Here is a 113,681-nt window from a genome sequence, read left to right as displayed (position 1 = left end):
CCGTCTGAAACATTCAGACGGCCTTTGTTCTTGGTTCAACCAAAATTAATCAATCCAAAGTGGACGTGCTGCGTTTCAGGAACCATTCGCTGAAAGGCCACTCAACACTGTCGAGTAAGTTTTTGGTAATTAGCCCCAGTTCCGTATCGCCTTCGATTTGCAATTTACGGTTGAAAAATAAGGTATCGGGATCTTCCTCGCGCATCATCATGCGCATGAAGTCTATACCGTTGGCCGCCAGCCTCAGATCGGGGACGCCACTGAAGTTGTCGTCCAGGAATTTTTCCGTATTGGCACTAAACCGCACTTTGATACCGGCATCCAAAACTTCGATTTCGAATTTTCTTCCGGCAAAAAGTTCCATATCGGCAGGCAGTAAACCTTTTCTCAGCATGGTATTCAATACGGAGACCAAAACAAAGCGTGGAGGTTTGCCGGGAAGTTTGGTACCGATTTTTGTCATCCATTTGGGTAATATGATTTCAGGCAGCGCCATAATATGCCTCCTTCACGGTTTCAATACCGGGCTGACCGCGCCAATAGCCGTCAACCAGTGTTCCGGTAGTCAATCGTTCCAACTCAGGGTGGACATCTTCCCATGTGGCTTTTCCGTCCAATACATCGCGGTGAATTTGGATAATTTCAGCCATGCTGTGCATTTGTGGCGACAGTCTGAGCATATTCACGCCGATTTTATTCAAGTCTTCATGGTGGGGCAGTAGGTTTTGGCAGCCGTAAGACATGGTTTGGATGCCGTTGATGGTGAGAAACGGCTGGCCTTCTCGCGTATTCATGGCCATACCGTGCTCATGATCGAGGCAGCGGAACTCGCAACTGTCTTTATTCAGATTGTAATGGCGGGCGGTAAAGCAACGTGATGAATAGGCAAGCGGCATTTTACCCCAAGCGAAGAGTTCAGTTTCAATGCCGTCTGAAGCCTTGATGATTTCGGCAACCTTATCGCGGCTTAGCTCGGACGGTGCAATCCAGCGGAATGCCCCTAATTTTCGGAATACGTCCAAAGTAGTTTCGTTGTAGATATTCAGGCTTGCACCGGCAACAAAAGGAATGCCGTGTTCGCGTGCCAATTTGACCGCCCCCATGTCGTTGGCTTCAACTTTAAACTTTCCCTGCTCCGTGATTTTGCGCAAGCGTTTCAGATCGGATTCGCTTTCGAGCAGGACTTGTGAAGAAAGAATAATCTCCTTACCGCTTTCCGCCAAGTCTTCAGCCAGTCCGAACCAGTCGGCAAAGCGCATTTTCTGACGGCGTGAGCAGACTACCTCACCCAAATAGACCGTATCCAACGGCGTATCCAGCATGGAAACGTAAAATTCCAGCAGGGCTTCTTTTTGCCAGAAAAATAAAATAGGGCCCAGCGACAATTTCAATGAATTCATTTTTTTCCCCTTATTTCCATGGGCGGTTGTATGCGCCCAAAGTTGTCTGATGACCTTCCGAAACTTTGCTCAAGGCATTGTTCCAGGACGGATTGACTTTGAAACGCGATGGATCGGCTGCAGCTGCATCCAGTGCTTGGCGCAGGGATTTGGTTACTTGCGCCGTATACATCGGACTGCGTTGGCGTCCCTCGATTTTGATGGCGGACACACCGATTTTGATGAGTTCGGGCAACATTTCCAAAACATTCAGGCTGGTCGGTTCTTCCAAAGCATAGTAAGTTTCATCATTGACTTCAAAGCGGCCTTTGCACAAGGTTGGATAACCTGCCGGTTCATTGGGTTTGTATTGGTCTATCAATACCTGGTTTAGACGTACGTTCATGCGGTCGGGCAGTTGTTCCCAGCGGACGGATTTTGCCGGAGAGCAGACACCTTGCATATTGGGCGATTCGCCTGTTGCATAGCTCGACAAGATGCAACGGCCTTCCACCATCACACACAAACTGCCGAAACCAAAGACTTCAATTTCCACATCAGTATTGTCAATCACATGTTTGACCTGATCGATGGTCAGCACGCGCGGCAAAACGGCACGACGGATGCCGAACAGCTCTTTCATCATATTGATGGCTTCGTAATTGGTGGCCGAACCTTGTACCGACATATGCAGGCGTAAATTCGGATGTTTGTCTGCCGCATACGCCATGATGGCGGGGTCGGCAACAATAATCGCATCGGCACCCAAATCCGCCGCCGTATCCACAGCGGCGTGCCAACGCTCCACTTGGCCAGCTTGTGCGAATGTATTGATAGCCATCAGTACATTGCGCCCGCGCGCATGGGCGTAAGCAACGCCTTCCCGTGCCGATTTCATATCGAAATTCAGTCCCGGAAAGTTTCGTGCATTGGTCGCATCTTTCAAACCCATGTAAACCGTGTCCGCACCGTTGTCCACAGCGGTTTTCAGTGCAGGCAGGTTGCCGGCGGGGCAGACCAATTCTGGAATTTTCTGCATTTTGTGTTCCTCGTCTTGATGATAACCTCTATCGGGTTAATCAATATTTTGTAGAATTCTGAATATTTTATGGATTAATGACACAAGATATGCTGACTTAAATCAAATCGAAAAATTCAGGTTGACGTAGGCATGTTGTTTACAAAATCTTAACAGACGTTGTTTTTTATATATTTCATGTGCTTAAAAATTTTGATGACGGATTTTGTTTCAAAATTGGCTTATGTTTTTAACTATCGTATTTATTAATTTTTACAATAATGTCGATAGAAAAATGAAAAAAGGCCGTCTGAAAATCTGGTTTCAGACGGCCTTCTGCTTTAAAGGGATATATTTAAGAGAAACCCAAGCGTTTATCGGGTCGGGTAAATACAAAAATAAACAGGGAAGTTAACGCGCCCAAAGTATCGGCAAGCATGTCTTTTTGCGCGTCCCAAATATCGCCTTGAGAACCTAAGAATTCCAGTCCGGCCTCTCCGCCGTCGATGACGGCATATTGCCATTCAATGATTTCATAGGCGGCAGCAATGCTCATAATGAAGAACAGGGAGAAAAATAAGGCCAACGGCAGGTTGCACAGCTTGCGGCGCAGCAGCCATTCAGCCATTGGATAGGCGTAGAAGCCGATGATGTAATGGGCAATACGGTCGTAATGATTGCGGTTTTCGCCCAAAATCGGTTCGACAAAGCGGTTGATGGATTCAAATGGCACATCGGCAAAAGTGTAGTATGCACCGATGGAATGCATAATCAGCCAAAAACTCATGAATAAGTAGGCCAGGTTGCTGAAGCGGAAAATGCGGTAGGTGGCAACCAGAAGGAAGAATACGGATGCTACGGGGATAATTTCGGCGTACCAGACTGCGCGGTCATGAGGATTAATGCCTGACCAAACAATAAGGGCGAAGATAATTGCAGCAAGAAAAATAGGAAAGATTGGAGAGGGTTTATCCATGTTGTGTGTATGTAATAACAATGGTTACGTATTGTATAACGAATTGGTAGGACTGGAAGTTTCGATCATTAAAGGCCGTCTGAAAAACAGCTTTCAGACGGCCTGAAGTTTAGCCGTTCCAGAAATAACGGGTGATGTGGAAAAACACGGGTGCGGCAAAACAGATCGAATCCACACGGTCAAGCATACCGCCGTGGCCGCGTATCATATTGCCCCAGTCTTTGACACCGTAATCGCGTTTGATGGCAGACATAACCAGGCCGCCAAAGAAGCCCATCAGGCAGACGATAAAGCCGATAATGGCTGCTTGGCCGTGAGAGAACGGCGTAATCGGCGCCATCAGCGCGGCAATGGCAGTGGCCGATAAAATACCGCCGACAGTGCCGGAAATAGTTTTTGACGGAGAAAGCGAAGGCATGATTTTTGCACCGCCAATCAGTTTGCCCCAAACGTATTGCAACACATCCGATACTTGCACCACGCCAATCAGGAAGATCAGCAACAGGATATTGTTGCCGTTATCGAAGCCATCCAAGTCCAGAAACATCAGCGCCGGAACATGAGACAGACAGAAGATGCAAATCATCGCCATCCATTGTGTTTTGGCGGCGCGTTCCAAAAAGTGTGCCGTTTGGCCGCTGAGGCTGGCAATAATCGGCAGTATCAAAAAGCCGTAAACCGGAATAAAAATGCTGAACATGCCGTACCAGCCGTCATAGACGAAATAGTATTGCACCGGCAGAAGCAGGTAAAAGCAGACCACCATGCTGTAATAGTCGCTGCGGCGTCGATAGACGAGGGTCATAAATTCGCGCAGTGCGGCAAATGAAATCAGGAAAAACAGTACAACCGTCCCGATTTTGCCGAACCAAAATGCACCCAGCAACACCAACGTCATCAGCCACCATGCGTAAATACGGGCGTTGAGGTTGGCAATGGTGGCATTATCTGCGCCGTTTTTGCGCTTGAGCCATTGTCCGATGATGCTGGCAAAACACAATACGGCAAATACGCCGACAAAAATATAGCTGGCTTGCGGAGTCAGATGAGCGGCGGCTTGTTCGACAATGATTTGTTGGGAAGTCGTAGAAAGGCTCATGCTTGTTCTCCTTTGTTTTGCTGAACTTCAGATTCATTTTGGCAAAGCTCGCTGCGGTCGTTTTCAGACGGCCTGAGTGCCAGTAGCGCCTCACGGCTGCGTGTCAAAAAGCTGTCTTTGTCTTCGTTTTCCTGCAAAGTAAGCGGCTGTCCGATATGGACTTCACACAAAAGCGGGATAGGCAGGATTTTGCCTTTGGGCAGTACGCGGCTGATGTTGTCTATCCAAATCGGCACAAATTCGGTATTGGGTTTACTTTTCGCCAGATGATAAATGCCGGACTTGAACGGCAGCAGGATGGTGTTGTCGTCAGTATTACGCGTGCCTTCAGGGAAAATAATCAAAGAGTCGCCTGCGTTCAGCGCGTCTTTCATCTGTTCGGTAATTGCTTGCGGATTATCACTATGGCGCGGAATCAGCAAGGCATTGAAAACGTTTTGAATGATGAAGCGTTTGAGTTTGCTTGTCAGCCAGTAATCCGAACCGGCGACTGGGCGCGTGGACAAGCGCCAGCGGCGGGGCAGGGAAATCCACACCAATACAAAATCGCCATGGCTGCCGTGATTGGCGTAATAGACTTTTTGGTGCTGATTGAATGTCAGCTCGCGCGGACTTTTGGGGCGTACGCCCGTAAGAAAAGAGACCGACAGACATAAGGCTTGGTCAGTTAGCCAGGCAAGTTGTTTTTTGAGGAAGTTTTTCATTGTTTCTGCCTTTGGGAGTGAGATACCGCTCTAGATCTGGTTTGGGTAAATTAGCCAAAATAATCAAATGCTTTGGATAAGCAAAATTAAAAATTGTGCGGCGGTCAGGTATAAGCTTTTGCGCCATAAGGAAAGTGCGCCGTTTATCCGTTGGGTCAACGTACGGCTGCCTGAAATTTGGCGTAAACCGTTTTGCTGTAAGGTGTGGTCGAAGTCTTCAGGAGAGTAGCGGTTGTCGGCAAAGTCTTGGAACACGCGACGGTCGAAGTGAATGCGGATATGGCAGTACAGCAAAACTGCTGCCAAGACAAGTTGCACCGCAAACCATGCGCCGCCATATTTTGCCGACAAGGCGAGCAGCAAGGCATTGCAGGCGGCAACATAATGTGCGGTAGAGAGCAGGTGGGCAGTAATACGGCTGTCGGTTGCGTTGTCCATCATTATCCTTGTTTTAAACGGTTGGCCGCAGCTTCAACTGCTTGGGCGGTGGCCGGCGATAATACCATTTGCGGCCGAGCCTGTTTGAGTTCGGCCTTCGCTTGCGCCAAGTTTTTGCAGCCACCATAGACCAGCAGCCACGTCAGCACCACTGCGGCACTTCTTCCATAACCCAAAGCGCAACATACCAGCGCTTTGCCGTGTTTTTGGCGCAAGGTTTCCAATATCAAGGCCGTCTGAACCAAATCGTTTTCAGACGGCGTTACCATATCCAGTAAAGGCAGAGCGCGATATGCTCCCTGATAGCTACGGCAGGGATATTCGGCGCATACATCCAATACGACAGGCAAATGGTTTGAAATCCCTAAAACGCTGCCAATTAATACATCATTGCGGACTGGTGCCGTTTTCGCTTTACCGCGTAACCAATACGCCATGTTTAGCCGTACGCTCACCAGATAAGGCAATAGTAAAACCGTCGCTGCCACCGATAATTTACCGTTAGCCTGTTTTTGGAATATGTTTGCATTTCCAGTCAAATAGGCAAAGGATACCATCAGTAAAGACACGCTAATCCATATCAACCACAGCCACACACCACCCAGCAGCGCAGGCAAAGCCGTCAAACACGCGCCAAGTAAATACAGCAACGCAATCCTTCTTGAGCGTACATCACTCAAGCCCAGTCTTAACGGCGAAGTCATCTGACGCGGGAAAGCCCACAACACCAGCCAGCCAAGCAATGCTCCTGTCGGCACGTCAATAAAATGATGTTGATAAGTTGTCAGTACCGACAGGGCAATCAGGCTTTGCCATAAGAAAAGAGGCAGGCGGATTTTGGGAAAGCGCGTCCAATAAAATGCACCCACGATAATTGCCAACGCAATATGCAAAGATGGCGCTTGGTTGTACGGCAAATCAAATGCAGCCAATGAATCAAACAGCCAGCCTGACAGTCCATCGGCAGGCGGTTTAGGCCACCCGAAACGCAGCGGAAACAGCACAAAGCAAGCAGTCGCAATCAGTTGGGCGGCTACAAGGTGCGCTACATATCGGTTTTGTTCATGTGTATCACGGCAAAGAAAAAATGCCGCGGCATACATCAGGTTCAGCGACCAATAAGGCACAATCGTCCATGCCCAAAACGGAATATTGCGCTCCCATGCAAAAGCGATTTCAGGTACATAGTCCAGCGATGCCGCGTAATGGTTGGAGAGGCCGTAGCTGGTGTAGAACAGGATACCGACTGAAATCAGCTTGAGTAGGGAGGTTTTGAGGGTAGGTTTCATGGATAGGTACATGGTTTAAATAAGGCCGTCTGAAAGTTAAAAAATTGTTCAGACGGCCTTTATTTTTATTTCTTCACTGCCAAGCTCACGGTGAAAATACCGTCTTCGTCTATCCATTGATGGATTTTTTCAAAACCGGCTTTTTCAACCAACTGATCCATTTCCTGCTGACTGCGGCGGCGCATTACCCAGTTTGGGCTGCCTGCTTTGTGGCTGGTCAGGGCGCGGGCAATCATTTCCAGTTGCGGATGCCACGGCTGGCCGGTGTAAATCAGGTAGCCGCCGGTTTCAATGGCTTCTCCAAAGCCGTAGAGCGAGTTTAAAATCAAATCGTTGTCGGCAAACAATTCGTGCAAGCCGGAGACGATGCCTAGGGTAGGGCGCGGCTGTAAATCATGATAATTGGCGCGGTCGTAAGCATTGACTTCATTGAAGGTTACCGTGTTTTGCAAGCCGCGTTCTGCAATCAGTTTGCGGCCGGCTTCGACATTAATCGGGCTGTAATCGCGCAAGCGTACGGAATCAGGCAATGTGTCGGCAGTCAGGGCATCCAATACATAGCGGCCATGACCGGACGCGATATCCAAAACGTGTACAGGTTTGCCTGCTTCACGCAATTTAGCTGAGGCCGTCTGAATGGCTTTGCCGATATTGACTTTGCGTTGGCGAATGCCGCGCCAGCCGATGGCGTTGAGATAGTATTTGTCCACCCATACACCGAAAGCGTTGCTGCCTTGCGGTTGATTGCGGTAGACATAATCCAGCGTGCTACCCGAATCAAAACCTGTTTCTTGACCGATTCTCAAGCCTTCACTCCAGCGTGAACCCAGTTTGAGCGAGGCGCGATATGTTGCCCAAAATGCGCCGCGAGGCGTACAAACAGGCAAAGGCGTAGCCAGTTCGTCGGCTTCGCGACGGCTGTCTCCAAACAAGTGCGCTTGAGTCAGATCGACTTGTTGCAAAGGCTGATTGAAACGCTCGCGGATAAAACGGCGCATTTCGACAAATGCGATTTCACGGTCTTGCTCGCCTAACGTATCGTGGTAGAAACCGGGCAGGATATGGCGCTCTTTAATATGGCTGCCTAAGCGGTTGTAGAAATCGTGTTGCGGTTTGTGATGAACAACCCAATCGCTGCCTGAAATCAACAGTTGTATAGGCGTAGTAATCGCTTGTGCATCGGCAACGACGCGCTCGGCCGCCTCATATAAACCCAGCAGGATGCGCACAGAAATAGCGCGGGCAATCAGCGGATCATTGTCGTAGCTTTTTTGACGTTCGACATTGTGGGTCAGATAGTGGGCTTTGACGTAGCTGTTGACAAAGAAATTGCCACGCCATTTTTGCATAATTTTCAAACCGGTACGGGCAAACGGAACATAGAGTTTGACTTTGAACGCAGGCGAAGCCAATACGGCGCAACGGATTTTCGGCGCGTAATCGTGCAACCAAGTAGAAACCAATACCGCACCAACACTTTGTGCAATCACGCAGATGTTTTCAGGTTTGATGCCGTATTCGCTTTGAATGTGTCGGATAAAATCATCTACATCAGCAACCGAAGTACCGATACTCGGACTATCGCCGCGTTCACCAGGGCTGTAACCATGACCGCGCGCGTCCCAAGCAAAATAGGCAAAATCATCAAAACCTAGCTCATCTGCCACAAACATCATCCGGCCGGAGTGCTCATGCCCGCGATGGAACAGCACAATGGCTTTGTCGAAAGAACCATCAGCAGCAGGGCGATAGCGGTAGAAAAGCGAAGTACCGTCTTGGGTAGAAAAGAATTTTTGCTGTTCGGACATGAGAAACTCCTAATAGTCATATTTTTTGAACAGTATCATGACATATCGAATAAATGCAATGACTATCCGATAGACGGACGAATGCAATGATGGAGAGAAATGGTAAAAGATGGTTTCAAATTTCACTTAAAACTGATGACAGTGATTGTGAAAAGGGTTAGATAGGGGGTGGATAACCTTACAAACTACTACCGACATATCATCATAAACTCTTTGTTTTGCAATTAATTTACGAAACACAGTCAGACGGGACTTATCGTTATCATATTGTTGCCAAATTTTTTCTCTTATTTCTTCTGAAGGGGAATCGCTTAGGCCGTCTGAATAGTTTTCAGACGGCCTTTACTGCGTTTAACCAAGCACTAATTAACTGCTAATTTTGTCATGTTTTAATACATCCATCGAAACCCGAATACACATTTAAAAAGGAAATCAAACATGAAAAAATTTTTATTGACCGCCATCGTTGCTTTGTCTGCCGCTACTGCCGGTGCCAGTGATTATATCGAACACAAAATCTACAGCGACAAAAACTTCGAGCAAAATCGTGCTAAAGCCGTAAAAATTTTGGAACAACGCGGCTATCAAGTTCACGATGTTGAAGCCGATAGCCGTCGAGGTCAGCCTGTGTTGGATATCGAGGCTTTTAAAGATGGTCGTGAGTACGACATTGTTTTGTCTTATCCTGATTTGAAAATTATTAAAGAACGCATCGACTATTAATATTTTGATGCAAAGCGGGTTGTCGCAGGACTTTGGGGTTCTGCGGCAGTTTGCTATTTAGGTATTTAAAGAATGTAAGCTACATGTAAATTACCTAAAATAAATGAACTAAATATGCTTTTTATTTTCCATTTAATTCAAAGTGTTTGATGTTGGGAGTCATGATATGGATTTGAATGATTGGAAGGAAAATGGTCGGCCGAAGCAGATGGGCGACCAAGACAAATCTTTAAACGACGGCGTATCTGCCGATTCCCAACAGGACGTTGATTTTTGGGATCGCAATCGAAACAATACTGTTGAAAACGAAGTTGAGGTTGCGGCTGAAACGGTAGAAGTTCAGGAGGAGGTAGAAGGTCAGGAAGCAGTTGAACATCCTGAGATGCCGTCTGAAAAAAGTGAAAAGAAAGCCAAACGCAAAAAAGACAAGGCAAAAAAGAAAAAAAATAAAGCCGAAGATTTGAATGCGCCTGATTTGTTGGGTACGAATAAGGGCGTGGAAACCATGTTCCGCAACGCCGTACGCTCGGAGATGGAATTGTTGGCGCTGGCGGCAACCAAAGCGAATATTATGATTTCGCTGAATGGTTTTATCGTGTCTGCTCTGATGATTTCGGGCGCGTTTATTTTTTCATCGTCGCCCGAATTTTTGATTCCGGCCAGTACGTTTATGATTACTGCCGCCGCATCTATCGTGTTTGCGTTGCTTTCTGCTTCGCCGGAACGTATCGGCAAAATGCAGGCGGCGCGGACATGGTTTAAGGATTTTATCCGCGGCCGTTCTAAGCTGCGGGACTTGAAAACCCGCCTCAGTAGTACCGAAACGCGCTTTTTTGGCGGCAGCCAACCCAATATTTTGATTTATGAAGACCGTGTGAAACTGCAAAAAGATCAATATTGGGAAATGATGCAGGAGATTATGGGCGACCGTAAACAAATCTATGAAAAGATGAGCGACCATCTTTATTGGCTTGGTTTGTTGGCGGACAAACAGTTCAAATACATCAATTTGTCTTACGCGGTATTCCGCTGGGGCTTGCTGGCTTCACTGGTGGCGTTTATCGGCGTGAAAACATTGCCGTCATTGCTGATACCGCCGGCCAACAATGCGGCAGAGCTGCGTTCGCTGGGAATCAATATGTTTAACGGTGTGTACGAGCCTTCCGCCGTACAACAGCTTCCGGACGGTAATTTGCTGATTGCGGAAGACGAACCCAACCATGCATTCAGTATCATCAGCATTGATAAAACGGGCAGGTTTGTGGAAGACGAGGCATTGGATACGCGCGTGATTACCGGTTTCAAACGCCGTCTCAGCGACTTGGAGGCTTTGGCGCGCGATGATGAAGGCTTTATCTACGCGCTGACTTCACATTCGCGCACCCGTAAAGGCAACCGCTCACCCGACCGCGAACATCTGATGCGCTTTAAAATCCAAGACGGCAATGTGTTGGGGCTGACCAGTTACGACAATTTGACGCAGGTTTTGGAAACCGATCACAAGCTGCATGATTTGATTCGTGAGCGAACCAAGGCAGAAGTTTCTTTTGAAGAAATCAATATTGAGGGCATGGCGTTTGATCCGGTGAAAAAACGTCTTGTTTTGGGCTTCCGTGATCCTGAGTTCAACAATATGGCTTTGGTCGCATTTATCAGCAATCCGAAAGATGTGTTTGAGCGCAATGCCAAACCTGAATTTGATGAAGTGGCGGTGATTGATATTGATGGCGGCGGTATCCGTTCCCTCAACTATGATCCTGTGTTGAAAACCTACGTGATTGCCAATGAAGTGAAGGATGAGAATGGACAGAAATTTTCACAACTGTGGACTTGGAGCGGTAACCCGACCGATGAACAGCAAAAAATCTCTCTGCCTAATCTGCAACACATCACCAACGTTGAAGCTGTTGATTCGATTACCGTTAACGGCAAGCCTCAAATGATTCTAATGGGTGACGAAGGTAATGCTTCGCAGAAAATTACTGCCAAGTATATGTTGGTAGATTACAGTCAACTGGGTAAACAGTAAGTGATCTTCGCTGACGGATAAAAGGCCGTCTGAAACCGATAGTTTATGGTTTCAGACGGCCTTCAAGCCATTGATGACACGTTTGTAGCAGGTATAAACCAATGCCGCGCAGGCCAGCCACATAAGGATATAGAAAGTCGGATGGAAGCTGCCGGCGATTGCATACCATACTGCCAATGCACCGATAAAGAATGCACGGTCGCTTTTGCCGAATGGCCCGTCATAACGCCGGCTGTTGCCATGAACTTGTCCCAAAACGCCGCAAAACTCAGTCATTGCCGCCAGCCAAATAAACAGGGCAATTTGTACGCCGCCGAAGGGCGCGATGAAGGCAAAAGGCAGATACAAAGCAGCATCGGCGACAATATCGGTGATTTCATTCAAATAGCCACCCAATGCCGATTGTTGACCGAACTCCCGTGCCAGCATACCGTCCATCGCATTCAGTGCCATGCGGACAAACAACCAGATCGGCAAAAGCCAGAATAATGTGGATACACCTGCAAACAATGCTAAAAGCAAACCGAGCAAAATGGAAACGGCGCAGGCAAACAGGGTTACCTGATTGGCAGTAATGCCTTTTTGATACAGTCTCTTAACGATGGGGCGCAACAGGTTTTGGAATTTTGGTTTCAGGGCGTAGATACTCATCATTATGCAGAATAAAAGAAAACGAAGTGCCGTGATTATAGACGAAATCCGTTATAATCCGTCAATCTTCGAATCACGCGGTTCGCAAACCTCCCGCGTTAACAAAACTAGGAATTTACAATGGAAAAACAGCAAGCCCTCGTTATTTTTTCGGGCGGGCAGGATTCAACGACCTGCCTGATTCAGGCAATTCAAACCTATGGCCGTGAAAATGTGCAGGCCATCACTTTTCAATATGGGCAACGCCACGCCATCGAATTGGAGCGCGCGCGTTGGATTGCCCAAGATTTGGGCGTGAAGCAGACGGTACTCGATTTGAGCCTGATGCAACAGATTACGCATAACGCCTTGATGGATGATACGGTATCTATTGAAACAGCTTCAGACGGCCTGCCCAATACATTTGTAGATGGACGCAATGCTTTGTTTTTGCTGTATGCCGCCATTTACGCCAAAGGGCAGGGAATACGCCATATCATTGCCGGCGTGTGCGAAACCGATTTTTCGGGTTATCCCGACTGTCGCGATGTGTTCGTCAAGTCGATGAATGTCACATTGAATCTGGCCATGGATTACGCTTTTCAAATCCACACGCCCTTGATGTATTTAACCAAAGCGCAAACTTGGGCATTGGCGGATGAAATGGGTGTGTTGGATTATATTCGCGAGCATACGCATACCTGTTATAACGGCGTGGTCGGTGGTTGTCATGAATGTCCGAGCTGTATTTTGCGCGAGCGTGGTTTGTCGGAGTATTTGAAAAGTAAAAAGGCCGTCTGAATCAAGAGGGGCATATATTTCCAATAGCCAGTTGTACGAAAAGGCCGTCTGAAAAATTCATTTCAGACGGCCTTTGGCTATGTATTTTGTTCTGCTTAGAACAGCAAATCTGCCGGCTCGCTGCTTGCCGGAGCATCTTTCACAGGAGCAGAGGCTGGGGCAGTAGCCGGTTCGGAAGCGGCTTTAGTTGCAGAAGCAGGAGCGTCGGCCGGAGTGGTTGCCGGTTTGGCAGCAGGTTTTGCCGGTTTCACCGGAGTCGGACGAACGCTTTGTTTCGGTTCGGATGCTGCCTTGTTTGCATCGTCGGTAGCATCGACTTCGATTTCAGTACCTTGAGGCAATACCACATCTTTAGCAGGAGCCTGTTTCGGCATGACTTTAGGTTTGCTGTAAGCATCCGTGCCGCTGGTCCATGCCAAAGATTTCAAAGGCGATTTGAGTTTCACGCCTTTGGCGCAGGTCAGACAGTTTGCCGCTCCGGTGCGTCCTTTCAGGATTGCATCCACACGCGCGGCTGGAATGGTTTTACCGTGCGCTTTTGCCCAAGCGGCAATGCTTTTTTTCAGGGCAGCCGTATCAAGGTTTTTCTTGTCGTATGGGTCACGATAGGCAGCCAGCCACAAGTTTTGGTTGGCATCTTCGTTCAGGCTCGCCATTTGGTAGATAACGGAGGCAGGAGAACCTGTTGCGATGGTTTTGGCGAATTCTAATGCATCAGGCGATTTCATGCGCACGCAACCATGGCTGCGGACGCCGGGTACGCTGGCAGGGGCATTGGTGCCGTGAATGCCAAGGCTTAATTTAGGGTCGCCAAGGCGGACAAATACCGGGCCCAGCGGGTTATTTGGGCCGGCCGGTACGCTTTTAACGCCGTCATTGCGTTCTTTTTGGATAGATTTAGGGATGTGCCAAACCGGGTTGTAGGCTTTTGCACCGATTTTATGTTCGCCCAGATTGGTTTGGGTCATGGCTTTGCCGACGGCAACAGGATAAATTTTGCTCAGTTTACCGTTGTCGTAGAGGAACAAACGCTGTTGCGTAATATTGATAACGACGTGTTGTCCGGAAGAGGCGGGGGAGACGTCTGGAATAAGTGTGTTTGCAGCAGCGGCCGAGGTCAGAAGGGCGGCTGTCAGGCCAAGGAATAATTTTTTCATGTCGTCTTTTTTTTGTAGGGATTGAAATGAAAGTTTTTGGCGCATGATACCTGAAACTCTGTGTTTTTGTGAGAAAATATGCGCTTTCGGTATTGGAAGACAGTCAGACGGCCGGTAAGCGGCTGTCTGACGGAAACGGTATGAGTGTGAAAGAACGGTATCAAGAGGCGGAAGTTTTTTCTTTGGATTATGAGGGCAGGGGTGTTGCCAGAGTCGATGGAAAGACTGTATTCATCGGCGGTGCGCTGCCCGGAGAGCGTGTAACGTTTGCCATTCATAAAGAAAAAAAGCAGTTTGCAGAAGCTCAGGTCGAAACGGTTTTAAAACCTTCTTCCGAACGCATTGAGCCAGCTTGTTGCTATTTTGATACATGTGGCGGCTGTTCGCTTCAACATGTTTCTTTCGGAGCGCAAGTTGCGTTAAAGCAACGGATTTTGGAAGAGCAGTTGGAACGGATAGGTAAGGTCAAGCCGGAAATAATTTTACCTCCTTTATATGGTTACTCCTGGTATTATCGCGATAGAGCGCGTTTAAGTGTTTCGGTGGATAAACAAGGCCGTCTGAACCTCGGTTTTCAGGCCAAAAAAAGCCATGATGTCGTCAATATCCGCCATTGCCATATTTTGCCTAAGCATGTGTCCGATAGATTGCCTGATGTCCGCAATTTGCTGCAAAAGCTGCATGATGACGGTGTAAAAGTGAAATTTGTTGAGTTTTATTGCGGGAAAAATGTGACAGCGCTCAACATTCGTTTCATAAATCAACCGTTTGGACAAATATTAAGCGAATTGCGTAATTGGTTTGATAATATATTGTCGGGTGCTGAAAAGGCATGGCAAATATGGTTGCAGGATCATGCCGAGTCCTTGCCGTTTTATCCCGAGAATGCTCCTGCTCTGAACTATAATTTTGCTCAATTTGATGTAGAAATGCCTTACAAACCCGGTGATTTTACGCAGATTAATGCGCAGCTGAACGAAGTGATGGTGGCAAGGGCGGTCAGACTTTTAAACCCTCAAAAAGGGGAGCGGATTGCCGATCTGTTTTGCGGTTTGGGCAATTTTAGTTTGCCGCTGGCGAAAAGTGGCGCATCGGTTGTCGGTATTGAAGGCGCTTATTATTTGGTAGATAGGGCAAGGGAAAATGCCCGCCTGAATCGTTGTGCCGAGAATATGACGTTTTCTGTTGCCGACTTGTTCGATACCGATGAAAAAACTGTTGAGTCATGGGGAAAATTTGACAAGATGCTACTGGATCCGCCGAGAAGTGGGGCTTATGCTGTTGTCAAATCGCTACATAAGCCATTTTTACCTCAGAAGATAGTGTATGTTTCGTGTAATCCATCAACATTTGCACGAGATGCCGGTGTCTTGGTTGATAAGGGTTATAAGTTTAAGGCAGCGGGAATCATGAATATGTTTGCACAAACCTCGCATGTTGAATCCATTGGTGTGTTTGAGTTGTAAATTGGTATCAAGTCCTTTATGTGAGTAGGGTTTTTAATGTAAAAATGAGTGCATTCATGTTATCATCATTCGTTTGGGGAATTAATAACGTTGAAGTTGCGTGTAAAGCAACAGATGTTAATAAATGCAGCTTGCAGCACAAGACCGGGAGGTGTTCTTGAACTATCAACTTTTAACTATTTTTTTGCTGGTGCTTTTTTTGCTGGTGTTGTTTTTTGTTCGTCATAAACAAAGTAACAATTCAGACAAACAAAGCGCACATGCATCAAAAAGCGGCCGTACATCTGCTGCTCATACAGCCTCCTCTGAGGATGGAAACGACTGGATTGAGAAAGTCAACCAGACAGTTTCCAATGCGGATAATCAAGACTGGGAATGGGGCGGAAGCGGCTCAAACGATGCAACGGCTTCTGTTTCCGCACAAGAAGTCGATCCGCTGACCGAATATCAGGTTTATAAACAGTTCGGCTATGAAAGTAAAGCAGCGGAGTCTTTGGCCGGTTATCTCAATACCTTGGAAGACGGCGCTCCAGAAAAACTGGTTCATGAATTGATTGGTTTGAATCTGCGAGTTGGCAATATCGACATGCTGGCGGATACGCTTGAGCGTCATAGTACTTCCCTTTCTGAAGACAGCGTAGCCGAATACCTGAAAGCCGGTCTGGCTTTGGATTCTACTAACCTGCGCCTGCGTGTTTTCGCCGAGCATCATCTTGGTTGGAATATGCAGGAAGTGGACCGTCAAATTGGCGAACAAAGCGGTTTGGAAGTTGCTTCCGACGAGCATATTGCCTTTGAGAACGACTCGATTGAACGCATTGTCGTTCCAGGTATGGGCAAACGTGCGCCTATCGTATTAGGCAAGAAAGACTTTGGCGAAATCAGCCCTGAAGAGATGGGCGCGGTTATTGGTTTTGCCAAACCGGAACGTAGTGCAAAAATCCTGAAAGACAAGATCAGCTACGAGACTGCTTTGCATCAATACAACAAAGCAATCCAAACTTCTGCGAAGCCTGCTGGTCTCATTATCGATGCCTTGCGTCTGGATTATCAGAATGAAGAAGTAGGGCAGTTTGCCAAGCATCTGTGGAAGCTTTACCACTCTTTGGGTCAATATGGCCGTCAAGTAAAAGAACGTATGCTTGGCTGGGGTTATAGCCTTGGTTATCACGAAATTTTTGATGATTTGGAAAAAGGGCCGTCTGAACAGCAAATTAAAGAGATTGGCTTAAAACGCGGGTATATTCAGCCAAGTTCTTTGCAGATGAAAGCCAAATATCGTGAGTTGGTTCAAAAAGACTCTTCGGTTATCAGCGCCAGCTCTTCACCTGCTGATGAAGCTCTGAAAGAAGTGGAATCTTTGTTAGCCTACGGTCAGTTGGATTTGGCCATCGGTACTTTGGAACAGGCTGTTTTGCGGTATCCACAGGAATCGCAGTTGTACATTATCTTGTTTGATTTGTACGAACGCGTTGAAGATTGGGGACGTTTGGAACAATTTCTGCGCTTGTTGCGCGAGCGTGTTGTCAGCCTGCCTGAAGAGGTTGTCTTGGCAATGAGCCGTCTCTTGCAACGAATGAACCAATATTCAAAAAAATAAGATAATCGTAGAAAGTACGAGTGATGAATAATCATTTACCAAAAATTAAAACCATACGGGTTATGTTACAGGAGATGGGTGAGCAACAGCAGGCGGTATTCCGTATGGCTTTTAAAATGCACAATACGACGAATTACGTCATCGTTTCCCCTGATTCTGATGAAAAACCGGATTTGGTATTGGTTGATACCGATACTCCGGCAGGTGTAGAAGCTTGGAAAGAGTCGAAGAAAACTTATCCGGAAGTGCCTGTGGCGATGTTTTCTTCCGAGTTGCCGACAGTAACGACTCCTTATTTGGCTAAACCGGTTAAATTCGATACCTTGTTTCCTGTTTTGCGCAGCCTGGCTCAGGGCGGGAATGTTTTTGAGCCGTCTGAACAACAAGCGGCTGAAGAGAATAAAAGACAATCCAATTCCGATGGTACAAGAAAAGCAACCATTCGCCGATTTAATCCAAATAAAGGCTTGTTGGGCGCGCTGAAATTTGCCAGTCAAGGACACCAAGATATTGCTGTCTTGCATGAAGGCAAGCCGATATTAATCGTGTTTCCTAGTATCCAGAGAGTGCTGTTGACAGTCAGTGCCAATGAGTTGGAGAAATTGTGTAAGAACGATAACTTGGCTGTTGTGTGTAAGGCTGTTCCTGATAATCCTCAATGGAAAGAAAAAGCCAAAGTCACCATTATGTCATGCTTGTGGCAAATGGCTATTTGGACTGCATCAGGCCGTCTGATTTATCCGATGACGCCGCAAACTGTCTTTACACTCAAGCGGTGGCCAAACTTAACCCGTTTGGCGCATGTTCCGGAATCTATGCGTTTGTCGGCATTTCTGACGAAAACATCTGTTAATCTGAACATCCTCTATAAAGTCATGCCTTTAGAAATGCCTGATATTTTGAATTATTTATCGGCAACATATCTGACAGGCTTTTTAGCGACAGATACAGAGTTTGCAACTGATGCGAACAATACGCCTTCGTTGAACGAACAGATTGATGTGAATAGCAAAGACGTACCTGAAACAGCGATGAGCAAAGAGGCTCAAAAAATTGCCGGTCCGTCGAAAGAACAACCTCGCGGCCTGTTGCAACGCCTGATGCGTAAGTTGCTGGGCAAATCATAAAGGACACGTCATGAAAGAAAATAAAATTATCTTTACCGGTCCTGTCGGCGTAGGTAAAACCACTGCAATTTCAGCTTTATCTGATGAACCGCCGGTTCAAACCGATGCATCCGCATCCGATATGACACTTGTCCGCAAGGGGTACACGACTGTGGCAATGGACTACGGTGTCATTCATTTGGATGAGGAAACCAAGGTTCACCTTTATGGTACGCCTGGTCAGGAGCGTTTTAATTTCATGTGGGAAATTCTGAGCCAAGGCAGCATGGGCTTGGTACTTCTTTTAGATAATACAAGAAGTAACCCATTGAAAGACTTGCAATTTTTCTTGGATGCATTCCGGGAGTTGCTGAAAAAAGCGCCTCTGGTTGTAGGGGTAACGAAGATGGATATCCGATCCTTACCAAGCGTGGATGTTTATCAAAAGTATTTAGCACAGAATAATTTTAATGTACCGGTTTTTGAGATTGATGCGCGTCGAGAAGACGATGTAAAACAATTGGTTACTGCCATGTTGTTCTCAATTGACCCCGGATTAGAGGTATAAGATGGAAGCGACACTCTCTTTACAAGCAAATTTATATCCTAAGATTACACCGGCGGGTGCGTATTATGCTGTTTCAAGTGATACGCCCAGTGCCAGCAGAACTTTATTGTATGGTCTGTTGCGTGCAGAGCCGTCTGAAACCATCAGCAGTGAAAAACTTTTGGCGTGGGCAGACACCAGCGATATCAATACCGCTTTAAACCTGTTGTATCGTCTCCAACGCTTGGAGTTTTTGTACGGTGATGAGGAAATCAGCACAGAGGACATCCATCTGACTGACGAACAATTACCGACATTATTGGAACAGTTGTCTAATTCTGGCAAAGCTTTGTTGGCTGATGAAAACGGTTTGTATTTTGCCAATGCTAATTTCCATCATGAGGCAGCAGAAGAATTGGGCCTTTTGGCGAGCGAAGTGGCCAAAATGGAAGACAATCACCGTCTTTTGATTCGCAATAACCTGCATATCAATAATAGCGCATGGGGTATTTGTGATCCTTCAGGCCAAAGTGAATTGACCTTTTTCCCTCTGTATATTGGCATGACCAAGCTGATTTTGGTAATTGGCGGAATGCCTGACTTAAATAAAGAGGCTTTTGTTACTTTGGTTAAAGTGCTGTACCACCGATACGGCAGCCGTTGATTTTTGCCTGACCGATATTTATTTTAGAATGGAGCGACTATGCAACAACTATTAATCTCTGTATTAAGCGATTTGAACAATACCTCTGCTGATATCACTGCTTCTGCAGTTATTTCTACAGACGGCCTGCCGATCGCAACCATGCTGCCTTCCCACCTGAATGCAGACCGTGTAGGTGCGATGTCAGCAACGCTTTTGGCATTGGGCAATCGTTCCGTACATGAGCTGGCTTGCGGTGAGTTGGATCAGGTAATGGTTAAAGGTAAAAATGGCTATATTCTGTTGAGTCAAGCAGGTGAAAATGCAGTATTGGCATTGATGGCAAAAGAAAGCGGTAAATTGGGCTTGATTTTGTTGGATGCGAAACGTGCGGCTAAACAAATTTCTGAAATCTTATAAAATTTTTATAAATTAAAAAGATATAAAAATATTTTTGTTTTTATATAGATTGTTGCTTGACAGGCTTCTGATATTTTCTATATAATTTCATCTTTAATTCCCCGATAGCTCAGTCGGTAGAGCGACGGACTGTTAATCCGCAGGTCCCTGGTTCGAGCCCAGGTCGGGGAGCCAGATTTGAAAACCACCATCTTGTATGGTGGTTTTTATTTTATCTATTGGTTAATATTTTAAGATATTTTGATGATAATTGATTAAATGATTACACTTAATTCATCAGCCTTTATAGGAACAAATCATTAAGGTTACACCACAACCATCCATGTGAAAAGTGGAAAAGAGTTTTGGAAAGCTATAAATCGTAGCAATCCAAAAGATAAAACAATTTATGAAGTAAAATAATTTATGAAAGGTTAAAAATGATTTACTCAGCAAAGCTAAAAAAAATGGATGAAACAATTGAGGAATTTGCATATTTTTCTATAGAAAATAACGATCTATATTGTTTCCTTAATTGTTGTCCAATGGCTATTGAAGCAAATAAAGTTTATAATGTGGAACTTGACTATTTCATTATTGATGAATTTATATTGGAAGAGGTTAATACAGATGAATCTGTTATTATTCCTTTTGAAAGAATAGGTGATAGTACACAATATAAGATAACAGGTAGGCTAGATGGCAATACATTTACAGCTGGAAATATTTGCTTTGAAGATGATGCTCTTCAATTAGAATATTCTTATTTAGATGGCAGATTAATTACTTTAACTGTATGGAGATTAAGTATATCCGTAATTTCTGAAAGAATATAATCGTTATATTTTCTAAGAAAATTATTGTCTATATAAACCGTGTCGTCTGAAAAAATCCCAATTTTCAGACGGCTTGAGACCTTAGTAAAAAAACCTAAGTTTTTACCCAGGCATTTAGGGAATTCCTTATAAGAATCTTCTTTCAGCAAACCGAACAAACTATGATCAACAAATACATCGACCGATTCCTTTTGTTAAAGCTGGAGAAAGTGATTGATTGGCAGCTGTAGGCTGTTTTTAAAAGAAAATATGCTGTCAGACTTTGCCTTTCTTTCGTCAAACTGATAAACTGTTTGCCATTATTGTTGACCGAGGCATAAATTTTTCATGAAAGACGCAGAGCAGAGTAGTTGTTATACCGCTTCTTTCCCTTTATTTATGCCCGAAATTTGGCAGTCTGTCCGTTTTAAGCGGAACGGCTGCCTTTTTGTATTTTAAAGGAACGCAATCATTATGGATTTCAGTTGGTTGGCCGAGCCGCATACTTGGATAGGCTTTGCCACGCTTCTGGTGTTGGAAGTTGTTTTAGGTATTGATAACCTTGTTTTCGTAGCGATTTTGGCAAACAAGGTCAAACCGTCGCAACGGGATAGGGCGCGGATAACGGGCTTGGGTTTGGCTGTCGTTATTCGGATTTTCATGCTGGGCTTTATGGCGCACATCATGACACTGACACGCCCTTTGTTTGAGCTGGGTGGTCTGGAGATTTCCGGCAAAGACATGATTATGTTTGCCGGTGGTATTTTCCTGCTTTATAAAGCGACTACCGAGCTGCACGAACGCCTTGAAGGCCACAATCAATTTGCGGTTGCTGAAGGACAGAAGAAGCATTCTTCTTTTTGGGGTGTTGTGGCGCAAATTTTGATTTTGGATGCGGTTTTCTCTATCGATTCTGTTATTACAGCAGTGGCGATGGTGGATCATATTGTGGTGGCAATGGGTGCGGTTGTTGTGGCGATGACGGTGATGATTTCCGCCAGTAAACTGTTGACTGCCTTTGTGGACAAGCATCCGACCGTTGTGATGTTGTGTTTGGGTTTCTTGTTGATGATTGGTTTCAGCCTGATTGCGGAAGCCTTCCATTTCCATATTCCGAAAGGCTATTTGTATGCGGCGATCGGCTTCTCGATTTTGATCGAACTGTTTAATCAGGTTTCGCAAAAGAATGCCCGCAAAAATGACTACATCAGCACTTCTTGGCGTAAGCGCACCGCTGAAAATGTGTTGGGTATGATGGGTATCCGCGAAAGCATTTTGGCAAAAGCAGGCGATAATGGCGGCGATGACGAGCATTTTGAAGAAAACGAAAAATCCATGATTCGCAGCGTGCTGACTTTGGCGGAGCGTCCGATTATGGGCGTGATGATTCCGCGTCGGGAAATCGAGAAATTGGATATTTCCCAAAGTCGGGAAGAACAAAATGCGCAATTGAAAAATACACCGTATAGCCGTTTGTTGGTTGTCGGTAAAGCAGGTGTAGATGAGCCTTTGGGCTATATCAGTAAAAAAGATTTGCTGAACCAGCTGCTTGAATCCGGAGAAATCAATATTCAGACGGCCTTGCGCCAGCCATTAATTTTGCCGGACAGTACGACGGCGTTGAATGCGATTGAATTGTTCCGTCAAAGCAGCGCGGATTATGCGTTGGTGGTGGACGAGTTTGGCGCGGTGCTGGGTATGGTGACCATGAAAGATTTGTTGGAAACCATTGCCGGTGAATTCCCCGAAGAGTTTGAGCGTGAGGAAGAAGAAGCTGCTCCGGCCAGTCAGGATGAAACGCTGTCTGTGGATGGTGCATTGGAGTATGTGGAATTGGCTTCTCAGTTAAATCTGCCTGCTCAAGAGGAAGACGCCGATTTTCATACCGTTGCCGGCTTGATTATGGAAGAATTGCAAAGTATTCCTGATGTGGGCGACTTCATCGATTACCATGGCTGGCGTTTTGAAGTGGTTGAGAAGGACGGACAACGGATTGCCCGTGTAAAAATCAATCGTTTGCCGGAAGAAGAATAAGTAAAAGCTAATATAGTAAAGGCCGTCTGAAAATGTCCAGACGGCCTTTTTATTTATCCGACTTTAGTTACCGTAATGTCCCGAGCCTAAAATTCGGTGTGAATGTGCGCCGGTTGCATGGTAGGGATTGCTCGGAACTTGATTGCACCAACAGGCTGCAAGCCAGGCAAAAGCGGCAGCTTCGACCCATTGCGGGTCAAGATGGAGCTTGGCTGTGCTGTGCAATTTGGTGTCGGGAGAAAACAGGGTTTCCAAGTCTTGCATCAAAACCGGATTGCGGATGCCGCCGCCGCAGATGTAAAGATTATGAATCGCCGGAGCAGCTTGTTTGGTCGCGTCAAAAATGGTTTGTGCGGTATAAAAGACCAATGTGCGTATCACATCTTCCGGCTTTTCATTACCTTTCAGACGGCCTTGAAGCCAGCTTAGGGAAAACAACTCTCGGCCTGTACTTTTGGGATAAGGGCGGCTGAAATAAGGATGGTCGAGCAGGGAAGCGAGCAGGTCGGGGAGGATTTTGCCTTGTGCGGCTTTTTCCCCGTTTTTGTCGTAAGGCTGCTGCCAGATATGTTGCATCCATGCATCCATCAGCATATTGCCGGGGCCGGTATCGAAGCCGAAAGAAGGGCTGTCGGGCGGGAGGATGCTGATATTGGAAATGCCTCCAATGTTGAGTACGGCTCGGGTTTCATTCGCATCTCGAAACAGCGCTTCGTGAAAGGCTGGGACGAGGGGTGCACCTTGACCGTTGCAGGCAAGGTCGCGGCTGCGAAAGTCGCCGACAGTGAAAATGCCGGTCAGTTCAGCTAACAGGGAGAGGTTAACCAGTTGAATGCTGTAACCGTATTCAGGCGCATGGCGGATGGTTTGTCCGTGGCAGCCGATTGCGGCAATGTCTTTGGCCGACAGGTTTTGTTCTGCCAATAGTTGTTGGACGGTTTGGGTGTATAGGCGGCTGAGTGTTTGCGCCAGGATATTGCTTCTGTGCAATTCATTTTCGCCTATGTCTTGTAGTGCCAACAATTCTTGGCGCAGGCCGTCTGAATAGGGTAGAAAGCTGTGGGCAACGGCTCGTTGCCATTGCTTGCCCTGCATTTGAATCAGTACGGCATCGGCACCGTCCATGCTGGTTCCGGACATGATGCCGATATAGTATTGGGGTTGCATTTCGGTTACAGAAAGAGAAGGTAAAGCGACATTTTAACGCCTTTTGACGTTTTTACGGGAATTTCGGCATTTAATGTAAATAGTTGGTGCAAGAAAGATTACAAAGAGGTTAAAATAACGTGACTCAACATGTTTTCCAAAAGGAAACTTTCCATGGCTCAAACTCAGTCGAGTGCGAACTTGAAGCTGATTAATACGGTTTTTGCCGCTATGCTTGTGAGCATGGTCGGCTATTTTATTTATTGGGGCCTGGGTTATACCCACTACAACCACTCCGGCCTGTTTATCCTTGCTACCTTTTTCGGCGTCTTCATGGCGTTTAATGTGGGTGGTAACGATATTGCTAACTCTTTCGGTACAAGTGTCGGCTCCGGCACATTGACTATTCCGCAAGCTTTGCTGATTGCGGCAGTATTTGAAGTCAGCGGCGCAGTGATTGCCGGCGGCGAGGTAACAGATACCATCCGTAAGGGTATTGTCGATTTGAATGGCATGCATCTGGATCCGATGCAGTTTGTTTTTATTATGATGTCTGCGCTTTTGGCTGCGGCATTGTGGCTGCTTTTTGCATCGCGCAAAGGTCTGCCGGTTTCTACGACACACGCCATTATCGGCGGTATCGTCGGTAGTGCCTTGTGTATGGCGGCATTGAACGGTGTGGATTCCATTGCGCTGATTCAATGGGACAAGTTGGGCGAAATTGCCTTGTCTTGGATTTTGTCTCCGGTATTAGGTGGCATCGTTTCCTATCTATTGTTTTCACGAATTAAGAAAAACGTTTTGGACTACAACTCTTGGGCCGATAATACGCTCAAAGGCATCAAGTTGGAGAAGAAAGCCTATAAAGAAGAGCACCGCCTGTTTTTTGATGCCTTGAGTGAATCTGAAAAAGTCGAATACGCCACCAAAATGGCGCACGATGCCCAAATTTATGATGAGCCGGACTTTGATCCTGAAGAATTGCAGTCTGAGTATTATCGCGGTCTGCACCGCTTTGACAGCCGTAAGGGCGAAGTAGATTCTTACAAAGCACTGCATTCCTGGGTGCCGTTTATTGCTTCTGTCGGCGGCATGATGATTGCGGCCATGTTGATTTTTAAAGGTCTGAAAAATCTGCATTTGGGCATGAGCAACGTCAACAGCTTCCTGACCATTTTCATGATCGGCGCAGCTATTTGGATGGGTACGTTTGTATTCGCCAAAAGTTTGAAACGCAAAGATTTGGATAAATCGACTTTCCAAATGTTCTCATGGATGCAGGTATTTACTGCTTGCGGTTTCGCATTCAGCCATGGTGCAAACGATATTGCCAATGCGATTGGTCCGTTTGCCGCGATTATGGATGTGCTGCGTACCAACAGCATTACTTCTCAAAACGCCGTGCCGCCAATTGCCATGTTGACTTTCGGTATCGCTTTGATCGTCGGCTTATGGTTTGTCGGTAAAGAAGTGATTAAAACCGTAGGCACCAGCTTAGCAGAAATGCACCCCGCGTCAGGCTTCTCAGCAGAGCTTTCTGCCGCCGCCGTCGTGATGGCCGCATCATTTATGGGCTTGCCTGTTTCCAGTACCCATATCTTGGTAGGTGCAGTTTTGGGTATCGGCTTGGTTAACCGCAATGCCAACTGGAAATTGATGAAACCGATCGGCCTTGCTTGGGTTATTACCTTGCCTGCTGCTGCCGTTTTGTCTGTTGTCAGCTATTTGGTTTTGCAAGCCGTGTTTTAACTGACTGTTTGATTTAAAAAGGCCGTCTGAAAGATATTTCAGACGGCCTTTACTTATGTTCATAAGAGTAGATTTTAGATTGCTTTAATGTCGAACAAATAATGTTGTTCAATGTTTAAATTGATACAAGAATAATCAGCGTAATAAAGAAATACCTTATTGGGAATAGCTTAGAAAAGATTTTGGTTTCAAAACTTGGCTTGGTGGGGGTAAACAAGGCTATTTTTAATCAGCCACTATAAGGTTAAGGCAATAAAAAGCCCCAATTCATCGACGTTAAAGATGTCGTATTAAATTGGGGCTCTATTTATTTAGTGCAAGCCTTATCAGGCCGTCTGAACATTATTCAGAAGCTTCGTTGGTCTCGGCTTGAGTAGGAGCTACTTCTGCTTCTGTAGTAGCCTTAGCGGCTTGACGTTCGGCTTGTGCAGCCAATGCCTGTTGAACGGCTGGGTGCTGTTGGGCGATGGTTTGTTCTTCTGCGCTGACTTCGCCTTTGAAGCGGTTATTCAAGTCAAAACGTTTGCCGCCGCGAGCCAGGGCTTTCAGATAGCGCGGACGGCGGCAGTGGTTAGCCAGTACGCGTGCAATCAGTGCAGGGTCGTATTGGGGCAGGGCGGCAACCAAGTCTTGGTCGATACCGACGGCCAACGGTTTGAATCGTTTGAATACATCATATTTGCCGTAAATGTGGTCGGCAATCATGTCTGTCTGTTTTTTCTTGCTCATAGTTTGGACGGCAGATTTCAGCGCAGCGCCCAAAGCGGTTTCTTGTGCCATTGCGGTTGTATTCCTCTAATATAAATCCGTATTTTCGTCATACGGCAATAAGGTGCTATTGTAGTATAAAGACTGTGATTTGGCTAAATTTTTCTGAGAATATTCAGAAATAAACGGTTATTTTTCCAATTTGGCAATGTCTGGTGTATTAACCTGAACATCGGCATTTTGTGCACGATGGCGTAAGGCGTGGTCGATCAAGACCAATGCCAGCATGGCTTCTGCAATCGGAGCGGCGCGTAATCCGACGCAGGGGTCGTGGCGGCCGTGTGTGGCAAGTTCGACAGGGTTGCCCTCTATATCAATACTGCGGCGCGGTGTGGCGATGGAACTGGTCGGTTTAATGGCAATATTCACATGAATGTCTTGTCCGGTGCTGATGCCACCCAAGATGCCGCCTGAGTGGTTGGATAGAAAGCCTTGAGGCGTGAGCTCGTCGCCGTGCTCGCTGCCGCGTTGAGTTACGCTATCAAAACCTGCGCCGATTTCCATGCCTTTGACGGCATTGATGCCCATCATGGCATAGGCAATTTCTGCATCGAGGCGGTCAAAAACTGGTTCGCCTAAGCCGACAGGGACGTTGGCTGCTTCGATATGAAGTTTTGCGCCGACAGAATCCAATGATTTGCGCACGCTGTCCATATAGTTTTCCAAGTCCTCAATTTGGCTTTGGTTTGCGGCAAAAAAAGGATTTTGGGAAATATATTCGTAACCTTCAAACTGGATTTCTTTTTCGCCTACTTGGGTAACGTAGGCGGTAATTTCAGTACCGAATTTTTCTTTCAGCCATTTTTTCGCAATTGCTCCGGCTGCAACGCGGGCAGCGGTTTCGCGGGCGGAACTTCTACCGCCGCCGCGATAGTCGCGTGTACCGTATTTGTGCCAGTAGGTGTAATCGGCATGTCCGGGGCGGAAACTGGTGGCGATATTGCCATAGTCTTTGCTGCGTTGGTCGGTATTGCGGATTAGGAGAGCGATAGGTGTACCGGTAGTTTTGCCTTCGAATACGCCGGAGAGGATTTCGACTTGGTCGGCTTCGCGACGTTGGGTAACGTGGCGGCTGGTGCCGGGTTTGCGACGGTCAAGGTCATATTGGATATCCGCTTCGCTCAATTCTAATCCTGGCGGGCAGCCGTCGATGATGCAGCCCAAGCCTGCGCCGTGGCTTTCGCCGAAAGTGGTAACGGTAAAGATTTGTCCGAAGGTATTGCCTGCCATAGGGATACTCTTTTGAAATTGGGTTTGGAAATTTTTTACTTGTTTGGATAATTCTCAGGCCGTCTGAACAGATGTGAGAACGAAATCAAAGATTCTCGTTTCACCGTTCAGACGGCCTTTTGAGATGACTACTTAGTTCAATTTACCGTGGCACTGTTTGTATTTCAGGCCGCTGCCGCAAGGGCAAGGATCGTTGCGGTGAACAATCAGGCCGTTTTGTGCAAGCGCTTCAGGGCTGAAGTCTGTGCCGTCAGGGTCGAACGCTTCTGTAACCAAATCGGTTTGCGATTGACCGAGCAATTCTTCCATATCAGGCGCATCGGAGTGGACGGTTTGAACATCGCTGACGCTTTGTGCGGCGGTGTGGTCGTATTCGCTATTGCGCTCGATTTGAACGGCAGTCAGCAAAGCGGCAATGTTTTGTTTGATACCGCGCCACAGATTTTCAAACATGGCGAAAGCTTCGCGTTTGTATTCCTGTTTCGGATTTTTCTGAGCATAGCTGCGCAGATGGATACCTTGGCGCAAGTAGTCCATAGCGGCGAGGTGTTCGCGCCATTGGTTGTCGATAACTTGCAGCATAACATTGCGTTCGAAGTCTGACATAGCCTGTTTGCCGACCAATTCAACTTTTTCGGCATACTCGTCTTCGATGCGCTTGATGAGGCGTTCTTTAATGTCTTGGTTGTCCAAAGTGCTGTCTTCTTTCAGCCAGCCTTTAATATCGACATGCAGGCGGAAATCGGCGGCAAGTTGGTGCTCCAGTGCTGGAATGTCCCATTGCTCTTCCATGCTGTCAGGCGGGATGTGGTAATCAACCAAGTCGCTGATAACGTCGGCGCGGATTTCGCGGGTCAAATCACTGACATCTTTGCTGGTCAGGATTTCGTTGCGTTGATGGTAGATCACTTTACGTTGGTCGTTGGCAACGTCATCATATTCTAAAACCTGTTTACGCATATCAAAGTTGCGGCCTTCGACTTTACGTTGTGCGCCTTCGATTTGACGGGTCAGCAGGCCGTGTTCGATGGCAACGCCGCGTTCAGGTGCCAGGCGGTTGAGGATGGCGGCGGCACGGTCGAGTGCAAACAGGCGCAACAATGGATCTTCAAACGATAGATAGAAACGGCTGGAGCCGGGGTCGCCCTGACGGCCGGCACGACCACGCAACTGGTTGTCGATACGGCGGCTTTCATGGCGTTCTGTACCGATAATATGCAAACCGCCTGCGGCCACAACTTGGTCGTGTTCAGCTTGCCAACCGCTTTCAAGGGCAGAAATTTGCGCTTGTTTTTGCTGTTCGCTCAGGGTTTCATCGGCATGGATGGCTTCGATTTGATGTTTGAGGTTGCCGCCCAAAACAATATCGGTACCGCGGCCTGCCATGTTGGTGGCAACGGTAATTGCGCCGACTTTACCGGCTTGAGCTACAATCAATGCCTCGCGCTCGTGTTCTTTGGCGTTCAGAACGTTATGCGGCAGACCGGCTTTGTGTAACAAGTCAGAAACCAGTTCGGAGTTTTCGATGCTGGTGGTGCCGACCAAAACCGGTTGACCGTTTTTGTGGCATTCGGCAATGTCTTTGACAACGGCTTCAAATTTTTCTTCAGCTGAGCGGAAGATTTGGTCGTTGAAGTCTTTACGTTGTACAGGACGGTTGGTCGGGATGATGACGGTTTCGAGGTTGTAAATGCTTTGGAACTCGAAGGCTTCGGTGTCGGCCGTACCGGTCATACCGGATAGTTTGCTGTACAGGCGGAAGTAGTTTTGGAAGGTAATAGATGCAAGCGTTTGGTTTTCGCGTTTGATTTCTACGCCTTCTTTGGCTTCAACAGCTTGGTGCAAGCCTTCGGACCAACGGCGGCCGGCCATCAGACGGCCTGTGAATTCGTCCACAATCACGATTTCACCGTCTTGAATGACGTAGTGTTGGTCTTTGTGGAACAGGGTGTGCGCACGTAATGCCGCCATGAGGTGGTGCATCAGGGAAATATTGGCGGCAGAGTAGAGCGAGTCGTTTTCCTGTAATAAGCCCATTTGTGTCAGGATTTGCTCGGCGTGTTCGTGACCAGCTTCGCTCAGAATAACTTGGTGTGCTTTTTCATCTACCCAGTAATCGCCTTCGCCTTCTTCGGTTTCTTGGCGGATAAGGTGGGCCGGAACGGCATCCATTACGCGGTAGAGCTGGATGTTGTCATCTGCCTGGCCGGAAATAATCAGCGGCGTACGCGCTTCGTCGATCAGAATGGAGTCCACTTCGTCGACAACGGCAAAGTTCAATTCGCGCTGAACTTTGTCGTATTGGTCGGTAACCATATTGTCGCGCAGGTAGTCGAAGCCGAATTCGTTGTTGGTGCCGTAAGTAATGTCGGCACCGTAAGCGGTTTGGCGTTCGAAAGGTTGCAAATCGGCGACGATCACGCCGACACTCAAGCCTAAGAAGTTGTACAAAGGCTCCATAATGCTCGCGTCACGGGAGGCGAGGTAGTCGTTGACGGTAACGACGTGGACGCCTTTTCCTGACAATGCATTCAGGTAAACGGCAAGGGTGGCCACCAGAGTTTTACCTTCACCGGTACGCATTTCGGCGATTTTGCCGTTGTGCAGAACCATACCGCCGATAAGCTGTACATCAAAGTGGCGCATGCCCAATACACGGCTTGATGCTTCGCGGCAGACGGCAAAGGCTTCGACCAAGATGTCGTCCAGGCTTTGTCCGTCGGCGAGACGTTGTTTGAATTCGGCTGTTTTAGCTTGCAGTTCTGCATCGCTCAATGCCTGCATTTGTTTCTCAAGCGCGTTGATTTTGGCAACGGATTTACGATATTGTTTCAGCAGGCGGTCGTTGCGGCTGCCGAAGATTTTCTTAGCAATGTTTGTCAGCATGAATAATTCCTGCGCCTTGATATAATAGTGGGCGAAATTGGGATTTTAACACAAGCGCTTGTATAACGCGGTAATGCTGTTTGAAATAAAGGCGGTTTTGCTGTATTTCAATTGTAATTGTTTGGTTAATTTACTGAGAGGCCGTCTGAAATATATGGATTTAGCACAATTAGGCAAGCGCAATCATTTATTGGCGGGCTTGTTGCAACAATCGCAACAATGGCGGAAATTGGATGCAAAAATCAAAACGGTTTTGCCGGCCAACCTGCATCCGCATTTTCAGACGGCCTGCGTAGAAGACGGAAGATTGGTCTTGCTTGCCGCCAATAATATGGCTGCTTCGCGTTTGAAAATGATCCTGCCTGCCATGTTGCCCAAGTTGCAAACATTGCATACAGGCGTCAGGGAAGTGGTGGTCAGGGTAGTTCCCAAGCCTCCGGCTCAGCCGAAAACCAATAGTTTGAGATTGAGCGAGGCAGCTTTAGACAGCTTCGATGAGGCGGCAGCCAAATTGGAAGGCAAACATCCCGAATTGGCGGCGGCATTGGCAGAATTGGTGCGCAAGCACAGCCGCTAAAATCATGCCGAATGAGATTATGGTTAATAAATGTTAAAATTTATTTCATTTGACTGATAGCATCTAATACTAAAGAAATACGACCTAAACAGTAACTGTTTTCTTTTAGGTAAACTGATGTAAACTTGGCCTGAAATTTTGATTTCGTGTGAAGTTTGTAGCAAAATAACGCCTGAATTTCTTATCACTCTGCGTGAATAAGTTTAAGTTTGACATTTGTCTTTGTTAATATATTCGCGCGGGTTCTATTAATAGAACTTAACAAGACTCTCATCATTAGGAGATACATCAATGAAAGCTTATCTGGCTCTGATTTCCGCTGCCGTTATCGGCTTAGCTGCATGCTCTCAAGAAGCTGCAAAACCTGCTGAAGCACCTGCTGCTTCCGCTGCTTCTGAAGCTGCTCCTGCAGAAACTACTGCACCTGCCGATGCCGCTCCTGCCTCTGAAGCTGCTCCAGCCGATGCTGCCGCCGCTCCTGCTGCCGGCAACTGCGCAACTACTGTTGAAGCCAACGACGCTATGCAGTTTAACACTAAAGAAATCCAAGTGAGCAAAGCTTGTAAAGAATTCACCATCACTTTGAAACACACTGGTACCCAACCTAAAGAAAGCATGGGTCACAACATCGTCATCGGTAAAGCCGAAGACATGGACGGTATTTTCAAAGACGGTGCCGGTGCTGCTGCAACTGACTACGTTAAACCTGACGACGCACGCGTTGTTGCCCACACCAAACTGGTTGGCGGCGGCGAAGAAGCTTCCCTGACTCTGGATCCTGCTAAATTGGCCGGCGGCGAATACAAATTCGCTTGTACCTTCCCAGGTCACGGCGCTTTGATGAACGGTAAAGTTACTTTGGTTGACTAATCCGCCTCAAGCTCGAAAACAGACAGCCTGCCTTGCGCAGGCTGTTTTGTTATAATCTGGAAACATTAATTTAAGAATAAAACTTCAAAACCATGAATCCGTTTGAAACCAAAAGCGTTACTTTTGCCGAACCCATTGAAATGCTGTACGCCTGTCATGGCAAAGTGCGCCGTTTCTGCAGCCAGGTTGCCATGTTGTCGAACTATATTGCCGAAAACGGCTGCAATCAAATCGTTTTGCAAACCATCCGCCAAATTGCCCAATATTTTAATGTTGCCGCGCCGTTGCACCATGAAGACGAAGAAGAAAATTTCTTCCCGCTTCTATTGCAATATGCGCCGCAAGCTCAAGAAAGCGTTGACGAGCTTTTGCGCCAACATATCAGCCTGCACAACAACTGGGCGGCGGTATCTGCCGAATTCGCCAAACTCGAAGCAGACAACGCCTATATCCCCGATGCGGAAACGTTCAAACGCTTTGTCGCAGGATATGATGTTCATCTGGCGATTGAAGAGCCGCTATTTGATATGGGCAAAACCTTTATCCCCAAAGAAAAACTGACCGAAATCGGCGAAATTATGGCTGCACGCCGCCGCAAATAAGGTCGTCTGAAACAATCGTCTCAAGGAATACACTATGCTGACCCCAAAAAGTTGCGATTTGTTCAATATCCCTTTTTTCCAGTTTTCCCAGCTTAAAAAATACCAGCCTGAAAGCATTCCGCAAATCAAGGCAGACTATAAAGAAAACTGGCAGGTATGGCAGCAGCTAATCCAGCAGGTTGCCGCCGAATTGGGTGCACCGTTTGCGCCGCCGCATATCGAACGCTGGTGTAACGGCTGGCAGGTCCGCGCCCATTTTTTTGCCTATTTCAAATACGAACAATATAAAAATTCCGCAGCGATTTTATCGATTTTGCTGAATCGCCGCCGTTTGAGCGTCAGCTTGGACTGGCATTGCTATAAAGCCGATGTTTCTCCCATTGCGCTGCCTGATTACAACCGCTGGCTGGATAATTTTGATACTGAAAAATACGCTTCCTTCGATATGTGGCACGGTGCGGAAAGCGAATATGACGATTATCGTACCGTTGCCCAACAAAGCGACGGCGATAGAAAGCTTCGAGACGATAAAGATTTCTTCTGTATCGGCAAACACATCGAACGCGATGATTTGGGCAAGCAGGATGTCGCGAAATGGATAGTGGAAACAGTGGAAGACTTACTGCCGCTGTATGAAGCTTGTCATGGAAAATAAATCAGGATGCAGAAAGGGAAACTGCCCATTCAGTATCTTCAAATAAACTCAAGGCCGTCTGAAAATCATATTCAGAACGTTTCAGACGGCCTGTTTCTCAAAGTGAGCAAATATGACCGAAACCCAATCCCTAGAGCTTGCCAAAGAGCTGATTTCCCGCCCGTCCGTTACGCCGGATGACCAAAACTGCCAACAACTGCTGGCCGAACGCCTGCAAAAAATCGGTTTTGCCGTAGAAGAGCTTCATTTCGGCGACACCAAAAACATTTGGTTGCGCCGCGGTACTCAGGCTCCGGTGTTCTGCTTTGCCGGACATACCGACGTTGTGCCGACAGGTCCTGTTGAAAAATGGGATTCGCCTCCGTTTGAACCGACCGAGCGTGAAGACCGTCTGTATGGCCGCGGCGCGGCGGACATGAAAACCAGCATTGCCTGCTTCGTTACCGCCTGTGAGCGTTTCGTTGCCGAATATCCCGATCATCAAGGCAGTATCGCGCTCCTGATTACTTCAGACGAAGAGGGCGATGCGCTGGATGGCACAACCAAAGTTGTCGATGTATTGAAAGCGCGTGGCGAATTGATTGATTACTGTATCGTCGGCGAACCGACTGCCGTGGATAAATTGGGCGATATGTTGAAAAACGGCCGACGCGGCTCGTTGTCGGGCAATCTGACCATCAAAGGCAAGCAAGGCCATATTGCCTATCCGCATTTGGCAATCAATCCCGTGCATACTTTTGCCCCGGCCTTGCTGGAGCTGACGCAGGAAGTCTGGGACGAGGGCAACGAATACTTCCCGCCGACCAGTTTCCAAATTTCCAATATTAACGGCGGCACAGGCGCGACCAATGTGATTCCGGGCGAGCTAAACGTCAAATTCAATTTCCGTTTCTCTACCGAGTCTACTGAAGAAGGGCTGAAACAACGCGTTCATACCATTTTGGATAAACACGGCGTGCAATACGATTTGCAGTGGTCTTGCTCAGGCCAACCTTTCCTGACACAGGCAGGAAAACTGACCGATGTGGCACGCGAAGCCATTGCCGAGATTTGTGGCGTTGAGGCTGAATTGTCCACCACCGGCGGCACTTCGGACGGACGCTTCATCAAAGCCATTGCGAAAGAGCTCATCGAATTAGGCCCGTCTAACGCGACCATCCACCAAATCAACGAAAACGTACGTTTGGAAGATATTCCGAAGTTGTCGGCGGTGTATGAAGGTATGTTGAAACGCCTGTTGAAGTGAAAAGGCCGTACCGTAGGCTTTGAAAAACGATAGGGCGATACGATTCTTTTGCTCTTTCGGTTTTCTCTTAAGTTATCGATAATTGAACAAGGCAAAATATGATTACTCTGCCTTCTTTAAACGAGCTTCCATCAAAGTGGAATGAAATCCGAGAGCAGTTGGAAACTGACTTTCCCGCTACTCTCGAAGCCTTACTGCACGAGCGTCTTACCGAACACGAAGCCAAGCAGTTTGAGCAGGATTTTATTGACTGTATCGGTTGTGCGCCTGAAGAATATGTCCGTATCCGCCGAGCTATCCGACTGTTGGAAACGCGTTATCCTGATAGTCCGAACGAACTGACTGCGGCCGCGGTTGCCACGCCGTTGGGCGAGATGTTGGCGGTGTTCGGCAGCAAGGGTTTGTGTCTGCTGGAATTTGTCGGGCAGAAACATATGGAACAGGAAATCATGGCTGTCCAAAAAGCTTTGAACGGACAGTTTATTTTCCAAGAAAATGAGCAAACGCAACTTTTGCGTCAAGAATTGGATTTATACTTCCAAGGCCGTCTAAAAGTTTTTGCGACGCCTTTGGAAACGATAGGTACAGCCTTTCAGCAGCAGGTGTGGAATGCGCTGCTGACTATTCCTTACGGCGAAACGCGCAGCTACAAGGAGCAGGCGCAACAGTTGGGCAATCCTAAAGCCATTCGCGCCGTTGCCGCTGCAAACGGGCAGAACAAGGTGTCTATCTTGATTCCCTGCCACCGCGTTATCGGTAGCGACGGTAAGCTGACCGGCTACGCAGGCGGTTTGAACCGCAAACAATCGTTGCTTGCCTTGGAGAGAGGCGAGGTTCAGACGGCCTTGTTTTGAGTTTTGATAGAGGATAAGGGGCCATGCTTCGGGCAGGCTTCGCACGTTAAAAAAATTGAGCAGCAGAAGGTCGGTGGAAGCCCGACGAAATCTGCATGGAGAAAAATGTTGGGCAACGCCCACGCTAGAAAAAAGAGAAATAAGACATGAGCCTGAAAAACCGCCATTTTTTAAAACTTTTGGATTTCACGCCGGAAGAAATTACTGCCTATCTCGATCTTGCCGCCGAATTGAAAGCCGCTAAAAAAGCAGGGCGCGAGGTGCAGCGGATGAAGGGGAAAAACATTGCCCTGATTTTCGAGAAAACATCGACCCGCACCCGTTGCGCGTTTGAAGTGGCCGCGCGCGATCAAGGGGCAGGGGTAACTTATCTGGAGCCTTCTGCCAGCCAAATTGGGCATAAGGAAAGTATTAAGGATACGGCGCGGGTTTTGGGGCGGATGTTTGACGGTATCGAATATCGCGGTTTTGGACAGGATGTGGTGGAAGAGCTGGCCAAGTATGCAGGCGTGCCTGTGTTCAATGGTTTGACCAACGAGTTTCACCCGACTCAAATGCTTGCTGATGCGCTGACGATGCGCGAGCATAGCAACAAGCCTTTGAACCAAATTGCGTTTGCCTACGTCGGTGATGCGCGTTACAACATGGCCAATTCGTTGCTGGTGTTGGCTGCGAAACTGGGCATGGACGTGCGTATCGGTGCACCGAAAAGTTTGTGGCCGTCTGAAAACATTATCGAGACAGTGCAGGCTGTTGCCAAAGAGACCGGTGGACGGATTCTGTTGACGGAGAATGTGAAAGAAGCCGTGAAAGGCGTGGATTTTATCCATACCGATGTGTGGGTCAGCATGGGTGAGCCTAAAGAGGCGTGGCAGGAACGTATCGATTTGCTGAAAGATTACCGAGTTACGCCCGAATTAATGGCCGCGGCTGAAAATCCGCAAGTCAAGTTTATGCATTGCCTGCCTGCTTTCCATAATCGTGAAACCAAAGTCGGTGAATGGATTTATGAGACATTCGGCCTGAATGGTGTGGAAGTAACGGAAGAAGTCTTTGAAAGCGAAGCCAGTATTGTGTTTGATCAGGCAGAAAACCGGATGCACACGATTAAAGCGGTGATGGTAGCGGCATTGGGCGATTGAGTTTTGCGCTCAACGCTGCTTACCGCTTCATTTAATAGAGATTAAATAAAGGCCGTCTGAAAGAAAGACTTTCAGACGGCCTTGTTGTTTGATTGGGTTTATTGCCAAATCAGGACTTTGGGTTCGGGCGTCACTTGATAGCCTTCTTGACGCAATAGTTCGATTAAGCCTTTTCCGCTGGGTAAATGGGCAATGCCGACAGCAAAGAGGGTGCTTTGTTTGGCCGATTGCTTGCGGATTTCAGGTAGCCATGCCAAGTTACGGCGGATCAGGAGGTCGTTTTTCAGCCAATCGGACATGGCTTTGGAGTGTTTAGCATCAACACGTTTGAGGGTGCACTGTTCGGTTTCTTCCAAAAGTGGGATGAGTTCTTCAAAGCGGCCTTCTGAATAGGCTTGATGGAGTTTTTTGATATCTTCGGTTTCTTCTTTATTGGTTTTAATGCTGGCTTTCAGAAAGTTGAGCATGGTTTCTTCAGGCTGTGCTTTGAAGATTGCGGAAACTTCGTCCAAGCTTTCTAATGAACTACGCGGTTTGTTGATATTGACTGCTGCGTTGGTCAGCAACATATCTGCACCGGTTTCTGCGCTATATCCTTGGGGAAATGCGCTGCCGGCAAAAACCAATGCTGCCCACGGGTGGAGTTTGTCGGCAATTCTGGTGATGGGTCGGCTTTCTTCATTTTTTGAATAGATTTCTTGTAAAAGACGGAAATCTGTTTTGCCAAGCTTGCGGCTAAGCGGTTCGGTACTCATGACTTCTTTGAAGTATTTTTGATACATTTTTTTCGTTTCCGGACTGCTGTCCGGCAGTGGGTCAATTTCTGTGGTCAGTTGGTTGGTGGATTGCAACAGTTTGACCGCATCGGAAGACAAAGTTTGATTGGTTCGTCCCATGTGGATGGTGCCGAGCAGGTAGGAATCGGGTTGGCCTTCTTTGCTGATTTTCCAAACATTGCTGGTCAGTTTAGGCTGCTGCCAGTTAAGTTCGGCAGGTTTGTTGTCGGGTGAGATCGCGGCGGGTTTGCAGGCGCCCAGGGCGAGGGCAGTCAATGGCACAAGCAGGCAGGCAAGCAGTTTTTTCATGTTTTTCCTTATTGTGGTGTGCGGTAGGCAAGGGCAATTTAGAAATCGAGCAGGTTTTGAACCGGATGTTCGCCCGTTTCGGTTTTTTCCATTTTGCGGTTGCGGATTTTGGCTTTCCTGAGGGATAGAAGGTGCATGACTTGATGCTTTTGGCTGTCGGTCATCTGGAGCCAGTACAAGCGCTCTTCCCGGCTGCGCAGGCAGCCTTTGCAATAGCCTTTGGCATTGGCTTCACAAACGCCGATGCAGGGACTGGGGATGGGGAAAAAATCAGGTTGTTCCATATTTTAAAAGCGTTTGAGACAAGAGACTGGACAAACCAAAATTGCAGACTGCATTCGTATTTGTCTACACACGATCGGTGTATCCAGCAGGGTTCCTAATATCCAATTGAGTTGATCATTTCAATAAGTTTATATCTGCCACCCTAGGCATAAAAAACCTAAGAGAAACCATAAATATATCGCAGAAGAAGTCAGTATCTTCCCTATTTTCAGATTTCTCCAATAAAACCCAAGTAAGAACATTATAAAAATTAAAGGAATTCCAATATAAATATAATATTTAAGCGATCCTAATTCACTGAACACGTTTATAACAGAATAGAGACCGATAAATCCACCTGACCAAAAAACAATTATTGCTGGCCCTAAAAAAATAGCCGTTATTAAATGAGGGAGCAGTATGATTTTTATCCATTCTTTATATTTGTTGTTCATTTTAATCCCAATTACTTCAATGGTATCGTATCGATTCAAATGGGGGAGCAAAGTGTACAGTAACGTCACCAAGAATAATTACGGTATGTTTGGCAGAATCATGTTTTAATACATATTTGGAGTTCCGCTATATTTTGATTTTCAGACGACCTATGTGTAGCCCCAACTATCTGCATTTTATGACTTAATCAGTTTGCGCAAAGACTGATTGTTGTATTTGATATCGGCAATCAGCTGGTCATATTGGTGCATTCTACGGAGCGAGCGGGTAATTAGATAGACCGAGAAAATAATCAAGCTGATGTTCATCAGACTGACCAGTACGAGCAAAGGCCAAACATCAACGGCCTCGTACCATTTCGATGTCGCAATCAGCGCACTGAAAATAGACAAAGGGAGTGCGAAAACGGCAATGCCCGTACGCATGATAGCAAGTGCCGTGCGTTTTTCTGCAAGGAGAAGCTGTACTTGATTGATGCTGAGGATATCGTTTTGCTGTTCGGTAACCATAGGATACGCGCCTATACAAATTAACTTTGAATTCTGATAAAGCGGAAAATATGGTTTTATGTTACCCGAAAGTATTGAAAATAAAAACAAAGGTCGTCTGAAAATTTTTAGACGACCTTTTCCATTCCTGTTTATACGGTTTGCGAGTATTTGGCTTTGGTTTCTTTATGGCGCAAATGGTAGTCGAACACCATGGCGATGTTGCGGATCAGGAAACGGCCCTTCGGTGTCACGGTCAGGCTGTGCGGTTTGAGACGGACCAGGCCGAGGGTTTCAAGTTGCTTCATATCTTCCAGTTCGGCTGCAAAATAGCGGCTAAACGGAATGCCGAACACGCTTTCGTAAATTTGATAATCAAGCGAGAAGCGGCACATTAAATCCTGAATAATGTTGCGGCGCAGGATATCGTCTTGATCAAGCTGGTAGCCGCGCATAATCGGCAGATGTCCGGCATCAAGAGCGGCGTAATAGGCATCGATGTCGCGCTCGTTTTGGGAGTAGGTGCTGCCGATTTTGCCGATAGAGGACACGCCGATCGCTACCAAATCGCAGTCGGCATAGGTTGAGTAGCCTTGGAAGTTGCGTTGCAGGAAGCCTTCTTTGAGGGCGATGGAGAGTTCGTCGTCAGGTTTGGCAAAGTGGTCCATGCCAATGAAAACGTAGCCGCGCTCAGTCAGGGTTTGGACGCAATATTGCAGCATATCGAGTTTTTCTTCGCTGCCGGGAACGACATTGGTGTCGATACGGCGTTGCGGTTTGAAGATATGCGGCAGGTGGGCGTAGTGGTAGAGGGCGAGGCGGTCAGGGTCAAGCGACAAGACCGTGTCGATGGTGGTTTTGATGCTTTCGGTGTTTTGGTGCGGCAGGCCGTAAATCAAATCGACACTGACGGATTTGAACCCTGCTTCGCGGGCGGCATCGATGACTTCTTTGGTTTCTTCGTAACTTTGGATACGGTTGACGGCTGCCTGCACTTTAGGATCGAAGTCTTGAATGCCGACACTCATGCGGTTGAAACCGAGTTTGCCCAGTTTGAGGACGGTTTTGCGGCTGACTTTGCGCGGGTCGATTTCGATGGAGTATTCGCCGTTGGGGATGAGCTGGAAGTATTTGCGGATCATTTCGAAGACGCGTTCGAGTTGGTCGTCGCTTAGGAATGTCGGCGTGCCGCCGCCGAAGTGGAGTTGCGCAAGCTGGTGTCGTCCGCCTAAATGCGGTGCCAGCAACTCCATTTCTTTTTCCAGATACTGGATATAGGCATCGGCACGGCTTTTGTCTTTGGTAATGATTTTGTTGCAGCCGCAGTAGTAGCAGATGGTATTGCAGAAGGGGATGTGGATGTAGAGTGAAAGGGGTTTGTTGAGCGCGCCCATGTTACGCAGGTTTAAAGCTTGGATATATTCGGCTTCTTTAAAGCCTTCATGGAAGCGGTCGGCGGTCGGATAGGATGTATAACGTGGACCGCTTGATGGCAAACTGGCAATCAATTCGCGGTCGAATTCCGGTAATTCATTGTTTGTGTTAGTGTTATTTGAGATAGGGATGATTTTCATGGTCGGGGCTTGTAGTATGAAGTAAGGAAATTAGGGAAAATTTTAGTCAAAATTTCGATAGTTTGGTAGAATGCCTCATAATGATATGCCAACTTTGACATGGGTCAATAGTTATTCGGCTTCATCAGGGATTGAGAGAACTAAGCAAATTAAAGGTGCGTTATGGCCACACACAATGCAACACATCAAATGAAAACCTTGTGTTCCACATGTTCTTTACGCGAGCTGTGTTTGCCTGTCGGACTGATGCCTAACGAATTTTCACAATTAGACGCGGTTATCCGTCAAAGCCGCCGTCTGAAAAAAGGTGAATACCTGTTCCGTGCCGGCGAGCCGTTTACCTCTTTATTTGCCATCCGTGCGGGCTTCTTTAAGACAACAGTTGCCAGCCAAGATGGACGAGATCAGGTAACCGGCTTTTTTATGTCGGGCGAGCTGATCGGTATGGATGGGATTTGTTCCCATATTCACAGCTGTGATGCTGTGGCTTTGGAAGACAGCGAGGTATGCGAGCTTCCGTTTACACATATTGAAGAACTTGGTCAGGATATTCCCAGCCTCCGTTCTCACTTTTTCCGCTTGATGAGCCGCGAAATTGTCCGAGATCAGGGCGTTATGCTGCTTTTGGGCAATATGCGCGCTGAAGAGCGATTGGCAGCATTCTTACTCAATCTGTCTCAGCGTCTCTATTCACGAGGTTTTGCCGCCAATGATTTTATCTTGCGGATGTCGCGTGAGGAAATCGGCAGCTATTTGGGGCTGAAACTGGAAACAGTCAGCCGCACCTTGTCTAAATTCCATCATGAAGGCTTGATTTCTGTTGAACACAAGCACATCAAAATCTTAGATGCGACAACCTTGAAGAAAATGGTTTCTGGTTGTTCGCACGCTATCTGAATCTTAGGCCGTCTGAAATATTTCAGACGGCCTTTTTAACAAGAATTAAAGAATAATTGTTAAGTTACGCAAGTTATAGTCAGATATTAAATTGAAAAATCTTCAACAACCGGCGTGTACAGAATGCGGTCGACTACTTCTCTGGTCAGTTTCGGTGCAAACATCTGGATAAAGTCATACGCGTAACCGCGCAGGTAGGTATCGGTGCGTAAGGCTATCCAAGTGGGTGATGGTTCAAATAAGTGTGCCGCATCAATCAGCTGTAAATCTTGATCGACCGCAGGATCGTACGCCATTTTCGCCATTAAACCAACGCCCAAGCCTAAGCGGACATACGTCTTCAATACATCTGTATCGGCAGCCGATAAGGCAACATCAGGTTGCTCAATATGCGCTTTATTAAATGTACGCGCAATGCTGCTGCCGGAATTAAAAGCAAATTCGTAAGTAACTAGCGGAAAAGAAGCTAAATCTTCAAGGCTTAAAGGATTGCGGCAGTCCAAAAGAGGGTGATCGTGCGGAACAATCACGGCATGGTTCCATTCGTAGCAGGGTAGTTTGCCCAACTCGGGGTGATCGTCAATGCGTTCGGTAATAATTGCCAAATCTGCTTCTCCGCTGCTGACCATTTGGGCAATGGCAGAAGGGCTGCCTTGTTTGATGGTCAAATTGACTTTAGGGTAGTTTTTGACAAATTCCGCAACGATTTTGGGCAAAGCATAGCGCGCCTGGGTATGCGTTGTCGCGATGGTTAGCGAGCCGCTGTCGTGATCGGTAAACTCGCTGCCGATATTTTTAATGTTTTGTACATCACGCAAAATCCGTTCCGAAATCTCTAATACGGCTTTGCCCGGTTGCGAAACGGAAACCACACGTTTGCCGCTGCGGATAAAAATTTGGATACCCAATTCTTCTTCAAGCAGGCGGATTTGTTTGGAAATGCCGGGCTGGGATGTAAAAAGCGCATCGGCAGCCTCGGAGACATTCAGATTGTGCCGGTAAACTTCAAGGGCGTAACGTAATTGTTGCAGTTTCATGGTAGTAGTACCGAATACGTTGTTATTGTGGATTTTGTGCGACAAACGGCATGTAATTTAACATATTTTGCCCAGTTTTGCCCCGAGTTTTGAAAATGGTTGTTTTTAATGAAAATATCTTTTAATGATATGAAAACAGGAAATTCAGGAAAGAAGAGGGAAAGGGGTTTTGTTGTTTTTGTACAACTTTAGGTAGGTGAATTGTCTGATTTTGCCCTAAATTAATGACACAAGATTGATTTTTCGGCATGATTAACTACTAGGAAGCAGGCACTTCATGATTGTTTGAAGGCATCGAGTATTGACAGTTTGCCTTGCGCTTCTTTATAGTGCAACCTGATATATCCGATTTGCCGCTGTTTTGATACTGCGGCCTGTATATTGGTACTTTGCAGCGGTTGCTTTCCTAGTCCGCCGCATAACAATTTGATGAGGGAATAAAATGACCAAACAGCTGAAATTAAGCGCATTGTTCGTTGCCTTGGTTGCCTCTGGCACCGCTATGGCCAGCGAAGCGCACACCAAACACGGTTACACCGTAAGCAGCCAATCTCAAGAAATCGTCCGTAACAACTACGGCGAATGCTGGAAAAACAGCTACTTCGACAAAGCTACCGAAGGCCGTGTTGAATGTGGTGACCGCGAAGCAGTTGCTCCTGTACAACAAGCTCCTGAGTATGTTGATGAAACTGTTTCCCTGTCTTCTAAAACTCTGTTCGGCTTCGACAAAGACAACCTGCGTCCTGAAGCTCAAGAGAACCTGAACGCTTTGGCTCAACGCCTGAGCAACGAAAGCGTACAAACTGTACGTGTTGAAGGTCACACTGACTTCATGGGTTCTGAGCAATACAACCAAGCTCTGTCTGAGCGTCGTGCCAACGTAGTTGCTAACTACTTGGTAGGTCGTGGCGTTGCTTCTAGCAAAATCTCTGCAGTAGGTCTGGGCGAATCTCAAGCTCAAATGACTGCTACTTGTGAAGCTGAAGTTGCTAAACTGGGCAAAAAAGTTTCTAAAGCTAAGAAACGTGCTGCTCTTATCGCTTGTATCGAGCCTGACCGCCGCGTTGATGTTAAAATCCGCAGCGTGGTTACTCGTCAAGTTGCTCCAGGTCAAACTATCGAAGGTCAAGGCGAATTGCCTGCTACTGATGAAGGTTGGATCCCAGCTCCTTACAATGGCGTTCACGGTTACGCTAAACCTTAATCGGTTTTTGAAAAATGCCCTGCATATTGCAGGGCATTTTTTTATGGTTTATATTTGAAGAGTCGGGGAATTCATGATTCAAAATAAAAGGCCGTCTGAAAGACTTATTTTCAGACGGCCTTTTATTAAGACAGATTAGTTTGACTTGGGCCATTTCCATACGCAAACAGCGGCGAGTATTGTACAAATCAAAAAGATGATACTGGATAAGCCGTGCCAAACGCCGAATGTTCCACCTACTAGGGACAGTAACCAGTTATCTAGTCCGTACTTGTGTGCCTCGATAACCGGCGTAACCAAAAGATGATTACAGGCTAAGAGTAGCCAAAGTACCAATATCCACCAAGAAAGTAAGGCCAGCTGCCGTCTGAAAAAGGCATAGGCTGCGCCAAAAATAACTAAGCCACAAAGTGCTGTAATAGCAAATAAAATGCCGGCAATTTCTCCTGCCAGCATTTTGGGCAGGATGCGGAATAGGATAGGGGCAGTAACATAGCCTGCTGTCAGCTGCATACCAAGCCACATGGCGGCAGCGGTTTGGATAATTTTGTATAGTAGATTCATTATGCTTCTCCTGTGAAGATTTTATTTTCTTTGATTATGGTGTTTTTAGGTACAGCAAAAGGCCGTCTGAAAATGTTTTCAGACGGCCTTTTGTTTATTTAAATATATTGCACGGCAATGATGTCATATTCACGCACGCCGCCGGGTGCTTGAACTTCTGCAACGTCGCCTTCTTCTTTGCCGATCATGGCTCGGGCAATGGGGGAGCCAACGTAGATTTTGTGTTCTTTGATGTCTGCTTCATCTTCACCGACGATTTGGTAGGTAACTTGTTCTTCGGTTTCCAAATCTTCCAGTGTCACAGTTGTGCCGAACACAATTTTGCCTTCTGCATGGATTTCGGCAGGGTTGATGATGTGCGCCATAGAGAGTTTGTGTTCCAACTCGGCAATGCGGCCTTCGATAAAGCCTTGACGCTCTTTGGCGGCTTCGTATTCTGCGTTTTCAGACAAGTCGCCGTGTGAACGTGCTTCGGCGATGGCTTCAATGACTTCTGGGCGTGCTACGCTTTTGAGGTGTTGAAGTTCTTGTTTCAACAATTCTGCACCACGGACGGTCAAAGGGATTTTTTGCATTGAGTTCTCCATGAAAGCATGATGATGCTTTTAAAATTTTATCCGGCCACGCGCGGTAGCCGGATTGGAAATAAAAATACAAGCCGCCAAAGCTTGGCGGCTTGATGAATAAATAAGTAATGCCTGTATTCTACCAAATTCTGCCGAAACCGCAATAATTAAAACGGATTTTCAGTAAAGTGTTGTTTTCTGTCTATTTTGTTTTTCAGACGGCCTGAAAACTAAATATTGAAGTATTTCAAAGCTGCATCGGAAAAACGGTTTCTTAAATGAATGTTTTTGATTAAAATGCCTGATACTAATTCGTAATAATTAGTCTGCTTTGACTATATAAAGAGAATATATGGAAACAAAACCAACTTCCCAAAATGAACAACAGGCTAACCGCCGTTATTTGACTGTTTGGCGATGGCATTTTTATGCCGGACTTTTGGTTGCGCCGTTTTTAACCCTGCTGGCTGTTACAGGGTTGGGAATGCTGCTATTTGCCAATATTACCGGTAAAGAAGGCGAGCGCATACATGTTACGCCTCAGGCAGTGGTTCAGCCTTTGTCGGCTCAGGCTGAAGCTGCCAGACAGTTTGTGAATCCGGAAACTTCCTCTGTGGTGCAGTATATTGCGCCGCGCACAGATGATATGGTTGCCGTATTCCGCGTGAACAATGACGATAAAGCCACTATGGTTGCCGTTGATCCCTATACGGCAAAAGTCGTGAACACGATGCCGCGCGGTCAAGGCTGGTATCACACGATGGATGAAATCCACGGCGATATTATGATTGGGGCGACAGGGGACTACCTGTTGGAAACCGCTGCGTCGCTAACCATCATCATGATTGTGACCGGTATTTATTTGTGGTGGGTAAAACAGCGTAGTCTGAAGGCTGTTTTTTTACCTAAAGCAGGCAAAGGTCGTTCTTGGTGGCGCAACCTGCACGGTGCATTTGGCTCTTGGGTTTCTTTGATTTTATTGCTGTTCTGTCTGTCGGGCGTTGCTTGGGCAGGTATTTGGGGTGGTAAAGTGGTTCAAGCGTGGAGTCAATTTCCTACGGGTAAATGGGGCGTGGAGCCTAATCCTGTATCTTCCGTATCAACCCATGGTGATGTGCTGAACGACGGTAAATCCAAAGAAGTGCCGTGGATTTTGGAGCTGACGCCTATGCCGGTTTCCGGTACGACAATGGGCGAAAACGGCATTAATCCGAGTGAGCCGATGACGTTGGAGACGGTTGACCGCTTTGCGCGCGAAATTGGCTTTAAAGGTCGCTATCAGCTTAATTTGCCTAAGGGTGAGACCGGTGTATGGACGCTGTCGCAAGACTCAATGAGCTACGATATGATTAGTCCGACTGCGGATCGTACGGTACACATTGATCAATACAGTGGCAAAATCCTGGCTGATATTCATTTCGATGATTACAACTGGTTTGGTAAATTCATGGCGGCAAGCATTGCTTTGCATATGGGTACGCTGGGCTGGTGGAGCGTATTGGCAAATGTCTTGTTCTGCCTGGCGATTATCTTTATCTGTGTCAGCGGTTGTGTAATGTGGTGGAAACGCCGCCCTTCGGAAGCGCGAGGTTTAGTTCCTCCTGCACAGAAAATTAAATTTCCGGTATGGTGGGCAATGGCTGTGCCACTTCTGATTTTGGCTGTGATTTTTCCAACGGCCATTGCTACAATCGCTGTTATTTGGATTTTGGATACACTGTTGTTGTCGCGTATCCCAGCATTGGCAAGATGGTTTAAATAACCGTCTGATGTGATTAAAGGCCGTCTGCATCTTTTGTTTCAGACGGCCTTTGTTATAAAGGTTAAAAGAAGCAGGGGGAGTTATAATTCTGTTTAAGTTTATGCGTGAGATGGGAATTGTGATTGGCTTACAGGATTGTGTAAGAAAGACAAGGCGTTCTTGTATAAAAACAAAAAACCCACTTCATTGAAGTGGGTTTTTGATGAAGGCTTTAACCTTTGCGAGCAGGCAATTTTTCTTTAATGCGAGCTGCTTTACCGGTCAGGCCGCGCAAGTAGTACAGTTTGGCGCGACGTACGTCACCACGGCGTTTAACTTCGATTTTTTCTACGGTAGGAGAGTACAGTTGGAAAGTACGTTCTACACCTTCGCCGCTAGAGATTTTGCGAACGATGAAGTTGCTGTTCAGGCCACGGTTGCGGCGAGCGATAACAACACCTTCGTATGCTTGCAGACGGCTGCGAGAACCCTCAACTACGCGTACAGATACGACAACGGTGTCGCCTGGAGCGAATTCAGGGATTTCTTTGTTCAAGCGAGCGATTTCTTCTTGCTCTAATTGTTGAATCAAGTTCATTTGTTTTTCCTAAGTTATGATTGGATTTCCTGTTGCTCTTGCAAGATTTCTTTTAAGAGGCGGGATTCCTTTGGGATTAAACTGCGCTTTTCCAATAAATCGGGTCGGCGCTCTAAAGTGCGTCGCAGTGATTGTTTCAATCGCCACTCGGCAATCAAGCCATGATTCCCTGAGCGTAAGACATCAGGAACTGTCATGCCTTGGAATTCTACGGGTTTGGTGTAATGAGGACAGTCTAAAAGGCCGTCTGAAAACGAGTCTTGTTCGGCTGACTGTATATCGCCCAATACGCCCGGAACCAATCTTAAGACAGCATCCATCAACATCATGGCGGGTAATTCGCCACCTGAGACGACAAAGTCGCCAATGCTGATTTCTTCGTCCACACTGCTTTGCAATAGTCTTTCATCTATGCCTTCATAGCGTCCGCATAGAAGAATAAGATGGGGCAGTTCGGCAAGATCTGCGGCCTTTTTATGTGTCAGCGACTGACCTTGCGGACTGAGATAAATTACTTTGGCAGGTTTTTGCGAGTTTGCTTTGGCTTCTTCAATTGCTGCTTGAAGCGGCGGCGCCATCATAATCATTCCCGGACCACCTCCGAAGGGGCGATCATCAATATAACCGAGTTTGTTGTCGGCAAATTTTCGGGGATTGATGGCTTGAAACTGCCAAAGATTTTGTTTTCTTGCTCTGCCTGTAACGCCATATTTGACAATGCTGTCGAACATCTCTGGGAAAATGGTGATGGCTTGGATCAGCATCAGTAGTCCAAACCCCAGTCGGCGATAATGGTTTTGCTGTCGGTATCGACAGATTCGATATAGTTGGAGACAAAGGGAATCAGGATTTGTCCATGTTCGCCTTTAATCATCAAAACATCATTTGCACCGGTTTCCATCAGGTTGCTGACTTGGCCGAGGACGATGTTTTCTTTGTTGATGACGGTCATGCCGACTAAATCTGCCCAGTAGTATTCGTCTTCCTCAGTAGGGGCGAATGACTCTCTGGGGATTTCGATGGTATAGCCGCGCAAGGCAAATGCTTGGTCGCGATCGTCTATACCTTCAAATTTGACCTGAAGTTCGCCATTGACAATTTTACCTGCCTCAAGCACAACATTCAGGGTTTTGCCATCCTTGCACAACTGCCACTCGGGGTAGTCCAGCAGGCTGTCGGTATATTCGGTATTGGCAGCAATTTTAAGCCAGCCTTTAATGCCGAATACGCCTTTGATGTAGCCCATGGCTACCCGTTTTTGAGTGTCTGTCATGGTCGTTTCGGCTGATTAAGCAGCGATTTTTTGCTCTTTAATCAGTTTGGCAACTGCATCGCTAACTTTCGCGCCTTGAGCAACCCAGTGGTTGATGCGGTCTGCGTCGAAACGTACGCGTTCTTGTTTTTCGTTGGCAACGGGGTTGTAGAAACCTACGCGCTCGATGAAGCGGCCGTCACGACGGTTGCGAGAGTCAGTTACGACTACGTTGAAGAAAGGGCGGTGTTTTGAGCCGCCGCGAGCCAAACGGATAACTACCATTTTGAGTCCTTTTGAAAAATGCGGATATATAGAAACCGCTAATTTTAGGATATTTCACACGGGTTATGCAAGTTTTTATTTGTTTTTGTTGCTGTTTTGCCATTCGTTCAAATCGAGGCTGGCTTGATACAGTCCGCGGTCGGTTTCCGACGGGGTGACGGTAAATCCTGATTTTTCAGCGAGTTTGAGCATTGGGGTGTTTTCTTTGAGGATTTCCGCATTCATGATTTGATAACCTTGCTGTGTGGCAGTTTGGATAATGAGGCTCATCATTTTGCCAGCCAAGCCGGTTTTGCGTGTTTCAGGTGCTAAAGTAATGCCGAACTCGCACTCATTACGATTGATGCGGCTGTAACGGCTAACTGCGACGATACGGCCGTCTGAAGCGAAGGCTGCCCATGCGCATTCGGTATGGAAATCGGGACGGGTCAGCCGTGCGAGTGTGGGCAGCGGTAACTCGTTGGTATGGGTCATGAAGCGCGTATAGCGGTCGGCCGCGGGTAATTGGCGGACAAATTTTTGTTTGGCTTCGGCATCTTCAGGTTCTAGTGCGCGGATGTGCAGTGTGTTGCCGTCGGGCAGGATAAAGGTATCGGTTTGGCTCGGATAGGGTGCGAGTACGTTTTGTATCTCGGGCGTTTCGGTTTTAGGGTGCAGCAGTTCGGAAGCGGCTTCGCCGGTGTTGCGTAGGAATTCGGCTGCGACCGGATTTTTTTGTTGGAGGTAGGCGGCGGCGCTTTGCATTTTTGCTGCAGCTTGTTCTAAGGTTTGGACGGCTTTTTTGGGGATTTTGGTTGTCGGCGCGGCTGGTTTTTCCACAATTTCGGGAATGATGGTGCTGCTGTATTGGCTGCCGTTGTAGTTGAGGATAATGTCGCCGATATGCTGGTTGTTGCGGATAAGCGTGTTTAGGGAATGCAGGAACTGATTGAGAACGGAAGTGTTGTCGAGTTCTGCAAATTGGCTTAAACGCTGGATATCAAGCGTGGTAAAGGGAGGTAATGTGGCTTCGGTTTTGCCGTTGTAATGGGCGGTAAGGATATTGCCGTAAATGGCATGGCGGCTGAACCGGAATTGGACGGCATTGTGTTTTTGGGTTTGGCACGGAGGCAGGTATAGGGCTTCCGCCATCAGTTCGGTTTGGCCGGATGCAATGGCTTTATCGATACTTTTGCTTTTAGGTGTTTTCAGACGGCCTGTTTTGGCTGGCGCAGGGGTATTTTGCACCTGTTGCAAATAGGCTGTTTGATTGCGGAAATAAAGTGTCAGCAAGGCTTCTTCCGGTGTGTTAAACCGAGTCAGGCCGTCTGAAAAACAATAGCTGACGAGAATGGGCTTGCTGGTTTTTTGTGCCAAATTATCCAGAGTTTGATGAATACTGTATGCGTCCGGCGTATCTGGCGAAATAATGCCAAGTAGGGCTTGAGTATGCGGATTTTGTAATTGTTCGAGTGCCAAGCGGTGGATGCGTGCAGGCGTAGGGTTGCTGCCGATGCAGCCTTGTCGGATGGATGGTGCATCGGTTGGGAGGTCGAGGGTCAATTCGCAGGCATTGGCGGTAGTGCGCAGCCATTCTATCGGCGTATCGGACAGAATGGTGGGATGGGTAATGACGGGAATGCCGGAAAGGTAGGCTTTTAGGGCTGCTTCCAGTTCGGCGTTATTGAATACCGGTTGGAAATTGCAATGGCGGCTGAGGCTGCGCAGGATGGCTTTGTCTGTGTCGTCGGTGTAGTGTGTAGACAATAGGATAAGCGGAGTGTGGCGTGTAAAGTGGCGGATGGCACTGAACAGCTCGCGTTGGTTTTCGGCCGGATTGTAGTGGATCACGGCAACTTTAGTATGGCGGTTGTGGCCGAAGCGGTTGAGCCAGTCGGCCGATGTAGTAGGGCTTAGATCATAGTTGAGGCTGATGTGGCGCGATACGCCTTGATGCAGCGTGTTCAGCAGGTGGTTGATGTTGCGGCTGACGGTGCTGTGGCCGGTGAGTAATGCGATATGGCCGGCCGGATAGTCGGTTTGGGTGCTGATGTTGAGGTTGAGTGAGGGAAGTTGGATGCCTGCGCTGTTGCATACGGTGATGTTCAATTCATCGCCGTGATGTTTTTGAATGGTGGAACGGGCGTTTTTGCAGGATTCGGGCGGTAGGTTTTCCCAATCTTGAATCAGAATAATGTGGTGCAGGTCTTTTTTACGGCAGGCTTTGAACAGCGAGTCGTAATGGTCGGGCGGGATAACGGCAACAACCAAATCGGCTTGTCCCGGGATTTTGCTGAGGCTGGAGTAGGAGGGAATGCCTGCTACACTGCTGTGTCGAAGATTGACGGGGGTGATTTTGCCTTGATATGAGGAACCGAGCAGGTGGCTGAAAATGCGTTCGCCAAGGCTGTGCGGACGTTCGCTGGCGCCGACGAGGATGATGTGTTCAGGCATGAAGAAGTAGCCGGAGCCGGTTTGGACGGTTGCGCTCATGATGGTTCCTTATTTGTGTTTTTGGCCGTCTGAAAAGTTTCAGACGGCCTTATTTTTAGACTTCTTTTTTGTCTCCGGCTTTCTTTTTGGGAAGGATAAAACGCATCCTCAGGCCGTTGGGTTTGACATTTTCAGCAATGATTTTACCGCAGTGCTGTTCCATAATGTGCTGTGTCAATGCAAGCCCTAAACCTGTACCGGGCTTGTGCGCGCTGGAGTCGGCGCGATAAAAGGCAGTGAAGATATGCGGAAGCTGCATTTCATCGACACCCGGACCGTTGTCGGTCACATCGATAATCCAGTGTTTGCCGTCTTGTCCGATATGGGTTTGAATGGTGCTGCCTTCCGGACTGTAATTGATGGCATTACGGATAACGTTGTCAAAGGCGCGGTATAGATAGCCTTCGTTGGCGCTGACCACGGCATTTTCGGGGATTTTTGGGTCAATGCTCAGGGTAACGCTTTGGTTGTTTTGGTGGGCAATGCTTTGGTTGTCCTCAATCAAGTTGGTTAAGAACGGAACGAGTTTGAGGTTTTCTTTTTCCAAAGGAATATTGGAAGTTTCCAAGCGGGATAGGGTCAACAATTCGCCGACCAGAGTATCCATGCGCACCAATTCGCCTTCAAGGCGCTTGAGGTATTGCTCTTGCTTTTGCGGCTGAGATTGAATCAGGCCGACAATCGCCTGCATACGTGCCAGCGGCGAGCGCATTTCATGAGAAACGTGGTGGAGCAAATGACGCTCTTTGGCAACAAGTTTTTCCAGTTTCTCGGCCATTTTGTCGAACTGCACGGCAAGGTGGGACAATTCGTCGTCACGGTCGTCAACTTGCTGGGAAATGCGGGTTTCGAGTTCGCCATTGGCTACCCTGTCCATGCCACCGCCAAGAATTTTAATGGGCTTGGTGATGTTGTTGGCAAGGATGTATGCCATCAACAGGCCGACGATGATGATGAAAGACAGAATGATAAATTCATGCCAAATAGGCGAAAGCGGCAGGCCGGGAATAAAGAGCGGGCTAGGGAGGCGTTGAGCCTGATGGTTGTCCCAGCCTTTAATGAAGAAGAGGTATTCTTCGCCGAAACGGTCGTATTCGATGTGGGCTAAATCGGATTCGGGGTTATTGATGGCAAAGATGCGGGCACGTTCGATGGACAGGCTGTCGATGTTGCGGCCTAAAATATCTTTTTTATCGTCGCCGGTAATCACATAAACGGCATTGGAAACCGGATTGTTTTTCCATTCGGAAAGAATTTCGCGCGCACCGCTGTCTCCGCGCGAGTTAAACGCGGAGATGATGCTGCTCATCAATGTGGTTTCGATGGTGCGGCGTTGGTTGAATTGGTTTTCGGCGAGGGTGTTTTGTACCAGCCAAAATGAAAAACTCGCCACAAAGATTGCGCAGACGATGACTGCGCAAAATGTGGCGAAGATGCGTTGAAACAGTTTCATTGATCTGTTTAATCTTTAGTTTTTAACAAACAGGTAGCCTAAGCCGCGTACAGTTTGAATCAGGGAGGCATCGCCCAATTTGTGGCGGATGCTGGAGATGTGTACGTCGATGCTGCGGTCAAATTTAGCCAGTTTGCGGTCGAGTGCCTCGATAGACAGGGTCTCTTTGCTGACGACTTGTCCGGCGTGGCGCATCAAAACTTCGAGCAGGTTGAATTCGGTGCTGGTCAACTCGAGCGGAGTGTCTTTGATGCTGGCTTGGCGTTTTGCCGGGTACAAAACGACGTCACTGACAGAAATGCTGTTAGGCGCGTTGTTTTGTTCGGTGCTGTGTTGCGCACGGCGCAGGATGGCGTTGATGCGTGCCAAGAGTTCGCGCGGTGTACATGGTTTCGGAACATAATCGTCCGCACCCATTTCCAGACCGATGATACGGTCGATGTCGTCGCCTTTCGCGGTCAGCATGATGATGGGTACGGTGCTTTGGGTGCGTACGTTTTTCAGTACGTCCAAACCGTTCATTTTAGGCATCATGGAGTCTAATACGACGACATCGTATTGTCCGGTCAGAATTTCTTGAACGCCGGCTTCGCCGTCGGGAACACTATGAACGTTGAGACCTTCGGCAGTCAGGTATTCGGTCAGCAATTCGGTCAAGAGAGCATCGTCATCTACGAGTAATACGCGACTCATGGAATTTCCTTTTCGTGATTGTATGCGCTGCGGTACTAAATGGCAGTACGGCGCTTAAAATAGAGTTGTGTTCAATCTTAACATGCAATCTGCTTTTGTTGATAGCGTAATTTTCTGTGCTTTTGCGCTTTTTTGCATAGAAACTCGCTGCTCTTTACATTTTCAGACGGCCTGTAAGGACAAACTGACAATTGGGTGTGTTTTGTTCAGGGTTTGTCGCATGATTGGGCGGTTTGGTGTTTCGGTGCGTTGATGAAATCTTTGCAATCAGACAAAAGTTTGGGCAGCAAGGGAGCGAATGCCGGGTGACTGCGTATTTTGTCAGCGTAGAAATACATCATATAAGGATAATAATATTGCATTGCCTGCATCCATTGCGCACCTTCTTCTTTTTTGCCTTGTCGGTAGAGGTAAAGGCCGACTTGGTAGGCGCTGGAGTAGGGGCGGTAGGTCAGGGCTTTGAGTGCTGCTTCTTCCGCCCACGGACGGATGTAGGCATCGGTCGGGTCTGCACGTTTGCTCAAGCTCAAATCAGCGTAATAGGCAAGCATGGAGCTTTCTTTGGAAAGTCGTTGCAAGCCGTCGATTTTGTTTTGAACTGTTTGCTGATCGTCGGTTTTCCCTACACGGCTATATTGGGTCAGATTTTGATATTCCCAGCTGAGGTTTGCCATGCCGATTAAAATCGATAAAGCAGCTATACCGCCTACCCACTGTCTGATTCGGGTAGATAAAGGGCCGTCTGAAACATCTTTCGGATAAGAGGGTGTCAACGACAGAATCAGGCTAAATACGGTGAGGAAGTAGATATACCAAAGTGGATATTCAAGCATGCTGTGGCAGAGGCTGACGGCGGCGGCTGTCAGTAAAAACAGCGAGGCCGGTGTTTGGTTGCGTCCCAACAGTCGCCATACGGCTGCAAGCAGGGTTAAGGCTGCGAGCAAGGTGCCGACAATGCCCATTTCGGACAATAACTGCATGACGATATTGTGCGAATGGGTAAACAGTACGCCGAGGATGTTGTTGGGGAAGTATTGTTGTTGGGCATTGATCAGGAAGGTTTGTTGGGCAAAGCTGTTCCAGCCATGGCCGAACCAAGGTGCGGATTGAAAGGCAATCCATGCTTTGCTCCATTCGATTTGGCGCATGGAGCCTTCAAAACCGCTGGTGCCTGCGCGTTCGACAGCAGTTTCGTATTTGATGTTGCCAAACAAATCCAATAGGCTGCCCATGCCGAATTGGAAAGCGGCGGCCAGGATGGCGGTCAGAAGGAAAATGCACAGTGCGCGTTTGTGTTGGAAACGGGTACGCCAAAACCATAACGGTGTAATCAGGAATAGGGCGGCAATGTAGCCTAAGATGGTGCGTGAGTTGACCAGGCCGAGGGTTGCGGTCAAAGCCAATACAAACAGAAAACCTGCTGTATTGGACATTTTGCGTGCCGTCCATAAATAGGATGCCGCCAAAATGCCCCACATTAAATAATGTCCCAAATGATTGCGCTGGCCGAGTTGACCGTTTACGGTGCCGTTGCTTCGGGCAATGATGCCGTTCAACCACTCTACGTTGGACCAGCCTTTAAATTGCAGCCAGACGATGGAGGCCTGTATGGTTGCCCCTATCAATAAAGACCAAGCGAAGATGCTGACGACGCGTTCCTGTCCGTAAGCTGCTACCCAGCCCCGCACCGACCATGCGCCCAGTGCCAAAATGACAAATGTCCAGGCGGTAATATCGCTCATGCCGGGGTAGGTGGAATGCATGAGGCGTGCTTGGAGCAACCAAAATGCAGCCATGGCAAACAGGCCGATACTGAGTGTGGGAAGACGGATATTCAGCAGGCCTTTGTGTGCGCTAATCAATGTCAGTACCAATGAGCCGCTCAGTGAAATGGCTTCCAGATAAAAGCTGGGTAGTGGGCCGACTCGGTAGAGTGAAAGAAAAGGGACGGCGCAAATCCAAATAAAGCTGAGCCATAAAGGCCAAAAGGTTTTCACTGAAGATTCGGTCAGGCCGTCTGAAAGTGTGTGGTAGGTCATTTTGATGTGTGTTTTTGTTGTTTGATAAATGCAAGGCAGCCGAGGAAAAAGGCAATGCACAATAATACGGAAACGGCGGCGCAAATCCGGCTGGCGACGGCTGTGTCAGCCAGGCGCATACAGGCTTCGGCAAAGTAAATCAGAATTAGCATGGAGCTGTATTGGTAAGTGTAGATGCGTTTTTTCAAAATACCGGTCAACGGCAAGCACAAAGGCAGGGCTTTCAGTGCCAACCATGAGCCGCCTTCGCGCAATGGAGCGATCCACAATTCCCACGACAAGGAAAGCAGAATCAGCAGGATAAGGCTTATGGACGTTGCAAGATAAGGTAATGGGGAGCGTGTATTATTCACAAGATTGAGGGCGTAAGCCGTACTGGAAAACTTAAAATTATACCGCTAAAAAGGCGGGGTAAGCCAAGAATATTGCTTAAAGATGCTCAAGAAAGGATTTATTGTTTTTTCTTCAAATTAATGAAACTTTATCTTGTTTTATAGTCTTATTAATATATATATCTAATAAAGATTGTGCTACTATTATAAATACTTTATCTCAGGAGGATAGAAAACCATGAATCGCGTTGCTGAAGTTATCCGTGATGATATTAAAGTAATGACAGCCTATCAGGTTGCTGATTTGCCGGAAGGTTTTATTAAGTTGGACGCTATGGAGTGTCCGCATCATCCTTTCGCCGGATATGAATCTTTGTTGTCAGAATGGGCGGACTTGGCAAAGCAGGCACCGATTCATTTGTATCCCCATACTGCCAAGAGCGGGATTTATGAAGAATTGAGGGAAATTTTCGGTATTCCCGATAAAGCGGAAATCGCATTGGGCAACGGCTCAGACGAGCTTATCCAGTTTTTGACTATGCTGGTTGCCAAACCAAATGCGCGTGTATTGGGTATTGAGCCAAGTTTCGTTATGTATCGTCATAATGCCGCGCTTTATGGTATGGAATATGTCGGTATTCCCTTAAATCCGGATTTTTCTTTAAATCTTCCTGCCGTTTTGTCTGCGATTGAGCAACATCAGCCGTCATTAATTTTTATTGCCTATCCCAATAATCCTACCGGCGTGTGCTTTAAACGAGAAGAAGTAGAGGCGGTCATTCGTGCGGCAACCGGCATTGTGGTTGTCGATGAGGCATATGGCGCGTTTCATCATGACAGTTTCCTTCCGTGGGCGGGCGAAGTCGAAAACCTGGTCGTAATGCGCACCATCAGTAAAATCGGCTTTGCAGGCTTGCGGATGGGATATGCGGCGGCAAGTCCAAGCATTATGGGTGAACTGGCCAAAATCCTTCCGCCTTACAATATGAATCAATTAAGCTTGGCGGCGGCAAAATTCTCATTGAAACATCATCAAATCATTCAGCAAAACATTGATATATTAAAAAACGAGCGTTCGCGCGTGATGAATGAATTGTTGAAATTAAACCGTTTGGAAGTTTTTCCGAGCGAAGCCAACTTTATTACCGTTCGCGTTCCTGATGCGGACGGGCTGTTTGAAACATTGAAGCAATACCGCATACTGATTAAAAAACTGCATGGCAGCCATCCGCTTTTGGATCAGTGTGTCCGCATAACCATAGGCTCGGCAGCGCAAAATGATGCTGTCTTGGCCGTTATTAGAAACCTTTACCCCAATCTTTGATTCCAAGGAAACTACCATTATGAACAAAGCTCAACTGCATTTGACCAATTTTCTGTTACTGGTTGAAGAAGCCGGTTCATTGACCAAGCTTGCACGCGCGTGCGGTTATGAAAACTCCGCCTCTTTGTCTCAGCTCAAACGCCGTTTGGAACAACAAGCAGGCGATGAGTCTGCACGCGGCATTCGTCCGAGCCTGGCTGCGAAGTTGGAATCCGGCATGCACAAACGCAAAGGCTGGCTGAACCGTGATCACAGCAAAGACCAAGAAAAAGCAGCAGCGGTTGAAGTGGCGCGTTTGGAAAAACAAACTGTCGAAGCAGTCGAAGCTGGTGTTTCAACCGAAGACCGTTTTGTTACCGTTACCCGCAATACCTGCGAAACCCAAATCACCGTCAGCCTCAACCTTGACGGTACCGGTAAATACCGCTTGGATACCGGCGTTCCTTTCCTTGAACACATGCTTGCCCAAGTGGCGCGCCATGGTTTGATTGACTTGGATATTACCTGTAAAGGCGATTTGCACATTGACGACCATCACACGGTTGAAGACATCGGTATCGTGGTGGGTCAGGCCTTGAAACAGGCGCTTGGCAATAAAGCCGGCATTACCCGTTACGGTCATGCCTATGTTCCGCTGGATGAAGCGTTGAGCCGCGTGGTCATCGATCTTTCCGGCCGTCCTGGTTTGGTGTATAACATCGACTTTACCCGCGCCCTGATTGGCCGTTTTGATGTTGATTTGTTTGAAGAATTTTTCCACGGCCTTGTGAATCACAGTATGATGACCTTGCACATCGATAATTTGAGCGGCCGTAATGCACATCATCAAGCCGAGACCGTTTTTAAAGCCTTCGGCCGCGCCTTGCGCATGGCGGTCGAATACGATCCGCGCATGATGGGTCAAACACCTTCTACCAAAGGCACGCTGAGTGAAGAATCTGTTCAAGAAGAAGCGGAAGCCGCGTCTGAAGAATAAGGCATCGTGTGAATGAATAAAGGCCGTCTGAAACCGATTGGGATTTCAGACGGCCTTTTATTATTTGTCTTGTATAGTGGCAATATTTTGTTTTAAACCATCTTTTGCTACAATCATTCTTATTATTATATTAATCATTAAATGTTTTCAGACGGCCTGAGGAGAAACAATGAAAGTAGCGATTGTCGATTATGGAATGGGAAACCTGCACTCAGTATTGAAATCTGTTCAGGCGGCGCAGGCCTTGTCCAATCAAAATGCTGAAATTTATCTGACTTCGCGGCCTGAAGAGGTGATGGCGGCGGATAAGGTTATCTTTCCGGGGCAGGGCGCCATGCCGGATTGTATGTCGGCGCTGAAGGCAAGCGGTTTGGGCGAGGCGGTTTCAGACGGCCTGAAAAACAAGCCGTTTTTTGGAATTTGCGTAGGTGCGCAATTATTGTTCGAACACAGCGAAGAAGGCGATACAGATGGTTTGGGTTGGTTTGAAGGACAAGTAAAACGGTTTTTGCCCAATCAAACCGATGCACAGGGAGGCCGTCTGAAAGTGCCGCATATGGGTTGGAATACAGTGCGCCAAACCCGTCCGCATCCTTTATTTCAAGACATTGGGCAGAACGAGTATTTCTATTTTGTCCATAGCTATTATTTTGCACCGAAAAATGAAGAGATTATTTTAGGTGTCAGTGAATATCCGAATGAATTTGCCTGCATTGTCGGTAAGGACAATGTATTTGCCACACAATTCCACACGGAAAAAAGCCATCAGGCAGGATTGCTGCTGCTGCGTAATTTTTTAAATTGGCAGATTTGAGGCTTTAACATAAATCTGCTAAAAATCGCTAATTTGTGTAAAATATACTGAAATTGAATAGAGGAGAAGAAAATGCTGTTGGTACCTGCCATTGATTTGAAAGAAGGACGCTGTGTTCGCTTAAAACAAGGTTTGATGGAGCAGGCGACGGTGTTTTCCGACTCGCCGGCAGAGATGGCGTTGCATTGGCGCAATCAAGGCGCACGCCGTTTGCATTTGGTTGATTTGAACGGCGCATTCGCAGGCGTTCCTCAAAATTTTCCGGCGATTAAAGAAATTTTGGCCGCCGTGGTTAAAGATATTCCGGTACAGCTTGGCGGCGGTATCCGTGATTTGGGCACCATCGAAAAGTATTTGGATTTGGGTCTGACCGATGTGATTATCGGTACGGCCGCGGTAAAAAATCCTGAATTTGTGCGCGAAGCATGTAAGGCCTTTCCGGGTCAGATTATCGTCGGCTTGGATGCCAAAGACGGTATGGTGGCGATAGACGGTTGGGCAACGGTAACGGAACACCATGTCGTCGATTTGGCCAAGCGTTTTGAAGACGATGGCGTCAACAGCATTATTTATACCGATATCGGTCGCGACGGTATGATGAGCGGCGTGAATATCGAAGCCACCGTCAAATTGGCTCAATCAGTGAATATCCCGATTATCGCTTCCGGCGGCTTGACGAATTTGGACGATATCCACGCATTGTGTGCCGTCGAAAAAGAGGGTGTGAGCGGTGCGATTACCGGCCGCGCAATTTATGAGGGAAGTATTGATTTCGCACAGGCACAAAAAATGGCCGATTCTTTGGCTTGACCTAAGTGCGTTTAATTATGCAGATTGGGGCTTTGCAAGGTGTAACAGCGCAGGAGTTGGCGTATAGCTGAAAATGCCTTCAAAAGCGGCATTTTGCAAAGTCCTTAGACTTAAAATCTGTCTGAAATAATTATAAAAAAACAACTCACTCAATATCTTATTTTATTAAGGGATTGGTATGCTTGAAGCGTTTGTTTTGGGTTTTTGGATTATCTGGTCATCCGACCGCGAAGTGTATCCGCTAAGCGAAAGTTTGTGGTTTACACTGATTGCAGTGATATTGCGGCAGCTGACGGCGTTTGATTTGCCGATTATCGATACCTATTGGATGATTTTCAACGGGATAATCTGGGCATTTGCCGGTTTAATTTTTTCCATTGTCGGCCGCATTGACAGCAATTTCATTATTTCCTGTGTTTTGGCGATGATAGCCGGCATTGGTTATTTTCAGCTGTTGCAACATTTGCCGGATTGGTTGAGCAAATTTTTGGCCTGACGGTTTCAGACGGCCTGATAACGGATAATAGGTATTGAGTATGGCATTGGCAAAACGAATTATTCCTTGTCTGGATGTAAAAGACGGTCGCGTGGTAAAAGGTGTCAACTTTTTGGGTCTGCGCGATGCAGGCAATCCGGTTGACGTTGCCAAACGCTACAACGATGAAGGCGCGGATGAGTTGACCTTTTTGGACATCACTGCCTCCAGCGACAATCGCGACACTATTTTGCACGTTATTGAGGCAGTCGCTTCACAAGTTTTTATTCCATTAACCGTCGGCGGCGGTGTCCGTACGGTTGCCGATATCCGTCGTCTGCTTAATGCCGGTGCCGATAAGACCAGCATCAATACGGCCGCTGTAACCAATCCTGATTTGGTAAACGAAGCGGCCGGTTTTTTTGGTTCGCAAGCGATTGTTGTTGCCGTGGATGCCAAAGCGGTTAACCCTGAAAACACCCGTTGGGAAATCTTTACCCACGGAGGACGTAATCCGACCGGTTTGGATGCGGTGGAATGGGCTGTCGAAATGCAGCGGCGCGGTGCAGGCGAGATTTTGCTGACCAGTATGGACCGAGACGGCACCAAGCAAGGTTTCAACCTGCCTTTGACACGCGCGGTCAGCGAAGCGGTCGATATTCCGGTCATTGCTTCTGGCGGCGTCGGTTCTGTTCAACACTTGGTGGACGGCATTAAGGACGGGAAGGCCGATGCGGTATTGGCCGCCAGTATTTTCCACTTTGGCGAAGCGAGCATCCGCGAAGCAAAACTGGCCATGCGTGAAGCAGGAATTGAAGTGCGTTTGTGATTACTATCCAAAGGCCGTCTGAAAATATGGGAAAAAAATGCGAATGTCGAACATAAACGAAACGCTGCTGAATGCCGTAAAATTTGATGAAAAAGGTTTGGTTTGCGCGATTGCCCAAGATTGGCAGACACACCGTGTGCTGATGGTTGCCTGGATGAACGCCGAAGCCCTGCAAAAAACCGTAGAAACCGGGTTTGCCCACTATTACAGCCGTTCCCGCCAAAAACAATGGATGAAGGGCGAAGAGTCAGGGCATACGCAAAAAGTACATGAATTGCGCCTGGATTGCGATGGCGACGCAGTGGTCATGTTGATTGAACAAAACGGCGGCATTGCCTGTCATACTGGGCGCGAAAGCTGTTTTTACAAAGTTTGGCAAGACGGCGCATGGCAGACAGTCGATGCCGTGTTGAAAGACGAAGAGGCGATTTACGGACATAAACATCCTTAAGGCCGTCTGAAAGAAAATAAGAGAAACTGACCATGACCGATACTATCCTTACCCAAATTCAAAACGTCATCGATTCGCGCAAAGGCGGCGATCCCGATGCTTCTTACGTTGCCCAGCTGCTGCACAAAGGCGAAGACAAGATTCTGAAAAAAGTCATCGAGGAAGCGGGTGAAACCTTGATGGCCTCTAAAGATGGCGGTGGCGAACATTTGGTTTACGAAGTGGCGGATTTGTGGTTTCACACCATGGTTTTATTGGCGCATCACGGATTGCGTGCCGAAGATGTAGTAAACGAGCTTGCGCGCCGTCAAGGTTTGTCGGGATTAGTGGAAAAAGCTTCTCGCAAAGAATCTTGAATTTATATTACAATCCCGTACTTGACCTGTTTCAGAATCCGTCTCTTGGGGTAAAAACGATTTCACTTTTTGGGTTGAAACCCGTTACGCCCGTTTTCAGACGGCCATTGGAGCCATTATGGATAATTGTATTTTCTGCAAAATTGCAACCAAAGATATTCCGGCACAAACCGTTTACGAAGACGATGAGATGCTTTGTTTTAAAGACATCCGTCCTGCCGCGCCGGTGCATCTGCTGCTGATTCCGAAAGTGCACTTTGATTCACTGGCACACGCCACTGCCGAACATCAAACCCTGTTGGGCAAAATGATGTTGAAAGTTCCTCAAATTGCCCATGAGGCAGGTTTGACCGACGGTTTTAAAACCCTGATCAATACAGGTAAAGGCGGTGGACAGGAAGTCTTCCACCTGCATATCCATATCATGGGTACGCCCGCATAATTATTATCTCTTTTTAAATTAAACAAATTCAAGGATTTATCATGGGTAGCTTCTCTCTTTGGCACTGGATTATCGTACTGATTATCGTCGTTTTGGTATTCGGTACCAAAAAATTGCGCAACGTCGGCAAAGACCTCGGCGGTGCAGTGCATGACTTCAAACAAGGCCTGAACGAAGGTACAGACGGCAAAGATGCCAAAAAAGATGAAGTCATCGAACACAAAAAAGACGAAGACAAAGCATAATCCATGTTTGATTTCGGTTTGGGCGAGCTGCTGCTGGTCGGCGTTGTCGCCCTGATAGTGCTTGGCCCCGAACGTCTGCCGCAAGCCGCGCGCACGGCCGGGCGTTTGGTCGGCAAATTGCAAGGATTCGTCAACAACGTCAAGCAGGAGCTCAACACTCAGGCTGAGTTGGACGAATTGCGCAAGGTGAAGCAGGAATTTGAAACCGCCGCATCCGAGTTTCGCGACGGTATCAAAGACTTGGGCAATGATGCACAAAAAAATCTGAGCGATATTTCAGACGGCCTCAAGCCGTGGGAACGCCTGCCTGAGCAGAAAACGCCTGCCGATTTTGGTGTGGATGAGTTGGGCAATCCATTGCCTGATCTGGCTTCAAGCAGCACTGAAAATGAAAGTGCGGCCCAAGCTTCTGAGCAGGGTGGGGCAGTGCAAACCCAAGAGCTTGTCGAGGCTGAAAATGCCGAATCCGAGCAAGACCGCGCTTGGCGTGAGTATTTGACCGCATCGGTTTCCCCCGCACCGGCGGTTGAAGTCAGCTATGTCGAAGCTCCTGCTGCCGATGTTCCTCCGCTGCATACGACTTCTTTGCGTAAGCAGGCGATGAGCCGCAAACGCGATATGCGCCCGAAATTCCACGCCAAGCCCAAACTGCGCGTCCGTAAGTAAAAAGTGAGTCAACCGGTGTCCGAACCTCAACACGAACAACCCGTCCAACCGCTTATCGAGCATCTTCTCGAGCTGCGCCGCCGAATGATGTGGATCGTCATCGGTATCGTTGTCTGCTTTTTGGGCATGATGCCGTTTGCCCAGCAGCTCTATACTTTTGTTGCCGAACCATTGATGGCCAATCTGCCTAAAGATACCAGCATGATTGCGACCGATGTGATCGCGCCGTTTTTTGTGCCGGTAAAGGTTACCTTGATGGCGGCGTTTCTGCTGTCGTTGCCGCACACGCTGTATCAAGTCTGGGCGTTTGTCGCCCCGGCTTTATACCAAAACGAAAAGCGTTTGATTACGCCGCTGGTGTTGTCCAGCGTGACGCTCTTCTTTGTTGGTATGGCGTTTGCCTATTTTCTGGTATTTCCCGTTATTTTCAAATTCTTGGCCGGTGTAACCCCTGTCGGTGTCAATATGGCGACCGATATCGATAAATACCTGTCCTTTATTTTGGGCATGTTTGTTGCATTCGGTACGACGTTTGAAGTTCCCGTCGTTGTGGTGTTGCTTGCCAAAATGGGCATTGTTTCGACTGCACAGCTTAAGAATGCGCGTCCGTATGTGATTGTCGGTGCGTTTATCGTGGCCGCAATCATCACGCCGCCTGACGTAATTTCCCAAACCCTGCTTGCCGTTCCGCTGATTCTGCTCTACGAAGCTGGTATTTGGTTCAGCCGTTTTGCCAAAGCGAAAACGCAGCAGGAAGATGAGGATACACCGCAACCACCGGCAGAAGTTTAAGAATCAAGGCCGTCTGAAGAATTTTTCAGACGGCCTTTGTATCATGGCACTTTCAGTTTTTAAGAAAAAGCATGATGAATGTTCGGGGAATCGTAAAACATTACTGTCCAGATTCTTTTGATTCGGCTAACATTTTTGACCGAGGATTTTGCCGAAATCGAAGCAGTAATGCGTAACAGTCCCTCATGCCTCAATGGGCTGGATTTTAATACCAAACTGCCGGAATTACGTTTGGGAAATGGGGTGATTTTTACCAAGGCATAAGCCGAAAATACTTGATTTTAGGTAATTGAAAAAATATTCGTTTCTATTTTATCGAGAAGAATGATGTCAGGCCGTCTGAAAATTAACTACGTTTCAGACGGCCTTTTTGTCACCCTTGTTTTTCGTTGTAATCCTTATTTATCAAGCATCTTACAAAAAGGGTTTTGAAAAAGAGAAGTTTATATTTTGACTAAATCCAGCCGTATGAATCCATAGTGAAATGTGTTATCTTATCTACGTGTGTTAAGAAACATTAATAAGTTTGTATTTTTCTTACAGAGAAAGGCTTCAAAATGGATGGATGGACTCAAACGCTGAGTGCCGGTACTTTGCTCGGTATCGCCGCGGCAGCGATTTTGCTGATCTTGATTTTGATTGTAAAACTGCGCGTTCATGCCTTGCTGACGTTGGTATTGGTCAGCTTGCTGACTGCCATCGTAACAGGTCTGCCTATGGGCAGCATTGTTAATGATGTATTGGTCAAAAACTTCGGCGGTACACTTGGCAGCGTGGCGTTGTTGGTTGGTTTGGGTGCAATGCTTGGCCGTTTGGTGGAAACTTCCGGCGGTGCTCAGTCTTTGGCAGATGCGCTGATTCGGATTTTTGGTGAGAATCGTGCGCCGTTTGCCTTAGGCGTGGCTTCTTTGATTTTCGGTTTTCCGATTTTCTTTGATGCCGGTTTGGTGGTGATGTTGCCGATTGTGTTTGCAACGGCACGCCGCATGAAGCAAACTGTTTTGCCCTATGCGTTGGCATCTATTGGCGCATTTTCCGTCATGCACGTCTTCCTGCCGCCACATCCCGGCCCGATTGCAGCTTCTGAATTTTATGGCGCAAATATTGGTCAACTGCTGATTTTGGGTTTGCCTGTTACCTTGATTACTTGGTATTTCAGCGGCTATTTATTGGGTAAGATTTTGGGCCGCAGCATTCATGTGCCCGTTCCTGATTTGCTCAGCGGCGGTACGCAAGATAACGACCAACCGAAAGCGCCTGCAAAGGCATCTACGGTCATTGGCATTATGCTAATTCCTATGTTGTTGATTTTCTTGAATACTGGTTTGTCTACTCTGATCAGCGAGAAAATGGTCAGTGCGGATGAAGGCTGGGTGCAGTTTGCACGAATGCTCGGTTCGACACCAATTGCTTTGCTGATTTCTGTTTTGGTAGCCCTGTATGTATTGGGCAGTAAACGTGGTGAAAAAGCCAGCGCTTTGGAGAAAACCATTGATGGCGCATTGGGCCCGGTTTGCTCGGTTATTTTGATTACCGGTGCAGGCGGTATGTTCGGCGGCGTATTGCGTGCTTCCGGTATCGGTAAGGCTTTGGCCGACAGCATGGCTGACTTGGGTATTCCTGTTTTACTGGGCTGTTTCTTGGTAGCTTTGGCTTTGCGTATTGCGCAAGGTTCTGCGACTGTTGCCCTGACTACCGCTGCCGCGTTGATGGCACCGGCCGTTGCGGCGGCAGGTTTCAGCGATTGGCAGATTACTTGCGTGGTATTGGCGACGGCGGCAGGTTCCGTTGGTTGCAGCCACTTTAACGACTCAGGCTTCTGGCTTGTCGGCCGTCTGTTGGATATGGATGTGCCGACGACCTTGAAGACATGGACGGTCAACCAAACACTTATCGCACTCATCGGTTTTGCTTTATCGTCAGTGTTGTTTATCTTGGTTTAATCGAAAATGGCCGGCGGATAGTGTTTTTGAGATAACACAATCCGCCTGTTTTCAAATACCGTTAAAATCTAGATAAACAAGGAGTAGAAAAATGACGACACATTTTGTCATGATGGGCGTGTGCGGTTGCGGTAAAACCACTGCCGCATTGTCTTTGCAAAAACATCTCAACCAATGCCCATATGCCGAAGGCGATGATTTCCATACTCAAGCCAACCGCGACAAAATGGGTGCCGGTATTCCGTTGACGGACGAAGACCGCTATCCTTGGCTGGGCAATTTGCGTGACTGGATGACAGAGCAGGCAAAAAACGGGGAAAAATATTCCATTGTTACTTGTTCCGCACTCAAGCATCACTATCGCGATATTCTGCGTGGTGCAGAAGGGAAGGTGGCTTTTATTCATCTGACTCCGCCTCAAGCAATCAATCTTGAACGTATGCTGTCGCGTCAGGGGCATTATATGAAAGCCGGAATGCTGGATTCGCAGCTGGAGATTTTGGAAGAGCTGGGTGCGGATGAGTACGGCGTTAAAATTGACAATCCGGGTTCGCCTGAAGCCGTTGAGGCAGATATTGTGAACTGGGTGAAAGCGCAAGGCTTGATTTAGTAATGATCAGAAATGGAAAGGCCGTCTGAAATATTTCAGACGGCCTTTTTTGATGGGATTTAGAATGTTTTTTGCGAGTCAAGCAATAAGGTAACCGGCCCGTCATTGCAAAGGGAAACCTGCATATGGGTTTGGAATCTGCCGGTTTCGACAGTCAATCCATGTTTGCGCAAAAGTTGCGCGGTATATTGATAAAGCTTATCCGCTTGTTCGGCAGGGGCAGCATTGGAGAAAGATGGGCGGCGGCCGCTGCGCGCATCAGCGTAAAGGGTAAACTGGGAAACCAGTAATATCGAGCCACCGACATCTTTGAGCGATAAATTTAATTTGCCGTTTTCGTCTTCAAAGATACGCAGGTTGGCGGTTTTATCCGCAATGTATTTGGCGTCTGTTTCTGTATCGGTGTGGGTAACGCCGAGCAATATCATAAATCCGTTGTCGATTTTGCCGCAGGTTTCGCAGGAGTTTTCGGACAAAACGTCAACTTTGGCTTGGGTAACTTTTTGGATAACAGCGCGCATGATGTTTTTGAATAAAAGAAGTTTGTAAAAAAGGGCGTAAAAGACACGCCCTTTGGGTTGGAGTATGGTTTCAGACGGCCTGAAACCATTGAATCAATTTACGGATTAATGCCGTTTTCTTTTAAGATACGTTCGATCTGATTCTCGACTTTTTGTCGTTTAACAGCTTGGGCAATCTGATTGCGTACCAGTTCGAAAGGTTCGGCATTGGGATCGTGTTCTACTGCACTGAGTTTAAACAGATAAAAACGGTTTTCCATTTGAATCGGCTCATGCGTTACATCGCCTCGGTTCATGTCGGCAAAAGCGGTAGCCAGTTGAGGAGAGAGCTGCTGCGGAGAGATGAAGCCGTCGAACTCTTGTTCGGGGTTTGGATAGCGTTTCATCAGCTCTTCAAATGACAAGCCTTTTAGCAGCAGCTCTCGCGCGGCGCGTACTTCGTCGGCTGAAGCAAAGCTGACTTGTTGCAGCTTGATAATGCGTGTTTGATGGTCGTAGAAACGGCGCAACTCAGCATCGTCAACCGCGGTTTGACGTTCTAGATAAGCAGCGTATTGGTTGGCATAAAACTCAGCTTCAACGTTTTTAAGCTGATTCTGCACTTCTGCATCTTTGTCCAAACCAGCCTGGATGGCTTCATTTTTCAAAATTTCCAAAGTCTGCAAACGTGTAACCACATCTTTGCGGATTGCCTGACCATCGGGTTTGGCAGTCTGGTTGGGATGTTGATCGGCTTGTCTCAATACTTCGGCAACCATGCTGTCGATACGGGCGGGATCGATTTCAGGTGCTTTGGCAGTTGCCAAGCCGATGGTTGATAGGGCGAGGATAGCCAAAACGGCAGTTTTGGGCTTGATGTTCATGTGAGTTCCTTATTGCCCGCCGTTATCACGGCGGGCACGTTATATTATTTGTTGACTTTGATGCTGGCTTTTTTCAGCAATGATTGAATGGCCGCATCAACACGGGCTGCCTGTAAGTCGCTGCCAATCTCGTTTTTAGAGGCTTCGTAAGAAGGTACGGTAACGTTACGGCGGTCATTGACGTAGAAAACGGCGTACAAATTACCGTTTTGCAGCGGCGTTTTAGTGTGCGCACCTTTTTTCAGGTCTTTGACAGCTGCGTAAAGCGGAGGCGCTGATTCTTGCAAATCTTTAAGCGGAACATAAGCTTTAGGGATACCGCCGGCTTTTTTGGCCGCTTCGTCAATTGAGTATTGGTTCAATACCGAAACAAAGCTTTTTTTCGCATCCAAATCGGCAATGGCTTTTTGGGCATTGCTGCTGCTGTCAGTCACGATTTCGCCCATTTGGACTTCCTGAGTACCTTTATAGAAGTTGCTGAAGTCGTTGTAAGCGGCTTTGACATCTTTTTCTTGAACAGGATATTGACGGACGATATGCGCCGCGAAAGCTTGGCCTAACAAATCATTTTCGAAAACTGCCCATTCGGTTTTGAATGTGGCTTTTTTATCTGCACCTTGCTTGGCGGCATCGGCACGCGCTTGCTCCAATGCAGTTTTGAATTCAGCGCTTTGATCCAGTTTTAATTTTTTAGCTTCTTGGGTAACAACAGTGCTGATAACTTGGCGTTCAGTCAGCATTTGACGCAATTCAGGAGTGTCTTGAACGTTCGGGTTGCTGGCGCGTACGGAAGCAACTTGGTCATCGATAACGCTGCTGTCGATGGCTTGACCGTTGACGGTCACCAAAGTTTGGGCAAACAGGGTGCCGGTAGTCAGGGCAAGCATCAAGGCTGAAGCAAAGTAGGTTTTTTTCATCGTATTTCTCTTTTAAATAATGATTGGAAATAAATTAATGATTAGAAATCAAAGTTTAAGTAGTAATCTTAATGGAAGTATTCGTCCGGCGTGGCCGCTTTGATACTGAGTGCATGAATCAGGCCGTCTGAAAACAAGTCTTGCAAAAGCTGCTTAATCATACGTTGCCGCTGGAGGCGACCGATATTTTCAAATGCGTTGCTGACCACCAATATCGCATAATGCCCGCCGCCTTTATTGCCGGCATGGCCGGCGTGCAGATGGCTCTCATCTTCAAAATCGAAGAACTCAGGCTCAAGTGCCTGCAGGCGTTCCTCGATAATTTGACGCATATTGCTCATTTGAACACGGCTTTAAAGGGTTTAATCAATACTTCTGCGTATACGCCGGCATCGACGTAAGGGTCTTGTTCAGCCCATTCTTGTGCTGCGTCCAAAGATTCAAATTGAGCCACAATCAGGCTGCCGGAAACGCGTTCCGGATTGTCTGGTAGAGGATTGGGGCCGGCAGTCAGCAGACGGCCTTGCGCTTTCAATTCTTCCAAGCGTGCCAAATGAGCAGGGCGGGCTGCCATGCGTGCTTCGTGGACATCTTCGGCATCAGTGGCCAAAAGCATGAAATATTCCATTATTGATCCTCCTTAGGCTGGAAACGCATCAGATACATGCCCTGTGCGATAGAAAAAATGATTGTGAAACCCAATGTGCCGAACAATTTGTAATTGACCCATTGGTCTGGAAAATACGTAAAGACAAAGAGATTGGCAGCCCCCATAAAAATCAGGAAGCCAATCCATGCATAAGTCAGGCGCGTCCATACAAAATCAGGAAGCTGCATTTCTTTACCCATCACGGCTTTTAGCCCGTTTTTACCGGCAAGATGGCTAAACAGCATGACGATTGCGCCGATCCAAAACAGAACGGTCGGTTTCCACATGATAAAGCGGTTGTCTTTCAGCAGAATCGTTGCACCGCCAAAAAAGACAATCAAAATCAGACTGACCCATTGCATGGTGTCCAGTTTGCGGTGTTTCCAAAAGGTCAGCGCAGCTTGGGCAATACCGACTATAACCGCAACAGCCGTTGCGGCAATCATGTCTTTGGTGATGATGTATGTGATGAAAAATAAGAATACGGCGAATAAGTCGCTCAAAACCTTCATATATTAATGATGAAACTAATTGAGTAAATGCTAATCATACAGGGAGATGTGTTTTTTTGCACCTTTCCCCATGACTTTAATACCACATATATCCATATGAGATATTTGTTTTGGGTTGGCGAAATTTGTAAAAAAGAAACACAAGCATGCAAAAGTAATAGATTTACCAAGGAATTTCAGGCTGAATAGCCTGTATTGCTTGGCAGAAATGGGTTAAAAATATATCATGACGTAATATCTAGTAAATATATGGTTAAATGCGCGCACATTGGTTAGTACCATAATTTCCGAACAGGGGATCAGTTTTGAAAAAACATCACAATATTAAATTAATTACAGCTTCTATCGCTTTAATGACATCGCTCAGCGCTTCTGCAGGTTTGGGCGGTTTGAACGTTCAATCTCATTTGGGTGAGCCTTTTACAGGCAGTATCACTGTGACTGGCGAGGAAGCTCAGGCTCTGCTTAATGGCGGTAAGGCCACTATTTCAAATGGTAATTTGCGCGCGGCGGTACGCAAATCAGGCGATAAGGCAGTCGTTACCATTCGTTCCTCTAAAGCCATCAAAGATCCTGTTTTGGTTTTCCAAGTAGGTGTCGGCGCGCAATCGCGTGAATACACTGCTATCATCGATCCGGCCGGATACGACGCTAAAGATGCGGCATCCGTCCGCCCCCGTCAAACTGCCGAATCCCAATCCTTCGAGCCGACACGCAATGCCCAACAGCCTGCAACTAAAAACAATAAAGCAGTAGGTAATCAGGCAGCTCAAGCGCGTAAGGATGTGCAGCGTAAGGCTGAGAAAAAACAAGTTCAGACGGCCTCTGCTAAAAACGACACAGCTGCACGTTCAGGTAGACAGCATTTGGTGCGTACGGGTGAAACCCTGATTGCCATTGCGTCCAGCATCCGTCCGCAAGGTATGACCTTGGATCAAACCATTCAAGCATTGGTTAATGCCAATCCGGATGTGTTTATCGATAACAATGCCAACCGTATGTTGGCAGGTAAGGTGCTGAATATTCCAAACCGTAGCGAATTGCAACGTTTGGCTGCTTCTGCTCCTGCTAAAACTAATACGGCAACAGAAAAAGCCAATGAAACCGCTAATGCAACAGAGGCTAAAACAGAAAAACCTGTTGTTCAGCCTGAGGCTCAAACTGAAGCCCAGGTTAAAGATGCTGGCGTAAATACACAGCAACAGGAAGAAGTAAAACAAGCTTCAGCTGAACAAACAGAACAAGCAGCATCTGCAGCGGTTAATGAAAATGCCGCATCGACTGTTCCTGCATCCGATATTCAAGAAGCTATGGCTTCTTCTGATGCTCAAGAGAATGTAGTGGCTTCTGAGTCTGTTGCAACCACTGATTCTATCGCGGAGCAAACAGAGGGCGAATCAAATGGCAATTTATGGAAATGGTTATTGGCAGGCGGTGCAGCCCTTATTGCTGCTTGGTTGTTGTTAAAAGCTGCGGGTAAACGTAAAGACGAGCCTGAAGCAGCACCTGTAAGCCGTATGGATGAAGAGAAGGCTGTACAGAAAGATGTTGCTGCTTCAGCTGCTGCGGTTGCTGCAACTAAAGTAATGCCGTCTGAAAAAACTCAAGATGGCCTGCTTATCGAAGACGATTTTGAAGATGATGTGGTTATCAATGAAGTAGAAGAATCTTCCAATATCGATGATGTCAAACTTGATTTAGGTAAGATTGACAATAGTCAGGCAGGTATTCTTTCAGGTGCAGTAACGCATGATGTTGAGACAGAACAACGTCGCCATGCTGATTGGGACAATATCGAATCAACAGAAAGCGTGTACGAACCTGAACCAGAAAATCCATATCAGCCGGTATCCGTTGTTATGCCTGAACGTAAAGAAGAGCAGGCAAATACATTTGCTGAGTTTGATTTGGCGGCAGAGAAAAAAGTCTCCGAGTCAAGAAATGAAGAGCCACTCGAGTTTACGGTAGAAACCCCTGAAGCTTCAGACGGCCATGCGTTGCCATTCGAGATCAAGCAAGATCAAGACTTGCAAATTCAAGGAACCAAAGAAGAAGTAGAGAAAGAAGAAGCTGCTTCTGAGTTTGTGATTGAAGAAGGTGCATTGGAATGGGGAGCTGAAGATGTTTCAGTAGCCGCCGATAAAAGCAATAGTGAAAGAGGCTTTGTTTCAGAATCAGTTGGCATGACTGCACCGCTTGAAGCCAAATATGATTTGGCTAAGATGTATATCGAAATCGGTGATCCTGAAGCGGCTCGAGAAACATTGCAAGGGCTGATTGAGGAGGCTGAAGGCGATATTCTGCATAAAGCCCAAAAACTGATGAAAGAACTTGGCGCGTAAGTGCTAGTCAAATGAAGATGCCGTTTCAGACGGCATCTTTTTTATGGTAAATTAAAAAGCAAGATTTTATCTGAGTCTATTATTGGTTGGGTAAGATTTCAGCTTTATATGATGGTTGAAGATGAAGGCCGTCTGAAATACAAAATGGAGGCGTGTGTTAATCACGCCTTTTTAATATTTGTTACTTGAGCGTAGGCAACAATATCAATTTACAAGAAGTATAAGAAATGACTGAACAAGTAAATACAACAGGACATCTGGTGCAGCGCTGGGCTTTGACCCTCTCTTATGACGGTAGTCGTTTTTATGGTTGGCAAAAACAGGCTGGAGATTTGCCGACTGTTCAGACGGCCTTAGAGCAGGCATTAACTTCAATAGCAGGAGAGCAGATTAATACTATTGTTGCAGGAAGGACAGATACGGGTGTACATGCGACAGCTCAGGTCGTACACTTTGATACATCTGTAAGCCGTCCGGAGCAAGCGTGGGTGCGTGGAGTCAATGCGCATTTGCCTGACGGTGTGGCTGTATTGCTTGCGCAAAAAGTTGCACCTCATTTTAATGCTCGATTTGATGCTTATGGCCGGCATTACCGTTATTTGCTGGAGTCATCTCCGGTTTGTTCTCCGTTGTTGGTTGGCAGGGTGGGGTGGACACATTTGAAATTAGATTTAAATCTGATGAGGCAGGCTGCTGCTTTATTGGAGGGTGAACATGACTTCTCCAGCTTTCGTGCGGCTGAGTGCCAGGCAAAATCGCCTATAAAAACGCTATATAGGGCAAGTATTAGTGGGACTCCTCGTTATTTGTGCCTTGATTTGCATGGAAATGCATTCTTGCATCATATGGTGCGCAATATTATGGGCGCATTGGTATATGTGGGAAGTGGTAGGATTAGTGTGGATGAATTTCAGTCAATCTTTTATGCAAGAAGCAGATTGAAAGCGCCTCCGACCTTTATGTCTGACGGTCTATATTTGACAGGCGTTGATTATCCTGATGAGTTTGGGGTGGTAAGACTGCCTCTGCCTGAGTGGATGAATGTTTCGGGTAACGTTTTTCAGACGGCCTAATTGGCGGATTGTTGGTATAAAAGCAACAAAATAGCTGGATTGATGTGTAAATTAATAAAGTGTTGTAAAAATGCACAATTGGTTTTAAAAGAAATTTATCATTGATTTTAAATAATAAATTTCATTTTTTTAGGCTGTGTTTGCCTTTGCTGGGTTTCAAGGGTGGTGGGGGTGGATTGAATAAAGTTTGTTTTTTTAGAGAGGAGCAATTATAGTAACAGTCATGGAATCGCTGATTCCAGCGATAATGTAAGCCTAAGCGGATTGTCCGGTCTGCTTAAGTTATTTCTTCACAATAGAAAAGGAATACAGCAATGAAAAAATCTCTGATTGCTCTGACTTTGGCAGCTCTGCCTGTTGCAGCTATGGCTGATGTGACTCTGTACGGTCAAGTTAAAGCCGGCGTTGAAATTTCTAAAGTAAAAGTGGGTAAAGCTACTTCTAAAACTGCTACTGAGATTGCTGACTACGGTTCTCGCATCGGCTTCAAAGGCCACGAACACTTGGGTAGCAACTTGAATGCTATTTGGCAAGTTGAACAAAACACTTCTATCGCCGGTGGTGACTCTGGTTTTGCTAACCGTGAATCTTTCATTGGTTTGGAAGGTGGTTTCGGTAAAGTTCGTGCCGGTAACCTGAACACTGCTCTGAAAGACAGTAGCGACAGCTTCGACCCTTGGGAATCTGGTGCCGCTAACGCAGATGCTCTGCAACTGGGTAAAATTAAACGTGTAGATACTCGTAAAGTATCTGTACGTTACGACACTCCTGTATTTGGTGGTTTCAGTGCAAGCGTACAATACCAACCTCGCGACAATGCTAACCCTGGCGATAAATACACTCACACTGTGAAAAGCCGTGAATCTTACGATTTGGGCCTGAACTACGAAAACTCTGGCTTCTTCGGTCGCTATGCTGGTTCTTATGCTAAACGTGCTGACTTGGATGCTGGCTACTTGGATGCATTCAACGGCAACACTACTTTGGCTGCTGGTGCTTACAAGGATCACCAAGCACACCGTCTGACTGCTGGTTACGATGCTAACAACCTGATGGTTGCTGTTGTAGGTCAATACGAAGGCTTCAAAGCTGACGTAGCTGGTGCTAAGAAAAACGAACGTACTGAAGTTGGTGCAACTGCTGCTTACCGCTTCGGCAACGTAACTCCTCGTGTTTCTTACGCTCACGGCTTCAAAGCTAAAGAAGATGGCGTAAAACAAAAAAATAGCGCTTACAACCAAGTTATCGTTGGTGCTGACTACGACTTCTCTAAACGCACTTCTGCCCTGTTGTCTGCCGGCTGGTTGAAAGAAGGCAAAGGCGACTACAAATACGAGAAAACTGCTGGTACTGTTGGCCTGCGTCACAAATTCTAATCTGACTTAAGATTAGTCTGAAAAAAGAGCCTGTTTTATATAGGCTCTTTTTGTTTTTGTAAGAAATGTATTTTGTCATTGTAGGGGTAGGTTAAAGTATTTTCGATATTCGTTTTCAGGCGGCCTATGGAAATTTAAGTCAGGTTCTATTCTATTTAATATATGCTAAATGAAATTTCAGAAATTGTTTTGAGTATTATTATAAATAAGTTAATAATATGGGGATGATTCTTGGATTGAGTTGATTTTCCTATGTTTCATGCCTAATAATAAAAGGTTCATCTAATGTAGTTCTAAAGTATTATTAGTATGTAGAATCTGGTTTTAAGATTTGTAAACTTGATTTTAATCAAATTATTGCTGATAGATGATTCATATAATATAAGTGTTTAGAGTATCGATATATCGGGAATAGCCATGTCCTGTCTTGAAATGAAGTGCTTAAGTGGCATTTGGAAACGAATCCTTATGCTGTTTGCTGTATTTTTCGTGATGATGGTAAGCCTGCCTGCTTACGCGGAACGCTTGCCTGATTTCTTGGCAAAAGTTCAGCCGTCTGAAATTTTCCCAGGTGCTGACCGCTACGGTAAGCCTGAAGGTAAGCCCTTGGTTGCTCGCGTGTACAAGGGCGAAGAGCAGCTTGGCTTGGTTTATATCACGACTGACGTGGTCAATACGCGCGGTTATTCGAGCAAACCGATCGATACGATGGTTGCATTGGCCAATGATGGCACTATTGCCGGCGCAAAATTGGTTGAGCACCATGAGCCGATTATGCTGATCGGTATCCCGCAATCCCGTGTCGATAAATTCATTGACAAATATATCGGCTTAAATTTTATTAAAAACCCGCCTCAACCAGGTGTTGCACCAGGGGATATTATTAGTGGTGCGACTGTGACCCTGATGGTCATCAATGACAGTATTCAGCGCTCTGTTAAAGCAGTAATCCATCAATATCATTTGGGTACAGATAAAGCAGTTCAAGCCGGTACGGCAGCTGCTTCCGACGAACAGTCTGCCGAGCCTGCCGTTCAAACCCGTCCGCGTCGTGTTGCCAATCAAGACAAACAAGATATCCTGTCATGGAATGCGCTTTTGGAACAAAAAGCCGTCGGTCATCTGCATATTTCTATCGACGAAATCAATAAACTGTTTGAGAAAAGCGGTAAAGCAGGTGTGGCAGATCATGCGGAGCAGGGTGATGGTAACGATACATTTATTGATCTGTATGTTGCCTTGGTCAGCCAGCCTTCCATCGGTAAAAGCCTTTTAGGTGAAGCCGGTTGGAAAAACCTGCAAAAACGTTTGAAACCTGGCCAAGAAGCCGTGATGGTGGCCGGCGAAGGTCGCTATTCTTGGAAAGGTTCGGGTTATGTTCGCGGTGGTATCTTTGACCGTATTGAAATGATTCAAGGCGATACCAGCTTCCGCTTTACCGATGCGCAACATGAACGTGTAGTTGCTTTATCCGCCGAAGGTGCGCCTGCATTTAAAGAAGTTTCTTGGTTCACTATCCCCGAAGGTGTGGAATTTGATGGTGCTGAACCATGGCGTTTACAACTGATGATTCAACGTGTGTTGAGTGTTAACGATAAGGCTTTCGTAACTGCAGATTTGGATTACGAATTGCCAAAAGGCTACTACGTTGACGATCCTAAAGCACCGCCGGTTGAAATTAGTGCACCGGTTGAGCCGGTGGCTGTGGCAGCCTCTGCTCCGGAAGAAAGTACAGGTATTGCAGAAGATGCAACGGCTGAGGAAGGCGTATCCAACCAACTTTGGAAACAGGTTTGGAAAGCCAAACAAGGTCAAATCGTGGTTGTCGGTATTGCTTTGACAATTCTTCTGTTGGTATTCCTGTTCCAAGATTGGATTGTCCGTTACGAAAAATGGTATGACCGATTCCGTCTCTGTTTCCTGACCTTTACGCTGTTTTATATCGGCTGGTATGCTCAGGCACAATTATCGGTAGTGAATACTTTGACGTTGTTCTCAGCTGTTTTGACTGAGTTCCACTGGGAATTTTTCCTGATGGATCCGCTGGTATTCATTCTGTGGCTCTTTACAGCGGCGACCATGCTGTTGTGGAACCGCGGTACATTCTGTGGATGGCTGTGCCCTTTCGGTGCATTGCAAGAGTTAACCAACCGTATCGCTAAAAAATTGGGTCTGAAACAAATTACAGTGCCACACTTGTTGCATACCCGTCTGAGTGCGATTAAATATGTAATTTTCTTCGCTTTGCTGGCAATTTCCCTGTACGATTTGGGTACGGCTGAAAAATTTGCTGAAATTGAGCCTTTCAAAACTGCAATTATTTTGAAATTCATGCGTGAATGGTGGTTTGTTCTGTTCGCCGCCGCTTTGCTGATTGCAGGCTTGTTCATCGAACGTTTCTTCTGCCGTTATCTGTGTCCTTTGGGTGCAGGTATTGCATTGCCGGGCCGCTTCCGTGTGTTTGATTGGCTGCGCCGTTATAAAATGTGCGGTAACCCATGCCAGATTTGTACACACGAATGTCCCGTACAGGCAATCGCACCTGAAGGCGACATTCATCCGAACGAATGTATCCAATGTCTGCATTGTCAGGTAATGTATCATCACGATACGCGTTGTCCCCAAGTAGTGGCAACGAATAAGAAAAAACAAAAACAAGCGGCGGCAAAAGCTGAACAGCATGATGCGGCAGTGACGCAAAATGCTCAAGCACAAGTCGTCCAGTTTGTTAAAAAAGAATCGGCAATCAGTGTCGACAAGTAGTAATTTATCAATAAAAAAAGAGGGCTGTATCGGCAGCCTGACTTAGAAAGTTTTTCATCGGCAGGCCGTCTGAAAAATCGGCCGCCGGATTTTATCCAAGGAGTGTCGTATGTCAGACGAAAAATTAGAACAAAACGGCTTAAGCCGTCGTTCATTCTTAGGTACTGCCGCTGCTTCCGGTGCGGGTATTGCTGGTGCCGGTTTGTTGGGCTTGGCCGGTTGCTCTAACGGCGAGGGTGATAAAGCTGCTGCTTCCGGTGCTGCACCTGCCGAAAAAGCCGCTGCTCATTCTGCCGAACCGGGCAAACAAACTTCCGAAGTTGGTCCAGGCGAACTTGACCAATACTACGGTTTCTTGTCAGGCGGTCAATCAGGTGAAATGCGCTTGATCGGCGTACCTTCTATGCGTGAGTTGATGCGTATCCCTGTGTTCAATATGGACAGCGCTACCGGTTGGGGTCGTACCAACGAGAGCCTGCGTATTTTGAATGAAAAAATTACGCCGGAAACCCGTAAATTCCTGCAAGACAGCGGTCTGCGTTGCTACCCTAACGGCGACTTGCACCACCCGCACTTGTCTTTCACCGACCAAACTTACGATGGCCGTTATGCTTACGCCAACGATAAAGCAAACACCCGTGTTTGCCGTATCCGCTTGGATGTGATGAAAACTGATAAAATCATCGATATTCCTAATGCTTCAGGTATCCACGGTCTGCGTCCTCAACGCTATCCGAAAACTGGCTACGTATTTGCCAACGGTGAGCATATCGTTCCTGTTGACGGCGTAGGCAAATGGGATGATCCTAAAACTTGGAATGCCGTTTATACTGCAGTTGATGGCGAAACCATGGACATCGCATGGCAAGTATTGGTAGACGGTAACTTGGATAATGGCGATGCCGACTACCAAGGTAAATACTCTTTCTCTACCTGCTATAACTCTGAGCGCGCTCTGACTGTACAAGGTGCATCTTCTAACGAACAAGACTGGTGTGTAGTATTTAACCTGGCCGCCATCGAAGAAGGCATCAAAAAAGGCGACTTCAAAGAAGTTAACGGCGTAAAAATGTTGGACGGTCGTGCGGAAGCCAACTCTCCATACACTCGTTACATCCCGGTTCCTAACTCTCCTCACGGTTGTAATGCAAGCCCTGACGGCAAATACATCATGCTCAACGGTAAACTGTCTCCAACCGTTACCGTATTGGATGTTAGCAAACTGGATGACTTGTTTGCAGGTAAAATCAAAGAGCGCGATGTTGTCGTAGCCGAGCCTCAACTGGGTCTTGGCCCATTACACACTGCATTTGACGGTCGCGGCAATGCCTATACTACATTGTTTATCGACAGTCAAATGGTGAAATGGAACATCGACGACGCGATTAAAGCCTATAAAGGCGAGAAAATCGATCCGATCAAACAAAAACTCGACGTTCACTATCAACCGGGTCACAACCACACTACCATGGGCGAAACCAAAGAAGCCGACGGTAAATGGTTGGTATCTTTGAACAAGTTCTCTAAAGACCGCTTCTTGAATGCCGGTCCTTTGAAACCTGAGTGTGACCAATTGATCGACATCTCCGGCGACGAAATGCGTCTGGTGCATGACAATCCGACTTTTGCCGAACCACACGACTTGTGCTTGGTTGCTGCGTCTAAAGTGAACCCAAGCAAAACTTGGGACCGCAAAGACCCATGGTTCTGGCAAGAAGCTTTGGAACAAGCTCAAAAAGACGGTGTTGAGCTGGAAAAAGCTGCCAAAGTCGTACGTGAAGGCAACAAAGTACGCGTGTACATGACTGCCGTTGCGCCTGCTTACAGCGTTCCTCAATTTGAAGTGAACCAAGGCGACGAAGTTACCGTATATGTAACCAACGTTGAGACCATTGAAGACTTGACTCACGGCTTTACTTTGGAAGGTTATGGCATTGCTATGGAGATTGGCCCGCAAGCTACATCTTCTGTAACCTTCAAAGCTGTCCGTCCAGGCGTACACTGGTACTACTGCCAATGGTTCTGCCACGCATTGCACATGGAAATGTCTGGCCAAATGATTGTTAAACCAAAATAATTTCGGTTTGATGATTTAATTCTTCAGGCCGTCTGAAAAAACATTCTTTCAGACGGCCTTTATAGCAAAGTTGTTTGTCGGCCGATATGGTCACAAAATGAAAGCCATCATCAGACAGCTTTGCTATAACACCAAAATACCTGTTTCCGCATCGGTTTATCATGCGGCAAGCAGGCCGTCTGAAACAGAGATATGATTATGACGCACACACAAATCCATCGTTCCAAATGGCAACGTGCCGCACTCGTATTGCTGCTTGGCAGCATGGTTCAGACGGCCTTTGCCGCAGTCATCAACGTATCCGCACAAGACAATCTCAATGATGCTTTGGCGCGCGCCCAAGCCGGCGATACGCTCAAGCTTGCCTCCGGTATATACAAAACCAAACTCTATATCGACAAACCCATTACCATCGAAGGCCCTGCCGACCGTTCCGCCAAGATTGTCGGCGACCGGAGTGGGAGGACGGTTGCCGTTCATGCGCCTGATGTAACTTTGCGCAATCTGACCGTTTCCCATTCCGGCATGAGTTTGCCGGCAATGGATGCCGGTATCTATTTAGAAGAGACGGCAACGCGCGCGCTGGTGGAGCATAACAACATCGTCGACAATTCCGTCGGCGTGTATATTCACGGTGCGGCAGAATCCATGGTGCGGGAAAATAAAATCATCGGCGATGCAACCCTGCGCGTCAACGAACGCGGCAACGGCGTAACCGTCTGGAATGCGCCCGGTGCGCAAGTGATTGATAACGATATTTCCAAAGGCCGTGACGGTATTTTTTCAAATACCAGTACCCATAATACCTACAAAGGCAACCGTTTTAGCGACTTACGCTTTGCCGTCCATTATATGTACACCAATGACAGCGAAGTCAGCAACAATATCTCCGTCGGCAACAATATGGGTTATGTGCTGATGTTTTCCGAACGCCTGAAAGTGTATGGCAACATTGCCGTTGGCAGCCGCGACCAAGGCATTATGCTCAACTACGTCAATTATTCCGAAATTCACGATAATGTGATCAACAAGGCAGGCAAATGCGTGTTTGCCTACAATGCCAACTACAATAAAATTTTCGACAACCATTTTGAAAACTGTCAAATCGGTATTCACTTTACCGCGGCCATTGAAGGCACAAGCCTGTTCAATAATTCGTTTATCAACAACGAAAGCCAAGTCAAATACGTCAGCACCCGTTTCCTTGATTGGGGCGAGGGTGGTCGCGGCAACTATTGGAGCGATAACAGCGCCTTTGACCTTGACGGCGACGGCTTCGGCGACAGTGCCTACCGTCCCAATGGGATTATCGACCAAATCATCTGGCGCGCACCCGTCGCCCGGTTATTGATGAACAGCCCTGCCATCAGCATTGTCAAATGGGCGCAATCTCAATTTCCCGCCATCCTGCCCGGCGGCGTAATTGACAGCAAGCCTTTGATGAACCCTGTCCGCAATAAAACGACAACCAAATACGAAGCCATGAAGGACGAATTGCTGCATGAAGCAAAAACGCACCAATCCGAATGGGGTAATGCCGAAAACGGTGCGTTGACAGGCGGAAATGCCAATATGTAACCTTTCAGACGGCCCAATATCAAAGGCCGTCTGAAACATTCACTAGAGGAATATCCATGAGCAGTACCAACCACGTTGAATTAAGAAACGTGACCAAGCAGTTTGGCAGCCAAAAGGCCGTCAACCAAGTCGATCTGGTTCTCAAGGCTGGCGAGAGCGTCGGCATGGCAGGACACAACGGTGCAGGCAAATCTACCATTATGAAGCTGATACTCGGCCTGATTACGCCGACCGAGGGCGAAGTGATGCTTTTGGGAGAGCCGACCGGCAGTAAAGCAGGGGCGCAGCGTCGCAGCCAAATCGGTTACCTGCCTGAAACGGTTGCATTGCACCCTTCATTGACCGGTATCGAAACCATGGATTTCTATGCCAAACTAAAAAAACAGCCCCTGAGTAAAAACCGCGAATTGCTCGAGCGTGTCGGCATTTCCCAGGCCGCACGCCGCCGTGTCGGCACTTACTCTAAAGGTATGCGTCAACGCCTCGCTTTGGCACAAGCCTTGTTGGGCGAGCCTAAAGTTTTATTGTTTGACGAGCCAACTACCGGCCTTGATCCGGCTTCACGTCAAATGTTTTACGAAGTTGTGCGCGAACTCAATGGGCGCGGCGCAACCGTATTGCTCAGCACCCATGCACTGGCCGAGCTTGACGGCCACGCCGACCGCATCATCGTTATGAAAAACGGCGTGAAAGTTGCTGACGGCAGCATGGATGAGTTGCATGTTCAAAGCGGTCTACCGCTGACCGTCAACGTCCGCTTGAAAGAAGCGCGCCCGTTGAGCGAGCGTTGGCATCCGCTTTCAGACGGCCTGTCGTATAAAGCGCAATGTAAAGCCGAAGAGCGTATGGGACTTTTGAGCGAATTGGGTGATTTGGGTAGTCTTGCCTACATCGATATCCACACGCCAACACTTGATGATATGTACGCGCAATTCTTGAAGAGGGAAGACGTATGAACCCCGTTTGGATTATTACCGGCAAAGAAGTCCGAGACAGCCTGCGCAACCGTTGGGTTCTTGCCGCCGCACTTTTGCTTGCCGCATTGGCACTGTCATTAGGCTTTCTCGGCAGCTCGCCTACCGGTTCGGTCAAGGTTGATCCCTTGACGGTAACTGTAGTCAGTCTGTCCAGCCTGTCTATCTTCTTGATCCCGCTGATTGCGATGTTGCTCTCTTATGATGCACTGATCGGCGAAATCGAGCGCGGTACAATGGCGTTGTTGCTAAGTTACCCCATCTCGCGCAACCAAATCCTTGCCGGTAAATTTATCGGCCACCTCATCATTCTTGCCCTTGCTACCACCGCAGGCTACGGATTGGCAGGTATTACCCTTCAGCTTGCCAACGGCGGTTTTGATATTGCCGCATGGCAACCTTTCGCCCTTTTGATTGCTGCCAGCGTGATTCTTGGCGCAGCCTTTTTGTCCATGGGCTATTTGATCAGCGCAAAAGTTAAAGAACGCGGTACAGCCGCCGGTATCGCCATCGGCGTATGGCTGTTTTTTGTCGTTATTTTCGATATGGCGCTTTTGGGTGTTTTGGTTGCCGATACCGAACAAGTCATTACCGCGCCTGTAGTGGAAACCGTTCTTCTGTTCAACCCCGCAGACATTTATCGCCTGCTGAACCTGACGGGTTACGAAAATACAGCCATGTATGCCGGCATGGCAGGTTTGAGCGAACAAATCAGCCTGAGTATGCCTATTTTGCTGACGGCTCAGGTATTATGGGTTATCATTCCTTTGATTTTAGCCGCCTGGATTTTCGGAAAGCGACAAATATGAGAAAAATATTATTGACAACCTTCACACTCATCGCATTGGCAGCCTGCAGCAAGCAGGACAACAGCCCTCCGCCTGCGCCCCAACAAATCAGCGACAGCGCGGTCGGTCATTACTGCAGCATGAATTTGACTGAACACAACGGCCCTAAAGCGCAAATCTTCTTGAACGGCAAACCTGACAAACCGGTTTGGTTTTCCACCATCAAGCAGATGTTCGGCTACACCAAACTGCCCGAAGAGCCTAAAGGCATTCATGCCATCTATGTTACCGATATGGGTAAAGTCAAAGATTGGGAAAAACCCAATGCTGACACTGAATGGATAGATGCGAAAAAGGCCTATTACGTTATTGAAAGCAGCTTTATTGGCGGCATGGGTGCGGAAGACGCGCTTCCGTTTGCCGACAAGGCTCAGGCTGAAAAATTCGCCAAAGAAAAAGGCGGCAGAGTAGTCGGTTTTGCAGAGATGCCCGACGAATACATTTTCAAATAAAACAACCAATAAAGGCCGTCTGAAACAGTTTCAGACGGCCTTTGTGTTGGAAGCTGCAGATTGCTGATTTAATGAATGCGGCTTTCAATATAAAGATAAAAAATCTAAGGAATACTTTATGTCCACCCCTTTAACGCGCCGCCGTTTCCTTGCCATAGCTGCCACCCTTGCCGCCGGTGTCAGCATTCCTTTTGCCATCAGCCGCAAAACCAATCAGCTGACTCATTCAGCCAGCCCGAATCAAGAAGGGCAGCCTGTTATCTGGAAAGGGATTGCATTAGGCTCGGGTGCGGAATTGCGTTTGTTCGGCGTTGGGCGCAGGCAGGCGGAGATACTGATCAACAAAGTATTGGCAGAAGTTTCACGGTTGGAAAAAATCTTCAGCCTGTATCGGGACGACAGCCTGATCAGCCGTTTAAACCGAGAAGGCCGTCTGAAGAATCCGCCATCCGATTTTTTGCAGCTGCTCAGTATCAGCCGAGATATCCATCAGCTGACGCAGGGTGCATTTGATCCCAGCATTCAGCCTTTGTGGAATCTGTATGCCAACTATTTCAGGAGAAACCCCAAAACCGAAACGCCACCATCTGAACGCAGTATCAAAGACACGCTCAAATTAGTGGATTTCAACAAAGTCGATTTTGATACTAAAGAAATCCGTTTTGCCCAAAAAGGCATGGGCTTGTCGCTTAACGGCATTGCCCAAGGCTATATCACCGACAAAGTAGCCGAATTGTTGAAGCAGCAAGGCGTTACCCAGGCATTGATTGATATGGGGGAGATTTACGGCTTTGATAATGCCAACCAGCGCGAGTGGAATGTCAGCATTCGCAATCCTGACCAAGAAGACCAAATCCTGACCACCATTGCCATGAAAAATCAAGCGTTTGCCACATCGGGTGGCTATGGCACGGTGATGGACGAAGCTGGCAAATTTACCCATCTTTTTGATCCGCGTACAGGCGGAAGCCAACCGCGCTATAAAAGCATGAGCGTCATGGCGGAAAGTGCGGCAGTTGCCGATGCTTTTTCTACCGCATTTTCTATTATGGATGAAGCGGCCATCCGAGCAGCGGCCCAAGTTAAAAAGGCACAGGTTTGGCTGGTGATGCCAAATAATGAATTGAAGAAGATTTGAGATTGAGAAAAAGAATAGTTTTGCCAGTTGCTTTGAATATATGAATAAGGGAAAGTCTAAAATATTGAAATAATGAAATATAAAAAAAGAAGGGCTGCCCAAGGGGCAACCCTGAAACTCTTGCAGCTGGGAGTAATTAGCAAGAGATTACGACACTTAAAACAAAAATTCACTCATTTCAAAGCACGAAGCTTTAATATCTAAGCAAAACGGTATTTCGACCGCTCAAACCCCTTCGATACGGAGAAACACAACATACATGGGAAAATCCGACAAAGTGGTTTGAAGCAATTCAGATGAACGGTCTGTAATGCAGATAACCGGATGTCTTTAGATAAACGGTATAATATCAGGATAAGCGGAACATTACTAGTGAATATTATAAAAAAGTAGAATAATTCATTTAGTGATTGATTATATTGAATAAAAACATGATTTCTTATTGAACTTTTTTACAACATATTGATTTGGTTTTAAAAAGGGAATTACGTAAGTATTTGGCGTTAATCAAAAAACTTGTTTTGAGCTTTGAGAAGAGATAATCAATAGAAAAAGGCCGTCTGAATGTTCAGACGGCCTTTTTTCAAAAAGTTACTTATTTGGTGGCAGAAGCAGTAGAAGCAGCTTCGGCTTGAGCGCCTGCAGCTGCGTTTTCACCCCATGCCGCAGGATATTTGTAACCGGCAAAGCGTTTTTGTGAGTAAGCTTTGAACTCGTCAGAGTTGTAGGCTTCGGTTACATCTTTCAGCCATTGGCTGTCTTTGTCGGCAGTGCGGACGGCAGACCAGTTAACGTAGGCAAAGCTTGGCTCTTGGAACAGGGCTTCGGTCAGTTTCATGCCGCTGCTCATGGCGTAGTTGCCGTTAACGATGGCAAAGTCAACGTCGGCACGGCTGCGTGGCAGTTGGGCGGCTTCAAGCTCTACGATTTGGATATTTTTTGGATTCTCGGCAATATCGTTTTTAGAAGCAGTCAGCGGATCAACGTCGGCTTTCAGTTTAATCCAGCCCAATTCGTTCAACATAACCAATGCACGGGCAAAGTTGGATGGGTCGTTAGGCGCAGAAACGCTGACGCCGTCTTTCACTTCGTCCAAAGATTTCAGTTTGCCAGGGTACAGGCCCAAAGGTGCAGTCGGTACTTGGAAGGCTTCAGTGATGTCCAGTTTGTGTTCTTTTTTGAAGTCATCCAGATAAGGTTTGTGTTGGAAGATGTTGATGTCCAATTCGCCTTCAGCCAAAGCAAGGTTGGGGCGCACATAGTCGGTGAACTCGATCAGTTTGACTTTATAGCCTTTTTTCTCCAAAGCCGGTTGGATTTGGTCTTTTACCATATCGCCGAAGTCGCCGACGGTTGTACCGAAGACGATTTCTTTTTTCTCTGCGCCGTTGTCGGCAGAAGAAGCAGCAGAGGCAGCAGGCGCGCTGTCTTTTTGACCACCGCAGGCAGCCAATACGATGGCCAGCGCAGCAGCAGAAAGGGTTTTGAAGAATGTGTTGGTTTTCATATTTTGCTCCAGATGGATGATAAAACGGTTTCAGACGGCCTTAAGCTGCCGCCGTCAAAAAAAGAGGAATTGTAAATCTATTTTGGGAATATGAGGGTGTTTTTTGTAGATTTATTTGGTATATCCTAATATGTTCTAAATAGATAACAGGCCGTCTGAAAAATAGTAAGTCCATTTCAGACGGCCTGGTTTGTTTAACGTTTATCCAGTTTGCGCGCCAATCTGTTGCCGATACCTTGAATCAGGATAACGAGTAAAACCAGGATGGCAACGATGAAGATGATGACTTCCATTTGATAGCGGTAGTAGCCGTAACGGATAGCAAGGTCGCCCAAACCGCCGCCGCCAATCATACCTGCCGCCGCGCTGTACGACAAAAGGCCAATAGCCAGTACGGTAATGCTGGAAACCATACCTGCGCGCGCTTCATTCAAAAGCACTTTGCAGATGATGCTCATGGGTGAGGCACCCATTGCGGAGGCCGCTTCAATTACGCCTCTGGGTACTTCGCGCAGGTTTTGCTCAACCAGACGGGCGAAGTAGAATAGGCCGGATACGCTCAATACCAATGAGGCGGCAACCGGGCCGATGGTCGTGCCGATGATGGCGCGTGTAACAGGAATCATGGCAATCATCAGGATGACGAAAGGGAATGCGCGCATCAGGTTGACCAGGTTGTCCAAAAACAAATTCAGCTGTTTGTTGTAGTGCAACTGATGGCTTGACGTCACAAACAGCAATACGCCCAAAATCGTACCGAAGATAACGGCGAAAGTAGTCGATAGGCCGACCATAATAAAGGTTTCGCCCAAGGCTTGGATAATTTCGCCCTTCATGCTGACGATGGTCTCAACAGCACTTTCAAATGTTAAATCTGCCATATTAGTCCTCTCGAATCAGCTCTTGCCCGATTTCGGATTGGGCATGGATTTGGTTGCCGTGTACTTCAACGATTTCCAGCAGACGGCCTTTATCCAAGAGGGCGGCACGGTCGCACAGGCGGCGGATAACGCTCATTTCGTGGGTAACGATGACGATGGTTACGTTGAAACGTCGGTTGATGTCTTCCAAACATTTCAAAACGCTGCGCGTAGTGGCGGGGTCGAGGGCGGAAGTGGGTTCGTCGGCGAGGATGACTTGAGGTTGCGGCGCCAGCGCACGGGCAATGCCGACACGTTGTTTTTGACCGCCGGAAAGTTGGGACGGGTAATGGTTGGCACGGTCTTGCAAGTCGACAATTTCCAAACATTCTTCAACACGCGCTTGGATTTTTTTAGACGGCCATTTGGCAATTTCTAAAGGGAAGGCGACGTTTTCGGCAACGGTACGGTTGCTCAATAGGTTGAACTGTTGGAATACCATGCCGATGTTTTGTCGGGCGTGGCGCAGTTGCGTGGCGTTGAGTGCGGTCAGCTCTTGGCCGCACACGCTGACGGTACCTGTATCCGGACGTTCCAATAAGTTAATCAGGCGCAGCAGGGTGGATTTGCCTGCGCCGGAATAGCCCATCAAGCCAAAGATTTCACCCTGTTTGATTTCGAGGCTGGTCGGCTCGACGGCGACAAAGTCTTTGTTGTCGCGTGTTTGATAGTGTTTGGAGACGTGATCCAGAATAATCATGGTTTATCCGTGTTTTCTTTAATTCGTGTGGCCATCAGGGTGTGCAGACGGCGGTTGTCGGCGCGTGCGACGGTAAATTGCAGGCTGCCGATGATGACTTTTTCGCCGCGTACGGGCAGGTGTCCCAATTCTTGAATGACCAGGCCACCGATGGTATCGGCTTCTTCGCTGCTGTATTCCGTACCGAAGAAGGTGTTGATGTCTTTGATTTCGGTGGCAGCGTGGATGCGCCAGCGTTCGGAAGAAACGGCGTGGATATTGTCGGCGCTGTCGTCTTCATCAAATTCGTCTTCGATGTCGCCGACGATTTGCTCGATGATGTCTTCAAAGGTTACCAGGCCGGATGTACCGCCGTATTCGTCAATGACAATCGCCATGTGGTTGCGTTGTTCGCGGAATTCTTTTAAAAGGGAGGCCAGTGATTTGCCTTCGGGGACGAAAACGGCAGGGCGCAAGACGGATTTCAGGTGGAACTGCTCGGGGTTGAACATATATTTGAGCAGGTCTTTGGCGTGCAAAATGCCCAAAACTTCGTCTTTGTCTTCGCCGATGACGGGGAAACGCGAATGGGCGGTTTCGATGATGTAGGCCGTGATGCGCTCGATGCTGTCGTTTTCTTTCAATACGTTCATGCGGCTGCGCGTAATCATGGCATCGCGCACTTCCAGCTCGGCAAAGTCCAATACTTTTTCCAGCCGGGTCAGTGTGTCGGCATCAAAAACTTCCTGCTCGTGCGCTTGGCGCAGCAGGGTCAATACGTCTTCGGCGGAATCAGGCTCGCCGGCAAGTCGGGAGATTAGGCGTTCGAAAAACTTGGGTTTCGACTGCGTACCGTCCATTTTAATATTCGTCCTCTTGGTAGGGGTTGGGGAAGCCTGCCGCCAGCATCAGGCGGATTTCTTCGGCTTCCATTATTTCGGCTTCATTGTCTTCGATGTGGTCGTAGCCCATCAGGTGTAAAGTACCGTGTATGGTCAGGTGGGCAAAATGCTGCTCAGGTGTTTTGCCTTGTTCGGCGGCCTCTTTCAAAACCACTTGCGGACAAATTACCAAATCGCCATACAAGCCGTCTGAAAACTGGTCGGGCAGGATTTCGCCTTCGTTGAGCGCGAAACTCAATACATTGGTGGCGTAATCCTTGCCGCGGTAGTCGCGGTTGTAGGCGCGGGCTTCTTCTTCGTCCAGAAGAATCAGGCTGATGTCTGCGCGGCGGTATTCGTTTTTCAAGGCCGACCACGCCCAGCGGTAGAAGTCGTTCTCTGACGGAAGGTTGGCGGCGGAAGAAGCGTTTTCAAAGCTCAGATGAAAACGTTGCCGCTGTAAGGATAAAAAAGGATATTTCTTGGCGCGTTTCATGTTGTCCGGAAAATTTGGTTTTTAGGCGTAAATATAACATATTCACCCCCATGCCGTCTGAAAAAACGCCCAAAATATGATAGACTTCATGCCGTTTTCCATCTTTCAGGCAACCATTATGAACCCGAAAAAACTCGTTATCGCCAGTCGCGAAAGCCTGCTTGCCATGTGGCAGGCAAAACACATCCAAGGCCGTCTGAAAGCCCTGTATCCCGATTGCGAAGTCGAGATTTTGGGCATGACCACGCGCGGCGACCAGATTTTGGACAGAACTTTGTCAAAAGTCGGCGGTAAAGGCTTGTTTGTCAAAGAGTTGGAGCAGGCTTTGTATGACGGCCGGGCCGACTTGGCCGTGCATTCGATTAAAGACGTGCCGATGGATTTACCTGAAGGTTTTACGCTTGCGGCCATCGGCGAACGCGCCAATCCGTTTGACGCATTTGTGTCCAACCAATACGCGCGTTTGGAAGAAATGCCCAAAGGCGCTGTCGTCGGCACATCCAGCCTGCGCCGCGAAGCCCAGTTGCGCGTGCGCTATCCGCATTTGGTTATCAAACCTTTGCGCGGCAATGTGCAAACCCGTTTGTCCAAACTCGATAACGGCGAATACGACGCGATTATTTTGGCTGCCGCCGGTTTGCAGCGTCTGGAATTGGACGAACGCATCCGCATGATTTTGTCGGAATCCGACAGTCTGCCTGCCGCCGGACAAGGCGCATTGGGTATTGAAATTGCAGCGCATCGCGAAGATTTGTACGAAGTCTTAAAGCCTTTGAACCACGATACCACACACGCCTGCGTTACGGCCGAACGTGCGTTGGCGCGCGCTTTGGGTGGAAGTTGCCAAGTGCCGCTGGCCGCATATTGCACTGAAGAAAACGGCTTGCTGACCTTGCGCGGCTTGGTCGGTCATCCTGACGGTTCGGTAATTTTGCAGGCGGATGCGCAAGCCCCTGCCGAATACGCCGATGCCTTGGGTCGTGCAGTCGCCAAAAAACTGGCAGATGATGGTGCGGAAGAATTGATTGCTGCCGTATTGCAAGAATAGGCTTAAAACAGCATAGATCATTTAAAAGGCCGTCTGAAACTTTCAGACGGCCTTTATTTTTTGATGCTTAAGGATTCATAATCCGCGCAACCAAAGCTTTTTCTTTGCCTTGCATATTCGGGATTTTGACCTGAATGCCGTTGCCTGGGGCAACATCGACAGGCTGGCCTTTGCGGGTCATTTGTTCCAATTTGATGGTTTGGTTGCCGCTCGGGTGGATGATTTCGAGTGAATCGCCGACAGCGAAGCGGTTTTTAACTTCGATTGTCGCCCAGCCGTTTTCATCAATTTCGGTAACGTGGCCGACGTATTGGCTTTGTTTGGCGGTGGAATGGCCGCTGAGGTAGTTTTGGTAGTCTTGAGTTTGGTGGCGTTCGAGGAAGCCGCTGGTGTAGCCACGGTTGGCGAGGCCTTCGAGTTCGCTCAACAGGCTGTAATCAAACGGACGGCCTGCAACGGCATCGTCAATCGCTTTGCGGTAGGACTGGGCCACGCGTGCAACATAATAGAGCGATTTGGTACGGCCTTCGACTTTGAGGCTGTCCACACCAATTTTTGCCAGTTTCTCAACCACTTCAATGCCGCGAAGGTCTTTGGAGTTCATGATGTAGGTGCCGTGTTCATCTTCCATAATCGGCATCATTTCGCCCGGGCGGTTGGACTCTTCAATCAGGAAAACTTTGTCGGCGTAGGGATGGCGTTTTTGACCATTGATGCCTTCAAAGTTTTGGTTGGCTTCTTCTTGAGCTTTTTCAAAGTTGAAACCTTGCAGAAGTTGGGCGTCGCCTGCATCGCTTTCAGTGGCGTTGTGAACCTTGTAGTCCCAACGGCAGGAGTTGGTGCAGGTGCCTTGGTTGGGGTCGCGATGGTTGAAATAGCCGGAGAGCAGGCAGCGGCCGGAGTAGGCGATACACAATGCGCCGTGAATGAAGACTTCGAGTTCGATGTCGGGGCATTCTTGGCGGATTTCGGCGATTTCTTCCATGCTCAATTCGCGCGACAGAATAATGCGCTCAACGCCGATGTTTTGCCAGAATTTCACGCCCCAGTAGTTGGTGGTGTTTGCCTGTACGGACAGGTGAATCGGCATTTCCGGCCATTTTTCGCGCACAGTCATAATCAAACCCGGATCCGCCATAATCAACGCGTCGGGTTTCATGGCAATCAAGGGCTCCATATCGGAAACAAAGGTTTTGAGTTTGGAGTTGTGCGGCAGCGTATTGACGGTCAGGAAGAATTTTTTGTTGCGCTCGTGCGCTTCTTTAATGCCTTGCTCGAGGACGTCGAGTTTGGCAAATTCGTTGTTGCGGGCGCGCAGGGAGTAACGCGGGCTGCCGGCGTAAACGGCATCTGCGCCGTAATCGTAGGCGGCGCGCATACGTTCGAGGCCGCCTGCAGGCAATAAGAGTTCGGGTGCTTTCATGTTTTATGCTTTTTAAAATGTTTTCAGACGGCCTTTAAGGGAAGAGGGAAGGCCGTCTGAAAGATGTTTGAAGAATGGGCGGATTATCCGCTGTTTTTGTGTTTCGGTCAATTTTGTGTCGGGTTTGCGCTTTGTTTTTTATACGGAAAATGTCCTATATGGGCAAAGGCGAAAAGGGGCTGCAATTCATTGGAAATGTAAAAAAAGCAGGGTTGGGCGGAATAATTTAACAAAAAACCGTTCAAGCAATGTATTTTCTTGTAAAATATCAAGCTTCATTTTAAAAAATATTCGGATTCGTTACCGATTTTGACCGACGGAAGATTTATGGATTTTCGTTTTGACATTATTTATGAATACCGCTGGATGTTTTTATACGGTGTGTTGACGACGCTGGGACTGACGGTGGTTGCAACGGCAGGCGGCTCGGTTTTGGGTTTGCTGCTGGCATTGGCGCGTTTGATCAATCCGGAAAAAGCCGGTGCACCGATGCGTGCCTTGGCTTGGGTGTTGCGTAAGATTTCTTTTTGGTATGTGACGCTGTTTCGTGGTACGCCATTGTTTGTACAAATTGTGATTTGGGCTTATGTTTGGTTCCCATTTTTCGTTCACCCGGCAGACGGTATGCTGATTAGCGGCGAAGCAGCTGTTGATCTGCGCCGTTCTTATGGTGCGCTGATTGCCGGTTCTTTGGCTTTGGTTGCGAACTCAGGTGCATATATTTGTGAAATTTTCCGTGCTGGTATTCAATCGATTGATAAAGGCCAAATGGAAGCTGCACGTTCTCTGGGTCTGACCTATACTCAGGCAATGCGTTATGTCATTTTGCCTCAAGCGTTGCGCCGTATGTTGCCGCCATTGGCCAGTGAATTTATTACTTTGTTGAAAGACAGCTCATTGTTGTCCGTCATCGGTGTGGCTGAGTTGGCTTATGTACAAAGCACGATTACCGGTCGCTATTCTGTCTATGAAGAGCCGCTTTATACAATCGCGCTGATTTATTTGGTTCTGACAAGCGTTTTGGGTTGGGTATTCCTGCGATTGGAAAGCCGATACAATCCGCAACACCGCTAATCGGTTTGAATCAAAAAAGGAAGACTTGAAAAAGTCTTCCTTTTTTATTTGCCGTCAATGTTTCAGACGGCCTTGAATCAGAATGCTTCGCCGACTTTAACACCGCCTGCGATGTCTTTGGGCGTTGCCAGTTTAGCGGTCGCCTGTTGTGCAGCTTGGAATGTTTCGGTTGCCATGATGTCGGCTGCTTCCTGGATGGTCAATGTGTTGGCCATGTATTGCCAACGTGCGGCCAAATCGGCGTTTGCCGGCGCGTGAAAACCGTCTCGCAATTCATCGACCAAGTCTGGACGGTTGCACACCAGTACAATATCGCAGCCTGCTTCAAAAGAAAGTCGGGCGCGTTCTTTAATGCCGCCGACGCCGCATGCGCCTTCCATGGTCAGGTCGTCTGAAAAGATAACGCCGTTAAATCCGATTTCTTGGCGCAGGATTTGTTTCAGCCATTTTTCGGAGAAGCCGGCAGGTTGGCTGTCGATTTGCGGGTATACGACGTGGGCAGGCATGACTGCGGCCATGCCTGCCTGGCTCAGTGCGCGGAAGGGGATAAGGTCGGCAGCTTCGAGCGCTTCGCGGCTGCGTTCGTCGCAAGGCAGGACATGATGGCTGTCGCCTTCGACAAAGCCGTGGCCGGGGAAGTGTTTACCGCAAGATTTCATGCCGCCTTTGTTCAGGCCTTTTTGTAAGGCAAGGGCAAGCTGGGTTACGATGTTGGCATCGCGGTGGAAACTGCGGTTGCCGATAACGGCACATTGACCCCAGTCCAAATCCAATACAGGCGTGAAGGATAGGTCGATACCGCAGGCGGAGAGTTCAGTTGCCAAAACCCAGCCGACTTGTTCTGCTTGGGCGCAGGCGGCTTCTTGGCCTTCGTTGTCCCAAATTTCGCCCAATACGTTCATGGCAGGCAGGCGGGTGAAGCCGTCAATAAAACGTTGAACCCGTCCGCCTTCGTGGTCGACGGCGATGATGAGTTCAGGCGTGCGGACGGCTTTGATTTCTTGAACCAAAGCTTTGAGCTGGGAGACGTTTTCAAAGTTGCGGCGGAACAAAATAACGCCACCGACGGCAGGGTCGAGCAGGCGTTGTTTTTCTTCTTCGGTCAGATGGTAGGCGGCGACGTCGGCCATGACGGGGCCGCGTGGAAGATGGGGCATATTCATTGTTTTGTCCTGAATAATGGATATATGGGTAATTGCAATATTCAGACGGCCTGAGCGTGTCGGAATATCTCAGGCCGTCTGAATATTGGTTTTGAATTAGGCAGTTGCTTTGTTCTTGTCTTTTAAGATGAAAATCAACACAACCATCACGATGCCGGTTACCACAAAACCTAAAGGCGCAGAGCCGGTCATGCCTAAAATCAGGTAGCCGATAGCGGCAGAGGCGGCAACGGTCAGTGCGTAAGGGAATTGCGAGGTAACGTGGTCGATGTGATTGCAGTGTGCGCCGGTAGAAGAGAGGATGGTGGTGTCGGAAATCGGCGAGCAGTGGTCGCCAAATACGGCACCGGCCATTACGGCAGACATGCAAGGGATAATCAGCGAAGGTTCGACTTTGACGGCCATGGCGGCGGCAATCGGCAACATGATGCCGAATGTGCCCCAGCTTGTGCCGGTAGCGAAGGCCATCACGCCTGCGAGCATAAACAAAATCACGGGTAGGAAGCCTGCGTGGATATTGCCTGCCACCAAAGTGGAGAGGTATTCGCCGGTGTGCATCTCGCTGACAACGGTGCTGATGATCCATGCCAAAATTAAGATGGTAATGGCACCGCGCATAGAGATGATGCCCTGCCAAATGGCTTTAGGGTAATCGCCGGTTTTGATGGTGCCGATGGTGCAGAGGATGACGGCCAATACGCCGCAGGTGCCGCCGAATACGAGGGAAGTGTTTACATCGGTATTTTCAAATGCGCTGAGCAAAGAGAAGGTTTCAGAAGCTTGTGCGCCAGTGTAAATCATGGCGGAAACAGTGGCGACGATCAGTACCAAAACCGGCACAATCAGAGCGAATACGCGACCGTTGGGATGGCCTGTTTCAACGGTTTCATCATGAATTTCATTCAAAGCGGCGCGTTCCAAACGGGCCATGGAGCCGATGTCGAAGGAGAACCAGGCCACGACAAACACCATAATCAATGCGAAGACGGCGTAGTAATTCATCAGGCTCATGGCCACGAATGCGCCCATTGGTGTGTAGTCTGTGATGTTGTAAGTCACCAAAAGGCCTGCCAAAGTAGCAATAATCGATGCCCCCCAGCTGGATACAGGCATCAAAACGCACATCGGCGCGGCAGTGGAGTCAAGGATATAAGCCAGTTTGGCGCGGGAAACTTTGAATTTGTCGGTTACAGGGCGGGCAATCGCGCCGACGGCAAGGCTGTGGAAATAGTCGTCAATAAAGGTAACGAATACCAGGCAGGCAGTCAGCAGCTTCGCACCACGGCGGCCTTTGATGTGCTGTTTTGCCCAATCGGCAAATGCTTGGTTACTGCCTGAATGCGTCAGCAGGGAAGTGAAAATCCCCAAAAGCACTAAGAAGAGCAGGATTTTGGGTTTGCCCAAAGACCAATCGCCGTCCGCCCAAGTCAGGCTGACGGCCATGTCTTTCAAGTGAACCAAGGCATCAAGCGGATTACCGCCTACCAGCAGGAATGAGCCGACGATAATGCCGACACCCAAGGACAGCAATACACGACGCGTGGCAATGGCCAGGGCAAGCGCGATGGCTGCAGGAATAATGGATAAAATAGAATTCGAATAATTAATAAGTTGCATAATTATATTGTATATAAGCGGTGAAATATTTTCAGACGGCCTAAACTGGAAGACGGATAACAAAATACCCACCGCCTCTGACAGATGGGTATTTTATCATTTAACGCATCATCATGCCGTCTGAAAATCTTGCTATTGCAGATTTAGCGCGAGGAACAAAGTATTGCCTTCGCGTTGTACCAAAAGCGGTACGTTTTTGCCTGCGCTTTCCAATGCGCTACGGAAAGTGGATTCGTCATTGACGCTGATTTGGCTGACGGCAATAATTTCGTCGCCGCGTTTGAGGCCGGCACGTTCGGCCGCACCGCTAACGCGCAGAACGATTAAGCGTTGTTTGCCGTCTGCGTTTTCAACCTGCAAAGTTAGGCCTGCATTTTCAACGGTAAATCCGTCATGGCCGCCTTCGTGTTGCGGGTGTTCGGCTTCTTTTGCAGAAGTTTCCGTTTGTTCGGCTGCGCTGCCAAGTTTGACTTTGACATCGGTTTGTTTGCCGCCGCGCCAAATGCTCAAAGTCACTTCTTTGCCCGGCATCATCGAGCCGACCATGACCGGCAAGTCGCTGGAGGCACGGACTTCTTCTCCGTTTACGCTGCGGACAATATCGCCGACTTGCAACCCGGCTTGTTGCGCTGCGCTGTTCGGCATGATTTTGGCAATCAGCGCGCCGCTTGCTTTGTCCAAACCGAAAGATTTGGCCAAATCGTAAGAAACTTCTTGGATAACCACGCCTAATTGACCGCGTTGGACTTTGCCGTTGGCTTTTAATTGATCGGCCACATTCATGGCAACATCAATCGGAATGGCAAACGAAATGCCCATGAAACCGCCGCTTCGGCTGTAAATTTGCGAGTTGATGCCGACTACTTGGCCGCGGAGGTTGAATAACGGGCCGCCTGAGTTGCCGGGGTTGATGGCAACGTCGGTTTGGATGAACGGCGTGTAGTTTTCATTCGGCAGGCTGCGGCCTTTAGCGGAGACGATGCCTGAAGTTACGCTGTTGTCAAAGCCGAAAGGTGCGCCGATGGCGGCTACCCATTCGCCCGGTTTCAAATCTTTCGGATTGCCGATTTTGACAACCGGCAAGTCTTCTTGCGGCTCAATTTTTAAGAGGGCAACGTCGGATTGGGCGTCTGAGCCGACCAGTTTGGCCGTGTATTCGCGTTTGTCGTTGAGCAGGACTTTGATATTGCCCATGCCAGCAACCACGTGGGTATTGGTCAGGATATAGCCGTCTTTGCTGATGATGAAGCCGGAGCCGAAATTCAGATCGTCGCTTTCGGTATCTTCTTGCGGCATGTCTGGCATATTGGGAACAAGGCGTTTGAAGAACTCGTAAAACGGATCGTTGTCGGGAAATTGGCTCAGGTCCATGCTGTGGTCGTCATCCGGTGTCGCAGAGCGTTTTGCCGGTGTCGCTTGAATATTGACGACGGCCTGTCCTTCGTTTTGCACCAGTTGGGCGAAGTCGGGCAACAACATACCGACTTTTCCGTCATCGGTATTGGTTTCAATACGTTGAACGAGTTCTTTGTTTTCGTCTTTGTCGAAAAAGGTGCTGACTTTGTCGCAACCTGAAAGAAGGGAAGCTGAGAGGACAGCAAGGGCCAGATATGTGTTTGTTTTAATATGCACGAAAGTTCCTTTTGCCGGTGCCTATCGTATTGTCGGCATGCGTTTGAATCGGCAGGCAGTTTTATTGTTTGAATGCTGTTTAAATGTATAAGGTAGGATTTTTACACTTTAACGGTTTTTTTTCAAGCATTTCATTTTAAATGAAAAAATGATAATTGGGATTTTATTGTTTTAAGGCCGTCTGAAAACTTTTGAATATGACCTGTCGGTCGGTTCGCTTTTTTCAGACGGCCTTTAAATTGTGGTCAGTCGTGTTGATCCAAATGGTAGATCTGTGCCACGGCATCGATTAATTCGCTGTTGTCCGAGCCAGCTTTATTGAGCGTGCGTGTCGGAGAGTGGAGCAGTTTGTTGGTCAACTGAATGGAGAGGCGTTCGAGGACATCCTCGGCGGATACGCCTTTTGCCAGTTGCTTCATGGCATTTTCCAATACTTGGCGGCGTGCACGTTCACCTTCGTCGCGCAAGGCGCGGATAAGCGGAACGCTTTGGCGGTTTTTCTGTAGGCGGATAAATTCGCTGACTTTTTCTTCCACCATGCTTTCAGCCGCCGCCGCTGCTTTTTTGCGCGCATCTTTACCGCTTTGGACAATGTCCATCATGTCGTCTACGGTATAGAGATATGCGTCTTCCAATTCGCCGACTTCGGCTTCGATATCGCGCGGAACAGCCAAATCCAGCAGGAAAACAGGCATGTTGTGGCGTTTTTTCAATGCGCGTTCGACCATGCCTTTGCCGACGAGTGGGAGTTGGCTGGCAGTGGAAGAAACAACCACGTCGTAATCGTGAAGAATATCGGGCAATTCGTTCAGCAGGCAAGCTTCGGCGTTGACACCGAGTTTGTCGCACAATTCCTGCGCGCGCTGGTGTGTGCGGTTGGCAACGGTAATGAGCTTGGGATTTTTGGCGGCAAAATAAGTAGCCACCAGCTCAATCATTTCGCCTGCGCCGATAAAAAGGACGTTCAGATCAGAAATGGAAGGGAAGATTTGCTCTGCCATTTTGACCGATGCAGAAGCCATGGAGACGGAGTTTTCGCCGACAGCAGTGTCGGTACGCACTTCTTTGGCAACGGCAAAGGTTTTTTGAAACAGGGCGTTTAAGTGGGTGTTGATGCTTTCCTGTTCTTGCGCAACGCGGACGGCATCTTTGATTTGACCGAGAATTTGCGGTTCGCCCAAGACCATGGAATCTAAACCGCAGGCGACGCGGAAGGCGTGGCGGACGGTTTCATTATTATCTAAGGTATAGAGGTAAGGGCGGATTTCTTCGGCAGGCAGGTCGTGATATTGTGCCAACCAGTCGATGATTTTTTCGGTTTCGCCGACGCAGTAAAGCTCGGTGCGGTTGCAGGTAGAAAGAATGACTGCTTCTTCCGCCGCCTCACTACGCGCGAGGTTGGACACGGCATCCGGCAGATTTGCAGCTGCAAATGCCAGTTTTTCGCGTATGCTCAAGGGCGCGGTTTGGTGATTGAGTCCGACGACGGTAAGTTGCATGGTTATGGTATGACTGGGTAGTGTGTGTGGTGGGTATTATAGCTTAAGTGGGCTTTAAAATGAATGTGTTGGGGGAGAAGATGCAATGAGGTTTGCCATCGAAAAGGCCGTCTGAAAAGATTCAGACGGCCTTTTATCAAGAAAGGCTTAAACGGCTTCAGCTTCTTCTGCCAAGAAACCGCGCAGTTTTTGCATAGCTTTGGCTTCGATTTGGCGGATGCGTTCGGCAGATACGCCGTATTCGGCAGCCAATTCGTGCAGGGTCAAACCGCCATCGTCTTGCAACCAGCGGCTTTCAACGATACGGCGGCTGCGGTCGTCCAGTTGTGCCAAGGCGTTTTGCAGACCTTCGGTTTGCAGGGCGTAGTGGGCTTGTTTGGACAACTGGCGGCTAGGCTCTGCATCGTGATCGGCCAACCAGTCGATAGGGGCGAAGTTGTCTTCGTCATCGTTGTTTTCTGCCATGATGCCGATATCGTGACCGGTCATGCGTTGTTCCATTTCCAAGACTTCGGACAATTTGACGCCCAAATCGTCGGCGATTTCTTGCGCTTCTTTTGGAGACAAGGCATTCAGGTTTTTACGCATGCTGCGCAGATTGAAGAACAGTTTGCGTTGCGGTTTGGTTGTGGCAACGCGGACCAAACGCCAGTTGCGCAAAATGAATTCATGGATTTCGGCTTTAATCCAATGCACGGCAAACGAAAACAGGCGCGCGCCGCGGCTCGGTTCGTAGCGTTTGACGGCTTTCATCAGGCCGATATTACCTTCTTGAATCAGGTCGGCTTGGTTGAGGCCGTAGCCGTCGTAACCGCGTGCAATGGATACGACGACGCGAAGATGAGACAGAATAAGCTGTTTGGCGGCGTTGAGATCGCCTTTTTGTTGACGTTCGGCCAGTTGTGTTTCTTCTTCGGCAGTCAGCATGGGAATGCTGTTGACAGTATGAATGTATTGCTCGAGGCTACCGTTGCCGCTGTGGATAACGGGTAATGCAAAAGCTTTATTCATAAAGGATACTCTCCTTGATTGGGCCGTCTGAAAACGGCTTTTTGTTTATTGTGTGACAAGCAGTATAACACTGCCTGTGGTTTGTTTTGTTATGGGTTGGATTTTTTCTGTAAATTAACGATAGATCCAATAGTTTTTACTGCTTGAATCGCAAGGGTTGATTGTCTTAGAAAATTTGAGTGATTTGCTAGGTTTTGGCTAAGTATATTACAAACATTTCTGTATGTAAATAGTTTTGGTGATGAAAAAGACCTTGTATAACAAGGTCTTAAAAATTTTTTATTCTGGTTTTTTCCGGCCAATCAGGATAAGGAATACGCCGATAACGGCCAAAATGCTGATAAGCCATGTTGAGCCGCCTGCTTTCATATAAGGCGTTTCGCCGATATAGCCTTTAACGTGGCCTTCGAGGACGGTTTCTGTATCCGGTTGGGCTTCGGCAACAATCGTACCTTTAGGGGAAATAATGGCGGTCGCGCCGGTATTGGTGGCGCGAACCATGTAGCGGCCCAGTTCCATTGCACGCGCTTGGGACTGTTGAAGCTGCTGGTACATGGCATTGGACTTGCCATACCACGCCATATTGCTGATGTTGGCAAGCAAGGTGGAGCGTTTCGCCGTTGCAATGAGTTCGTCGCCGAAACCGTCTTCATAGCAGATATTGAAGGCGACTTTTTGATCTTTCATCACCAAAGGCGCTTGGTTGTCGCCGCCTTTTTGAAAGTCGGCCAAAGGCATATCCATCATTTTATAGAGGCGCTCGGTAATGGTGGGCAAGGGCTTGTATTCGCCAAATGGAACGAGGTGGTTCTTGGCGTAGTAGGGGATGGTATCGGAAGTGCTGTTGTGATAGTCGCTCAAATTGATGACTGCATTTTCGTAGCCGTTGCCGTCGGGCGTATATTGGCTGATACCGATGGCCAACGCGCTGCCGTTGCTTTGCGCTTGCTCGGCGAATTGTTCCAAGATGCCTTCGGGCAGGTCTTGGCGCATCAGTGGCAGGGCGGTCTCGGGCAGGATGACGATGTCAGCACTGGTTTTGCTGATTTGTTCGTAGTATTTCTGAATGGTTGGGATGATTTGCTCTTCTTTCCATTTCAGATTTTGCTCGATATTGCCTTGAATCAGGGCAACCGTGCTGGTGCTGCCGTCAGGGCGGGTGTATTCGGTTTGTTGGGAAATGTAGCCGACGGAGCAGAGTGCAACGATAAGGAATAAGGGCAGGAGGCGGTGTTTCAGACGGCCGTGGTTGTCAATCAGCAACACCAGCCATGCGCTGAGAAAAGCGGTTGCCAGCGTGACCATATGAATGCCGCCCAAAGGCGCGAAGCCTGCCAACGGGCTGTCTTTGATGATTTGGGAATAGCCGATTGCACCCCAGCCGAATCCAGTCAGGAAACGTTCGCGGGCAAATTCTGCCAGCGTCCACAAAATCGGCAGCAGGAGGCCGGTTTTGGCCCAGCGCGACAGGTTGCATTTTCTCCACACCCAAAAACAGATGGCCGGATAAAGCGCAAGAAATGCCGGCAGCAGGAAGGTGAGGGGGATGGCGTATGAATCCGGCAAACCCGAAACATCATGCAAGGCAGTGTGTATCCAATAAAACTGCGCCGTATAACCGATTAATCCGAACAGATAGGCAGTCATGACGGCAAAGCGTGGACGCAATTCAATCAGGCGTATCAGCGCGCCAAACAACAGCGGCATCAGCCAGAAATGATAATACGGGGCGAAAGTGAACGGTGTCGCGGCGGCAATCAAGATGACCAGCGGCCAGTAAAGCAGCGGATGTTGCCAATATTGTTCGAGTTTACGGAAAATATTCATGCTTTAAATGGTATTGAGGCCGTCTGAAAAGTTTTCAGACGGCAGGGAAACAAAATCAGTCTTTTTGAAACAATTTCATTGCAGGCAGGACGATTGCGCAAGCCAATGCACCGGCGGCTACTCCGACCACCAAGTTGGCGATATGTTCCATCATGCCGCTGTCCCAATGCTGTGCGTGGAGGAAATCGTGCAAAAAGCCAAGGTTGTGGGTGATCAGTCCGCCGCCAACCAAGAACATCGCCAGCGTGCCGACAATGCTCAAGCCACGCATAAACCAAGGCATAAATGAAATCAAACTGCGTCCGATACCTTGCACAGCAACGCTTTTTTGGCGCATCAACATCATGCCGAGGTCGTCAAGTTTGACGATAATGCCGACCAAACCATAGACCAATGCCGTCATGCCGACACCGATGGCGGCCATAACCAAAGAACGCGTCATCAGGTCATATTTTTCAACAACGCCCAGCGCGATAATAATAATTTCGGCGGAGAGGATGAAATCTGTGCGGACCGCGCCTTTCACTTTTGTTTTTTCGTCTGTGACTTCAGGCTTGGCATCGTGTCCGTCTTCGTGTTCATTGCGGTGCAAGAATTTGTGCAACAGTTTTTCCACGCCTTCAAAACACAAATAAACACCGCCGATCATCAACAAGGGCGTAATCAGCGCTGGCAGGAAAGCGGAAAGCAACAGTGCAAGCGGCACCAGAATCAGCTTATTGACCAGAGAGCCTTTTGCCACCGCCCAAATAATCGGCAATTCGCGCTCGGCGGATACGCCGGTTACCTGATTGGCGTTGAGCGCCAAATCGTCACCGACCACGCCGGCGGTTTTTTTTGCGGCGACTTTGGTCATCATCGCTACGTCGTCCAAAACGGCGGTAATGTCGTCCAAAAGCGTAAAGAGAGAGGCGAAGGCCATAATGTTGTCCGGATAAAATCAAATAAACGCGCGATTATATATGAAAATTCAGTTGCTTGAATGGTTTCAGACGGCCTTTGACGGAAATTAACCAAAGGCCGTCTGAAAATGCTATTTCGGCGTATAACGTCCAGCCATGGCTTTATACACCATATTTTCGTATTTCAAGGCTTCATAGCGTTGGTTCAGTAGGTTTTGCGCCGAGCTGTATTCCGAATTCAAAGCCTCCAGCCAGTCTTTCAGCTCGTTTTTACCGTGTTGGTAGCGTACTTGATAGTAATGGCTGTTTTTCTTGTCCAACTGATAACGCTGTTCTTGATTGGCAAGGCTGGCCTGCGCGTTTTTGTAGGCAAGGTAATTGGTGTTGACCTCGTTGAGCGCGGTAGTCAGGGCTTTTTCAAAATTCAGCTTGGCACTGTCCATCTCCGCTTGTACGGTTTTGTCTTTCCATTTCATGATCTGCCAATTAAGGAAAGGCAGATTGATGGTGGCCGATCCGCCTAACATAGGGATATTGAACGTGCTTTTCGCTTTATCGGAAGACGTACTCAAACTTGCGCCCAAAGTAATCGACGGATACCAACTGCGTTTTTGCGCGTTGACCGATTGCTGCGACGCCTGCAGGCGGTATTCGGCGGCGCGCAGGTCGGGGCGGTTGGCTAAAACGGTAATCGGTACGTCCAAGTTCACGCCTTTGACCGGCAGCAGGCGGAATTGTGCCGGATCGGCGGCCATGTTTTCAGACGGCCTTAAATTCAATAAATTACGCAAAACCTGTTTTTGCGTATCCAAATTGTTTTGCAAAGACAACAGGCTGTTTTCTGCGCTCAGCAATGACTGTTTGGCTTGGGTCGGCTGGCTTGAGTCGGCTCGGCCGTAGTGGAACTTGGCATTCGCAATGCGGTTGATTTCCTGGTATTGCTTCAGCGATTTTTTCGCCAACTCGATGGCTTCGTTCAGGTAGGAGATATTGAAATACGCATCGGCGACATTATTAATCAAAGTCAGGCGTGTATTGGCCATGTCTTCATGCGTGGCTTGGTATTCCCATACCTGCGCATCGGCAGTGGCACTGAGTTTGCGCCACAAATCCAATTCGTAGCTCAAACCAAGCTGGCTGCTGAAGGTATTGCCATGGCTGCCGGTTTTCAGGTTTTTAGAAGCGTTCGCGCCCAACGATCCGCTGAACGAAGGCACCAAATCCGCGCCCAAAATATTGGCTTGATACAAAGCTTTGTTGACGCTGATGGCGGCCTGTTTCAAATCGACATTGTTCGCCAGCGCCTGCTCCATCAGCGCATTGAGCTGCTGGCTTTGGTAGATTTCCCACCAGTTGCCGTTTACATCGTAGCGTTCGGCAGTTTCCGCCGCGCTCATGACTTGGCCGGTCGCTTCCAGCGTCAGGTTCGGATTGGCTTTAGGCGCGGCGCACGCACTTAGGGCAAGGGCAACAGCCAATGATAAGGCTGCTTGGGAAAAAGGTTTCGTCTTCATAAAAAATCTTTCGGGTAACAGCATTTCAGACGGCCCTAAAATAATAGGCCGTCTGAAACATAATCAATCCTGAGCCAGCGCATCAATCGGGTTGAGCTTGGAAGCCTTGTTGGCAGGCATAAAGCCGAACGCGACGCCGATGGCGGTGGAGCAGACGACTGCGCCGATGACGGAAGTCATGGAAATGCTCATTGGGAAGTCGGTAACAAAATAGTTGAACACCAGGCTGATGCTTGCGGACAGCAATACGCCGGACAGGCCGCCGATGATACAGATTAAGACGGCCTCAATCAGGAACTGTTGCAAAATATTGTTGCGGCGTGCGCCGATTGCCATGCGAACGCCGATTTCTTTGGTGCGCTCGGTAACGGAGACCAGCATGATGTTCATCACGCCGATACCGCCGACCACCAAAGAGATGACCGCGATGGAAGAAATCAGCAGCGTCATGGTGCCGGTTGTGCTTTCCACCATTTCTTTGATGCTGTCGCTGTTGTTCATAAAGAAGTCTTCTGTACCGTGGCGTGCTTTCAGCAGCTCGGTCAGGCTTTTTTCGGCAACCTGTGTGTTGGCATCGTCTTTGATTTTGACAACGATGGAGTTGGTATAGCTTTCGCCGGTAATTTGGTGCATGACCGTTGTATAAGGCGACCAAAGCATCAGCGAGTCGGAATTGCCAAATGAGTTGTCATCCTTTTTCATAATGCCGATGACGGTTAGCGGACGTTTTTTGAAAAGGATGGTTTTGCCTAAAGGATTGACACCTTCGCCGAAGAGTTTGGTTTTGGTGTTTTGGTCGATGACGACAACTTGGGCATCGGTTTTTACATCGTCATCATCAAACAGACGGCCTTCTTCCAATTTCAAACCGCGCACGTCGAAATATTGTTCGCCTACGCCGTAAAGCGAGGCGGTCAGGTCGGTGTTGCGGTAGGTCAAGGTGCCGCTGGAGTTGGTTTGAGGGGTGGCGGAGGCGACGTAACTTTGTTGGCTGATAGCTTTTGCGTCATTAATCGTCAGTGTCTTGATCCGTCCGCTTCTACGGTCGCCAAAACCACGGCCGGGGAAGATACTGATGGTGTTTGTGCCCATCGAGTTGATGTCTTCCAAGATTTTTTGTTGAGAACCATTACCCAAGGCCACTACCGATACTACCGAAGCGATACCGATGATAATCCCCAGCATGGTCAGCAGCGAACGCATTTTGTGCGCCATAATCGCCTGTACCGACATTTTGAATGCTTCCATAAATTGATCGTAATAAAACGACCAGGAAGCTTTTTCTTTAATCCTCTCCACTTTGCTTGGCGGAATATCGGGATTTTTAGACGTATCCGAAATAATCTGACCGTCGCGAATTTCGATGACGCGGTTTGCATTTGCCGCAATGCCCGGATCGTGGGTAACCATAATCACGGTATGCCCGTCTTCGTGCAGCTTGTGGATGATTTCCATCACATTTTTACCGCTGGCGGTATCCAATGCGCCGGTTGGTTCGTCGGCAAAGATGATTTCGCCGCCGTTCATCAACGCGCGGGCAATCGAAACGCGCTGTTGCTGCCCGCCGGAAAGTTCGCTGGGTTTGTTGCCTTCTTTATTTTGCAAACCCAAATCGCCCAACAGTTTTTCCGCACGTTCCGCGCGCTCTTTGCTGTCCATGCCCATATATACGGCAGGCAGGGCGACGTTGTCCCGGGCGGTCAGCGAACTTAACAGGTTGTAACGCTGGAAAATAAAGCCGAAACGCTCACGGCGCAAAGCCGCCAGCTCATCCGGCTGCATTTGCGATGTTTCGATGCCGTCGATTTGATAAGAGCCGGAAGTGGCGGAATCCAGACAGCCCAAGATATTCATCAGCGTTGATTTGCCCGAGCCGGATTGGCCGATAATCGCCACAAAGTCGCCTTTTTCAATAGAAAGGCTGACATCTTTCAATACATGCACACGGTTTTCACCGCTACCGAAAAAACGGTTGATATTCTTACATTCGATTAAACTCATAATCTTTCCGGGCGAAAAATAGACATACAGAAACCAAGGCCGTCTGAAACACAGCCAAACCTTTCAGACGGCCTTAATCAATCAGCGGGGAGGGCCGCCGCCCATCATCGCGCGTTCGCTGCTCTTATTCTTTTCGTCTGCGCTCATTTCAGAAACGATTACTTTTTCGCCTTCTTTCAAGCCGCTTTTGATTTCGGTATTCATACTATCTTTCAAACCGACGGTTACTTCGCGTTCTACCGCTTTATTGTCTGCACCCAAAATGCTGACATAGGATTTACCGTTATGTTTTTTTACAGTCAGCGTCGGTACCAGTAAGACATTCTTCACGCCGTTGATTTCAATCGTGTTTTGAGTGGTCATGCCGATGGAAAGTTTGCCGTCGGAATTTGGCACCAAGGCGCGGGCATAGTAGTAAATCGCATTGGAAGTTGTGTCCGTGCTGCTGGTGTAGCTGCCCAAAGACATGGTGGTCAGGCCGGGGTCGACGCTGTCCAATTTCGCTTTAATCGGCGTGTCCGGCTCGGACAAAATGGTGAACGAAATATCCTGACCGGCTTTGACCTTTGTGATGTCGCCTTCTGCAATCTGCATTTTGTTCAACATGGTTTCCAGATTGGCCAGCTGGATAATGGTCGGCGTAGATTGCGCCGCATTGACGGATTGGCCTTCTTCAACAGGAATGGCGACCACGGTTCCGTCCATGGTGGCGGTAATCCGCGTGTGTCCCAATTCGGATTCGGCCGTATTGATGGAGATTTTGGATTGTTTGATGGAGGCCTTCAGTTCGGCGACATTGGCTTTGGCTGCGGCTAAAGAGTCTTGTGCAGATTCCAAATCTTCTTTGGAAGTGGCTTGTTCTTTCCATAAGGCAAGTTCGCGCTTATATTTTTTCTCCGCACTGGAAAGCGCAATTTCGGCAGAAACCAATTTTGCCTGATAAGTTTCCAGTTTGGATTTTTCGGTATTTAAGGTATTGAGCTGATTGGTTGAGTCGATTTCTGCAATCAAATCGCCTTTTTTCACTTGTTGGCCCAGTTTCACATACAGTTTTTTAATCTGGCCTGAAGCTTCCGCGCCTACGGATACCAAATTGGAAGGCGAGATTTCGCCGGTTGCCGATACGGTTTGACGGATATCGCCGAGTTTGACCACTTCCGTAATAAAAGAAGACTGAGGCTCAGGCTTCATCAAAGACCAGCCGCCGAAAGCCGCAGCCACGATAACAGCCGTACCGGCCGCCCACTTGAAAACTTTAGACATATAAAAGGAACCAATTCAATAAAATAACGTCGCAGACAAGCAACCAATGTATTGATAGAAACAAAAAAACAACTGGATTTTACTGTAAAGACCAAGACCAACCAAGAGACGGTCAACTTAAATTGAAGTTTAACTTATTGAAATAAAAAATAAAAGGATGAAGATATTTTTCAGAACTTGTACCTCGTTTACATAAATTCCCAAACTCCCTCCGAATCTGAACATTTAAGCCGCAAGAAAACGACTATAATATTCATGTCTTATTCCAATTATTAACGACACAAATAAAATGAAACACCAACAAGGCTTCACGCTTATCGAGCTGCTGATAGTCGTTTTGATTGCAGCCATTCTCGCTACCATCGCCTATCCGTCTTATCAAAACTACATCCGCCAAACGCGTCTCGCATCCGTCCGCACACAGATGCTGCATAATGCCCAACAACTTGAACGCTACTATACTCAAAAAAGTACTTTTGTAGGGTTTCCTACCGAAAATTTGCAGCAGAATCAATATTTCAATATTAGTTTTTCCGAAGGTACGGATTCTATGCCTGATCCTTCCGATTCAGGTTATATTTTGAAGGCTGTACCCAATAGAGAAACCAATGCCGATGAAACTTGTACCGTTTATTACAACGACAGCGGTATCATCTGGGCAAACAGTGATAAACAAAACTGCCCCGGTTATGAAATACCAAAATCGGAATAAATCGAAATATAAAAGGCCGTCTGAATTTTAGACGGCCTTTTGGATGGTTTGGCTGTATAAGCACATTAGCTTATACAGGGCAAAGATTGGTAATCCCGGCCCGATGTGAAGCCCATCTTAGCCTTTGCGGCGCGGTTCGTCAGGGCGGATGCGTGAAGCCAGTTGGTCGAGGATGCCGTTGACGAATTTATGGCCGTCGGTGCCGCCGAAAGTTTTGGTGACTTCAATGGCTTCGTTGATGATGACAGGATAGGGGGTCTCAGGCATGGTGCTCAGCTCATGGCAGGCAACCAGCAAAACGGCGCGTTCGATAGGGCTGAGATCTTTCTCGTCGCGGTCGAGCAGGGGGCTGATTTTTTCCATGTATTCTTCGGCATGGGTTTGCGCGCCGAAAAACAGTTTGTTGAACAGCTCTTCATCCATATTGGGCGCTTGGGACAGTTCGCGGATGTTTTTGGCGATTTCGGGAGCGGCTGTTTTGTTGATGCCTGCTTGATAAATGGCTTGTACGGCAAGCTCGCGTGCGCGGCGGCGTGGGCTTTTCATGGGTATTCCTTGTGAAGAGGGTGCCGATGGTTGTCGGCTGAATATTGAATGATTCAGACGGCCTCAATGTCATGATTGGGAGGCCGTCTGAAAATATGCGGTATTCAATACGGGGAGAACTTATTCTTCGTCGTCTTCGTATTGTTCTGACAAAAGATGGTTGACCAAGTTGGCACATTCTACGGCAACTTTGGCGGCATCGGAGGCTTTTTCTTCGATGCGTGCGACGGCCTGTTCGTCGTTTTCGGTCGTCAGGATGGCGTTGGCGATCGGGATGTTGTAATCAAGGGCAACGCGGCTGACGCCTGCGCCGGATTCATTGGATACCAATTCAAAGTGGTAGGTTTCGCCGCGAATGACAACGCCGATGGCAATCAGGGCATCGAATTGTTCGGATGAAGCGAGGTTCATCAGCGCGATAGGCACTTCAAGCGCGCCGGGGACGGTGGCAAGCGTGATGTTGTCTTCGGCTACGCCCAATTCTTTTAAGGTGCGGCAGCAAACTTTGACCATTTCGCTGCCGATTTCGTTGGTGAAGCGGGCCTGAACGATGCCGATGCGCAAGTTGGTACCGTCGAGGCGGGGTTCGATAATGTTCATGATGATTCCTTCAATATTGGTGAAATAGGGATTCGGCTCGGTTTCAGACGGCCTGGTTATAGGGAAGGCCGTCTGAAACGAAATGGGGATGGATTATTCTTGCGGCTGCCAATCGGCAACGGCTTGGAACTCGCCGTCTTCGTTTAATTCCCACGCGCTGCCTTCTGCCTGAGTCAGCAGGGGCGCGATGTCGGGATTGTCTGCGGTAATGGCGGAGAGGCTGACAATGCTGAAGTTGTCGGGATTGTCGGTGTATTCGTCGGTTTCGTCGCCGCTGAAAATACGCCAGCCGCTGTCGTTTTCAAATACGGGGGCTTCGCGGTAGAGGAAGCCGACGGGTTTGCCTTGTTCGGCGACGGTGTTGGTAACAATGCAGCGGTCGAGCGCTGCGGCCAATGCTTGGGCAAATTTGTTCATGGAGTTGGCAAAGAGATGATTTGGCATGATTTTACACGATTCGCCGCTTTTCCGCACGGATGTGTGCAGGGTCGGTTTGATGGTACAATGTCGGCAAGTGCCGTCAGGTTTGAACATGACGGCTTTTGATTGTTTATCGGCTTGAGGGACGCAAGAAACAATGAGCCAAAATAAAAAAGTTGCCGGTGTAGCCTTTTTATTTTGTTTCACTGCGGATGAGGCGTGCTTTCCGGCTGTTTTTTTGAAAGTATGGAATGAAACCTGATTTGCTCAAACAGCAGGCGCATCGAGCGATTCAAAAGCGTCTGGGCTATGAGTTCCGCAATATGGAGCTGCTTCAGCAGGCTTTGACTCACCGCAGCTACAATGCCAAACACAATGAGCGTTTTGAATTTGTCGGCGATTCGATTTTGAACTATTCAGTGGCGCGGATGTTGTTTGACGCGTTTCCGAAATTGTCGGAAGGCGAGTTGTCGCGGATGCGCGCGGCTTTGGTGAATGAAGGCGTATTGGCTGAAATCGCGTTGGAAATGAATGTCGGCGACGGTTTGTATTTGGGTGCCGGCGAGTTGAAGAGCGGCGGTTTCAGACGGCCTTCGATTTTGGCTGACGCAATGGAGGCGATGTTTGCGGCGGTCAGCTTTGACGCTGATTTTTCTGCGGCGGAAAAAGTGGTTCGCCATTTGTTTGCGGAACGCGTGAAACGTGCGGATTTGAATATCGGCAAGAAAGACAGTAAAACCGCTTTGCAGGAAGCCTTGCAGGCACGTCGCTTTGCCCTGCCGAAATACCGAATCGAAGAGCAGGCGGAGCAGACGGCTGATGCGATGTTTGTGATTTCCTGTGATTTGGGCGAACTCGGTTTCATCTGCAATGCACGCGGCAGCAGTCGGAAAGTGGCCGAGCAAAAAGCGGCATGTGAAGCTTTAGAGTGGTTGGAACAGAAGTTCCCTTTGAAAAAAGCTAAAAAATGATACTTCAGACGGCCTTTGAAAAAATGCAAAGGCCGTCTGAAACAATCAAGAAAGTCATATATAAATGGATATCGAAACCTTTTTGCAAAACGAGTCGCAACACCCGACGGATTATCGTTGCGGCTTTGTGGCCATCGTGGGTCGTCCGAATGTCGGCAAATCCACGCTGATGAACCATTTAATTGGTCAGAAAATCAGTATTACCAGTAAAAAAGCACAAACCACGCGCAACCGTGTAACCGGTATTTACACCGACGACACGGCGCAATTTGTGTTTGTCGATACGCCTGGTTTTCAAACCAATCACCGCAATGCCTTGAATGACCGTCTTAATCAAAACGTAACCGAAGCGTTGAGCGGCGTGGACGTGGTGGTTTTTGTGGTGGAAGCCATGCGCTTTACCGATGCGGACCGCGTGGTGCTGAAGCAGTTGCCTAAGCATACGCCTGTGGTATTGGTGGTCAATAAAATCGATAAAGATAAAGCCAAAGACAAATTTGCGCTTGAGGCTTTTATCAATGAAGTGCGCCAAGAGTTTGAATTTGCCGCCAGCGAGGCAGTCAGCGCGAAACATGGTCTGCGTATTGCCAATTTGCTGGAATTGCTCAAGCCGTATCTGCCGGAAAGTATCCCGATGTATCCGGAAGATATGGTGACGGATAAATCCAGCCGATTTCTGGCGATGGAGATTGTGCGCGAAAAACTGTTCCGTTATTTGGGCGAAGAGTTGCCGTATGCGATGAATGTTGAAGTGGAGCAGTTTGAGGAAGAGGAAAGCGGACTGTTCCGCATTTATATCGCGGTGTTGGTCGATAAAGACAGCCAAAAGGCGATTTTGATTGGCAAGGGTGGGGAGAAATTGAAGAAAATTTCTACTGAAGCCCGCCTTGATATGGAAAAATTATTTGATACCAAAGTCTTTTTGAAGATTTGGGTGAAAGTGAAATCCGGTTGGGCAGACGATATTCGTTTCCTGCGCGAATTGGGATTGTGATTTAATGTGTTTGAACAAAGGCCGTCTGAAAAATTTTCAGACGGCCTTTTTTTATCAAGCCAACAACTCAGTCAGACGTTTGACGATTTCATCCGCTGCTTGGCGTTTGGATGTTTCCGGAAATGAGGTTTCGGCAAGGTCATCAATAATGGTGATTTGATTGGTTGGTTTGCCCATGGAAACGGAAACTTGGTTGGCTACCAGCATCGGTACGTTTTTGCGCAAACGTTTTGCCCGAGCAAATTCCAAAACCTGATGGCTTTCGGCAGCAAAGCCGACGCAGAATGGTCGAGAAGGTAGGGCGGCAACGGATGCGAGAATATCCGGATTTTCCGTCAGTTCGATAATTGGAGGCTGATTGCCGTTTTTCTTCAGTTTCTCGTTGCTGCTGTTTTTGACTTTATAGTCTGCAACGGCTGCAACGGAAATAAAGACATCTTGCTCATGGATATGGCGGTGAACTGCCTGATACATGGCTTCTGCGCTGACAGCTTGTTCGGAATGAGCCAAGCCTGCTGGCAAGGCCATCTGAATTTGACCGTAAATCAGCGTGACTTTCGCTCCGGCAGCACGGCACGCACGTGCTAAAGCCATGCCCATTTGTCCGCTGGAAATATTGGTAATGCCGCGGACAGGATCGATGGCTTCAAACGTTGCGCCGGCTGTAATCAGAACTTTTTTGCCGCTCAATAGCTTGGGTGTCCATAAATCCTCTAACAAATCTGCCAGATCGACCGCTTCGACCATTCTGCCGGTACCTGTTTCGCCGCAAGCCTGTTCGCCGCTGTTTGGGTAAAACACGGTAATGCCGTCTGAAACCAGCTGCTCAATATTGCGCAGGTTGGCAGGGTTGTTCCACATTTCGACATTCATTGCAGGCGCAACGGCCAAAGGACATTTTCTGGCTGCGGCCAAAGTAGTCAACAGGTTGTCAGCCAATCCGTTGGCAATTTTGGCGATCGTATTGGCAGTGGCTGGTGCAATAAGAAATGCGTCAGCTTCACGCGTCAGATTGATGTGCGCCATGCCATTATTGGAAGTGCCTGAATAGGTATCCGATAAAACAGGGTTGCCGGTTAAAGCTTGGAAAGTCAGTGGGGAGACAAATTTCGTCGCAGAATCTGTCATTACCACTGATACAGAATGTCCTTGCTTTTTCAGCAGTCTGACCAGTTCGCAAGATTTATACGCCGCAATACCGCCGGTAATGCCGAGGAGAATGTGTTTGCTCATAAATAATGGGTTCATTAAATGAGGTATATAGGAATCAAATCAAATTAGATTTGTTCGATGTTGATCCTGGCCAGTTTTGCTTTAATCGCATTGCCATATCTCTTCGGTAAGAATGCTGAAACCACCCCGTTTTTCACTTCAGTCACATAACTGCAGACTTTAAATTCAGGAACAACATTGAGCGAGTAGTCCGGATTGACCAAAGGCGAAGCACTGGAGTACAGCGTCCATCTTGCCAGACTGCCGTCTTCATAATCAGTCGTTGCATTAAAGCTGGTGACCCCTTCGCTGAAAGCGATTTGATAATTAGAGTAGAACTCGCCGGGAATTTCGTGTGCATTACAGAAATCAAATAATCTGTCATGTGCAAACAGATTCTGACGGATATAGGCCCACAATTCTTTTTCTAGAAAATCTTGGTCGGCAAAATGCCTGGAAGGATAGCCCTCGTCGACAAAGTTTTGAATCCTTTCCTGCATATCTGGGACTGCGCCCGCTTTAGCGCCCCACATACCCGCAAGAATTAGGGCAGTATGCGAGCCCGAGTCACGAATAGTGTGGAATAGTGTACCACTTTTTATCCATTCGGATACGGCCGCTGCATCACGATAACAAATAATAGAATCTGCATCACGGAAAATAACGTATTCAACCTCGGGATCATTGATGGCAAGAAAGCGCCACATCGTACCCGGCCAGTTGTCCAATGGAGCGCCAACCTTAATCACTTCTGCACCGTTATTTCTAAATCGTTGAATAGCTTCAGCCGATACAGAATCGTCAATATAAAAACGACATGTCCAACCGGGGAAAAGTACAGGAGCAAGCTGGGTGTTTAAGACGGCAGGCTCAATATATTTGGAATTATTGCCAAATAAAGAAAAGGAGATAATCCGTTTGCCGTTTTTTGGAGCTGATGTCGGAATTATTTCATGTTCTAGGTCTGGGATGGCTTTGTCTTTTAGAACCAAAGCCTGATGACCGTAAAACCCGGTTTTTTCCCAATTATCTAGGGCGCCGTAAGCATGGGCAAGTAAATCCAAAGCAGGAATATAGGTGCTATCCAGCTCTAACGTTTTCATTTCAGCCTCAATGGCTTTTTCCCATTTCAACTGCTTCAGATAGGCATAAGCAACTTTGTGATGAAATTCGACAGATTGTGGATTGAGAAGGCAAAGAATCTCGGCACGTTTTAGCGCTTCCTCGTAATTTTCCTCTTCGATAAAAGAGTGATATGCTTGTTCAAATTTTTGTTGAATCTTTTCGTTATTCATAATAGGGACTATTCTAAATTTATGATTGTTTTATTGGAGAAAGTAGAGATTGTAAGAGTAGATGGGACTAAAGCGCCAGTAGTATAGAGATATAGAGTGTTTGAATGTGGCAATTAAGAGTAAAACTGCAGGACTATTTATCTTTGGATATCTGTTTTATCTATCGAACGATAAAATCCAATAAATTTTAAATTATTTAAATACAGATAGTTGTGAAAAAATTTTAATTTTTTTGAAGTTGGGTGTTGACTGGTTTTGTAGGTAGGCGTATA

The 113,681-nt window shown here is 47.7% G+C and carries 109 protein-coding genes, 1 tRNA gene and 1 riboswitch; of the genes, 52 read left to right on the top strand and 58 right to left on the bottom strand.

All coding sequences use genetic code 11. The annotated features are described in order from the left end of the window. Positions 1-49: 49 nt before the first annotated feature. From HMPREF2696_RS00750 to HMPREF2696_RS00710, 9 genes are all read right to left on the bottom strand, one after another. Complete coding sequence (locus HMPREF2696_RS00750; RefSeq protein ID WP_004519590.1) at positions 50-496, bottom strand: ubiquinone anaerobic biosynthesis accessory factor UbiT; 447 nt, start codon at positions 494-496, stop codon at positions 50-52. Next, positions 483-1,400: a U32 family peptidase gene (locus HMPREF2696_RS00745; protein ID WP_004519591.1), complete on the bottom strand. Its 918-nt coding sequence runs from the start codon at positions 1,398-1,400 to the stop codon at positions 483-485. The genes HMPREF2696_RS00750 and HMPREF2696_RS00745 overlap by 14 nt, the downstream gene beginning before the upstream one ends. 10 nt (positions 1,401-1,410) lie before the next feature. Further along, a complete protein-coding gene (locus HMPREF2696_RS00740) occupies positions 1,411-2,418 on the bottom strand; it encodes a ubiquinone anaerobic biosynthesis protein UbiU (RefSeq protein ID WP_004519592.1) in 1,008 nt (335 codons plus the stop codon). 334 nt (positions 2,419-2,752) lie between these two features. Then, complete coding sequence (locus HMPREF2696_RS00735; RefSeq protein WP_004519593.1) at positions 2,753-3,373, bottom strand: DUF2238 domain-containing protein; 621 nt, start codon at positions 3,371-3,373, stop codon at positions 2,753-2,755. Positions 3,374-3,482: 109 nt separating this feature from the next. Next, the gene (locus HMPREF2696_RS00730) at positions 3,483-4,472 is read right to left on the bottom strand and encodes a phosphatidate cytidylyltransferase (protein ID WP_004519594.1); all 990 of its coding nucleotides are present in this window, start codon (positions 4,470-4,472) and stop codon (positions 3,483-3,485) included. After that, positions 4,469-5,176 carry a lysophospholipid acyltransferase family protein gene (locus tag HMPREF2696_RS00725; RefSeq protein WP_039862078.1) on the bottom strand — a complete coding sequence of 236 codons (708 nt, stop codon included), beginning with the start codon at positions 5,174-5,176 and terminating at the stop codon, positions 4,469-4,471. Before HMPREF2696_RS00725 ends, HMPREF2696_RS00730 begins: the two co-directional genes overlap by 4 nt. Before the next feature lie 63 nt (positions 5,177-5,239). Continuing rightward, positions 5,240-5,614 carry a hypothetical protein gene (locus tag HMPREF2696_RS00720; RefSeq protein WP_039862080.1) on the bottom strand — a complete coding sequence of 125 codons (375 nt, stop codon included), beginning with the start codon at positions 5,612-5,614 and terminating at the stop codon, positions 5,240-5,242. A 2-nt stretch (positions 5,615-5,616) separates the two neighbouring features. Continuing rightward, positions 5,617-6,903, bottom strand: coding sequence for a dual specificity protein phosphatase family protein (locus HMPREF2696_RS00715; RefSeq protein ID WP_232502743.1), 1,287 nt, complete (start codon positions 6,901-6,903; stop codon positions 5,617-5,619). Between the two features lie 65 nt (positions 6,904-6,968). After that, on the bottom strand, positions 6,969-8,711 hold the full coding sequence (locus HMPREF2696_RS00710) for a bifunctional alpha/beta hydrolase/class I SAM-dependent methyltransferase (protein WP_070587474.1): 1,743 nt from the start codon (positions 8,709-8,711) through the stop codon (positions 6,969-6,971). Between the two features lie 438 nt (positions 8,712-9,149). Here HMPREF2696_RS00710 and HMPREF2696_RS00705 point away from each other — a divergent pair, with 438 nt between their 5' ends. Together HMPREF2696_RS00705 and HMPREF2696_RS00700 are read left to right on the top strand one after the other, a co-directional pair. Next, positions 9,150-9,434: a PepSY domain-containing protein gene (locus HMPREF2696_RS00705; RefSeq protein WP_004519602.1), complete on the top strand. Its 285-nt coding sequence runs from the start codon at positions 9,150-9,152 to the stop codon at positions 9,432-9,434. A 382-nt stretch (positions 9,435-9,816) separates the two neighbouring features. Beyond that, positions 9,817-11,463: a Pycsar system effector family protein gene (locus HMPREF2696_RS00700; RefSeq protein WP_224783392.1), complete on the top strand. Its 1,647-nt coding sequence runs from the start codon at positions 9,817-9,819 to the stop codon at positions 11,461-11,463. Between the two features lie 51 nt (positions 11,464-11,514). Here HMPREF2696_RS00700 and HMPREF2696_RS00695 read toward each other — a convergent pair whose 3' ends face one another. Next, the gene (locus HMPREF2696_RS00695) at positions 11,515-12,114 is read right to left on the bottom strand and encodes a CDP-alcohol phosphatidyltransferase family protein (RefSeq protein WP_039862085.1); all 600 of its coding nucleotides are present in this window, start codon (positions 12,112-12,114) and stop codon (positions 11,515-11,517) included. Between the two features lie 71 nt (positions 12,115-12,185). Next, positions 12,186-12,231, top strand: a riboswitch (PreQ1 riboswitch). A gap of 3 nt (positions 12,232-12,234) precedes the next feature. On the opposite strand from HMPREF2696_RS00695, the gene queC reads away from it, so the two are divergent. After that, entirely contained in the window at positions 12,235-12,894 is a 660-nt protein-coding gene (gene queC / locus HMPREF2696_RS00690) for a 7-cyano-7-deazaguanine synthase QueC (protein WP_004519606.1), read from the top strand. Positions 12,895-12,989: 95 nt separating this feature from the next. Here the strand turns inward: queC and HMPREF2696_RS00685 are convergent, their stop codons facing one another. Then, the gene (locus HMPREF2696_RS00685; RefSeq protein ID WP_039862112.1) at positions 12,990-14,051 is read right to left on the bottom strand and encodes a L,D-transpeptidase; all 1,062 of its coding nucleotides are present in this window, start codon (positions 14,049-14,051) and stop codon (positions 12,990-12,992) included. Positions 14,052-14,191: 140 nt separating this feature from the next. Here HMPREF2696_RS00685 and rlmD point away from each other — a divergent pair, with 140 nt between their 5' ends. The 9 genes from rlmD (at position 14,192) to HMPREF2696_RS00640 (ending at position 22,661) form a co-directional block, all read left to right on the top strand. After that, positions 14,192-15,517, top strand: coding sequence for a 23S rRNA (uracil(1939)-C(5))-methyltransferase RlmD (gene rlmD, locus HMPREF2696_RS00680; RefSeq protein WP_039862086.1), 1,326 nt, complete (start codon positions 14,192-14,194; stop codon positions 15,515-15,517). 124 nt (positions 15,518-15,641) lie between these two features. After that, positions 15,642-17,117: a 23S rRNA methyltransferase gene (locus HMPREF2696_RS00675; RefSeq protein WP_070587472.1), complete on the top strand. Its 1,476-nt coding sequence runs from the start codon at positions 15,642-15,644 to the stop codon at positions 17,115-17,117. A 23-nt stretch (positions 17,118-17,140) separates the two neighbouring features. Next, the gene (locus HMPREF2696_RS00670) at positions 17,141-18,244 is read left to right on the top strand and encodes a response regulator (protein ID WP_070587470.1); all 1,104 of its coding nucleotides are present in this window, start codon (positions 17,141-17,143) and stop codon (positions 18,242-18,244) included. A gap of 10 nt (positions 18,245-18,254) precedes the next feature. Next, entirely contained in the window at positions 18,255-18,791 is a 537-nt protein-coding gene (locus HMPREF2696_RS00665) for a GTP-binding protein (protein ID WP_003748733.1), read from the top strand. A gap of 1 nt (position 18,792) precedes the next feature. After that, complete coding sequence (locus HMPREF2696_RS00660; protein ID WP_070587468.1) at positions 18,793-19,434, top strand: peptidase M23; 642 nt, start codon at positions 18,793-18,795, stop codon at positions 19,432-19,434. 39 nt (positions 19,435-19,473) lie between these two features. Then, positions 19,474-19,833: a roadblock/LC7 domain-containing protein gene (locus tag HMPREF2696_RS00655; RefSeq protein ID WP_070587466.1), complete on the top strand. Its 360-nt coding sequence runs from the start codon at positions 19,474-19,476 to the stop codon at positions 19,831-19,833. 98 nt (positions 19,834-19,931) lie between these two features. Next, positions 19,932-20,007: transfer RNA gene (locus HMPREF2696_RS00650), tRNA-Asn, on the top strand. Between the two features lie 245 nt (positions 20,008-20,252). Continuing rightward, complete coding sequence (locus HMPREF2696_RS00645; RefSeq protein ID WP_070587463.1) at positions 20,253-20,648, top strand: hypothetical protein; 396 nt, start codon at positions 20,253-20,255, stop codon at positions 20,646-20,648. A gap of 453 nt (positions 20,649-21,101) precedes the next feature. Next, positions 21,102-22,661, top strand: a complete 1,560-nt coding sequence (locus HMPREF2696_RS00640) for a TerC family protein (RefSeq protein WP_049323927.1) — start codon at positions 21,102-21,104, stop codon at positions 22,659-22,661. 63 nt (positions 22,662-22,724) lie between these two features. Here the strand turns inward: HMPREF2696_RS00640 and HMPREF2696_RS00635 are convergent, their stop codons facing one another. Continuing rightward, complete coding sequence (locus HMPREF2696_RS00635; protein ID WP_004519614.1) at positions 22,725-23,828, bottom strand: anhydro-N-acetylmuramic acid kinase; 1,104 nt, start codon at positions 23,826-23,828, stop codon at positions 22,725-22,727. Between the two features lie 153 nt (positions 23,829-23,981). Here HMPREF2696_RS00635 and HMPREF2696_RS00630 point away from each other — a divergent pair, with 153 nt between their 5' ends. Then, a complete protein-coding gene (locus tag HMPREF2696_RS00630; RefSeq protein WP_039862088.1) occupies positions 23,982-25,556 on the top strand; it encodes an inorganic phosphate transporter in 1,575 nt (524 codons plus the stop codon). Between the two features lie 342 nt (positions 25,557-25,898). Here HMPREF2696_RS00630 and HMPREF2696_RS00625 read toward each other — a convergent pair whose 3' ends face one another. The 3 genes from HMPREF2696_RS00625 to secA all read right to left on the bottom strand — a co-directional run bounded on the left by HMPREF2696_RS00625 (position 25,899) and on the right by secA (position 30,440). Further along, positions 25,899-26,336: a ProQ/FINO family protein gene (locus tag HMPREF2696_RS00625; RefSeq protein ID WP_004519616.1), complete on the bottom strand. Its 438-nt coding sequence runs from the start codon at positions 26,334-26,336 to the stop codon at positions 25,899-25,901. A 117-nt stretch (positions 26,337-26,453) separates the two neighbouring features. Then, the gene (gene aroC / locus HMPREF2696_RS00620; RefSeq protein ID WP_004519617.1) at positions 26,454-27,554 is read right to left on the bottom strand and encodes a chorismate synthase; all 1,101 of its coding nucleotides are present in this window, start codon (positions 27,552-27,554) and stop codon (positions 26,454-26,456) included. Between the two features lie 132 nt (positions 27,555-27,686). Beyond that, positions 27,687-30,440 (bottom strand): preprotein translocase subunit SecA, encoded by a 2,754-nt coding sequence (gene secA / locus HMPREF2696_RS00615; RefSeq protein ID WP_049335622.1) that lies wholly within the window; start codon positions 30,438-30,440, stop codon positions 27,687-27,689. A 154-nt stretch (positions 30,441-30,594) separates the two neighbouring features. Here secA and HMPREF2696_RS00610 point away from each other — a divergent pair, with 154 nt between their 5' ends. The 7 genes from HMPREF2696_RS00610 (at position 30,595) to argF (ending at position 36,386) form a co-directional block, all read left to right on the top strand. Continuing rightward, positions 30,595-31,017, top strand: coding sequence for a DciA family protein (locus HMPREF2696_RS00610; RefSeq protein ID WP_039862113.1), 423 nt, complete (start codon positions 30,595-30,597; stop codon positions 31,015-31,017). A gap of 291 nt (positions 31,018-31,308) precedes the next feature. Further along, on the top strand, positions 31,309-31,887 hold the full coding sequence (gene azu / locus HMPREF2696_RS00605; RefSeq protein ID WP_003748712.1) for an azurin: 579 nt from the start codon (positions 31,309-31,311) through the stop codon (positions 31,885-31,887). A 92-nt stretch (positions 31,888-31,979) separates the two neighbouring features. Beyond that, positions 31,980-32,489 (top strand): hemerythrin domain-containing protein, encoded by a 510-nt coding sequence (locus HMPREF2696_RS00600; RefSeq protein ID WP_004519620.1) that lies wholly within the window; start codon positions 31,980-31,982, stop codon positions 32,487-32,489. Between the two features lie 34 nt (positions 32,490-32,523). Next, a complete protein-coding gene (locus tag HMPREF2696_RS00595) occupies positions 32,524-33,144 on the top strand; it encodes a glucose-6-phosphate 1-dehydrogenase family protein (RefSeq protein WP_004519621.1) in 621 nt (206 codons plus the stop codon). Between the two features lie 112 nt (positions 33,145-33,256). Beyond that, positions 33,257-34,390 carry a succinyl-diaminopimelate desuccinylase gene (gene dapE, locus HMPREF2696_RS00590; protein ID WP_004519622.1) on the top strand — a complete coding sequence of 378 codons (1,134 nt, stop codon included), beginning with the start codon at positions 33,257-33,259 and terminating at the stop codon, positions 34,388-34,390. A 98-nt stretch (positions 34,391-34,488) separates the two neighbouring features. Next, positions 34,489-35,244: a methylated-DNA--[protein]-cysteine S-methyltransferase gene (locus HMPREF2696_RS00585; protein WP_004519623.1), complete on the top strand. Its 756-nt coding sequence runs from the start codon at positions 34,489-34,491 to the stop codon at positions 35,242-35,244. Between the two features lie 146 nt (positions 35,245-35,390). Beyond that, the gene (gene argF / locus HMPREF2696_RS00580) at positions 35,391-36,386 is read left to right on the top strand and encodes an ornithine carbamoyltransferase (protein ID WP_004519625.1); all 996 of its coding nucleotides are present in this window, start codon (positions 35,391-35,393) and stop codon (positions 36,384-36,386) included. Between the two features lie 98 nt (positions 36,387-36,484). On the opposite strand, the gene HMPREF2696_RS00575 is transcribed toward argF, so the two are convergent. The 4 genes from HMPREF2696_RS00575 to hemN form a co-directional block, all read right to left on the bottom strand. After that, positions 36,485-37,471 carry a TraB/GumN family protein gene (locus HMPREF2696_RS00575; RefSeq protein WP_070587461.1) on the bottom strand — a complete coding sequence of 329 codons (987 nt, stop codon included), beginning with the start codon at positions 37,469-37,471 and terminating at the stop codon, positions 36,485-36,487. 38 nt (positions 37,472-37,509) lie between these two features. Then, entirely contained in the window at positions 37,510-37,755 is a 246-nt protein-coding gene (locus tag HMPREF2696_RS00570) for a DUF1289 domain-containing protein (RefSeq protein ID WP_004519627.1), read from the bottom strand. Positions 37,756-38,367: 612 nt separating this feature from the next. After that, the gene (locus HMPREF2696_RS00560; protein ID WP_004519629.1) at positions 38,368-38,700 is read right to left on the bottom strand and encodes a hypothetical protein; all 333 of its coding nucleotides are present in this window, start codon (positions 38,698-38,700) and stop codon (positions 38,368-38,370) included. A 131-nt stretch (positions 38,701-38,831) separates the two neighbouring features. Then, positions 38,832-40,253 (bottom strand): oxygen-independent coproporphyrinogen III oxidase, encoded by a 1,422-nt coding sequence (gene hemN, locus HMPREF2696_RS00555; RefSeq protein ID WP_004519630.1) that lies wholly within the window; start codon positions 40,251-40,253, stop codon positions 38,832-38,834. 162 nt (positions 40,254-40,415) lie between these two features. On the opposite strand from hemN, the gene fnr reads away from it, so the two are divergent. Then, positions 40,416-41,150, top strand: a complete 735-nt coding sequence (fnr, locus tag HMPREF2696_RS00550) for a fumarate/nitrate reduction transcriptional regulator Fnr (RefSeq protein ID WP_039862092.1) — start codon at positions 40,416-40,418, stop codon at positions 41,148-41,150. 86 nt (positions 41,151-41,236) lie between these two features. Here the strand turns inward: fnr and HMPREF2696_RS00545 are convergent, their stop codons facing one another. Continuing rightward, positions 41,237-42,187: a CysB family HTH-type transcriptional regulator gene (locus HMPREF2696_RS00545; protein ID WP_049344882.1), complete on the bottom strand. Its 951-nt coding sequence runs from the start codon at positions 42,185-42,187 to the stop codon at positions 41,237-41,239. Positions 42,188-42,629: 442 nt separating this feature from the next. Here HMPREF2696_RS00545 and HMPREF2696_RS00540 point away from each other — a divergent pair, with 442 nt between their 5' ends. Continuing rightward, on the top strand, positions 42,630-43,391 hold the full coding sequence (locus HMPREF2696_RS00540) for an OmpA family protein (RefSeq protein ID WP_070587458.1): 762 nt from the start codon (positions 42,630-42,632) through the stop codon (positions 43,389-43,391). Between the two features lie 135 nt (positions 43,392-43,526). Here the strand turns inward: HMPREF2696_RS00540 and HMPREF2696_RS00535 are convergent, their stop codons facing one another. Together HMPREF2696_RS00535 and greA are read right to left on the bottom strand one after the other, a co-directional pair. Further along, complete coding sequence (locus HMPREF2696_RS00535) at positions 43,527-43,955, bottom strand: DUF4149 domain-containing protein (RefSeq protein WP_004519635.1); 429 nt, start codon at positions 43,953-43,955, stop codon at positions 43,527-43,529. A gap of 98 nt (positions 43,956-44,053) precedes the next feature. Next, on the bottom strand, positions 44,054-44,530 hold the full coding sequence (gene greA / locus HMPREF2696_RS00530; protein ID WP_070587455.1) for a transcription elongation factor GreA: 477 nt from the start codon (positions 44,528-44,530) through the stop codon (positions 44,054-44,056). A gap of 343 nt (positions 44,531-44,873) precedes the next feature. On the opposite strand from greA, the gene HMPREF2696_RS00525 reads away from it, so the two are divergent. Then, positions 44,874-46,283, top strand: a complete 1,410-nt coding sequence (locus HMPREF2696_RS00525) for a PepSY-associated TM helix domain-containing protein (protein ID WP_070587453.1) — start codon at positions 44,874-44,876, stop codon at positions 46,281-46,283. Positions 46,284-46,494: 211 nt separating this feature from the next. Here the strand turns inward: HMPREF2696_RS00525 and rplS are convergent, their stop codons facing one another. The 9 genes from rplS to HMPREF2696_RS00480 form a co-directional block, all read right to left on the bottom strand. Then, entirely contained in the window at positions 46,495-46,860 is a 366-nt protein-coding gene (gene rplS, locus HMPREF2696_RS00520; RefSeq protein ID WP_003679470.1) for a 50S ribosomal protein L19, read from the bottom strand. Between the two features lie 14 nt (positions 46,861-46,874). Then, positions 46,875-47,624 (bottom strand): tRNA (guanosine(37)-N1)-methyltransferase TrmD, encoded by a 750-nt coding sequence (gene trmD / locus HMPREF2696_RS00515; protein WP_049336742.1) that lies wholly within the window; start codon positions 47,622-47,624, stop codon positions 46,875-46,877. Beyond that, positions 47,624-48,133: a ribosome maturation factor RimM gene (gene rimM, locus HMPREF2696_RS00510; protein ID WP_049336741.1), complete on the bottom strand. Its 510-nt coding sequence runs from the start codon at positions 48,131-48,133 to the stop codon at positions 47,624-47,626. Before rimM ends, trmD begins: the two co-directional genes overlap by 1 nt. A gap of 15 nt (positions 48,134-48,148) precedes the next feature. Next, entirely contained in the window at positions 48,149-48,397 is a 249-nt protein-coding gene (gene rpsP, locus HMPREF2696_RS00505) for a 30S ribosomal protein S16 (protein WP_003684452.1), read from the bottom strand. Positions 48,398-48,472: 75 nt separating this feature from the next. Next, positions 48,473-50,869 carry a bifunctional acetate--CoA ligase family protein/GNAT family N-acetyltransferase gene (locus tag HMPREF2696_RS00500; RefSeq protein WP_049336739.1) on the bottom strand — a complete coding sequence of 799 codons (2,397 nt, stop codon included), beginning with the start codon at positions 50,867-50,869 and terminating at the stop codon, positions 48,473-48,475. Positions 50,870-50,924: 55 nt separating this feature from the next. Beyond that, positions 50,925-52,322, bottom strand: a complete 1,398-nt coding sequence (locus tag HMPREF2696_RS00495; RefSeq protein WP_004519642.1) for a HAMP domain-containing sensor histidine kinase — start codon at positions 52,320-52,322, stop codon at positions 50,925-50,927. Positions 52,323-52,337: 15 nt separating this feature from the next. Continuing rightward, positions 52,338-53,015 (bottom strand): two-component system response regulator MisR, encoded by a 678-nt coding sequence (misR, locus tag HMPREF2696_RS00490; protein WP_004519643.1) that lies wholly within the window; start codon positions 53,013-53,015, stop codon positions 52,338-52,340. Between the two features lie 206 nt (positions 53,016-53,221). Next, positions 53,222-55,054 (bottom strand): PglL family O-oligosaccharyltransferase, encoded by a 1,833-nt coding sequence (locus HMPREF2696_RS00485; RefSeq protein ID WP_049336737.1) that lies wholly within the window; start codon positions 55,052-55,054, stop codon positions 53,222-53,224. After that, positions 55,051-55,407: a DUF2069 domain-containing protein gene (locus tag HMPREF2696_RS00480; protein WP_049336736.1), complete on the bottom strand. Its 357-nt coding sequence runs from the start codon at positions 55,405-55,407 to the stop codon at positions 55,051-55,053. The genes HMPREF2696_RS00485 and HMPREF2696_RS00480 overlap by 4 nt, the downstream gene beginning before the upstream one ends. Positions 55,408-55,624: 217 nt before the next feature. On the opposite strand from HMPREF2696_RS00480, the gene hisC reads away from it, so the two are divergent. From hisC to HMPREF2696_RS00410, 14 genes are all read left to right on the top strand, one after another. Further along, positions 55,625-56,710 (top strand): histidinol-phosphate transaminase, encoded by a 1,086-nt coding sequence (hisC, locus tag HMPREF2696_RS00475; RefSeq protein ID WP_049336735.1) that lies wholly within the window; start codon positions 55,625-55,627, stop codon positions 56,708-56,710. Between the two features lie 19 nt (positions 56,711-56,729). After that, positions 56,730-57,686, top strand: a complete 957-nt coding sequence (hisB, locus tag HMPREF2696_RS00470) for an imidazoleglycerol-phosphate dehydratase HisB (protein ID WP_070587450.1) — start codon at positions 56,730-56,732, stop codon at positions 57,684-57,686. A 169-nt stretch (positions 57,687-57,855) separates the two neighbouring features. Next, positions 57,856-58,500 carry an imidazole glycerol phosphate synthase subunit HisH gene (gene hisH / locus HMPREF2696_RS00465; protein WP_049336732.1) on the top strand — a complete coding sequence of 215 codons (645 nt, stop codon included), beginning with the start codon at positions 57,856-57,858 and terminating at the stop codon, positions 58,498-58,500. Between the two features lie 72 nt (positions 58,501-58,572). Then, the gene (hisA, locus tag HMPREF2696_RS00460) at positions 58,573-59,310 is read left to right on the top strand and encodes a 1-(5-phosphoribosyl)-5-[(5-phosphoribosylamino)methylideneamino]imidazole-4-carboxamide isomerase (protein ID WP_049336731.1); all 738 of its coding nucleotides are present in this window, start codon (positions 58,573-58,575) and stop codon (positions 59,308-59,310) included. Positions 59,311-59,488: 178 nt separating this feature from the next. Next, the gene (locus tag HMPREF2696_RS00455) at positions 59,489-59,806 is read left to right on the top strand and encodes a hypothetical protein (RefSeq protein ID WP_004519651.1); all 318 of its coding nucleotides are present in this window, start codon (positions 59,489-59,491) and stop codon (positions 59,804-59,806) included. A gap of 40 nt (positions 59,807-59,846) precedes the next feature. Continuing rightward, positions 59,847-60,614, top strand: a complete 768-nt coding sequence (gene hisF, locus HMPREF2696_RS00450) for an imidazole glycerol phosphate synthase subunit HisF (RefSeq protein WP_049336730.1) — start codon at positions 59,847-59,849, stop codon at positions 60,612-60,614. 43 nt (positions 60,615-60,657) lie between these two features. Then, positions 60,658-61,065, top strand: coding sequence for a phosphoribosyl-AMP cyclohydrolase (gene hisI / locus HMPREF2696_RS00445; RefSeq protein ID WP_004519653.1), 408 nt, complete (start codon positions 60,658-60,660; stop codon positions 61,063-61,065). Between the two features lie 32 nt (positions 61,066-61,097). Next, on the top strand, positions 61,098-61,421 hold the full coding sequence (locus tag HMPREF2696_RS00440; protein WP_003679440.1) for a phosphoribosyl-ATP diphosphatase: 324 nt from the start codon (positions 61,098-61,100) through the stop codon (positions 61,419-61,421). Positions 61,422-61,539: 118 nt separating this feature from the next. Next, positions 61,540-61,863, top strand: a complete 324-nt coding sequence (locus HMPREF2696_RS00435; RefSeq protein WP_049329536.1) for a histidine triad nucleotide-binding protein — start codon at positions 61,540-61,542, stop codon at positions 61,861-61,863. A gap of 41 nt (positions 61,864-61,904) precedes the next feature. After that, positions 61,905-62,108, top strand: coding sequence for a Sec-independent protein translocase subunit TatA (gene tatA, locus HMPREF2696_RS00430; RefSeq protein ID WP_003679438.1), 204 nt, complete (start codon positions 61,905-61,907; stop codon positions 62,106-62,108). A gap of 3 nt (positions 62,109-62,111) precedes the next feature. Continuing rightward, positions 62,112-62,774: a Sec-independent protein translocase protein TatB gene (tatB, locus tag HMPREF2696_RS00425; protein ID WP_070587447.1), complete on the top strand. Its 663-nt coding sequence runs from the start codon at positions 62,112-62,114 to the stop codon at positions 62,772-62,774. A 15-nt stretch (positions 62,775-62,789) separates the two neighbouring features. Then, entirely contained in the window at positions 62,790-63,566 is a 777-nt protein-coding gene (gene tatC / locus HMPREF2696_RS00420) for a twin-arginine translocase subunit TatC (RefSeq protein ID WP_039862097.1), read from the top strand. Positions 63,567-64,123: 557 nt separating this feature from the next. Further along, positions 64,124-65,509, top strand: coding sequence for a GntP family permease (locus tag HMPREF2696_RS00415; protein ID WP_004519658.1), 1,386 nt, complete (start codon positions 64,124-64,126; stop codon positions 65,507-65,509). A gap of 91 nt (positions 65,510-65,600) precedes the next feature. Then, a complete protein-coding gene (locus HMPREF2696_RS00410; RefSeq protein WP_049336727.1) occupies positions 65,601-66,119 on the top strand; it encodes a gluconokinase, GntK/IdnK-type in 519 nt (172 codons plus the stop codon). Positions 66,120-66,178: 59 nt separating this feature from the next. On the opposite strand, the gene dtd is transcribed toward HMPREF2696_RS00410, so the two are convergent. The 6 genes from dtd to HMPREF2696_RS00380 all read right to left on the bottom strand — a co-directional run bounded on the left by dtd (position 66,179) and on the right by HMPREF2696_RS00380 (position 69,581). Then, positions 66,179-66,640: a D-aminoacyl-tRNA deacylase gene (dtd, locus tag HMPREF2696_RS00405; RefSeq protein ID WP_049336726.1), complete on the bottom strand. Its 462-nt coding sequence runs from the start codon at positions 66,638-66,640 to the stop codon at positions 66,179-66,181. A gap of 98 nt (positions 66,641-66,738) precedes the next feature. Continuing rightward, positions 66,739-67,503 carry a peptidylprolyl isomerase gene (locus tag HMPREF2696_RS00400; RefSeq protein WP_049336724.1) on the bottom strand — a complete coding sequence of 255 codons (765 nt, stop codon included), beginning with the start codon at positions 67,501-67,503 and terminating at the stop codon, positions 66,739-66,741. Positions 67,504-67,547: 44 nt separating this feature from the next. Then, a complete protein-coding gene (locus HMPREF2696_RS00395; RefSeq protein ID WP_049336722.1) occupies positions 67,548-68,420 on the bottom strand; it encodes a peptidylprolyl isomerase in 873 nt (290 codons plus the stop codon). Positions 68,421-68,488: 68 nt separating this feature from the next. Next, the gene (locus HMPREF2696_RS00390; protein WP_049322785.1) at positions 68,489-68,761 is read right to left on the bottom strand and encodes a BolA family protein; all 273 of its coding nucleotides are present in this window, start codon (positions 68,759-68,761) and stop codon (positions 68,489-68,491) included. Further along, positions 68,758-69,048: a YciI family protein gene (locus HMPREF2696_RS00385; protein ID WP_004519663.1), complete on the bottom strand. Its 291-nt coding sequence runs from the start codon at positions 69,046-69,048 to the stop codon at positions 68,758-68,760. Before HMPREF2696_RS00385 ends, HMPREF2696_RS00390 begins: the two co-directional genes overlap by 4 nt. Then, complete coding sequence (locus HMPREF2696_RS00380; protein ID WP_049336720.1) at positions 69,048-69,581, bottom strand: septation protein A; 534 nt, start codon at positions 69,579-69,581, stop codon at positions 69,048-69,050. Before HMPREF2696_RS00380 ends, HMPREF2696_RS00385 begins: the two co-directional genes overlap by 1 nt. A gap of 353 nt (positions 69,582-69,934) precedes the next feature. Here HMPREF2696_RS00380 and HMPREF2696_RS00375 point away from each other — a divergent pair, with 353 nt between their 5' ends. From HMPREF2696_RS00375 to HMPREF2696_RS00330, 10 genes are all read left to right on the top strand, one after another. Further along, a complete protein-coding gene (locus HMPREF2696_RS00375; protein WP_004519665.1) occupies positions 69,935-71,923 on the top strand; it encodes a FimV/HubP family polar landmark protein in 1,989 nt (662 codons plus the stop codon). Between the two features lie 227 nt (positions 71,924-72,150). Beyond that, positions 72,151-72,996 (top strand): tRNA pseudouridine(38-40) synthase TruA, encoded by an 846-nt coding sequence (truA, locus tag HMPREF2696_RS00370; protein WP_004519666.1) that lies wholly within the window; start codon positions 72,151-72,153, stop codon positions 72,994-72,996. A gap of 314 nt (positions 72,997-73,310) precedes the next feature. Then, positions 73,311-74,372 carry a trimeric porin PorB gene (porB, locus tag HMPREF2696_RS00365; protein ID WP_070503692.1) on the top strand — a complete coding sequence of 354 codons (1,062 nt, stop codon included), beginning with the start codon at positions 73,311-73,313 and terminating at the stop codon, positions 74,370-74,372. Between the two features lie 468 nt (positions 74,373-74,840). Next, positions 74,841-77,135 (top strand): NosR/NirI family protein, encoded by a 2,295-nt coding sequence (locus tag HMPREF2696_RS00360; protein WP_210383745.1) that lies wholly within the window; start codon positions 74,841-74,843, stop codon positions 77,133-77,135. Positions 77,136-77,244: 109 nt separating this feature from the next. Further along, positions 77,245-79,212, top strand: a complete 1,968-nt coding sequence (gene nosZ / locus HMPREF2696_RS00355) for a TAT-dependent nitrous-oxide reductase (protein ID WP_004519669.1) — start codon at positions 77,245-77,247, stop codon at positions 79,210-79,212. 198 nt (positions 79,213-79,410) lie between these two features. Then, entirely contained in the window at positions 79,411-80,790 is a 1,380-nt protein-coding gene (locus tag HMPREF2696_RS00350; RefSeq protein ID WP_100066638.1) for a nitrous oxide reductase family maturation protein NosD, read from the top strand. Positions 80,791-80,846: 56 nt separating this feature from the next. Then, on the top strand, positions 80,847-81,746 hold the full coding sequence (locus tag HMPREF2696_RS00345) for an ABC transporter ATP-binding protein (protein ID WP_004519672.1): 900 nt from the start codon (positions 80,847-80,849) through the stop codon (positions 81,744-81,746). Next, positions 81,743-82,573 carry an ABC transporter permease gene (locus tag HMPREF2696_RS00340; protein WP_004519673.1) on the top strand — a complete coding sequence of 277 codons (831 nt, stop codon included), beginning with the start codon at positions 81,743-81,745 and terminating at the stop codon, positions 82,571-82,573. Before HMPREF2696_RS00345 ends, HMPREF2696_RS00340 begins: the two co-directional genes overlap by 4 nt. Next, the gene (locus HMPREF2696_RS00335) at positions 82,570-83,064 is read left to right on the top strand and encodes a nitrous oxide reductase accessory protein NosL (RefSeq protein ID WP_004519674.1); all 495 of its coding nucleotides are present in this window, start codon (positions 82,570-82,572) and stop codon (positions 83,062-83,064) included. The genes HMPREF2696_RS00340 and HMPREF2696_RS00335 overlap by 4 nt, the downstream gene beginning before the upstream one ends. A 118-nt stretch (positions 83,065-83,182) precedes the next feature. Further along, positions 83,183-84,202 (top strand): FAD:protein FMN transferase, encoded by a 1,020-nt coding sequence (locus HMPREF2696_RS00330; protein ID WP_070587445.1) that lies wholly within the window; start codon positions 83,183-83,185, stop codon positions 84,200-84,202. Between the two features lie 595 nt (positions 84,203-84,797). Here the strand turns inward: HMPREF2696_RS00330 and HMPREF2696_RS00325 are convergent. The 5 genes from HMPREF2696_RS00325 to ybeY form a co-directional block, all read right to left on the bottom strand. Beyond that, positions 84,798-85,709: a MetQ/NlpA family ABC transporter substrate-binding protein gene (locus tag HMPREF2696_RS00325; protein WP_070587443.1), complete on the bottom strand. Its 912-nt coding sequence runs from the start codon at positions 85,707-85,709 to the stop codon at positions 84,798-84,800. A 194-nt stretch (positions 85,710-85,903) separates the two neighbouring features. Next, positions 85,904-86,590 (bottom strand): methionine ABC transporter permease, encoded by a 687-nt coding sequence (locus HMPREF2696_RS00320; protein ID WP_070587440.1) that lies wholly within the window; start codon positions 86,588-86,590, stop codon positions 85,904-85,906. A 1-nt stretch (position 86,591) separates the two neighbouring features. Continuing rightward, positions 86,592-87,329, bottom strand: coding sequence for a methionine ABC transporter ATP-binding protein (locus tag HMPREF2696_RS00315; RefSeq protein WP_004519679.1), 738 nt, complete (start codon positions 87,327-87,329; stop codon positions 86,592-86,594). Then, positions 87,326-88,168, bottom strand: coding sequence for an HlyC/CorC family transporter (locus HMPREF2696_RS00310; RefSeq protein WP_049344871.1), 843 nt, complete (start codon positions 88,166-88,168; stop codon positions 87,326-87,328). Before HMPREF2696_RS00310 ends, HMPREF2696_RS00315 begins: the two co-directional genes overlap by 4 nt. A 1-nt stretch (position 88,169) precedes the next feature. Further along, positions 88,170-88,685, bottom strand: coding sequence for an rRNA maturation RNase YbeY (ybeY, locus tag HMPREF2696_RS00305; protein ID WP_049344870.1), 516 nt, complete (start codon positions 88,683-88,685; stop codon positions 88,170-88,172). A 118-nt stretch (positions 88,686-88,803) separates the two neighbouring features. On the opposite strand from ybeY, the gene hemC reads away from it, so the two are divergent. Next, positions 88,804-89,733, top strand: coding sequence for a hydroxymethylbilane synthase (gene hemC / locus HMPREF2696_RS00300; RefSeq protein ID WP_107848928.1), 930 nt, complete (start codon positions 88,804-88,806; stop codon positions 89,731-89,733). 67 nt (positions 89,734-89,800) lie between these two features. Here hemC and yegQ read toward each other — a convergent pair whose 3' ends face one another. Beyond that, positions 89,801-91,156, bottom strand: a complete 1,356-nt coding sequence (gene yegQ / locus HMPREF2696_RS00295) for a prephenate-dependent tRNA uridine(34) hydroxylase TrhP (RefSeq protein ID WP_070587436.1) — start codon at positions 91,154-91,156, stop codon at positions 89,801-89,803. 327 nt (positions 91,157-91,483) lie between these two features. Here yegQ and HMPREF2696_RS00290 point away from each other — a divergent pair, with 327 nt between their 5' ends. Next, positions 91,484-92,230: an amino acid ABC transporter permease gene (locus tag HMPREF2696_RS00290; protein WP_070587434.1), complete on the top strand. Its 747-nt coding sequence runs from the start codon at positions 91,484-91,486 to the stop codon at positions 92,228-92,230. Positions 92,231-92,307: 77 nt separating this feature from the next. Here the strand turns inward: HMPREF2696_RS00290 and nagZ are convergent, their stop codons facing one another. The 10 genes from nagZ to HMPREF2696_RS00240 all read right to left on the bottom strand — a co-directional run bounded on the left by nagZ (position 92,308) and on the right by HMPREF2696_RS00240 (position 106,659). Then, a complete protein-coding gene (gene nagZ / locus HMPREF2696_RS00285; protein WP_070587432.1) occupies positions 92,308-93,393 on the bottom strand; it encodes a beta-N-acetylhexosaminidase in 1,086 nt (361 codons plus the stop codon). Positions 93,394-93,489: 96 nt separating this feature from the next. Then, entirely contained in the window at positions 93,490-95,010 is a 1,521-nt protein-coding gene (locus HMPREF2696_RS00280) for a Na+/H+ antiporter NhaC family protein (RefSeq protein WP_070587430.1), read from the bottom strand. A gap of 132 nt (positions 95,011-95,142) precedes the next feature. Further along, complete coding sequence (locus tag HMPREF2696_RS00275; RefSeq protein WP_004519688.1) at positions 95,143-96,642, bottom strand: DegQ family serine endoprotease; 1,500 nt, start codon at positions 96,640-96,642, stop codon at positions 95,143-95,145. 245 nt (positions 96,643-96,887) lie between these two features. Then, positions 96,888-98,141, bottom strand: coding sequence for a glutamyl-tRNA reductase (gene hemA, locus HMPREF2696_RS00270; protein ID WP_003684306.1), 1,254 nt, complete (start codon positions 98,139-98,141; stop codon positions 96,888-96,890). A 147-nt stretch (positions 98,142-98,288) separates the two neighbouring features. Further along, complete coding sequence (gene rpoH / locus HMPREF2696_RS00265) at positions 98,289-99,152, bottom strand: RNA polymerase sigma factor RpoH (protein ID WP_004519690.1); 864 nt, start codon at positions 99,150-99,152, stop codon at positions 98,289-98,291. 279 nt (positions 99,153-99,431) lie between these two features. After that, positions 99,432-100,979: an apolipoprotein N-acyltransferase gene (lnt, locus tag HMPREF2696_RS00260; protein ID WP_004519692.1), complete on the bottom strand. Its 1,548-nt coding sequence runs from the start codon at positions 100,977-100,979 to the stop codon at positions 99,432-99,434. A gap of 55 nt (positions 100,980-101,034) precedes the next feature. Beyond that, positions 101,035-101,901 carry a DUF808 domain-containing protein gene (locus HMPREF2696_RS00255; protein WP_070587427.1) on the bottom strand — a complete coding sequence of 289 codons (867 nt, stop codon included), beginning with the start codon at positions 101,899-101,901 and terminating at the stop codon, positions 101,035-101,037. Positions 101,902-102,012: 111 nt separating this feature from the next. After that, positions 102,013-103,395: a TolC family protein gene (locus HMPREF2696_RS00250; RefSeq protein ID WP_039862103.1), complete on the bottom strand. Its 1,383-nt coding sequence runs from the start codon at positions 103,393-103,395 to the stop codon at positions 102,013-102,015. 63 nt (positions 103,396-103,458) lie between these two features. Beyond that, positions 103,459-105,396 (bottom strand): MacB family efflux pump subunit, encoded by a 1,938-nt coding sequence (locus HMPREF2696_RS00245; RefSeq protein WP_004519695.1) that lies wholly within the window; start codon positions 105,394-105,396, stop codon positions 103,459-103,461. 81 nt (positions 105,397-105,477) lie between these two features. Further along, positions 105,478-106,659, bottom strand: coding sequence for an efflux RND transporter periplasmic adaptor subunit (locus HMPREF2696_RS00240; RefSeq protein ID WP_004519696.1), 1,182 nt, complete (start codon positions 106,657-106,659; stop codon positions 105,478-105,480). 289 nt (positions 106,660-106,948) lie between these two features. Between HMPREF2696_RS00240 and HMPREF2696_RS00235 the strand changes: the two genes are divergently transcribed. Further along, entirely contained in the window at positions 106,949-107,371 is a 423-nt protein-coding gene (locus HMPREF2696_RS00235; RefSeq protein WP_004519697.1) for a type IV pilin protein, read from the top strand. 117 nt (positions 107,372-107,488) lie between these two features. Here the strand turns inward: HMPREF2696_RS00235 and nusB are convergent, their stop codons facing one another. The 3 genes from nusB to HMPREF2696_RS00220 form a co-directional block, all read right to left on the bottom strand. Next, positions 107,489-107,917 carry a transcription antitermination factor NusB gene (nusB, locus tag HMPREF2696_RS00230; protein ID WP_004519698.1) on the bottom strand — a complete coding sequence of 143 codons (429 nt, stop codon included), beginning with the start codon at positions 107,915-107,917 and terminating at the stop codon, positions 107,489-107,491. Between the two features lie 120 nt (positions 107,918-108,037). Beyond that, positions 108,038-108,517: a 6,7-dimethyl-8-ribityllumazine synthase gene (gene ribH / locus HMPREF2696_RS00225; protein WP_003748562.1), complete on the bottom strand. Its 480-nt coding sequence runs from the start codon at positions 108,515-108,517 to the stop codon at positions 108,038-108,040. A 93-nt stretch (positions 108,518-108,610) separates the two neighbouring features. Further along, positions 108,611-108,934 (bottom strand): DUF2185 domain-containing protein, encoded by a 324-nt coding sequence (locus HMPREF2696_RS00220; RefSeq protein ID WP_039862122.1) that lies wholly within the window; start codon positions 108,932-108,934, stop codon positions 108,611-108,613. A gap of 254 nt (positions 108,935-109,188) precedes the next feature. Here HMPREF2696_RS00220 and rnc point away from each other — a divergent pair, with 254 nt between their 5' ends. Both rnc and era read left to right on the top strand, forming a co-directional pair. Beyond that, complete coding sequence (rnc, locus tag HMPREF2696_RS00215; RefSeq protein ID WP_003683027.1) at positions 109,189-109,908, top strand: ribonuclease III; 720 nt, start codon at positions 109,189-109,191, stop codon at positions 109,906-109,908. A 64-nt stretch (positions 109,909-109,972) separates the two neighbouring features. Then, positions 109,973-110,902 (top strand): GTPase Era, encoded by a 930-nt coding sequence (gene era / locus HMPREF2696_RS00210; protein ID WP_036493257.1) that lies wholly within the window; start codon positions 109,973-109,975, stop codon positions 110,900-110,902. 54 nt (positions 110,903-110,956) lie between these two features. On the opposite strand, the gene coaBC is transcribed toward era, so the two are convergent. Both coaBC and HMPREF2696_RS00200 read right to left on the bottom strand, forming a co-directional pair. Next, complete coding sequence (gene coaBC / locus HMPREF2696_RS00205; protein WP_070587424.1) at positions 110,957-112,135, bottom strand: bifunctional phosphopantothenoylcysteine decarboxylase/phosphopantothenate--cysteine ligase CoaBC; 1,179 nt, start codon at positions 112,133-112,135, stop codon at positions 110,957-110,959. A 44-nt stretch (positions 112,136-112,179) separates the two neighbouring features. Beyond that, positions 112,180-113,409 carry a tetratricopeptide repeat protein gene (locus tag HMPREF2696_RS00200; RefSeq protein ID WP_004519703.1) on the bottom strand — a complete coding sequence of 410 codons (1,230 nt, stop codon included), beginning with the start codon at positions 113,407-113,409 and terminating at the stop codon, positions 112,180-112,182. Positions 113,410-113,681 lie beyond the last annotated feature (272 nt).

The organism is Neisseria sp. HMSC058F07, assembly GCF_001810035.1.
Classification (GTDB): domain Bacteria; phylum Pseudomonadota; class Gammaproteobacteria; order Burkholderiales; family Neisseriaceae; genus Neisseria; species Neisseria perflava.
This window is presented reverse-complemented; position numbering and strand designations above follow the sequence as displayed.

Bases quoted from the DNA above. Each gene is read 5' to 3' on its own strand.
- HMPREF2696_RS00750 (WP_004519590.1), bottom strand. From the start codon at position 496: ATGGCGCTGCCTGAAATCATATTACCCAAATGGATGACAAAAATCGGT.
- HMPREF2696_RS00745 (WP_004519591.1), bottom strand. From the start codon at position 1,400: ATGAATTCATTGAAATTGTCGCTGGGCCCTATTTTATTTTTCTGGCAA.
- HMPREF2696_RS00740 (WP_004519592.1), bottom strand. From the start codon at position 2,418: ATGCAGAAAATTCCAGAATTGGTCTGCCCCGCCGGCAACCTGCCTGCA.
- HMPREF2696_RS00735 (WP_004519593.1), bottom strand. From the start codon at position 3,373: ATGGATAAACCCTCTCCAATCTTTCCTATTTTTCTTGCTGCAATTATC.
- HMPREF2696_RS00730 (WP_004519594.1), bottom strand. From the start codon at position 4,472: ATGAGCCTTTCTACGACTTCCCAACAAATCATTGTCGAACAAGCCGCC.
- HMPREF2696_RS00725 (WP_039862078.1), bottom strand. From the start codon at position 5,176: ATGAAAAACTTCCTCAAAAAACAACTTGCCTGGCTAACTGACCAAGCC.
- HMPREF2696_RS00720 (WP_039862080.1), bottom strand. From the start codon at position 5,614: ATGGACAACGCAACCGACAGCCGTATTACTGCCCACCTGCTCTCTACC.
- HMPREF2696_RS00715 (WP_232502743.1), bottom strand. From the start codon at position 6,903: ATGAAACCTACCCTCAAAACCTCCCTACTCAAGCTGATTTCAGTCGGT.
- HMPREF2696_RS00710 (WP_070587474.1), bottom strand. From the start codon at position 8,711: ATGTCCGAACAGCAAAAATTCTTTTCTACCCAAGACGGTACTTCGCTT.
- HMPREF2696_RS00705 (WP_004519602.1), top strand. From the start codon at position 9,150: ATGAAAAAATTTTTATTGACCGCCATCGTTGCTTTGTCTGCCGCTACT.
- HMPREF2696_RS00700 (WP_224783392.1), top strand. From the start codon at position 9,817: ATGCCGTCTGAAAAAAGTGAAAAGAAAGCCAAACGCAAAAAAGACAAG.
- HMPREF2696_RS00695 (WP_039862085.1), bottom strand. From the start codon at position 12,114: ATGAGTATCTACGCCCTGAAACCAAAATTCCAAAACCTGTTGCGCCCC.
- queC (WP_004519606.1), top strand. From the start codon at position 12,235: ATGGAAAAACAGCAAGCCCTCGTTATTTTTTCGGGCGGGCAGGATTCA.
- HMPREF2696_RS00685 (WP_039862112.1), bottom strand. From the start codon at position 14,051: ATGAAAAAATTATTCCTTGGCCTGACAGCCGCCCTTCTGACCTCGGCC.
- rlmD (WP_039862086.1), top strand. From the start codon at position 14,192: ATGAGTGTGAAAGAACGGTATCAAGAGGCGGAAGTTTTTTCTTTGGAT.
- HMPREF2696_RS00675 (WP_070587472.1), top strand. From the start codon at position 15,642: ATGCAGCTTGCAGCACAAGACCGGGAGGTGTTCTTGAACTATCAACTT.
- HMPREF2696_RS00670 (WP_070587470.1), top strand. From the start codon at position 17,141: ATGAATAATCATTTACCAAAAATTAAAACCATACGGGTTATGTTACAG.
- HMPREF2696_RS00665 (WP_003748733.1), top strand. From the start codon at position 18,255: ATGAAAGAAAATAAAATTATCTTTACCGGTCCTGTCGGCGTAGGTAAA.
- HMPREF2696_RS00660 (WP_070587468.1), top strand. From the start codon at position 18,793: ATGGAAGCGACACTCTCTTTACAAGCAAATTTATATCCTAAGATTACA.
- HMPREF2696_RS00655 (WP_070587466.1), top strand. From the start codon at position 19,474: ATGCAACAACTATTAATCTCTGTATTAAGCGATTTGAACAATACCTCT.
- HMPREF2696_RS00645 (WP_070587463.1), top strand. From the start codon at position 20,253: ATGATTTACTCAGCAAAGCTAAAAAAAATGGATGAAACAATTGAGGAA.
- HMPREF2696_RS00640 (WP_049323927.1), top strand. From the start codon at position 21,102: ATGGATTTCAGTTGGTTGGCCGAGCCGCATACTTGGATAGGCTTTGCC.
- HMPREF2696_RS00635 (WP_004519614.1), bottom strand. From the start codon at position 23,828: ATGCAACCCCAATACTATATCGGCATCATGTCCGGAACCAGCATGGAC.
- HMPREF2696_RS00630 (WP_039862088.1), top strand. From the start codon at position 23,982: ATGGCTCAAACTCAGTCGAGTGCGAACTTGAAGCTGATTAATACGGTT.
- HMPREF2696_RS00625 (WP_004519616.1), bottom strand. From the start codon at position 26,336: ATGGCACAAGAAACCGCTTTGGGCGCTGCGCTGAAATCTGCCGTCCAA.
- aroC (WP_004519617.1), bottom strand. From the start codon at position 27,554: ATGGCAGGCAATACCTTCGGACAAATCTTTACCGTTACCACTTTCGGC.
- secA (WP_049335622.1), bottom strand. From the start codon at position 30,440: ATGCTGACAAACATTGCTAAGAAAATCTTCGGCAGCCGCAACGACCGC.
- HMPREF2696_RS00610 (WP_039862113.1), top strand. From the start codon at position 30,595: ATGGATTTAGCACAATTAGGCAAGCGCAATCATTTATTGGCGGGCTTG.
- azu (WP_003748712.1), top strand. From the start codon at position 31,309: ATGAAAGCTTATCTGGCTCTGATTTCCGCTGCCGTTATCGGCTTAGCT.
- HMPREF2696_RS00600 (WP_004519620.1), top strand. From the start codon at position 31,980: ATGAATCCGTTTGAAACCAAAAGCGTTACTTTTGCCGAACCCATTGAA.
- HMPREF2696_RS00595 (WP_004519621.1), top strand. From the start codon at position 32,524: ATGCTGACCCCAAAAAGTTGCGATTTGTTCAATATCCCTTTTTTCCAG.
- dapE (WP_004519622.1), top strand. From the start codon at position 33,257: ATGACCGAAACCCAATCCCTAGAGCTTGCCAAAGAGCTGATTTCCCGC.
- HMPREF2696_RS00585 (WP_004519623.1), top strand. From the start codon at position 34,489: ATGATTACTCTGCCTTCTTTAAACGAGCTTCCATCAAAGTGGAATGAA.
- argF (WP_004519625.1), top strand. From the start codon at position 35,391: ATGAGCCTGAAAAACCGCCATTTTTTAAAACTTTTGGATTTCACGCCG.
- HMPREF2696_RS00575 (WP_070587461.1), bottom strand. From the start codon at position 37,471: ATGAAAAAACTGCTTGCCTGCCTGCTTGTGCCATTGACTGCCCTCGCC.
- HMPREF2696_RS00570 (WP_004519627.1), bottom strand. From the start codon at position 37,755: ATGGAACAACCTGATTTTTTCCCCATCCCCAGTCCCTGCATCGGCGTT.
- HMPREF2696_RS00560 (WP_004519629.1), bottom strand. From the start codon at position 38,700: ATGGTTACCGAACAGCAAAACGATATCCTCAGCATCAATCAAGTACAG.
- hemN (WP_004519630.1), bottom strand. From the start codon at position 40,253: ATGAAAATCATCCCTATCTCAAATAACACTAACACAAACAATGAATTA.
- fnr (WP_039862092.1), top strand. From the start codon at position 40,416: ATGGCCACACACAATGCAACACATCAAATGAAAACCTTGTGTTCCACA.
- HMPREF2696_RS00545 (WP_049344882.1), bottom strand. From the start codon at position 42,187: ATGAAACTGCAACAATTACGTTACGCCCTTGAAGTTTACCGGCACAAT.
- HMPREF2696_RS00540 (WP_070587458.1), top strand. From the start codon at position 42,630: ATGACCAAACAGCTGAAATTAAGCGCATTGTTCGTTGCCTTGGTTGCC.
- HMPREF2696_RS00535 (WP_004519635.1), bottom strand. From the start codon at position 43,955: ATGAATCTACTATACAAAATTATCCAAACCGCTGCCGCCATGTGGCTT.
- greA (WP_070587455.1), bottom strand. From the start codon at position 44,530: ATGCAAAAAATCCCTTTGACCGTCCGTGGTGCAGAATTGTTGAAACAA.
- HMPREF2696_RS00525 (WP_070587453.1), top strand. From the start codon at position 44,874: ATGGAAACAAAACCAACTTCCCAAAATGAACAACAGGCTAACCGCCGT.
- rplS (WP_003679470.1), bottom strand. From the start codon at position 46,860: ATGAACTTGATTCAACAATTAGAGCAAGAAGAAATCGCTCGCTTGAAC.
- trmD (WP_049336742.1), bottom strand. From the start codon at position 47,624: ATGCTGATCCAAGCCATCACCATTTTCCCAGAGATGTTCGACAGCATT.
- rimM (WP_049336741.1), bottom strand. From the start codon at position 48,133: ATGACAGACACTCAAAAACGGGTAGCCATGGGCTACATCAAAGGCGTA.
- rpsP (WP_003684452.1), bottom strand. From the start codon at position 48,397: ATGGTAGTTATCCGTTTGGCTCGCGGCGGCTCAAAACACCGCCCTTTC.
- HMPREF2696_RS00500 (WP_049336739.1), bottom strand. From the start codon at position 50,869: ATGAGCGCAACCGTCCAAACCGGCTCCGGCTACTTCTTCATGCCTGAA.
- HMPREF2696_RS00495 (WP_004519642.1), bottom strand. From the start codon at position 52,322: ATGAAACTGTTTCAACGCATCTTCGCCACATTTTGCGCAGTCATCGTC.
- misR (WP_004519643.1), bottom strand. From the start codon at position 53,015: ATGAGTCGCGTATTACTCGTAGATGACGATGCTCTCTTGACCGAATTG.
- HMPREF2696_RS00485 (WP_049336737.1), bottom strand. From the start codon at position 55,054: ATGACCTACCACACACTTTCAGACGGCCTGACCGAATCTTCAGTGAAA.
- hisC (WP_049336735.1), top strand. From the start codon at position 55,625: ATGAATCGCGTTGCTGAAGTTATCCGTGATGATATTAAAGTAATGACA.
- hisB (WP_070587450.1), top strand. From the start codon at position 56,730: ATGAACAAAGCTCAACTGCATTTGACCAATTTTCTGTTACTGGTTGAA.
- hisH (WP_049336732.1), top strand. From the start codon at position 57,856: ATGAAAGTAGCGATTGTCGATTATGGAATGGGAAACCTGCACTCAGTA.
- hisA (WP_049336731.1), top strand. From the start codon at position 58,573: ATGCTGTTGGTACCTGCCATTGATTTGAAAGAAGGACGCTGTGTTCGC.
- HMPREF2696_RS00455 (WP_004519651.1), top strand. From the start codon at position 59,489: ATGCTTGAAGCGTTTGTTTTGGGTTTTTGGATTATCTGGTCATCCGAC.
- hisF (WP_049336730.1), top strand. From the start codon at position 59,847: ATGGCATTGGCAAAACGAATTATTCCTTGTCTGGATGTAAAAGACGGT.
- hisI (WP_004519653.1), top strand. From the start codon at position 60,658: ATGTCGAACATAAACGAAACGCTGCTGAATGCCGTAAAATTTGATGAA.
- HMPREF2696_RS00440 (WP_003679440.1), top strand. From the start codon at position 61,098: ATGACCGATACTATCCTTACCCAAATTCAAAACGTCATCGATTCGCGC.
- HMPREF2696_RS00435 (WP_049329536.1), top strand. From the start codon at position 61,540: ATGGATAATTGTATTTTCTGCAAAATTGCAACCAAAGATATTCCGGCA.
- tatA (WP_003679438.1), top strand. From the start codon at position 61,905: ATGGGTAGCTTCTCTCTTTGGCACTGGATTATCGTACTGATTATCGTC.
- tatB (WP_070587447.1), top strand. From the start codon at position 62,112: ATGTTTGATTTCGGTTTGGGCGAGCTGCTGCTGGTCGGCGTTGTCGCC.
- HMPREF2696_RS00415 (WP_004519658.1), top strand. From the start codon at position 64,124: ATGGATGGATGGACTCAAACGCTGAGTGCCGGTACTTTGCTCGGTATC.
- HMPREF2696_RS00410 (WP_049336727.1), top strand. From the start codon at position 65,601: ATGACGACACATTTTGTCATGATGGGCGTGTGCGGTTGCGGTAAAACC.
- dtd (WP_049336726.1), bottom strand. From the start codon at position 66,640: ATGCGCGCTGTTATCCAAAAAGTTACCCAAGCCAAAGTTGACGTTTTG.
- HMPREF2696_RS00400 (WP_049336724.1), bottom strand. From the start codon at position 67,503: ATGAACATCAAGCCCAAAACTGCCGTTTTGGCTATCCTCGCCCTATCA.
- HMPREF2696_RS00395 (WP_049336722.1), bottom strand. From the start codon at position 68,420: ATGAAAAAAACCTACTTTGCTTCAGCCTTGATGCTTGCCCTGACTACC.
- HMPREF2696_RS00390 (WP_049322785.1), bottom strand. From the start codon at position 68,761: ATGAGCAATATGCGTCAAATTATCGAGGAACGCCTGCAGGCACTTGAG.
- HMPREF2696_RS00385 (WP_004519663.1), bottom strand. From the start codon at position 69,048: ATGGAATATTTCATGCTTTTGGCCACTGATGCCGAAGATGTCCACGAA.
- HMPREF2696_RS00380 (WP_049336720.1), bottom strand. From the start codon at position 69,581: ATGAAGGTTTTGAGCGACTTATTCGCCGTATTCTTATTTTTCATCACA.
- HMPREF2696_RS00375 (WP_004519665.1), top strand. From the start codon at position 69,935: ATGACATCGCTCAGCGCTTCTGCAGGTTTGGGCGGTTTGAACGTTCAA.
- truA (WP_004519666.1), top strand. From the start codon at position 72,151: ATGACTGAACAAGTAAATACAACAGGACATCTGGTGCAGCGCTGGGCT.
- porB (WP_070503692.1), top strand. From the start codon at position 73,311: ATGAAAAAATCTCTGATTGCTCTGACTTTGGCAGCTCTGCCTGTTGCA.
- HMPREF2696_RS00360 (WP_210383745.1), top strand. From the start codon at position 74,841: ATGCTGTTTGCTGTATTTTTCGTGATGATGGTAAGCCTGCCTGCTTAC.
- nosZ (WP_004519669.1), top strand. From the start codon at position 77,245: ATGTCAGACGAAAAATTAGAACAAAACGGCTTAAGCCGTCGTTCATTC.
- HMPREF2696_RS00350 (WP_100066638.1), top strand. From the start codon at position 79,411: ATGACGCACACACAAATCCATCGTTCCAAATGGCAACGTGCCGCACTC.
- HMPREF2696_RS00345 (WP_004519672.1), top strand. From the start codon at position 80,847: ATGAGCAGTACCAACCACGTTGAATTAAGAAACGTGACCAAGCAGTTT.
- HMPREF2696_RS00340 (WP_004519673.1), top strand. From the start codon at position 81,743: ATGAACCCCGTTTGGATTATTACCGGCAAAGAAGTCCGAGACAGCCTG.
- HMPREF2696_RS00335 (WP_004519674.1), top strand. From the start codon at position 82,570: ATGAGAAAAATATTATTGACAACCTTCACACTCATCGCATTGGCAGCC.
- HMPREF2696_RS00330 (WP_070587445.1), top strand. From the start codon at position 83,183: ATGTCCACCCCTTTAACGCGCCGCCGTTTCCTTGCCATAGCTGCCACC.
- HMPREF2696_RS00325 (WP_070587443.1), bottom strand. From the start codon at position 85,709: ATGAAAACCAACACATTCTTCAAAACCCTTTCTGCTGCTGCGCTGGCC.
- HMPREF2696_RS00320 (WP_070587440.1), bottom strand. From the start codon at position 86,590: ATGGCAGATTTAACATTTGAAAGTGCTGTTGAGACCATCGTCAGCATG.
- HMPREF2696_RS00315 (WP_004519679.1), bottom strand. From the start codon at position 87,329: ATGATTATTCTGGATCACGTCTCCAAACACTATCAAACACGCGACAAC.
- HMPREF2696_RS00310 (WP_049344871.1), bottom strand. From the start codon at position 88,168: ATGGACGGTACGCAGTCGAAACCCAAGTTTTTCGAACGCCTAATCTCC.
- ybeY (WP_049344870.1), bottom strand. From the start codon at position 88,685: ATGAAACGCGCCAAGAAATATCCTTTTTTATCCTTACAGCGGCAACGT.
- hemC (WP_107848928.1), top strand. From the start codon at position 88,804: ATGAACCCGAAAAAACTCGTTATCGCCAGTCGCGAAAGCCTGCTTGCC.
- yegQ (WP_070587436.1), bottom strand. From the start codon at position 91,156: ATGAAAGCACCCGAACTCTTATTGCCTGCAGGCGGCCTCGAACGTATG.
- HMPREF2696_RS00290 (WP_070587434.1), top strand. From the start codon at position 91,484: ATGGATTTTCGTTTTGACATTATTTATGAATACCGCTGGATGTTTTTA.
- nagZ (WP_070587432.1), bottom strand. From the start codon at position 93,393: ATGAATATGCCCCATCTTCCACGCGGCCCCGTCATGGCCGACGTCGCC.
- HMPREF2696_RS00280 (WP_070587430.1), bottom strand. From the start codon at position 95,010: ATGCAACTTATTAATTATTCGAATTCTATTTTATCCATTATTCCTGCA.
- hemA (WP_003684306.1), bottom strand. From the start codon at position 98,141: ATGCAACTTACCGTCGTCGGACTCAATCACCAAACCGCGCCCTTGAGC.
- rpoH (WP_004519690.1), bottom strand. From the start codon at position 99,152: ATGAATAAAGCTTTTGCATTACCCGTTATCCACAGCGGCAACGGTAGC.
- lnt (WP_004519692.1), bottom strand. From the start codon at position 100,979: ATGAATATTTTCCGTAAACTCGAACAATATTGGCAACATCCGCTGCTT.
- HMPREF2696_RS00255 (WP_070587427.1), bottom strand. From the start codon at position 101,901: ATGGCCTTCGCCTCTCTCTTTACGCTTTTGGACGACATTACCGCCGTT.
- HMPREF2696_RS00250 (WP_039862103.1), bottom strand. From the start codon at position 103,395: ATGAAGACGAAACCTTTTTCCCAAGCAGCCTTATCATTGGCTGTTGCC.
- HMPREF2696_RS00245 (WP_004519695.1), bottom strand. From the start codon at position 105,396: ATGAGTTTAATCGAATGTAAGAATATCAACCGTTTTTTCGGTAGCGGT.
- HMPREF2696_RS00240 (WP_004519696.1), bottom strand. From the start codon at position 106,659: ATGTCTAAAGTTTTCAAGTGGGCGGCCGGTACGGCTGTTATCGTGGCT.
- HMPREF2696_RS00235 (WP_004519697.1), top strand. From the start codon at position 106,949: ATGAAACACCAACAAGGCTTCACGCTTATCGAGCTGCTGATAGTCGTT.
- nusB (WP_004519698.1), bottom strand. From the start codon at position 107,917: ATGAAAAGCCCACGCCGCCGCGCACGCGAGCTTGCCGTACAAGCCATT.
- ribH (WP_003748562.1), bottom strand. From the start codon at position 108,517: ATGAACATTATCGAACCCCGCCTCGACGGTACCAACTTGCGCATCGGC.
- HMPREF2696_RS00220 (WP_039862122.1), bottom strand. From the start codon at position 108,934: ATGAACAAATTTGCCCAAGCATTGGCCGCAGCGCTCGACCGCTGCATT.
- rnc (WP_003683027.1), top strand. From the start codon at position 109,189: ATGAAACCTGATTTGCTCAAACAGCAGGCGCATCGAGCGATTCAAAAG.
- era (WP_036493257.1), top strand. From the start codon at position 109,973: ATGGATATCGAAACCTTTTTGCAAAACGAGTCGCAACACCCGACGGAT.
- coaBC (WP_070587424.1), bottom strand. From the start codon at position 112,135: ATGAGCAAACACATTCTCCTCGGCATTACCGGCGGTATTGCGGCGTAT.
- HMPREF2696_RS00200 (WP_004519703.1), bottom strand. From the start codon at position 113,409: ATGAATAACGAAAAGATTCAACAAAAATTTGAACAAGCATATCACTCT.